Genomic DNA, 110,675 nt, shown 5'->3' on the forward strand with positions numbered 1-110,675 from the left:
TTTTCAGGCCACGCTCGACCTGATCGAACGGGTGAACTACGGCCAGGCCTATTCATTCAAATACTCTTCCCGCCCCGGCACTCCGGCGGCCGAACGCGCAACTGTTGCGCCCGAGGTTGCCGCCGACAGATTGCAGCGACTGCAGGCGCTTATCACCCGGCAACAGCGCGCGGCGCAGGATGCGATGGTTGGCCGAGAGGTGCATGTGTTGATCGAAAAACCAGGGCGGCTGCCGGGGCAGATGGTGGGCAAATCCGATCACCTTCATGCGGTGCATGTCACAAGCGATGGGCTCGCGCCCGGAGACCTCGTCCGCGTGCGCATCACCGAATCTGGCCCCAACTCTTTGGCCGGCGCGTTGCTCTGAGTCGAGCTCGGGCCGCGTGGCGGTGCCCAGCTTTTGCCGCAATCGGTCTCGCTTTGCGAAACAATCGCCTGCACAGCGGGCGATTGTTCATTAAGCCCCTACAAATTAACGGTAAAAACGTTTTGCTGGCCTCCTGAATCTGGTAAATCTGGCGATATTGTGACTGGGGCAACGGCGGCAATTTGCGGCGCGCGCCCCTTCGTACCGAAACCGGAACAGGACGGATGCCCGTGACCCAAATGACCTTCACCGCAATCCGATCGTTCGTTGGTGGCGCAGCGGCGCTGACGATGGCCATCGGCCTCTTTGCTGGCGACGCCGAGGCGCAGTCGAGCAGGGACCAGTCGCAGCGCTACGTGCCCACCGTTTGGGTCGATCCGGACGGCTGCGAACATTGGGTGATGGACGACGGGGCGGAGGGCTACATGACGCCCCATGTTTCGCGTCAGGGCATTCCGGTTTGCCGTCGCGGCAATGTCTGCGGTGTGATGAACTCCGACCAGCTCTTTGCCACCGACAGTGCCGCCATTTCGGCCTCGGGCAAGAAGCGTCTGGCCAACTTCTTCCGCTCCAGCCGGGCCCGCGCCTATATCATCGCCGGTCACACCGATGCGCGGGCCAGCGATGAATACAACATGAACCTCAGCTACCGCCGGGCTGTCAGCGTGGCCCGGATCGGCAAGGCCACCGGCGCAAAGATCGTTGATGTGCGCGGCTATGGTGAGCGGGTGCCAGTGGCGTCCAACCGGACTGCGGGCGGGATGCAGAAGAACCGCCGCGTCGAAATCATCTGCATCAAGTGAACAGGAGAAGCGCTATGAACATTCTCAAGATCACCGCGCTTCTGGCTTGTGCCGGTGCCCTGAGTGCCTGCAGCGAGAAGATTGACAAAACGGTCGACCGCGGCTTCGACAGCAAGGACCTGACCCAGCTCAAAGCAGGTGTCTGGATCGACCCCAACGGGTGCGATCACTGGATCATCGACGATGGCGTTGAGGGCTACCTCAGCCAGCGGCTCGATAAATACGGCAAGCCTGTCTGCTCCGGCGCGGGCCCCTCGGGCACGGCGCAAGGAGACTTTCAGTCGGGGTCGGAGTTTCCTGATCCGATCTGATGCGCTTGTGGCCAAGAACTGCCATAGAATTCATCCGGAGGCCGCCAGACTTGCTCTTGCGGCCTCTTTTCATGTCAAATGCGTGAAATCTTTGCACTGGCCGCTTGCGCGATGGCTTGGCACTTGGCAACCTGACCTTGTGAACCACAACATCTAGCGTATCGCTAGCCAGCTGATGGAGACGCACTTTTTGGGAATCAGTGCCCTGACCGCCCCGCCAAACCCCAAGGATATTCTGGAAACGCCGCTGGAATTCCCCGACAACCTCCTGTTGATCGAGCTCTGCGGTGAGTTTGACCGCAACCTTGCCCAGATCGAACATGCGGTAGGAGTGCAAATCCTGCGCCGGGGCAACCAGTTGGCGCTTATCGGTGAAGCCGGGCCGCGCAGCGAGGCGGCGGTGATCCTTCAGGAACTCTACGCCAAACTCGAAGCCGGGCGCTCGATTGAGCCGGGCGATGTTGATGGGGCGATCCGGCTGGGCCGTGAGAGCAGTGCCGATGCGAGTAGCGCGGCGCGGGATGGCGACCAGTTGGAGATGTTTCATGGCGGGCGGGTTGAGATCAAAACCCGCAAGAAGGTTGTTGAGCCGCGCACCGAGGCACAAAAGGCCTATGTGCGTGCGCTCTTCGAGAACGAGCTGGGCTTCGGCATTGGGCCTGCGGGCACGGGCAAGACCTATCTTGCCGTGGCGGTTGGGGTGAACCTGTTTCTCGCTGGTCATGTCGACCGGATCATCCTGAGCCGACCGGCCGTGGAGGCCGGGGAGAAGCTGGGCTACCTGCCGGGCGACATGAAGGACAAGGTCGACCCCTACATGCAGCCGCTCTATGACGCGCTGAACGACTTTTTGCCCTCCAAGCAGGTTGCCAAGCTGATCGAGGAAAAACGTATTGAAATCGCGCCCTTGGCCTTTATGCGGGGGCGCACGCTGGCGAATGCCTTCGTGGTGCTCGACGAGGCGCAGAATGCAACGACCATGCAGATGAAGATGTTCCTGACCCGTCTCGGGGAAGGCAGCCGTATGGTGATTACCGGTGACCGCAGCCAGGTGGACTTGCCGCGCGGGGTGCAATCGGGGCTGCGCGAGGCCGAGAGCCTGCTGGATGGGGTGAAGGGGATCTCCTTCAACTATTTCACCGCCAAGGACGTGGTGCGACATCCGCTGGTGGCGCGGATCATCGAGGCTTATGACACGCTGGATGCGAAGGGGTGAGCGCGGGTTAACATCCGGTTCACCACCCGCGCGCAGCTAAAATGAGCGCCTGCGGCGCACGCTATCCATGAGTGATTGGGGGCGCTGCCCCCAAACCCCCGGAGATATTTGAAGCAAGAAAATGGAACTGGACGTTGCCATAGAGGACGACCGCTGGGCGGCCGCAGCTCTGGAGGCCGTGGTGCAGGCGGTGGCACCGGCGGTTCTGGCGTGGCACGGGTTGCCGACCGTTATCGAACTCGCGGTACTGGGCGCGGATGACGCCCGAATTGCCGCCCTCAATGGTGACTTTCGCGGCAAGCCCCAGCCGACCAACGTGCTCTCATGGCCCGCGCAGGAGCTTGCGCCTGAGGCCCCCGGCGAAGATCCGCTTGCGCCCGAGCCTGACCCGGATGGCACGATCCCGCTTGGTGACATTGCGCTGGCTTATGAAACCTGTGCCCGAGAAGCCAAGGAAGGTGGGCTTGCGCTGCGGGACCATCTGACGCACCTCGTTGTTCACGGGATGATGCATCTTCTGGGTTACGATCACATTAACGACGCAGACGCGGAGCTGATGGAGGCTCGTGAAGCGGAAATACTTGCCAAGTTGGGTGTGAAAAACCCATATGAGTGACAGCCCCGGCGATGGGGCGCCTTTTGGAAAGGAACGATGGGCGACAGTTCGGACGGGTCTTCTAGTGCTGCGCAGGGCGCGCAGGAGGAAGACAGTAGTGAGAGCAAGGGGCTTTGGGGCCGCCTTGCGGATGCGATATTTCCCGGCGAAGAGGACGGGTCGCACGAGGGCGAGGAGCCGCGGGGCCGCAATGGCGGGCGCGAATCCGGTGCCGTGCTTGGCCTTGGCAACCTGCATCGGATGCGGGTGGAAGACGTTGCCATTCCGAAGGTGGAAATCGTCGCGGTGCCGCTCGATATCGGCAAGGATGATCTGGTTGCGGTGTTCCGTGACAGCGGCATGAGCCGTTTGCCGGTTTACGAGGGAACGCTCGACAGCCCCGTGGGCATGGTGCACCTCAAGGATTTTGCGCTGAAGTACGGGTTCAACGGCCATGGCGAGAACTTCGAGCTGAAGCCGATGTTGCGCCCGCTGCTTTATGCGCCGCCGTCGATGCCGATTGGTGTGCTGTTGCAGAAGATGCAGAGCGACCGGATGCATATGGCGCTGGTGATCGACGAATATGGCGGCACGGACGGGTTGGTGACGATTGAAGACCTCATCGAGCAGGTCATTGGCGAGATCGAAGACGAGCACGATATCGAGGAGGGTGATCTCTGGACCGAGGAGAAGCCCGGGCAGTACCTCGCCATGGCGCGCACGCCGCTGGAAGACTTTGAGGAAGAAACCGGCGTGGCGCTGGCGGATGCCGAAGACCTCGAAGAGGTCGACACGCTGGGCGGGCTTGTCTTCATGCTGACGGGCCGGGTGCCGATCCGGGGCGAGGTGGTGCCCCATTCCACGGGTGCGGAGTTTGAGGTGGTTGATGCCGATGCCCGCCGAGTTAAGCGCCTGCGTGTGCGTTTGCCGGAGGTGGCGGAGCAACGGGTGGCCGGTGGCGCCGAAAACTGATCTGACAGAGCGGATGGCCGGGTGGCTGACAGGCCGGTGGCGGAGCTTTGCGCTTTTTGCCGCGCTTGGGGCCGTGGCGGGCACCGGGCAGGCCCCGATTGGCCTGCCGTGGCTCTCGGTGGCCGCGCTCGCGCTGGGATTTGCGCTGTTTTCCCTCGTACGGGAGCCCAAGGCGGCGGCGTGGCGCGGTTGGGCGATGGGCGTTGGCTATGTGGTGGCGACGATGTTCTGGATCGTCGAGCCATTCTTTGTTGACCCGCTGCGCCATGGATGGCTCGCCCCGCTTGCGCTTTTCGCCCACGCTGGCGGCTTTGCGATCTTTTGGGCGCTGGCCTTCGGTGCCGCGGCGTTGCTGGGCCGGGGGCGGTGGCAGCGTGTGCTTTCGGGCGCGGTTTTGCTGGCGGCGGTCGAGATGCTGCGCTCACACTTGTGGACGGGCTTTCCATGGGCGCTCATCGGCCACATCTGGGTTGGCCAGCCGCAGATGCATCTGGCTGCACTGCTTGGTCCGCACGGGCTGACGCTTTTCACCACACTCGCTGCGGCGATCCCGGCTGCGCTGGGCAGCCGCCGCGCGGCGTTGGGCGTTATGGCGGCGCTGGCCTTTTTGGCCTTGCCGGTGCCCTACGGGCTCTGGCGGCTGGGCCAGCCGGTGGAGATGCGCGCGCCGCTGACTGTTCGTCTGGTGCAGCCGAACGCGGCGCAGCATCTGAAGTGGACGGAAGAGATGATTCCGGTCTTTTTCGAGCGGCTGATTGCCCTGAGTGCGGAGCCGTCTGAGGGGGCCAAGCCCGATCTGATTGTCTGGCCGGAAACCTCGCTGGCCTATCTGCTGGCACCGGGCAATGGCACCGCGCAGGTGGTGGCCGATGCGGGCCGGGGCGCGCCGGTGGTGGTGGGTCTGCAGCGCCGCGATGGCGGTGTGGCGCGCAACTCGCTGGCGGTGATCACCCCCGGGGCCGATGTGACGAGTTACTACGACAAGTCGCATCTTGTGCCCTTCGGAGAGTATATGCCCGGTGCGCGCTGGCTGGGCGAATGGGCTCCGGGCGGGCTGGCCGAGGCGGCGATGTCGGGCTTTGCGCCGGGCGACGGGCTTCGGCTTATCAGCCTCGGTGAAGGTATTGAGGGGGTGCTGCCCCTGATCTGCTACGAGGCCATCTTTGCCGAAGAGATCATTGCTGCGCCCCGGCCGGAGTGGATTTTGCATATCACCAACGACGCATGGTTTGGCAAGATCGCAGGCCCCTATCAGCACCTTGCGCAGGCCCGGCTGCGAGCGGTGGAGCAGGGGGTGCCGGTGCTGCGGGCGGCGAACACGGGCATATCGGCGGTGATCGACGCGCAGGGCCGGGTGCTGAACAGCCTCGCCCTTGGGGAGACCGGGCTGCTGGATGTGGCTTTGCCGCCGCGCCTAGCTGCCGCACCGCCCTACCGGCTGTGGGGAGACTGGGGCGTGCTGGCCTTGCTGGCGCTCGCTGCAATGGCTCTGGGTGTTGCGCGCGCACGGTCCGTGCCGGTTGACCCGACCCCGTCAACCGACTAGCAGAGAGCCCATCTGCTGCCACAACGGCTTCCTGGCGTGGCGGTGAAAACCTCAATGGAGCACTACCCCAACATGTCTCGTTCTGAATACACCTTCACGTCGGAGTCCGTTTCCGAGGGCCATCCCGACAAGGTCTGCGACCGGATTTCCGATGCTGTCCTCGATGCTTTCCTCGCGGACGATCCCGAAAGCCGGGTTGCCTGCGAAACCTTTGCCACCACCGACCGGGTGGTGATTGGCGGCGAGGTGCGCGGGCCGGGCTCGGTGATTGAGCGGGTCGAGCAGATTGCGCGGGATTGCGTGAAGGACATCGGCTACGAGCAAAAGGGCTTTCACTGGGCCAACATGAGCGTGGACAACTACCTGCACGCGCAGTCTGCCGATATTGCGCAGGGTGTGGATGCCGCGGGCAACAAGGATGAAGGCGCGGGCGACCAGGGGATCATGTTTGGCTATGCCTGCGATGAGACCGACGAGATGATGCCGGCCCCGATCCACTTTGCCCATCGGATCCTCAAGAAGCTGGCCGAGGTGCGCAAGAACGGCACCGAGCCGAACCTCGGCCCTGACATGAAGAGCCAGCTCAGCCTGCGCTACAAGGACGGGCAACCGGTGGAGGCGACCTCGCTGGTGCTCTCCACCCAGCATCTGGACCCGGCGCTGACCTCGGATGACGTGCGCGCCATCGTCGAGCCTTATATCCGTGACATCCTGCCCGGTGGCTGGCTGACCGAGGCCACGGAATGGTGGATCAACCCCACGGGCAAATTTGTCATCGGCGGGCCGGATGGGGATGCCGGGCTTACGGGACGCAAGATCATCGTCGATACCTACGGCGGTGCGGCGCCCCATGGCGGCGGGGCCTTCTCTGGCAAAGATCCGACCAAGGTGGACCGTTCGGCGGCCTACGCGGCCCGCTACCTTGCCAAGAACGTGGTGGCCGCCGGTCTTGCGACCAAATGCACGCTTCAGCTCTCCTATGCGATTGGCGTCAGCAAGCCGCTTTCGATCTACGTGAATACCCACGGCACCGGCGAGACGCCGGAGGCCGAGATCGAGAAGGCCGTCGCCAAGGCGATGGACCTGACCCCGCGCGGCATCCGCACCCATCTGGCGCTGAACAAGCCGATCTTTCAGCGCACGGCTGCCTATGGGCACTTTGGCCGCGCACCCGATGCGGATGGCGGTTTCTCCTGGGAGAAGACCGATCTGGTCGAGGCGCTCAAGGCCGCTGTCTGACGGATGGCGGAAGCCTCACTCGCCGAGCTGATCGCGCAGCATTTGACCGAGCCGCTCGCCGGGTTGGTGAGCGAGCTCGCGGTGCCTGTTGTTTTTCTGGTGGCCACGAGTGCGGAGCCCGGCCTGAGCCGAATGGGTGGGGCGCCGCTGATGGCGGATGGCTTGGCGTGGCCGCGCCACGAAGCGGCTGCGCGGGCCGAGGAGATTGGCGCGCGGGGGGCGGACCCGGAGTGGATTGCCCGCCACATTCGCGCCGACCTGCCGCTGCCCTTTGTTGCCCAGATCGACCTGACAGAAGTAAGCGCCGAGGGCTTGCCGGGCCACGGGCGGCTGCTGTTCTTCTACGATGCTGTGGCCGGGCCCTATGACACCGGCACCAGTTTTGGCAGCGTGATCTGGGATGAGGCTCCTGCCGGGGAGGCTGTTCTGCGGCAGACGCCGAAGGCGCTGCTGGAGGCCGACAAGTCCTATATCGCCCGGATAGCCGCACCAATCCAGCCCCTCATCCTGACAGATGAAATCCGCGCCGCCATGAAAGAGGCGGGGATGTCCGACGAAGAGATCGAAGAGGCCGCCGCCATGGAACCGGAGCCTGCACCCGGCCCATACGTTTCGCCTTTTCTAACGCCACTCTTTGCTCTGGAAGGCGAGGCGGGCTTGGCCTTGCCCCAGGCCTGTGGACCAGCCTTCATCGCTCGCCCCGCGCTGGCCGCGCTTTGCGGCGACAATAAACCGGAGGCAGCTTGGGAGGCCATCGAGGCTTACGAGACGATCCGCTGGGAATTGCAGTTCGGGCGTGTGCAAATCGGAGGCCCGGCGCTGGGCGAGCAGGATGATCCGGCGTGGTCAGCAGCCTACACCGCGCTTTCGGGCGAGATGTTCATGACGCCGGAATGGCAGGATCAGCCAGACCGGATCGCCTCTGAGGCGCGAGAGTGGCAGCTTCTTTTGCAAATGCCCATGTTCTTCTGGATCTCCGAGCACGACGAGGGCACCGTCTATTTCTATATTCGCCGCGATGACCTTGCGGCGCGCCGGTTTGAGCGTGTGATAACCGTCTACCAGCAGACCTGAGCCTGTGCCTTTACTGGTGGCGTTCGTTGCGTAAACTGGCACCATGAATCTGATCGAAGTGGACCTCAGCGACATCACCCTGCTTGAGGTGGATGCCATTGTGAACGCCGCCAACGAAACCTTGCTGGGCGGTGGCGGGGTGGATGGTGCGATTCATGCAGCGGCCGGGCCGGGCTTGCTGGAGGAGTGCCGCACGCTTGGCGGGTGCGAGACCGGGCAGGCCAAGGTTACGGGCGGACATAACCTCAAGGCCCGCTGGGTCATTCACACTGTCGGCCCGGTGTGGAATGGAGGCGGGGCAGGCGAGGCCGCGCTGCTGGCCTCCTGCTACCGTGAAAGCCTTGCCCGGGCTGTTGAGGTGGGGGCCGGATCCATCGCCTTTCCCGGCATTTCAACCGGCGTTTACGGCTACCCGAAGGACGAGGCCGCGCAGATCGCCGTGAACACGCTGCGCGCAGAGCTCAGGGCGTTGGATAGCCCGCCGCGCGTGGTGCTGTGTGCCTTTTCGCGCGCAGATGCCGCCAAATTGAACGAGCTTGTGCAAAACGCCGCAAATTAGCCGGATTTTCATGCTTTTCTATTAGTCAGAAGGGCATGGAGGGCTTGGCATGGCGATCAAGTCGGTCGAGATCTTTTATAACGTCAACCGTATCCCCGGCCATTACCCCGGCGATTGGGACGGGGCGCTTGAGTTTCGCAACGCTGCAATGGAATTGATCGAGAACGCGCTGATCGAAGCGCGGGCGGGTGAATGGGCGGGGGCGGAAATTGGCTCTTGCGAGGCCACCGGCGAGCCGGAAGTGAACTTTGGCTTCGATGTCGCCGACTTTGACATGGCCGAGGAGATCATCCGCAACGCGGTGGCGGGCACCCCCTACGAGGGCATCCGCGAGATCACCCGTCAGGAGCATGACGAGGCGGAGTTCAACTGACTCCGGTTGCGTGGCGGGCGGCGGGGCGCTACATCGCCGCCCCATGAGCGAGAACCATCCAGACAAACACCGCAGTGGCGCGCCTTGGCGCAACTTCTACGGACGGCTGAAGGGCAAGGGCCTTCGGTCTTCGCAGGAAGCCTATCTGGATGAGGATTTGGCGGCGCTGTCGCCCGGGGCCGTGGGCTGGGAGGAAAACCCCGAGCGGGTGCCGCTGGACCTTGAGGCGCTGTTTCCCGGCAAGGAAATCTGGCTGGAGGTGGGCTTTGGCGGCGGTGAGCACATGGTGCATCAGGCCGCGCAGAACCCCGGCGTCGGGATCATCGGGGCCGAGCCCTACATCAACGGCGTGGCGATGCTACTGGGCAAGATCCGCAAGGCGGGGGTGGAGAACCTTGCCGTGCATCCCGGTGATGTGCGTGACCTGTTTGATGTGCTGCCCGAAGGGGCGGTGGCGAAGGCCTTCCTGCTCTACCCCGACCCATGGCCCAAAAAGCGCCACCATCGCCGCCGTTTCGTGACGCCCGAGTATCTTGAGGCGCTGGCCAAGGTGCTGAAGCCGGGGGCAGAATTTCGGGTGGCGACGGACATCCCGGACTATGTGCGCCAGACGCTGGAAGAGGTGCCGGGGCAGGGCTTTGAGTGGTTGGCGGAGGGACCGAGCGACTGGCGCAAGCCTTGGGATGACTGGATTTCGACCCGCTATGAGCAGAAGGCGCTGAGAGAAGGGCGCACCCCGCATTATCTGACCTTCCGCAGGGTTTAAGCCGCCTCGGAAAGCGGCTATTCGGGGCCGGAAACCACGAGGAGCCCGCCCATGTCGTCTCACGGCACCCCTACACCGATGACTTCCCGCAAGGCGGCCCCGCTCACGGGCGTGGCGGAGGTGCCCGGCGACAAGTCGATCAGCCATCGCTCGTTGATCCTTGGCGCAATGGCCGTGGGCGAGACCAAGATCACCGGGTTGCTGGAAGGCGAGGACGTGCTGGACACGGCCAAGGCGATGCGCGCTTTGGGGGCCGATGTGGTGCAGCATGGGGCCGGGGAATGGTCGGTGCATGGGGTTGGCGTTGGCGGCTTTGGCGAGCCGGAGGACGTGATTGATTGCGGCAACTCGGGCACCGGGGTGCGGCTGATCATGGGGGCCGTGGCGACCCATCCGTTTGCGGTGACCTTCACTGGTGATGCCAGCCTGCGCTCGCGCCCGATGGGGCGGGTGACGGAGCCGCTTTCGCTTTTTGGCACAGTGTCTTACGGCAAATCCGGCGGGCGGTTACCGCTGACGATGGTGGGGGCGGAAAGCCCGGTGCCGGTCAGCTACACCACGCCGGTGCCTTCGGCGCAGGTGAAGTCTGCCGTGCTGCTGGCGGGGCTGAACGCGCCGGGCGTGACGGTGGTGACCGAGAAGGAGGCCACGCGCGACCATACCGAGCGGATGCTGGCGGGCTTCGGGGCCGAGGTGACGGTGGAAGACACGGCCGAGGGGCGGGTTATCTCATTGACGGGGCAGCCGGAATTGCAGCCGCAGGTGATTGCGGTGCCGCGTGACCCATCTTCGGCGGCCTTCCCGGTTTGTGCGGCGCTGGTCGTGCCGGGGAGTGACGTGCTGGTGCCGGGGATCGGGCTGAACCCGACCCGTGCAGGGCTGTTCACCACGCTGCGCGAGATGGGCGCGGACCTGACCTATGAGAACGAGCGCGAGGAGGGCGGCGAGCCTGTGGCCGACCTTCGGGCGAAATTCTCGCCGAATATGAAGGGTATAGAGGTGCCGGCAGAGCGGGCGGCCTCGATGATTGACGAATACCCGGTGCTCTCGGTGGTGGCGAGCTTTGCCGAAGGGGTCACCAAATGCCCCGGCGTGAAGGAGCTGCGGGTGAAGGAGAGCGACCGGATCGACGCAATGGCGGTGGGCCTCCGGGCCTGCGGGGTGGAGATTGACGAGGGCGAAGATTGGTTTGCCGTCAAGGGCTTGGGGCCTGAGGGCGTGCCCGGTGGGGCGCGGGCCGAGGCGCGGCTGGATCACCGGATTGCGATGAGCTTTCTGATCTGCGGGATGGCGGCCAAAGAGCCGGTGAGCGTGGACGATGCCGGGCCGATCGCCACCTCCTTTCCGATCTTCATGGATCTGATGGGCGGGCTGGGTGCGCGGCTGGAGAGGGCCGAGGCTTGAGGCTTACGGGCCGGTGCAACTGCGGTGCGGTGCGCTATGCCTCTGAGGGGCCGTGGAGACCAGTGATTGCCTGCCACTGTAGCCAGTGTCGCAAGACCACCGGGCACCATGTGGCGGCGACCTCGGTTCCGCGAGAAGCCCTTGAAAACACAGGAGAACCACGTTGGTTTGCCTCCTCCGACAGCGCCCGCCGGGGCTTTTGCCCGACCTGTGGAAGCCAGCTGTTTTGGGACGGGCCGAGGGTGAATACCTCGGTGATGGCGGGCACGCTCGATGCGCCGACGGGGCTTGCCACAAAGGGGCATATCTTTTGCGCTGACAAGGGCGATTACTACGAGATTGGTGAGGGCCAGCGGCAGGTGCTGGGAGCTGATCTGGAACTGACGACGCAGGTGAAGTGACCCGGCCTGTTGGGGCAGGGTAAAGGAAGCGTTAAGCTGGCGCGCGTATGCATCGAAGAGGGGCGCATGAAAATCACCGTAGCTATCGACGGGCCCGCAGCGGCGGGGAAGGGGACGATCTCGAAGGCCATCTCTGCCGAGTTTGGCCTCGCCCATCTTGATACCGGCCTGCTCTATCGCGCGGTGGGGGCCAAGGTGCTGGCCGGTGCCGCGCCGGTGGCGGCCGCGGAGGCGTTGACGCCCGAAGACCTGAGCCCGGAAGATGCGCTGCGCACGCCCGAGGTGGCCCAGGCCGCGAGCCGTGTGGCGGCAGAGCCGGAGGTGCGGGAGAAGCTGCTGGAATTCCAGCGCAATTTTGCCCGGCGTGAGGGCGGCGCGGTGCTGGACGGGCGTGATATTGGCACCGTCATCTGCCCGGATGCGGAGGTGAAACTCTTTGTCACTGCCAGTGCCGAGGCCCGCGCCGAACGCCGTTTTCTGGAGCTGGAGGCCAATGGGCACGAGGTGACACGGGCGCAGGTATTGGCCGATGTGAAGGCGCGGGACGCGCGGGATGCGGGGCGGGATGCGGCGCCGATGGTGGCGGCGGAGGATGCTGTGCTGCTGGATACCACGGAGCTTAGCATCGCCGAGGCCCTTGACCGGGCGCGCGCGTGCATCCAGTTGAGAATTAAGTAAAAAATCAAAGTTAATGCTGCTGTTGCGTTTTTGGATAGGCGGGATTCCGCCTTGCAACATCCTATGCACAAGCAATGCACAACCTATGCACATGTCAAATGACATAGGGCGCTCCGGATTAACCACTATACAACAAGTGACTTGCCCGGGACGGGGCGCATAGCCTTGCCGGTTCACCAGATGTTAAAAACAATCTTGCGCCAGCGGCAGCCTTGTCGTTTTACATCGACTTGGAAACTCTTAAGCGCTTGCGCCATGAGAATCGGTTCGTGCCTGCCCAGGCTCGGGCCTACCAGACGAACAGGATTGGAATGCACCAGCTTGTGTACCGCTCGATCGCCCTTGAAGAAGAATTTGGCGAAAGCGACCTCGATATTCTTCTGAAGGCGCTGACCTTCAACCGGCAGGCCGGGATTACCGGCTTTTTGTGGCGGGGGCGCGAGCAGTTCTTTCAGGCACTGCACGGCCCCCGGGAGATTGTGCTGGCGCTGATGGAGCGCATCCGGCAAGACCCGCGACACCGTGATGTGGAGGTTCTGCTCTCGGAGGATACCGATGCGCCGACGCCCTTCAACGACTGGGCGATGGGTTACAACTATGTCACCGAAGACATGCTGGGCCTTGCCCTCGAAACCGATGGCATCCGGCCCGAGATCAGCCCGGCCAAGGCGCGGGAGGTTTGGCTTTCGATGGTGGAGCAGGCGCAGAACGAGACGGAATGGGGCGGCAGCTCGCCCTATGGCCGCAAGCCCGACGAGAGCATGGACGCTTGGATCAAGCGTTTGGCGGAGTTTCGCGGCTAACCCTCTTCGACGAAGCGCAGCACATGGGCGAAGAGGCTTTTGCGCGTCAGCAGCAGCAGATGCCCGTCATTTGCAAAGCCGATGAGCCGGCCCCCGCCTGCGCGGTGGCGGAGCCCGTCGGTTTGGCGGGTGGAGAAGACCGGATCTTCCATGCCGAAGAAGAAGCCGATGCGGGCGTGGCTCAGGTCTGCCTCCTCTGACAGCCGCCACCGGCGCAAGCCCGAGGAATGGGCCCGCACGAGGGCGGGGCTTGGGTTGGCGATTTGGGGGGCGTGTGTTGCGGAGAGGGGTTCGATCTGGTCGGTGAAGCGCGGGTCGGCGCGGTTTTTGCGGCCGTAGAGCAGGGTTTTCCAGTACTCGTCCCAGATGGCCTTGCGGGTGAAGGCCTCGGCGCGGGTGGCCGCCGCGATCACATCGCCCGCGCCGCGCAGAATGGTTTGCAGCCCGCCCGCGTGCTCGGGTGAGGGCGAGATGGCAGCGACGGTGACGGGGCGGGGCGCGAGCAGGGCGGCGGCCTCCAGCGCGATGGCCCCGCCCGCGGAGTAGCCCACCAGCGTGAGTTGCTTGTCGGGGTAGCGGCGGGCGAAGCGGGCGATTTCTTTTGCTGCCGCTTCGATGGAGAGCACGTGATCAAGCGGAAGCCCGTCCATCCCCGGGAAACGGTAGTAGGCGAGCGCATGGCCCCGCGCCGCCCAGGGATTGGTGGGCGCGAAGATATCGACCGAGGCCAGCGCGCCGGGGATCATCACGGTCAGGCGCGGCGCGGCCTCGATCTGCGCGGCACGGGCCGGGTTGATGGCCAGCGGGCTTTCGCCCGAGGGCAGGGTGGGCGGCGCGGCGCAGGCCGCGAGGAGGAGAAGGGAGGCGAGGAGGGCGCGCATGGGGGGACACTAGTGCGGCACGGGACCGCCGAAAAGCCGCGAAACCCCTTGCCATGCGGTGTTTGAGCGGCTAAACGCGCCTTCGTCAAGCCGCCGTCAGAGCTGCTGGCGGAAAACTCGGGCAGGGTCGGGAACTTCCGGCCCTGTGTTGTTTTCCGGGCCAGTGCTTTGCGGCAGAGACCAACTCCAAGACCGGCGGAGACAACCGCGCGGCCAGAAACCGAAACGTAAGGAAAAAAGCGCCACATGGCTCAAAACGCATCCATGGAGGAATTCGAAGCCCTCCTCTCAGAAAGCTTCGAGATCGACACGCCTGACGAGGGCTCTGTTGTCAAAGGCAAGGTGATCGCCATCGAGGCGGGCCAGGCCATTATCGACGTTGGCTACAAGATGGAAGGCCGCGTTGAACTGAAAGAATTTGCCAACCCCGGCGAAGCTCCCGAGATTGCTGTTGGCGATGAGGTCGAGGTGTTCCTTGATCGCGTCGAGAACGCCCGGGGCGAGGCCAGCATCTCCCGTGACAAGGCCCGCCGCGAAGAGGCTTGGGACCGTCTGGAGAAGGCCTATGCCGACGAAGAGCGCGTTGAAGGCGCTATCTTTGGCCGCGTGAAGGGTGGCTTTACCGTCGATCTCGGCGGCGCCGTGGCCTTCCTGCCCGGCTCCCAGGTTGATGTGCGCCCCGTGCGCGATGCCGGCCCGCTGATGGGCCTCAAGCAGCCGTTCCAGATTCTCAAGATGGACCGTCGCCGTGGCAACATCGTTGTGTCGCGCCGCGCGATCCTCGAAGAGTCCCGCGCCGAGCAGCGTGCCGAAGTCATCGGCAAGCTGACCGAGGGCGACACCGTGGACGGCGTGGTCAAGAACATCACCGAATACGGTGCGTTTGTTGACCTCGGCGGCGTTGACGGCCTGCTGCACGTGACTGACATGGCGTGGCGCCGGGTGAACCACCCGAGCGAGATCCTCTCCATCGGTGAGACGATCAAGGTGCAGGTCATCAAGATCAACAAAGAGACTCACCGCATCAGCCTTGGCATGAAGCAGCTGCAGGACGATCCGTGGGATGCCGTGGAAGCCAAGTTCCCGCTCGACTCGGTGCACACCGGCCGCGTGACCAACATCACCGACTATGGTGCGTTTGTTGAGCTGGAGCCCGGTGTGGAAGGTCTTGTCCACGTCTCTGAGATGAGCTGGACCAAGAAGAACGTGCACCCCGGCAAGATCGTCTCCACCTCGCAAGAGGTCGAAGTCATGGTGCTGGAGATCGACACCGCGAAGCGTCGCGTGTCGCTTGGCCTCAAGCAGACCATGCGCAACCCGTGGGAAGTGTTTGCAGAAACGCACCCCGAGGGCACCGAAGTGGAAGGCGAGGTCAAGAACATCACCGAGTTCGGTCTGTTCATCGGCCTGCCCGGCGACATCGACGGCATGGTTCACCTCAGCGACATCAGCTGGGACGAGCGTGGCGAGGATGCGATTCAGAACTACCACAAGAACGACATCGTTCAGGCTGTGGTTACCGAGACCGACGTTGAGAAGGAGCGCATCTCGCTCTCCATCAAGGCGCTGGGCGGTGACAAGTTTGCCGAGGCCGTTGGTGGCGTGAAGCGTGGCCAGATCATCACCGTGGAAGTCACCGCGATCGAGGATGGCGGCATCGAGGTGGAATACGAGGGCATGAAGTCTTTCATCCGCCGTTCCGACCTTAGCCGCGACCGTGCCGAGCAGCGCCCTGAGCGCTTTGGCGTGGGCGACAAGGTTGACGTGCGCGTGACCAACGTCGACAGCAAGACCCGCCGTCTTGGCCTGTCGATCAAGGCCCGCGAGATCGCCGAAGAGAAGGAAGCCGTTGAGCAGTATGGCTCGTCGGACTCCGGTGCTTCGCTCGGCGACATTCTGGGCGCCGCGCTCAAGCAAGACGATTGAGCGCAGGGCAACCTGACCTGATATTGGGGGCCGCGGGGGAAACTCTGCGGCCCCTTTTCTTTTGCGCGGGAGGTGCGTGTGACGCATGTGTTGAGAGGGTTTTTGCTGGAGCTCGGGGAGCGGCTGCGCTCGGATGATATGGCGCGGCGGGTGCAGGGCAGCTGGGATAATGCAGCCTCGCGCCCACGCGTGACGATTGGACCTCCTGCCACGGCGGCGCAGCTCGCCGCGCTGGAGGCCGAGATTGGAGAACCGCTGCCGCCAGGGGTGCGTGAAGTGTTGGGGGAGGTCTCCGCCGGGATCGAGATGACCTGGGTGTTGCGCGGGCATTATGTGCCCACCTCCTACGGGCAGAGGGCGGAAACCACGGTGACGCCGCCTGACAGATTCATGTCGTGGTCGCACACGCCCTACGCGGACGGCACCTATCCGGAGGGCGCGCGGTATCGGCCCGATGTAATCTCCGGCGGTTTTCGGTTTTCGCTGGACGGGGTTCGGCAGGCACATCAGGGGCGTGCGGGGTGGCTTGAGGTCTATCCCGACGATCCGGCGATGGATGCAGAGACGCGGTCGCACTTCGCGGTGATCCGGGGGTTCATGGCGGCGGGCTTTCCTGTGATGACGGCCCCCAATGGTGACTGGTTGGCTATTGACCAGCGCAGTGATGACGGGGCGATGCTGCATGTGAGCCATGAGGGGGAGGAGGCGGGGATTGAGATTGACCTCGATTTCCCGCGCTACCTGGCGCATCTCGCCTGGCTCGGGCCGGTCTGGCCGGATTTCAGTGAGATGTTCACCTTCTCGGCGCGCAGTGAAGAGGTGGTGCCCGGTGATTACAGGGTGCAGAGCGCGGAGTTTGGCGGCGCGAGTGAGGCCGGGGCGGCGTGGCGGGCGTGGTTCTGGGGGGAAGACCAGCCCGGGTTGCCGGAGCCGCTGAACGGCCGGCTCTGAGGCGGACCGGCGCGGGGGCGCTCCCGCCCGCCCACCCCGCGCCCCCGCGCCTGCGTGGCAGAGGGTGCGCGCCGCCTTGGGCGGTGGTGTGGGTTGAAGGGGCAGGGTGGAGTATTTTCAGCAAGAAAATGCGACAGGGTGGCGCCCGCCGGTGGGGCGGGCGCCATGGGGCCGATCAGCCCGGTGAGCGCAGGCGGAGGACCGGCTGGCCGAAGCGATCATCGAAGCGCTCGCCCAGCGATGTGAAACCGTAGCGCGCGTAGAAGCGGCGACCGATTTCGTTGCGCAGGAACACGTCGAGCTCCAGCGGCCCGGCGCGGTGCAGGGCGTTGTCCATCAGCGCCCGGCCATGACCATTGCCGCGATGGGCCGGGTCCATGAAGAAGCCGCCGACTTCGCTGCCGACAAGGGCGATGAAGCCGAGCGGGCCGCGGCCCTCGTCCCAGACGTGGGTTTGGGCGTTGGGCAGGTAGATGGTGCGCACGTCTTCGGCGGCGTTCAGGATGAAGTCTTCTCCCAGAAAGCTATGGGCGAGGCGGCTGGCCTCGGTGAAGATGTGCACGATGGCGTCGTCGTCGACGCCGGGATTGTAGGGTCGTATCAATGGTTTGATCCCTTGATGGTGTGGAATTTCAGGGGGCCATAGCACCAGCGCCCGCAGCTTGGCGGGTTGCGCGTGGGGCTTGGCCCGGGGTGGCACCGCCTTGGGGTGCCGTCTGAAACATCAGTGCATCAAATCTCCATTGATGGGCTTTGGTAGCACCCTGACGCGGTTTGGAAAAGAGTGGAGCTTGGTTGGGGGATATGCATAGCTGCGAACATGTTGCTTGCGCGTAACCGGAATTTTCGCCTGCTGTTTTCGGCCACCTCGGTTTCAAACCTTGGCGACGGGGTTTCGGCACTGGCTGTGCCGTGGCTGGCGACCCTGCTCACCCGGGACCCGATGCTGATTGCGCTGGTGCCCTTTGCCGGATCGCTGCCGTGGATGCTGTTTGCCATCCCGGCGGGTGCGGTGGTGGACCGGGGCGACCGGCGGGCGTTGATGGTGCGGGCGGATGCGCTGCGGGTGGTGCTCACCATCGGGATCGTGGCGCTGGCGCTGAGGATGCCCGAGGGCGGTGGGGCGATGCCGGTTGTGGCGCTGGCGGCGCTGACCTTTTTGCTCGGCACGGCGGAGGTGGTGCGGGACAATGCCGCGCAGACCTTTTTGCCTGCGGTGGTGGAGCCGGGTGACCTTGAGGCGGCCAATGGGCAGCTTTGGAGCGCCGAGCAGGTGGCCGGGCATTTCGTGGGGCCGCCGCTGGCGGGGCTGCTGATTGCCTGGGCAGTGCCCGCGCCCTTCTTGCTGGATGCGGTGAGTTTTGCGCTGGCGGCGTGGTTGGTGTGGGCCATTTCGGTGCCGCGCCGGGCGGTGCCCGAGAGGCGGCGGATGCGCGAGGAACTGGCGGAGGGCTGGCGCTGGTTGCGGGGCAAGGCGCTGCTGTTTCGGCTCGCGGTGATGCTTGGGCTGATCAACTTTTTGAACATGATGTGGCTGACGGTGCTGGTGCTGTTGAGCCAGGAAATTCTGGGGCTTAATGCCGCCGGTCATGGGGTTTTGCTTGCGGTCGGGGCCGCGGGCGCGGTGCTGGGCGGGATGTTTGGCCCGCGGGTGATTGCCCGCCTCGGGGCAACGGGCACGCTGCGGCTGGCGCTTTGCCTGATGCCGGTGCCGTTTTTCATGGTTGGCCTTGGAGCCTCGCCCGCGCTGGCCGGGGCGGCGCTGTTTCTGGAGGCGGTGGCGGCGATGCTGTGGAACATCGTCACCGTAAGCTGGCGGCAGCGGATTATCCCCGATGCTCTGTTGGGGCGGGTGAACGCGCTTTATCGGTTTTTCGGCTGGGGGATGATGCCGCTGGGCGCGTTGGCGGGCGGGGCGCTGGTGGCGCTGGCCGAGCCCGGGCTGGGCCGGGAGCTGGCGCTGCGGCTGCCCTACCTGATTGGCGGCGGGGCGATGCTTGTTGTGGCCGCCTATGGCTGGGCGAAGCTGAGATTTTGAGCGCTTGCCGATTCGCCTGATGCTGCGCTGCGGCGCGGGCGGCGCGCGCTTTCTGCACTGCCAAAGCCTTGGTTTTTCAGGCGGAAAATGGAGCATGGGCGCGGAAAAGATATCAAATGACGCATTCGCCCCGTTTCGGTCGCTGATTTTTGTGCCTATAGTCGAGCCAGAAGCCAGACATGGAAACGTGGCCGAACAAGCGTCCTTTAGGGGGGAAGCATGATCCGATCGGAATTGATTCAGAAAGTCGCTGACGAGAATCCGCACCTCTATCAGCGCGACGTGGAGCGGATCGTGAACACCATCTTCGAAGAGATCATCGGCGCGATGGCCGAGGGTGACCGGGTGGAGTTGCGCGGGTTCGGGGCGTTTTCGGTGAAGAAGCGCGATGCCCGGGTGGGCCGTAATCCGCGCACCGGGGAGGCTGTGGACGTGGAAGAGAAGCATGTGCCCTTCTTCAAGACCGGGAAGCTCTTGCGCGACCGGCTGAACGGCAAGTAACCTGGCCGTATGATCCGTTATCTCCGCTGGGGCTTTCTGGCCCTCCTCGCCATCGTTCTCATCACTCTTGCCCTTGCCAATCGCGAGCCGGTGACGCTCAAGCTGTTGCCGGGCGAATTGGCCGATCTGCTGGGGCTGCCCTATCAGATTACGCTGCCGCTCTTCATTTCGCTCTTTGCGATGATCGCGCTGGGCATTCTGGTGGGCTTCGTTTGGGAGTGGTTCCGCGAGCACAAGCACCGGGCGGAAGCGGCGCGGCAAGCCAAGGAGGCGCGCCGGGCCAAGCGGGAGCTGGATGCGGTGAAGCGCGAGACCGGGCAGGAGCAGGACGAAGTTCTGGCGCTGCTGGACGACCGCAAGGCAAGCTGAGATGCATGACATTCGGGTGAAGATCTGCGGGCTGAAGCGCCCGGAGGAGATGCGCGTCGTGGCGGAGGCCGGGGCGGCTTATGCCGGTTTGAACTTTTTTCCACCATCGCCGCGTTATGTGAGCCCTGCCGAGGCGCGGGCGTTGGCGCTGGCTGCGCCGGAGGGGCTGGCCAAGGTGGGGCTGGTGGTGGATGCCGGTGACGATCTGCTGGACGAGATCGTGGAGGCGGTGCCGCTGGATATCATCCAGCTGCATGGCAAGGAGAGCCCGGAGCGGGTGGCAGAGGTGCGTGCACGCTACGGTTTGCCGGTGATGAAGGCCGTGGGCGTGGCCGGAGAGGCCGACTTGCCGGCGCTGGATGACTATGGCCAAGTGGCCGACATGCTGCTGGTGGATGCCAAGCCTGCGCCGGGTGACGAGCTGCCGGGCGGCAATGGTTTGCCGTTTGACTGGCGTCTGATCGCCGGGCGGCGCTGGCCGGTGCCGTGGCTGCTGGCGGGCGGGCTGCATGCGGGCAATGTGGCCGAGGCGGTGGCGCGCACGGGTGCAAGGCAGGTGGACCTCTCATCGGGTGTGGAGCGCGAGAAGGGGGTTAAGGACGCGGGGTTGATCCGCGCCTTCATGGAGGCTGTTGCCGGGGTATCTGCATGACGGTGCGCTTTCGCGAAGCGCGGCGTGAGGATGTGCCGGCGGTGGTGGCGATGCTGGCCGATGACATGCTGGGCAAGGGCCGCGAGAGCGAAGACCTTGGCCGCTACTACGCTGCATTCGATGCGATGGCCGAAGAAGGCGCGAACCGGGTGATCGTGGGCGAGCGCGATGGCGAGGTGGTGGCGACCTATCAGCTGACCTTCATTTCCGGCCTGTCGCTGGCGGCGGCGCGGCGCGCGCAGGTGGAGAGCGTTCGGGTATCGAGTGCGCTGCGCGGTTCGGGGATTGGCGCGCTGATGTTTGCCGATGTGGAGGCGCGGGCGCGGGTGGCGGGGTGCAGCCTTGTGCAGCTGACGATGAACGCCGAGCGGGTGGACTCGCGGCGGTTTTACGAAGGGCTGGGATTTGTGGCCAGCCATTTGGGATTCAAGAAATATCTTTGAGGCCGTTCGCTGGGGTGCCCCGCTGCGCTCGGTGAGGGGCCTCTTTGTTGCGCGCGTCGGCCGGGGTGGTGGGCAGATTGCCCACCCTACGGGGCCGGGGGCCTTATGGGTCGATGACCCTGAGAACGGCTTGGGTTGTTTGGTCGATATGGGCCTTTGACAGGCGGATGGCCTCGGGGACGTTGCGGGCGAGGGCGGCTTCCATGATGGCGGCGTGTTCGCCCTGAATGTCGCGGGCCGGGTCGGGGTTGATCAGGGAGATGCGCCTGTAGCGTTCGTGCTGGTAGTAGATCAGCCCGCGAAGGCGTTTGAGCCAGACACTGTCGCAGGCGGCGACGAGGGCCTCGTGGAAGGCGCGGTTCTTGTCTTCCCAATCCGGGGCATCCGCCTCGCCGCCGGATTTTCGGCGGGCGTCGGCTTTGCTCAGGGCGTAATTGGCCGAGACGATCCCAGCTTCCCAGGCTTCATCGCCGGCCATGATCGCGCGGTGCAGGGCCTCGCTTTCCAGCTCGCAGCGGACGCGGGAAATGTCGCGCAATTCGTCGGCGGAGACAGGGGCGACGGAGAATCCGCGCTGGGGCTCGAAGATGACGAGGAACTCTGACGAGAGCTTGGAGAGCGCCTCGCGCAGGGGGCTTGCGCCGATATTGTAGCTTTTGGAGAGCTGAGCGATGCGCAGGCGGGTTTCGGGCGCGAGGCGGCCCGAGACGATATCTCCCCGCAGCAAGGCGTGGGCCCGGTCGGAAAGGGTTTCCTGTGCGATGTTCATTGCGTGGTCATGAGGGGCCCGGATTTTGAGAAAGGCTAGCAGGCTGGCCGAGGCCGATCAACGATGGTGCCCTGAAGTATCGTGCAAACCCGGATTGTCGATTTTTTGCTTCAGGCCGGGAGACGGGCCCCGGGCGCGATGGTGGGCGGCGCGGCGTTGAGCGCGTCGCGGGCGAAACCGGCGGCGGATTGGTAGCGGGCCATGAACTCGGCGCGCTCTGCGGGTGGGATCACCGTGTCGATATCATCGAAGGTGCCACCGCAGCGGTCGTTCACCATGTTCAGCAGGCCGAAGGGCCCGGCGCCACGGTTGCGCAGGATCACCTCGGAGATTGGGCCGCAGAGCTTGGCGTTATAGGCCGCAAGCGCCTGCGGTGTGACGCCGTGCTCCAGCATCGCCGCGCCGATCTCGCGGGCGTCGACCACGGCTTGCGATGCACCGTTGGAGCCGGTGGGATACATGGCGTGGGCGGCGTCGCCCATTAGCGCCACCGGGCCATCGACCCATGTTTCCACCGGGTCACGGTCGATCATGGGGTTTTCATAGGCGGTGTCGGCACCGGAGATGAGGGCGGGCACATCGAGCCAGTCGTAGCGCCAGTCTTCGAAGTGGTGGAGGAAGTCGGAGATGGGCGCGGGGCGGAACCAGCCGGATTTGCGCGCCTCGGCCTCGTCGAAGGTGACTTCGGCGATCCAGTTGACGAGGGCGAGGCCGGTTTTGGGATCGGGGTGGGAGATCGGGTAGATCACCATGCGCTGTCGGTGCGTGCCGAGCCCGATGAAGGAGGAGCCGGTGCGGATGGGTTTGGCCAGCGTGGTGCCGCGCCACATCAGCGCGCCGCCCCAGTGGATCGAGGGCTGTTCGGGGTGCATTTGCGCGCGGATCGCGGAGTGGATGCCATCGGCCCCGATCAACAGCGTGCCGGTGGCTTCGGAAGTGGTGTTATCGACATGTTCGAGCTGGGCGGTCACGCCGTTTTCGGTGCGGGTGTAGCCGGTGACGCGGGTGCCGGTTTGCAGCGCCTCTGCCCCGGCGCGGGCCATGAAGGTGTTGGCCAGCAGCATGTGGAAGCCACCCCGGTGGGCGGCGTATTGCGGCCAGTGGTAGCCAGCGTCGGTGCCGCGCGGTTCGGCGTAGATATCGTTGCCGTTCATCCCGACAAGGGCCCATTCGCGCGCGGGCAGGCCGACTGTATCGAGCTGCTCTGCGCCGATGCCCAGATCGTAGAGTTCGCGCACTGCGTTGGGCTGAAGGTTGATGCCCACGCCCAGCGGCTTCAGCTCGCGGGAGCTTTCGAAGACGGTGCAGGGCACGCCGATCTGGTGCAGGGTCAGCGCTGTGGCCAGCCCGCCGATGCCGCCGCCTGCGATGAGAACGTGGGGATGTGTCATGCCTATGGTCTCCTCCCGGGGTCGCGGGGTTTTAGCAGGTGGGGCGGTGCAATCAAGCCGGGCCTGTGCGAGGGGCGGCGGGGCGCCTCAGAACAGGCTGGCGATGGCCCCGACGACGAGCGGGATGGGCAGGGAGAGCGCCAGCCGCTGCGCCATGGTGCGTGCGCCCATGAAGGGCATCTCATAGGCCAGCAGCTTGGTCAGCGAGAAGAGGCTCCATGAGGTCACATAGGTAAGCGCGGCGGCTGGGGTTGCGCCGACTTTCAGCGCCGCGGCGGCCAGCGCGAAGCTGACGAAGGCGCCGCCGGGGGTGATCGGGCCGAGCAGGGCGGCGAGCAGCAGGGCGCGGAGGCCTGCGTCGCGGCCGAAGAGCTGTTCGATCCGGTCGGCGGGCATCAGCTCGGCCAGCAGGGCCGCGCCGATCATCGCCACGAAGAGCCGGGGCAGGGTGAAGGCGGCGAGGTTTGCGGTGGCCGTGAGCGCCGTGCGGCGGCGGGCCGGGGAGGCGAGCTTGACCCATGTGAGCGCGACGAGGGCCCAGAGCAGGATGGTGCCGATGAGGATATTCATGGGCGCTGCCTTGCGCGTCTGCCGAGGACGGCGCGTGCGGCGAGGCCCACCACGAGTGGGGCGGGCAGGCAGAGCAGCACGCGCAGGCCGACGAGGTGCCAGTCGAGAAAGGACAGCTCCCAGATCAGGGTGCGGTTGAGCGACAGCAGGGACCAGCCGGTGATGAAGGCCAGTGTGGCCCCGATATCAGCCCCGGCGGCAAAGAGGGCGGCGGCGAGGGGATAGGTCATCCCCGGTCCGCCCGGCAGCAGGGCCCCCGCCGCAGAGGCCAGCAAGAGCCCGCGCCAGCCGCTTTCCTGCCCGATGAGGGCCGAGACCTTCTCACGCGGGAGCAGAAGGGGGACTGCGGCGGCGACGAAGAGCCCGGCGCCGACCTTGGGCAGCAGCACCGCGAGGAACCCCAGCGCGCCCACCGCCGTCGCCAGCGCATGGGCCGCGCCGTATTTTGACGCCACCAGCCCGCCCGCCAGAAGGGTGACGGCGAGCAGCACCAGAAAGCCGCCGTCGATGATTTTGCGGCGGGGCGGGGCCTCGGATGTGGGATCGTCTGACATCTGCGGCGTTTGTCGGCCCTGCTGCGCCCGCCTGCAACCGCTATTCGCGGTTTTGGGGCAGCCCGTCGGCGATGTCATAGTAGTCGCCCTTCGCGCCGGTGAAGATGTGCCGGGCCAGCCGCGTGCCCGTTGGCCCCTCGAAAGCCCCCATGCTGACTCCGATCCACGCGTGGTGCAGCGGGTCGAAGAACAGGGTGGCACCGCAGGTGGGGCAGAAGCCGCGGCGGGCTTTGGCGGAGGAGGCGAACCAACTGGGCGTGCCGGTGACGCGCAGCGCGGCCTTGGGCACATCGGTGGAGGCCTCATAGTGGCCCGAGAGCTTGCTGCAGCGACTGCAGTGGCAGGCGGTCGGGGCGGGCAGGGGGCCATCCACGGTAAAGCTGATGGCACCGCAGAGACACGCGCCGCTATGGGGGTTCATGCCGCCAGCCGGGCCGAGAGGTGGCCGATCAGCGCTCGGGCTTCGGGGGGCGGGGCTTTCTCTAAGCGGCGATAATCGGTGCCGTCTGCGTTGCGGGCAAGCAGGCCCATGCCGATGAGCGAACGCCGCAGGATGGCGGCATCGTCGAAGCAATGCGCGAGATTCAGCGCGCCGTTCACATCGCGTTCGTGCAGGGTTACCCCGGCGGGGAGCCGTGCCCAGAGCGCCCAGAGGCAGAGCTCTTGCACGGCGCGGCGCGCGGGCCACTGGCGCAGGCGGGCGGCCTCGTCCCACTGCGCCATCGCGCGTTCAACCTGACGATGGTCGGCGGGGGGCCGGGGCGGCTCTTCAAGCCGGGCTCGGGCGGTGTTGGCGGCGTTCAGGTGCTGGTAGTTCCTAAAGCCCGCAGCGCGCGCCAGCATGTTGAGCAGGCTCTGGTGGCCGGGGGGCGCATCGAGCTGGCGGGCAAGGGCACGGGCAAAGGCCGAGATATCCGGCACGGAGAGCGGAACGGAGGGTTTCGGCATGACATATCCTCGGGCGCGCCGGTCAGGCTGTCGTGGTCGCTGGCTTACGACGCGGCGCTGGTGAGGCAGGGCACGCGGGATGTGAAGGGCTGCTTTCAGCTTGCCCGGAGGGGCACAGCGACGCCTAGGCAGCAGCCTGCCCTGCGAAAGAGGTAGCGCGGCTGCGCTTTGGAGGCAAGTCGCCGGGGTTTTAGCTTGGCTGTGAACCTTTCCTTAAGCCGCCGGATGGTAGGGGCAGGCAAGCCCAACCCCTTTCTGGAGAGTTTGATGAGACGCTTGCTTGCCCTCGCCGCCCCGCTTGTTGCCCTGATGACGTCCGCCCCCCTTGCCGCCAAGGATGGGGTGGAGCCCGATTCCGTTCACTTCGCCCAGGTGGCCGCGATGGAAGGGCCGGCAGCGGCGCTGGGGCAGGGCATGCGCGATGGGATCGCGGCGGCCTTCGAAGAGGCGAATCGCGCAGGCGGCGTGCATGGCCGCAAGGTTACGCTGGACAGTCGTGACGATGGCTACGAGCCGGATCGTTCGGTGGCCCATGTGCTCGACGTGATCGAAGGCGCGGCGCATATCGGCCTCATCGGCGCGGTCGGCACGCCCACCGCGCTGGCCACCCAGCCCGAGGCGACTGCTGCACAGCTGCCCTACATCGGCCCCTTCACCGGAGCGGGCTTTCTCAGAGCCCCGGAACTGACCAACGTGGTCAATGTGCGGGCAACATACGGGGCAGAAACGGAAGCCTGGATCGCCTATCTGGTGGATGAGCAAGGCATGGAAAACATCGCGCTGCTCTATCAGGACGATGGCTTTGGCCGGGTTGGCCTGAAGGGGGTAACGGCGGCGCTGGAGAAGCGGGGCATGAGCCTTGCGGCAACAGGCACTTACACCCGAAACACCGTCGCGGTGAAAACCGCGCTGCTCGATATCCGCAAGGCCAAGCCCGATGCCGTGGTGATGGTGGGCGCCTACAAGCCGATTGCCGAGTTCATCAAGCTGTCGAAGAAGCTGAAGTTTGAGCCGACCTTCGTGAACATCTCCTTCGTCGGCTCCGAGGCGCTGGCCCGGGAGCTGGGCGAGGCGGGCGAAGGCGTGATCATCAGCCAGGTGGTGCCCTTCCCGTGGGACGACTCGCTGCCCATCGTTGCCGAGTATCAGGCCGCGATGGCTGCCGCGAACCCTGAGGCAGAGCCCGGCTTCGTGACGCTGGAAGGGTACCTGACAGGCCGGGTGGCGCTGCGTGCGCTGGAGGCCGCGGGCAAGGACTTGACCCGAGAGAGCTATCTTGCGGCGCTGGCCGGGCTTGGCAGTTTCGACCTTGGCGGCCTCGGCTTTGACTTCGGCGAGGGCGACAATCAGGGCCTCGACACGGTTTTCCTCACCCGGATCACCGGTGACGGCGGGTTTGAAACCGTGGTCAGCGGCGGCGGCTCCTGACCGCGCACCAGCCAGAACGACGAGCTGCCCTGACGTTTTGCGCGTGAGGGCGGCTTTTGACCTCTCAACCACGGCGCATCGCCCACCCAAGCCAAGGAGACACAGCGTGACACGCATCAAAGCCCTCACCGGCAGCATCGCCGCCAAATTCGCCGTTATCCTGCTGGCGTTGGGTGCCATGACCTCGGCGGCGCTGGTGATTGGCCTGCTCGTGTTCGGGGCGCTCTCCGACGCGTTGCGTGTTTTTATTGACGAGAACCTGCCCGGTATCGAAGCCAGCGTGGAGGTGACGGCCAGCACGGGGGCGGTTCAGGGCGCGATGACCGATGTGCTCCTCGCCGAGGACCCGGAGGCACTTGAGCAGGCGGCAGCCCGGTTGCAAGAGCGTGTGGGCACCCTGAAGGCCGCGGCGCAGCACCTCTCCGCAGACGCCGAAGCCGAGATTGACCCGCTGCTGGCCGACCTCGATATCGCCAATGCCGCAATGATCCGATCACTGGAGCGCAGCATGCGCGAGCGGGCGAGGGTGCGAGAGATGGTTTCGGGCTTCGTGGCGCTGTCGGAAGACGCAAACGGCGAGCTGGTGGGTTTGGCCGATGACGCCTACTTCGAGCTGCAGATCGGCGGGGAAGAGACCGTTGAAACCGTGACCTCGACCCTGAATGCACTGGTGAATGATGAGTTCAAGCGGATGACGGCCCTGATGAGGGTGCGCGCGGAGATCAACCTGTTGAGCGGTCTCACCCTCGTGCTGGCGGACGAGCCCGACATGTTTGTTGAAGTGATCCTTGGAGACCTCGCAGCTGCCAGCCTGGCCGAGTTGGAGGCCGCTACCTTGAGCCTGCCGGACGATGCGGTGGCGAGCGACCACATGGCGCAGATCACCGCCGCCGGTCAGTTCTTTCGGGAGCGGCAGGAACAGAAGGACTATCAACGGGCGGACTTGCGGCAAGAGGTCTTGGCTTTGCGGCAGGCGACTGCGGTGGCCTTGAGTAGCGCGATCGACGACGTGAGTTTTGAGCTGGCTGTTGAGGCCGAGGAGGCTGCGACCGGCAATGAGGCGGCGATCCGCACCCTGCTTGATGTTCAGGTGAATCGGATGCGCGATGCTGCGGAAATTGACAGTTCGATTAAGGCAGTACTGGCCAAGGCCCTGCTCGGCGTTGCCGCGCAGGACGCCAATGCAGCCGCCGGGGCACAGAGTGCCGTTGATGGGGCGTTGCTCCATCTCGATGACGTGCTTACCGGCCGGGAGTTGCCGGAATCGCTTGCGGAAATCCTCGATGACATCCATGCCATCGTGGAAACCGACAACGGGGTGGTGCAAGCCCGTCGTCGGATGCTTGAAGCCCAGTCCGAGGCTTCCGCACGTTCAAACGCCTCGGGAGAGGCGATTGCCCGCATCGTCGACACTGCACGCGGCAATGCTGCACAGGCGGTTTCGGCCGTGGTGACAGGCAGCGAAGGCATTTTGACGCGTGCTGACACTGCGCGCGGCCAGTTCAGCACCATCGCCCTAGCCAGCCTCATCCTGCTGCTGGCGGCCCCCGTGTTTACATGGTGGCTGATTTTGCGACCAATGGCGCGCGTCACTCAGGCCACGGAGCGGCTTTCGCGTGGGGATCTCGGGCCGGTTGAAGGCTTTGACAAGACAGGCGGTGAAATCGGCCGCATGGCCTTGGCGCTCAAGGTGTTCCGGGACGGCATGATCGAACGCCAGACCATGCAGGCGGCCGAGGAGGCGCGGGCAGCCGAAGAGCGCCAGCGCCAGCGAGAAGAAGAGGCGCGAGAGCGGGCACGTGAAGAAGAAACCCGCGCGGCGGAGCGCCAGCGCGAGGAAGAGGCCCGCGCCCGCGAAGCCGCCGAAGCCGAGGAACGAGAGAAGATTCGAGCCGCCGCCGAAGAGGAGCGCCAGGCCCGGGCCGCCGAGCAGCAGCAGGTGGTTGACCGGTTGGCGACCGCGCTCGACCAGCTTGCCGCAGGCGACCTGACGGTGACGATCGACACCGAGTTTGCCGGCACCTACGAGAGCCTGCGCCGCAACTTCAACGCCGCGGTGGAGACCCTTGCAGAGCTCATCACCGCGCTCACGGCGAGCGCCGGGATCGTTAACACGACGTCGCAGGATATCAGCACCGCCGCCAAGGATCTTGCCCGCCGGACTGAAAACAGCGCCGCCACGCTGGAAGAGACCAGCGCCGCCGTCGCCCAGTTGAGCGAAAGCGCCGGCTCCACCGCCGAGCGCGCCCGCGAGGCTGACAGGATAATGCAGATCACCCGCGACAACACCAGAACCAGCCAGAGCACGGTGCATGGCGCGGTGGAAACCATGACCGAAGTGGAAGCCTCCTCTGCGGCGATCTCCAAGATTGTCGATCTGATCGATGACATCGCCTTTCAGACCAACCTGCTCGCCTTGAATGCGGGCGTTGAGGCCGCACGCGCGGGAGAACAGGGCCGGGGCTTTGCCGTGGTCGCCATGGAGGTGCGCTCGCTCGCTCATCGCTCGTCGGATGCCGCAAAGGAAATCAACGATCTCATCAATGCCACGCGGGATCGGATCACCCGCGGTGTCGCCCAGGTTGGCGAAGCGGGTGACGCGCTCAATGGTATCCTTGATCTGGTGAGCGACGTCTCAGAGCAGATCACGGCCATTGCAGGGGCTGCCAACGAACAGTCGTCCGGGGTGCGCGAAATCAGCCTTGCTGTCGCCCAACTGGATCAGGCCACGCAGGATAACGCGGCCATGTTCGAAGAATCCGCCGCCTCCAGCCAACTGCTGACCGAGGAAGCCCGCACCCTCTTTGATCTTTCCGCACGCTTTCGCACGAGCGACGCCGCCGCGCCGCAAGGCGCGGCCACCGTAAGCCGCCCCGAAGGGGCCACCGGGCGAAGCCCGTCTTCTGCGCCGGAGGCGCCACCAGCAGCCGCAGCATATGAAGAGATCGACGAAAGCGAGGCCAGCCGAATTCCCGTTCCCTTCGCGCGCAGCGCGTAAGCCTGCGCCCACCCGCGTCGGCCATATAAGGCCCGCGGCCAACCGCGCCGGCCACATTGGACCTGCGCCCTGAACCGCGCGTCATAAAACCTTAACAAGACCGTCACACAGGCTTCGTCGCCAGCCTGCTACCTGCCCCCGACTGTTTCGGGGGACTGCATGCTCGTCATCGACAAGCTGACACGGCGCTTTGGCGCCAATACGGCCGTGAATGCTGCCAGCTTCAGCGTCGACAAGCCGATGATGATCGGGATCATTGGCCGCTCCGGCGCGGGCAAATCGACGCTTTTGCGCATGCTCAACCGGCTGACGGACGCATCGGACGGGTCGGTTGCCTTTGAGGGGCGCGATGTGACCAGCCTGAGGGGCGCAGCCCGCCGGGCCTGGCAGGCCGATTGCGCGATGATCTTTCAGCAGTTCAACCTCGTGCCGCGGATGGATGTGGTGTCCAACGTGCTGCATGGCACGCTTGGCCGCCGCTCCACGTTCTCGACCCTGTTCAACCTCTATCCGCAGGCCGATATTCACCGCGCCATCGACATTCTCGACCGCCTCGGCATTGCCGAACAGGCCCCCAAGCGGGCCGAAGCCCTGAGCGGCGGACAGCAGCAGCGCGTGGCCATCGCCCGGGCGCTGATGCAGGATCCGAAGATCATCCTTGCCGACGAGCCCATCGCCTCGCTCGACCCGATGAATGCCCAAGTGGTGATGCAATCGCTGCGCCGGATCCATGAGGAAGACGGCCGCACGGTGATCGCCAACCTACACACGCTCGACACCGCGCGGCGCTACTGCGACCGGGTGATTGGCATGCGCGATGGCCGCATCGTGTTTGACGGGCTGCCCGAGCAGCTCACCACCGACATGGCCCGCGAGATCTATGGCGCTGACGCAAGCTTCAGCGAGGCGGCGACCTCGACCGAAATCGAAAGCCTCGACGCGGCCACGCCCGACAGAGCCACTCACCCGCGCGCTGACGAGATGGAAAGCCCTCCGATCAGCGCCTGAGTTTCCAAACCGCCCCGCAAGAACAAGGGGCACGACCAAACCGGAAAAGAGAGAGACAGATGAAACACCTCATTGCTGCCGCCCTTGCCACCACGGCCCTCGCTGGCGCTGCCACCGCGCAGGACATCACCGAGTTCAACATCGGTATCCTTGGCGGCGAAAACGCCCAGGACCGGATGAACAACCACGAGTGCCTGAAGAACTACACCGAAGAAGCGCTGGGCGTGCCCGTCAAGCTCTTTGCCCCGGCAGACTACAACGGCGTGATGCAGGGCCTGCTGGGAGGCACGCTCGACATGGCCTGGCTCGGCGCTTCGGCCTATGCTGGCGTGCACCTGCAAGACCCGGACGCCGTGACCCCGGTGCTGGTGAAGATCAACCTCGACGGCTCCTATGGCTACCATTCCATCGGCTTTGCCCGCAAAGACAGCGGCGTGACCTCGCTGGAAGACATGCAGGGCAAGGTCTTTGGCTTTGGTGACCCCAACTCCACTTCCGGCTACTTGATCCCCTCGGTCGAGATCCCGACTGCCGGTGAAGGCATCACCATGGAATCGGGCGACTACTTCGGTGAAGTCAAATTCACCGGCGGCCACGAGCAGACCATCGTTGCCGTCAACAACGGCGACATCGACGCCGGTGTGACCTGGGCCGACGGCCAGGGCGAATGGGAAGACGGCTTCAACTCCGGCGCGCTGCGCAAGGCGGTGGATGCCGGCCTCGTCGACATGAACGATCTGGTTGAAATCTGGCGCTCCAAGCCGATCCCCGAAGGCCCGATCGTGCTGCGCACCGCGCTGCCCGAAGAAGTGAAGGCCAAGATGACCGCGCTGGTCGACGGCATGTATGAGGCCGACAAGGAGTGCACCTACAACATCTCCGCCGGTGAGAGCCTTGGCTTCGACCCGATCGACCACTCCGCCTACGAAAGCATCGTCGCCGCACGTCAGGCGAAGAGCAACTAAGCGGCCCCGCCGCAGAAGGCCCCGCCCGACCACCGGGCGGGGCCACCTCTTTTTCAAGGCAGCCCCATGGCAGATATCTCCCAGCATGGCCCTCAGGGGCTGGAGACCACCCGCGCGCATTATCTCGCGCTGGTGCAGAAGCGCCGCCTCTATGGCGGGATCACGCTGGCGGTGTTTGCGCTGCTCATGGTGTCTGGCTTCATGCTCGCCGATGAGCGCAATGCGGGCGGGTTCTGGAGCGGGCTGCCGCATATCTTCGACTTCCCGGCAGATGTGGTGGCCGATACCATCCCGCGGTTGAACCTGCTGCCCGAACACCTGCTAAATTACCTGCCCGCGTTGGTGGAGACCATCAACATCGCCGCCGTCTCGACCCTGCTGGGCGCGGTGGGTGCGATGGTGTTTTCGCTTCTTGCCACCCGTGGCCTTGCCCGCTGGCCCCGCGCCATCCCGCTGTTTCGCCGCGCGATGGATATCATGCGCGCCGTGCCCGAGATCGTGATTGCGCTGATGCTGATCTTCGTGCTCGGCGGCGGGCCGGTGCCTGCGATGATTGCGATTGCGTTTCATACCGCCGGGGCGCTGGGCAAATTGTTCAGCGAGGTGGCGGAGAATGCCGACCTGAAGCCGGTTGAGGGGCTCTCTTCGGTGGGGGCGACGTGGACCCAGCGGATGTGGCTGGGGGTGATTCCGCAGGTGGCGCCGAACTGGCTGAGTTATGCGCTGCTGCGTTTTGAGATCAACATTCGCGCCTCGGCCATCCTTGGCTTCGTGGGCGCCGGCGGCATCGGCTACGAGCTGAAGAACGCGATGAGCTGGGGGCAGGGCAAATTTGACGAGGCGGCGGCGATTTTCATCCTGCTGTTTCTGACGATTGTCTTTTTTGACCAGTTGTCCAGCTATGCCCGCCACAAGCTGTCTGGCCCGGGAGCGCATTGATGGACCTCGCCGCACGCTACGCCGAGGCCGAGGCCTCCGTGAACCGCAAGACGCTGCTGGCCTTCGCCGTTCCGGGGCTGATCTTGCTGTACTTCGTGTACATCTTCTTTGCCTTCGATGTGCCCGGCCTGATCGACCGCGCCCGCCCGGAAAACGCGCAGATCCTGTTGCGGGATACGTGGAGCTACAAGACCCACGTGACGCGCGACAACCGCAATGGCGAGATGAGCTATGCGGTGGAGGGCGAGCGCAAGGGGGCCTACCCCGAGGGCGAGCGGCCTGAGTGGGTGAGCAGCGCGGGCGAGGTGACGGTGGTGGACCTTGGCCGGGGCCGGGTGGCCAGCTTCCTGCCCGGTAATGCAGTTGAACTGGTGATCCCGGGCGAGCGCACCATTGAGGCGCGGCTTGATGGGCGGCGGGTGGTGACGAACCTGTCGGAGCCGCTGCCTGACTATGTGTCGGTTTCTAACTCGCGGCTTCAGGTGACGTTGCCCGGCGCGCGGCTGACCTTTACCCGGTCTCGCACAGAAACCTTCCGTTACTTTGGCGGGTGGGAGCTGTTCTTCTTCACGCTCGATAGCCCCTATCACGGGCACGGGCTGGGCAGCATTTTGTTTGGCGAGCAGATCGACCCGGCGCGGGGCAACCTTGCGGGCGCGTGGCATGACTTTTGGCAGAACCCGATGTGGATGCATGCGGCGGTGGCTTGGGCGATGTTTGAGACGGTGTTGATGGCCTTCCTCGGCACCTTCGGCGCGGCGCTGATCTCTCTGCCGATTGCCTTCCTCGCGGCGAAGAACTTTGCCCCACTGGCCGCCGTGCGCTTTGCCTTCCGCCGGGTGTTTGACTTTTTGCGCGGGGTGGACGGGCTGATTTGGACGATTGTGCTCTCCCGCGCCTTTGGGCCAGGGCCGTTGACCGGGAGCCTGGCCATTTTGCTCACCGATACCGGGAGCTTTGGCAAAATGTTCTCTGAAGCGCTGGAGAACGTGGACAAGAAGCAGATTGAAGGCGTGGCCAGCACCGGGGCGGCGCGGCTGCATCGCTATCGTTTTGGGGTGATCCCGCAGGTGGCGCCGGTGCTGCTGAGTCAGGTGCTCTATTACCTTGAATCCAACACCCGCAGCGCCACGATCATCGGGGCGATTACCGGGGGCGGGATTGGCCTGTTGCTGACGCAGGCGATGATCACCCAGAAGGACTGGGAGGAGGTGACCTATTACATCGTTCTCGTGGTGCTGATGGTGATGGCGATGGACAGCCTCTCGGGTTGGCTGCGGCGGCGCTTGATCAAGGGCGATTGATGCTGAGGGAAAATGCGCCGGTCATCGAGCCGGAGTGCGATATCGAGGGCTCTCGTTTTGGCCGCTTCTGCGAGGTGAAGCGGGGCAGCCGGGTGGCATGGTCGGAGTTTGGGGATTACTCCTATTGCGACCGGTATTGCGACATCGCCAATGCGACGGTGGGCAAGTTTGCCAATATCGCCAGCTTCGTGCGGGTGGGGGCGACGGATCATCCGCTGGACCGTGCGTCGCTGCATCACTTCATGTATCGCTCAGATGACCTTTGGGAGGATGCCGAGCGTGATGCTGGGTGGTTTTCGGCCCGCCGCGGACGCCGGGCCACCATTGGGCATGACACGTGGATCGGCCATGGCGCGATGATCAAGCCCGAGGTGACGGTGGGCCACGGCGCGGTGGTGGCGGCGGGCGCGATTGTGACGAAGGATGTGGCCCCTTACGAGATCGTCGCGGGCAATCCGGCGCGGCTGCTGCGCCGCCGCCAGCCCGAGGAGGTGGCCGAGCGGTTGATTGCACTGGCGTGGTGGGATTGGTCGCATGAGGCGATCCGGGCCGCGCTGGACGATTTTCGCGGGATGAAGGCCGAGGCGTTCTTGGAGAAATACGCTTAGGCCTCAGCCGTCGTCATGGGCCACCGTCAGCACCACGCGATCTCCGGCAAACCAGGTTTCACCATGTTCCACCGGGCGGCCCTCAAGGTCTCGGTTTAGGCCCGTTGTCTTGAGCAGCGGGTCGCCTTCCCGCAGGCCGAGGTGCAGGGCCTGTGTGGGGCTGGCGCGCTCTGCCGTGAGGCGGGTTTCGGCGCGGATGTAATCAGACAGGCCTTCGCGGCGCAGGGCTTCGGTGACGGAAGATGTTTGAGCGAGTTGATCGGCGAGGCCGGGGAAGCGGGCGGCGGGAAAGGTGGAGGTGAAATGGGCGATGGGGTTGCCGGACGAGAGCGAAAGCCCCTCGTAAACAACCACTTGCGCCTGCGGCTCCAGCCCCAGAGCCGCCGCCTCGGCCTTGGTCGGGGGGCGCGTTTCCACCCGTAGCACGCGCTTCTCGGGCAGGCGGCCTGAGGCGCGGATGTTTTGGTGAAAGCGCACGCGGCGGCCGATGGGATATTCGGTAGGCGGAGCCTCGACAAACACCCCGGCCCCGCGCCGGGAGCGCACCACGCCCGCCTCGGCCAGCGAGGCCAGCGCGTGGCGCACCGTGTGCCGGTTGACCCCGAAGCGCGCGGACAGGGCAGCCTCGGTGGGCAGCTTGTCACCCGCGCGGTAGAGGCCTTGGGCGATCTCGCCTTCAAGCGTGGCGGCGATGGACTTCCAGACGGGGGTTCGTGCGGGGGTGCGGGCCATGGTGTTACCGAAACTTCATGAAACGGCACTGGACGCGCTGGGCGACTCGGGCCTATGATTTGTCTAGTTGTATAGATTCCTAGACAAATCGGCAAGTTGTCTCATGAGCGATGAACGCAAGGCATGGATGGGCACTCTGGCGACCGCGAAACCGGGGGCGCTGGCAGATGCGGTGGAGCGGCTCGGCGCGCTGCCGGGCTTTAACTGGCTGCGCCGCCCGGAGGTGGGCGGGGTGATGGTGCCGGGCCGGATGGGCGGCACTGGCGCGGCGTTCAACCTCGGTGAAATCACGGTCACACGCTGCGCGCTGAAGCTGGAGAGCGGCGAGGTGGGCCATGCCTATGTGCAGGGCCGCGACAAGGCCCATGCCGAGCGGGCGGCGCTTTGTGACGCGCTGATGCAAACGGGGCGGGCGGGCGATGTCAGGCGCCATGTTCTGGCCCCGCTGGCCGCGGCCCGGGCGGAGGCGCGCAAGGCGCGTGCGGCCCGGGCGGCGGCCACGAAGGTTGAATTTTTCACGCTGGTCCGGGGGGAGGACGCATGAACGCGCTGGATGGCGGATTTGCCGATGCGCCTGCCGAGGCCAGCCGCGCCTTCCGCGCCGTGCTGGAGGCGATGGCCCGGCCCGGACGGATCGAGACCGTGGCGGGCGCGCAGGCCCCGGGCCTGTCGGTGGCGGGTTCGGTGGTGGTGCTCACGCTGGTTGATGGCACGACGCCTGTGTTTTTGGCCGAGGACGTGGACAGCCCGGCGCTGCGCCAATGGCTCGCCTTCCACACCGGCGCCCCGGTGGTGGCGCGCCATGCGGCGATGTTTGCGCTGGGTGGCTGGGCGGCCCTCGCGCCGCTCGATGGCTTCGCCAAGGGCACGGCGGAGTATCCTGATCGTTCGGCCACGCTGATTGTTGAGGTCGAGCAGCTGGCCAATGAGGGCGCAAGGCTCACCGGGCCGGGGATTGAAACAGAGGCCCGGCTGACCCTGCCCGACCCGGAGGCCCACCGCGCCAACCGGGCGCTGTTTCCGCTGGGGCTGGATTTTATTCTTTGCGCCGGGAGCCGCCTTGCTGGCCTGCCCCGCAGCACCCGGGTGGAGGGCTAGGGCGATGTATGTTGCGGTGAAGGGTGGCGAGCGGGCGATTGATGCGGCGCATGAGTGGCTGGCCGAGGAGCGGCGCGGCGATCTGGCGGTACCCGAATTGAGCGTGGCGCAGATCCGCGAGCAGATGGCGCTGGCGGTGAACCGGGTGATGGCCGAGGGCTCGCTTTATGACCCGGACCTTGCTGCGCTGGCGATCAAGCAGGCGCGGGGTGATCTGATCGAGGCCATCTTCCTGATCCGCGCCTATCGCACCACCCTGCCGCGTTTTGGCTCAGCCGAGCCGGTGGAGACGGGCGAGATGGCCTGTGACCGGCGCATCTCAGCCACCTTCAAGGATGCGCCGGGCGGGCAGGTGCTGGGGCCGACCTTCGACTATACCCATCGGCTGATCGACTTTGCGCTGGCCGCCGAGGGCGAACCGCCGGTAGCGCGCGAGGGGGAAGCCAGCGAGGCCCCGATGCCGCGCGTGACCGAGATGTTGGGGCGTGACGGGCTGATCCAGCAGGAGACGGCAAGCGATGAGTGCCCGCCGGATCTCACCCGCGCACCGCTGGAGTTTCCGGCCGGGCGCCCGCTGCGGCTTCAGGCGCTGACGCGGGGCGATGAGGGCTTTGTGCTGTCGATGGCCTATTCCACCCAGCGCGGCTACGGGCGCAACCACCCGTTTGTGGGCGAGCTGCGCATTGGTGCGGTGCCGGTGGAAATGGAGATCCCCGAGTTGGGGTTTGCGGTGGAGATCGGCGAGGTGGTGCTGACGGAGTGCGAAACGGTGAACCAGTTCACCGGTAGCAAGACTGAGCCGCCGCAATTTACCCGCGGCTACGGGCTGGTGTTTGGCCAGACCGAGCGCAAGGCGATTTCGATGGCGCTGGTGGACCGGGCACTGCGTTGGGAGGAATTGGGCGAGGACAACCTCGGCGCACCGGCGCAGGACGAGGAATTTGTGATTGCCCACAGCGACAACATTCAGGCCACGGGCTTCTTGGAGCACATCAAGCTGCCCCATTACGTCGACTTTCAGTCTGAGTTGGAACTTGTCCGCCGGTTGCGGGCCGAGGCGCAGGCGGCGCGCCACAAGGAGGCGGCAGAATGAGCCGGGCTCACCCCTTCTTGCTGAAAAAGCTCATCACGAAGAGCGCAATTGCCAGCCCGATGCCTCCGCCGAGGATGGTGAACTGCATCGACCGCAGCCCCTCCGGATCGGCCACGGTGCCGCCCTGCGCCTTGAGGAACAGCGGCAGGCCGACGCCCACGGCGAGCGCGGCGAAGAGCGCGATGAGGGCGAAGAGGCGGAGCCGGAGGCGGGGGTTGTTGGCGGGCATAGTCTCAGACCCCGCCGCCGGTGCTGCCGCCATCTGTCAGATGGGAGGTGGTATCGAGGTTGCGGGTGTCACGATAGGTGCGGTCCTTGCGGGGCTTCAGCAGCACCACGAGGATCAGCACAAGACCGGTGCCGAACAGGGCGAGCAGGGTGATGTGAACAGGCTCCATGAGGGGGATATAGCCCGCGTGGGGCAGAGCGAGCAAGGGAGGCCCTGATGAACGAGTACAACTTTGCCTATCTCGATGAAGAGACCAAGCGGATGATCCGCCGGGCGATCCTCAAGGGGGTGGCGGTGCCCGGCTATCAGGTGCCCTTTGCCAGCCGCGAAATGCCCATGCCCTATGGCTGGGGCACCGGCGGGGTGCAGGTGAGCGCGGCCTGCCTGACGCCGGAAGATTGCTTCAAGGTGATCGACCAGGGCGCGGATGACACGACGAACGCGGTGAGCATCCGCAAGTTCTTTGAGCGCACGGCGGGGGTGGACACCACCGAGCGCACCATGGAGGCGACGGTGATCCAGACCCGCCATCGCATTCCGGAAACGCCGCTGACCGAGGGGCAGATCCTCGTCTACCAGGTGCCGATCCCCGAGCCGCTGCGCTTCCTTGAGCCGCGCGAAACCGAAACCCGGCGAATGCATGCGCTGGAGGATTACGGGCTGATGCATGTGAAGCTCTACGAGGACATCGCCCGCCATGGCGAGATCGCCACCGCCTATGCCTATCCGGTGAAGGTGGAGGGCCGCTACGTGATGGACCCGTCGCCCATCCCCAAGTTCGACAACCCGAAACTGGAGATGGCCGCGATCCAGCTTTTTGGCGCGGGCCGCGAGCAGCGCATCTATGCCATCCCGCCCTACACGCAGGTTGTCAGCCTCGACTTTGAAGATCACCCCTTCGAGGCCAGCAAGGCGCCCCACAGCTGCGCCCTCTGCGGCGCGCCCGATACCTATCTTGACGAGATCATCACCGATGACGCGGGCAGCCGCATGTTCGTGTGCTCCGACACCGATTATTGCAGCGCACGTCAGGAGGCCGCAGCATGACCTGTTCCACTTTCTTGCTGCAAATATTCCCGGGGGGCTGGCCCCCCATTCCGAGGCCCGCCACCAGAAGGACCGCCAGACCATGACCCCCCTTCTCGCCGTCCGCGACATTCGCAAGACCTATGGTGCGCGCATCGGCTGCACCGATGTCAGCTTTGATCTGTATCCCGGCGAAGTCATGGGGATCGTCGGAGAATCCGGCTCTGGCAAATCCACGTTGCTCTCCTGCCTCGCCGGGCATCTGACGCCCGATACAGGCTCCGTCACCTTTGATACCCGCGCTGAAGGCCCGCGTGACACGGTGCGGATGAGCGAGCCTGAGCGACGCATGCTTTCGCGCACCGATTGGGCCTTTGTGCATCAGAACCCGCGTGACGGGCTGCGCATGAGCGTGAGCGCGGGCGGCAATGTGGGCGAGCGGCTGATGGCGGTTGGCGCGCGGCATTACGGCGAGATCCGCGAGACGGCGACTGACTGGCTGGGGCGCGTGGAGATCACCGAAGACCGGATAGACGACCGCCCGCGTGCCTTCTCTGGCGGCATGCAGCAGCGCCTCCAGATCGCCCGCAACCTCGTGACCGGCCCGCGCCTCGTGTTCATGGATGAGCCGACCGGCGGGCTGGATGTGAGCGTGCAGGCGCGGTTGCTCGACCTGTTGCGCGGGCTCGTGCGTGAAATGGGGCTTTCGGCGCTGATCGTCACCCATGACCTCGCGGTGGTGCGCCTTTTGGCCCATCGCCTGATGGTGATGAAATCGGGCCGGGTGGTGGAAAGCGGCCTGACGGATCAGGTGCTGGATGACCCGCAGCACCCCTACACCCAGCTGCTCGTCAGCTCAGTTTTGCAGGTGTGACATGATTGAAATCAGGAACGTTTCCAAGAGCTTCACCCTGCACAATCAGGGCGGCGCAAGCATTGAGGTGATGCGGGGGGCCTCGCTTTCTGTCGCGCCGGGCGAATGCGTGGCGCTGACCGGGCAGTCGGGGGCGGGCAAGTCCACGCTGATGCGGATGATCTGGGGCAATTACCTTGCGGCTTCGGGCTCGATCCGGGTGGGCGGCACTGATGTGGCGCGGGCCGAGCCGCGTGAGATCCTTGCGCTACGGCGGGACACGCTTGGCTATGTCAGCCAGTTCCTGCGCGTTGTGCCCCGGGTGCCCACCCGCGAGGTGGTGTCCGAGCCGTTGCTGGCTCTGGGCCGTCCGGGCGATGAGGCCCTGGAGAGGGCCGAAGAGCTGCTGACCCGGCTTAACATTCCGCGCACGCTTTGGGGGCTGTCGCCCACCACTTTTTCGGGCGGCGAGCAGCAGCGGGTGAACATTGCGCGTGGCTTTGCCCATGGGTTTCCGGCGCTGCTTCTGGATGAGCCGACCGCCTCGCTCGATGCCACCAACCGCGAGGTGGTGCTAACCTTGATCGAGGAGGCCAAGGCGCGGGGCGCGGCGATTGTGGGGATCTTCCACGATGAGGAGGCGCGCGACCGGGTTTGCGACCGGGTGGTTGACGTGACCGGCTTTACCCCGGCGAGGGCAGCATGAGCGGGCGCATCTTTGCCGTTGTTGGCCCATCCGGTGCGGGCAAGGATACGCTGATGGAGGCGGCCCAAGCCGCGCGCCCGGGTATTTATCTTGTGCGCCGTGTCGTCACCCGCGCGGTGGGGGCGGGCGAGGATCACCGACCTGTTAGTGAAGACAGTTTTCGCCAGCTTCGCGCCGAGGGGGCCTTTGCGCTGAGCTGGTCGGCCCATGGCCTCTCTTACGGCATTCCGCGCGCGGCAGCAGAGCGCGTGACGCAGGGTGATTGCGTGTTGTTCAACGGCTCGCGTGCCATGCTGGAGGCCGCTGCCGCCGCCTTTCCGGGCCTGCGTGTGCTCCACATCACGGCCAGTGAGGCCACGCTGCGCGCCCGGCTCATGGCCCGTGGCCGCGAGACCAACGCCCAGATCGAGGCGCGGCTGGCGCGCGCCGATCTGCCACTTCCCGCCGGGCTCGATGTGACGACCATCGACAATTCCGGCCCGCTGGAGGAGTCTGTTGCCAAGCTCCTCGCCGCGCTCGACTTCAAGGAGACAACCCCGTGATGGATATGCCCGCCCCTGCAGACACCGTGCTCACAAACGCTCGCCTCGTGCTGGATGGCGAGGTGGTGGAGGGGCATGTGCGGATGCAGGGTGCCGAGATTGTCGATGTGGCTGCCGGCCCGGTGCGGGGCGAGGATATGGGTGGGGATTTGCTGATCCCCGGCCTGATTGAGTTGCACACCGACAACCTTGAGCGCCATATCCAGCCCCGCCCCGGTGTGGACTGGCCCCATGACGCTGCCATCCTCGCCCACGACGGCGAATTGGCCAGCGTTGGCATAACCACGGTGTTCGACGCCATGCGCGTGGGCTCCGTGCCCAGCGAGCACGGCGGCTACGAGCCTTATGCCCGCGGGCTGGCCTCGGAGCTGATGGCGCTGCGCGGTGCAGGGGCGCTGAGGATAAGCCATTTTCTGCACCTTCGGGCCGAGGTCTGCTCGGCCACGCTGGCCGAGGAGTTGGAGGCATTTGGCCCAGAGGATCGGGTGGGCATTGTCAGCCTTATGGATCACACGCCGGGGCAGCGGCAGTTTCGCGATATGAGCAAGCTGAAGGCCTATGTGAAGGGCAAGCGCAGCCTGACCGAGGCGCAGTGGGAGGAGCATGTGGCCAACCTCAGGGCGCTGCGCGCGGCCCATGGCGAGAAACATGAGGCAGCCACGGTTGCGGCGGCGGGGCGATTTGGGGCGGTGCTGGCCAGCCATGACGACACCACCGAGGCCCATGTGGCGACCTCGGCGGGCTATGGCATTCAGCTGGCGGAGTTTCCGACAACGCAGGAGGCCGCGCAGGCCTGCAAGGCCCACGGGATTGCGGTGATGATGGGCGCGCCCAACCTCATCCGGGGTGGTTCCCATTCGGGCAACGTGGCGGCGCAGGCGCTGGCCGAGGCCGACTTGCTTGATATCATTTCGTCCGATTACGTGCCCTCGGCCCTGCTGACCTCAGCCTTCCGTCTTGCGAGGTTGTGGGGCGATCTGCCCCGCGCCATCGCCTGCGTCACCGCCACCCCGGCCCGCGCCACCGGGCTGGCCGACAGGGGCAGGATCGCGCCGGGGCTGAAGGCCGATTTGGTGCGGGTGACCATGCTGGGCGACACGCCGGTGATCCGCGCGGTCTGGAGCCACGGACGCCGCGTGGCTTGAGGCAGCCACTCAGAGGGCGGGCAGGGTGGTGCCTTGCCGGGAGAGGCCCGGGGCCAGCGGGTAGAGCGTGGCCTGAAGTGCGTGGTAGATGTCGGGCTTGCCCTTGAACTGGGTTTCGGTGGGCTGGCCCGCCGCATCGAGGCCGGGATACCAGCCGCCGCGCTCATGGTCGATGAAATGCTCTGCCGCGAAGCTCCAGAGCTTGCGATACCAGATTTCATCCTCCTCCCGGCGTTCCAGCTTGATGAGCGAGGCGAGCGCGCCGATCCCTTCTGTCACCGGCCACCAGTAGCGGTCACGCAGCAGGGGGGCGCCGCCAAGGCTGACGGTATAGTGCAGCCCGCCCGCCTCGGTCCAGCCATCGGCCAGCGCCCGCTCTACCAGCTTGCGGGCGGTTTCGGGCGCGCCACTGTCGGGCCGGCCTGCCAGATCCCAGTGCTGGAGCAGCAGGCGGGCGAATTCGAGGCTGTGGCCGGGGGTGGTGCCGGCGGGGCGGAACATCGGGTCGCCGTCGTGCTCGGCGTCGACCGTCCAGTCGGTGAAATAGTGTTCGGGGATGCGAGAGCCGTAGGCCGGGGCCTTCAGGCCAAGGAAAAACCACAGGATGTTGCCCGCTTTCTCCAGATAGTCCTCGCGCCCCGTGGCCTCGAAGGCGGCCATCAGCGCCTCGGCCCCGTGCATGTTGGCGTTCATGCCGCGATAGGCGTCGAGCGGTTGCCAGTCTGGCCCGAAATCGGGGCCGATCAGGCCGGGGCCATCTTCCCAGAAGTGCTGCTCAAGCACTTCGGTGGCGGCGTCGATCAGCGCGGGAGCGTCCTCGTGGCCTGCGAGATGGGCCGATGAGGCGGCGAGCAGCACAAAGACGTGGCCATAGCCCATGCGGCGGCGATCCACCGGGGTGTGCCCCTCCACGCCCCAGGCCCAGCCTTCGCCATCACGGTGGCCTTCGGCGAGGTAGCGCATGCCGTGCTCCACCATTTCCGCACCACCCACGCCGCAGAGCTCGGCCAGAGCGTAGCTGTGGATCATGCGGGTGGTGCAATGCAGCTCTTGCAGCGGGTCGGGGCGGGGGGCGCCGTTCCATTCCAGCGTATGAAAGCCGCCTTCGGGGCGCAGGGCGGTGCGGAAGAAGGCGAACTGCTTGCGTGCGTCTTCGGCGAGCCAATCGCGGTGCTCTGGCGTGTCGAGCCAGAAACCGGGGGCATTTGCCGGGCCGGGGGTCATGACAGCTCGTAGACCGAGATTTCGACGCGGGTGGCGCGGCGTCCGCCGATGCCGATGAAGAGCTGTTTGTTGACCCATGCGTAGCGCGGATCGCCGGTTTCGAGGCGGCAATGGGTGCGCATGTAATACTCCATCGGGTCGACATCCTCGCCCGCCGCGACGCGGGCCATAACCTCGGGCGGGCCGTGGCGGAGGCCGAAGTTGATGATCTCGATCACCGCGCCGTCATGGGTGCGCATGGCGTAGCGGGTATCAAGCTCGGCCAGCCCGCCTTCGAAGATGGTTTGCCAGTCGGCGCCGAGGTTGAGCACCTCGCCGCTGATCCGCTCGCCGGTGACGGTGCCGCCAATGATGGGGATGATCCGGCGTTGCCCGGCGCGGCCCGGACCCATCTCGATGATCGGGTCAAGCTCGACGGTGAGGTCGAAGGCGTGGGTGAGGGGCGGGGCGTTGAAATACATCGGCGGTCTCCTGAGGCGCGAGACTAGCGGCGGAGTTGGGGGAGGGAAAGCGGGCGGGCTCATCCACGGCTTTGCCGTCTCTTCGCCCGGTGTGGCCGCCGCGAGGACGGCTCGAAGGGCGGACGAGCGCGCTGGCCTACCGCGCGAGCCAGCCGCCGTCGACGTTGATGACCGCGCCGTGCAGGTAGTTTGACGCGGGGGCGGCGAGGAAGACGGCGGTGTCGGCAATGTCCTCGGGCTGGCCCCAGCGGCCTGCGGGGATGCGCTCGAGGATGGCGTCGTTGCGGGCGGGATCGGCGCGCAGCGCCTCGGTGTTGGCGGTTTCGATATAGCCCGGCGCGATGGCATTGACGTTGACACCCTGCGCCGCCCATTCGTTGGCCATGAGCTTGGTCAGCCCGGCGACGCCATGCTTGGAGGCGGTGTAGGAGGGCACGCGGATGCCGCCCTGAAAGCTCAGTAGCGAGGCGATGTTGATGATCTTGGCGGGTCGTTCCTCGGCGAGTGCAGCCTTGGCGAAGGACTGGCAGGTGAAGAAGAGCGCCTTGAGGTTCACATCCATCACCGCGTCCCAATCGTCCTCGGTGAACTCGGTCGCATCGGCGCGGCGGATGATGCCAGCGTTGTTGACCAGAATATCATAGCCCGCCCCGGTGAAGACATCACGGGCGGCCATTGGGTCGGCGAAATCTAGGAGCATTTCGTCGGCGGCGCTGCCGATCATCGCGAGGGTTTCATCGCAGCCGCGCCGTCCGGCGCAGGTGACATGGGCCCCGGCGCGGGCGAGGCCAACGGCAATGGCCTGCCCAATTCCGGCATTTGCGCCCGTGACGAGCGCCTTGCGGCCTTCGAGTGAAAATCTGTCGTTCATCATATCCTCCGTCCGGGCGCACCATGGCCATGCGCCGTGTGAATGGCAACGCCGGTTGACAGTGCCGCGCAGGCCGGAAAACGTGGCGCTGAGGAGGAGCGCCATGATCATCGACGCGCATCAGCATTTCTGGCAGGTCGAGCGGGGCGACTACGGTTGGCTTGACGAGAGCGTGGCCGCGATTGCGAAGGATTACGGCCCCGAGCATCTGGCCCCCATGGCGGGCGCCTGCGGGGTGGGCGGCACGGTGCTGGTGCAGGCCGCGCCGACGGTTGAAGAAACCGAATATTTGCTGGCCTTGGCGGATGACACCCCGTTGGTGCAGGGCGTTGTTGGCTGGGTTGACCTTGAAGGCGATGTGCCCGGCCAGCTTGCCCGCATCTCTCACCCGGCGCTGAAGAGCCTGCGCCCGATGTTGCAAGATATCGAAGATACCGACTGGCTTCTGCGCCCTGCCGTGATCGAGGGGCTGCGCTATGTTGCGCGGGCTGGGCTGCGGTTTGACGCGCTGGTCACGCCGCGTCACCTGCCGATGCTGGAGCGGTTCGTGGCAGACCTGCCAGAGCTTCCGGTGGTGATCGACCATTGCGCCAAGCCGGTGTTCTCGGGCAGCGACCCGGGGGCGGAGTGGCGCGCGGGAATGGACCGGCTGGCTGCGCATGGCCATGTGTTTTGCAAGCTCTCCGGGCTGGCCAATGAATATGGGCCGGGATGGAGCGCGGAGGGCTTGCGAGAGGTGGCAGGCCATGTGCTGAAGGCCTTTGGCCCGGAGCGGGTGATGTGGGGCAGCGACTGGCCGGTGCTGGAACTGGTGGGCGATTATGAGCGCTGGTTCGAGGCGGCGCAGATGCTGACGCGGGGGCTTTCGGCCCAAGAGCGGGCAGCGGTGTTTGGCGGAACGGCGCGGCGGTTTTACGGCTTGGAAGACTAGGGAGAGCAGGGATGCAGAAAATGGGTTTTGTCATCGGCATCGCGCCTGAAAATATCCCTGAATACAAACGCTTGCACGCCGAGATCTGGCCGCAGGTGGCCGAGCGGATCAAGGCCTCCAACATCACCAACTATTCGATCTTCCTGCGCGAGCCGGAAAACCTGAAGTTTGGATATTGGGAATATGTCGGCAACGATTTCGAGGCCGATATGGAGGCTATCGCTGCCGATCCGGTGACGCGGGAGTGGTGGGCTGTGTGCGGGCCAATGCAGCGCCCGCTGGAGAGCCGCGCCGAGGGCGAGTGGTGGGCCGGGATGGAGCAGGTGTTTCACCTGCCCTGAGCCGGCCCCGCGCGCTCATCCCGGGTTATACTCGCGGTTAGCCTCCGGGTCTTCGGTGGAATGGCCGAGGCCTGCCAGCTCTTCCCACACCGCCTCGGGCACATCCCATTCGGCCCAACCGACGGTTTGCGCCACCCGCTCGGGGCTGGACACGCCGATAACGGTGGAGGTGATGCGCGGGTCGCGCAGCGAGAATTGAAGCGCCACCGCTCCGACCGGCACCTGATGGCGGGCGCAGACCTCTTCGATCGCGCGGACGGGGGCGAGCGCCTCGTCATCGGCCTTTTGGTAGGTGATTTGAGGCATCACGGTGGAGCCCTTGGCGAGCACGCCGCCTGCGTAGGGCGCGGCGTTGAGCACCGTCATGCCCGCCTCATGCGCCCAGCTGAACATCTCGTCCGCGGCGCGGTTGAGCAGGGTGTAGCGGTTGTGGTTGAGGATCACGTCGAAGGGGCGCTCCTTGACCAGCGGGAACATCATATCGAGCCGGCCCATCGCGAGACCGACCTTGTCGGCGATGCCCTCCTCCTTCAGCTTGAAGAGTTCGTCGAGAGCGCCGCCGGGGCCGCGGATTTCTTCGAGGTCGCGGGCGTGCTCGGGGTCGTGCAGGTGCAGCAGGTCGATCCGGTCGACGCCCATCGCTGTCAGGCTCTCTTCAACCGACTGGCGCACGCGGGCGGCGTCGAAGCGGCCTGTCTCCATATCACGGTCGAGCTTGGTGGCGAGGACGAAGCCCTCGGGCAGCCCGCCGCGTTCGGCGATGGCCGCGCCGATCCGCTCTTCGGAGCGCCCGAAGCCGTAGTTGCGCGAGCTGTCGAGGAAGTTGCAGGGCCCGTCGAAGATGGCACGGAACGTGGCCCGCGCCCTCTCTTCGCTGACCTCGTAGCCATAGGTGCCGGGCATGTCGCCCAAGGCCGAGGTGCCAAAGCAGATCGAGCTTACCTTGGGGCCATTTTTACCGAGTGTTGCGTGCTGCATCGCGTCCTCCTTTGCGTTGCCGCCAACCTAGACGAGCGTCGCTCCGGCTGACAGGGGCAGACAACCCATTGTTGAGAAGAAATGAAAATTTCCCTTCCCACGCGCGGGTTGTCAGGTATCAATGTGGAGGCAAGCAGCCCTGCGGGACCGGCTCTTGAGGAGGAGGCCGCCCGCGCCACGAGGCTGGTGCAACGGGAGGATCGCAATGGTTGGCACGGCGCAAGCGCCTATCGTGGAACTGTCTGGAATTGGCAAATCCTTCCCCGGTGTGCGCGCTCTGCATGAGGCCCGGCTTGATCTGCGACCCGGCGAGGTTGTGGCCCTGATGGGGGAGAACGGCGCCGGAAAGTCCACGCTCATGAAAATCCTGACTGGCGTCTACCAGCCCGACGAGGGCGAGATTCGGGTGGATGGCCAGCGGGTGACTGTGCCCGGGCCGACGGCGGCGCAGGATTTGGGGATCAGCATCATCCATCAGGAGTTGTTCCTGATGAACCATCTGACAGTGGCGCAGAACATTTACATCGGGCGCGAGCCGCGCAAGGGCTTTGGGCTGTTCGTGGATGAGGCGAAGATGAAGGCCGATGCGGCCGAGATCTTTGCCCGGATGAAGGTGGACATCGACCCAGGTCAGGAGGTGGGCGAGCTTACCGTGGCCCGCCAGCAGCTTGTGGAGATTGCGAAGGCGCTCAGCTTCAACGCGCGGGTGCTGGTGATGGATGAGCCGACTTCGGCGCTGAACGAGCGTGAGGTGGAGCACCTTTTTGCCATTGTGGATGACCTGAAGGCGCAGGGTGTGGGGATTGTTTATATCACCCACAAGATGAAGGAGGTGACACGTATCGCGGACCGGATCCTCGTGATGCGCGATGGCGAATATATCGACACGCTGCCTGCCGAGGGCACCTCGATTGATCAGGTGATCCAGCTGATGGTGGGCCGCGAATTGGCCAACCAGCACCGCGCCGGCGGCGAGCCGCAGGCCGAGGAGGTGCTGCGCGTGGAGGGGCTGAACCACGGGCGGATGGTGCAGGATGTGAGCTTTTCGCTGAAGAAGGGCGAAATCCTTGGGTTTGCCGGGCTTATGGGGGCCGGGCGCACGGAGGTGGCCCGCGCGATTTTTGGGGCGGACCCGATCGACAGCGGCACCATCAACGTGCACGGCGCGCCGCGGCAGATCAACAGCCCCAAGGACGCGGTGCAAAACGGCATCGCCTATCTCTCCGAGGACCGAAAGCAGTTTGGCCTCGTCACCGGCATGAGCGTGCGGGACAACATCACCATGGCCTCGTGGAAACGCTTCGTGAAGGGCCGAGTCTTCATGCGTGACGGGGCGCTGAGGCAGGTGGCGCGGGACTATGTGGCGAAGCTGAAGGTGAAGACGCCAACGGTGGATCAGGAGACCCGCCTGCTTTCGGGCGGGAACCAGCAAAAGGTGGTGATCGCCAAGTGGCTGCTGCGCGATTGCGACATTTTGATTTTCGACGAACCGACCCGGGGCATCGACGTGGGGGCCAAGGCGGAAATCTACACGCTGCTGGAGGAACTGGCTGCGCAGGGCAAGGCGGTGATCGTCATTTCTTCGGAGCTGGAGGAGGTGCTGCGGCTTTCCCAACGCATACTGGTGATGAGCGAGGGCCGGATTACCGGTGAGCTCGATGGCCGCACGGCCACGCAGGAAGACATCATGACCTTGGCGACCGCTCGCCACGAAGACGCCGCCTGAAAGGGGACACAGCAGAATGACAGACGCGATAGCCACGCCCGCCGACGACCCCAAACATGGCTTCATCACCGTGGGCACCCTGCAAAAGGCGGTGGCCTTTGTGGTGCTGATCTTGCTGCTCGGCTTCTTCTCGATCTTCGCGCCGAACTTTGCGCAATGGTCGAACATGGTGAACATCATGCAGGCCACGGCGGTGAACGGCGTGCTGGGCGTGGCGGTGACCTTTGTGATCATCACCGGCGGGATCGACCTTTCGGTGGGCACGATGATGACGCTGACGGCGGTTGTTGCCGGGCTGATCCTGACCAACCTCGGAATGCCGCTGCCGCTGGGCATTGCCGGGGCCATCCTGTTTGGCGGGTTCATGGGCTCGATCTCGGGGGGATGTGTGGCAAAGCTGAAGATCCCGCCGTTCATCGCCACGCTGGGGATGATGCAGATTGCGCGGGGGCTGGCGCTGGTGTTTTCGGGGGCCAAGCCGATCTATTTCAACGACACGCCGAGCTATTATTATCTGTCGTCGGAAAGCTCGATCACCCTGTTGATACCGGGGCTGGAGATTCCCAACGGCGTTTTCATCATGTTCGGCGTTGCCATCATCTCGTCGATCGTGCTGACTCGCTCGATCCTTGGCCGCTACATCTTTTCGCTTGGGTCCAACGAAGAGGCGGCGCGGCTTTCGGGCGTGAACGTCGACCTCTGGAAGATCGTGACCTACGGCGTGAGCGGGATGATTTGCGGCGTTGCCGGCCTGCTGATTTCGTCGCGCCTCAACTCGGCGCAACCTGCGCTGGGCCTTGGCTACGAACTCGACGCAATCGCCGCCGCCGTGATTGGGGGCACTTCGCTTTCAGGCGGGCGGGGCACGGTGCTGGGCACCATCATTGGCGCCTTCATCATGTCTGTGCTGACCAATGGCCTGAGGGTCATGGGGGTGCAGGAAGAATGGAAGATCGTGATTACCGGCGTCATCATAATCGCCGCCGTTTACGTCGATATCATGCTCCGCAAGAAGAGCTAATCCCGGGAGGAGTGTTGGGGCGTCCGGGCGTCCGCATCTAAAACGGTTATCTGGGAGGAAACCACCATGAAGAAACTCATCGCAGCCCTTGGCGCGGCCACCATGCTGGCTGGCCCCGCCATGGCGCAGGACACTTACTTTCCGATCGTCGCCAAGGGCTTCAGCCACCAGTTTTGGCAGGCGGTGAAGCTGGGCGCGGAAACGGCGGCCGAGCGCAACGGAGTGACGATTACCTTTGAAGGGCCGAATACCGAGGCCGAGATCGACAAGCAGACCGATATCCTGAACGCCGCCATAGCCAAGAAGCCGCAGGGCCTTGGCTTTGCCGCGCTCGACAGCCAGGCCCAGGTGCCGGCGCTGCGCAAGGCGGCTGAGGCGGGCATTCCGATCGTGGCCTTCGACTCGGGTGTGGAATCTGACCTGCCGCTCACCACCTGCACCACCGACAACATGGCGGCTGCCGCCGCTGGTGCCGACGGCCTTGCAAAGGCGATTGGCGAGGAAGGCAAGATTGCCGCCGTGATCCACGACCAGACCTCGGCCACTGGCATTGGACGCCGTGACGGCTTTCTTAACCGGATGGAAGAGGCCTACCCGAACATCGAGATCGTGAGCGTGCAATATGCCAACGACGCGCTGAAGGGCACCGAGACGGCCAAGGCGCTGATGCAGGCAAACCCGGACCTGAAGGGGATCTTTGCCTCCAACGAAGGCGCGGCCATCGGGCTTGCGGTGGCGATCAAGGAGACCGGCTCCGACATCGTGGGCGTTGGCTTTGACTCCGGCAAGAGCCAGAAGGACGCGATTATGGACGGCACATTGCTGGGCTCGATCACTCAGAACCCGGTGGGCATTGGTGAATGCGTTGTGGATTCGCTGGCCAAGGCGCTGAAGGGCGAGGAACTGCCCGAGGTGATCGACACCGGCTTTTACTGGTACGACAAAGACAACATGGACGACCCGAAAGTGGCCGCCGTGCTTTACGACTGATCCGGCTTTGCCGTGAAATCGGCCCTCTCCCGTTTGGTTCGGGGGAGGGCCTTTTCATTGCGTCGGGGCCGCTGCCCGGGCCTTAACCGCGCCGGAATATCCGCTGGAACAGCCCGAGCGGCAGGTAGCGCCCGGCGGTGAAGAGCCATGCGAAGGGGGCGGGGAAGCTGGTGGAGAAGCGGCCCGAGCGCAGGGCCTCCATCACCTTTTCGGCGGCCTCTTCGGGCTGCATCAGCTGCGGCATCTTGAAGTCGTTCTTGCGGGTGAGCCTTGTGTCGATGAAGCCGGGGTTGACCCGCTGCACTGTCACCCCGGTGCCATGCAGATCGGCGCGCAGGTTTTCGGCGATGTGCATCAGCCCGGCCTTGCTTGCGCCATAGCCGATGGCGCCCGGCAGACCCCGGAAGCCAGAGAGCGAGCCGACCAGCACGATCCGCCCGGCATCGCGCGCCACGAAGCCCGGGAGGGCAGCGCCGAGCACTCGGAGCGCGCCGAGGAAGTTGGTTTCGGCCATGGTCAGCACTGCATCGCTTTTCCATTCGGTGGCCTTCATCGGCTCATAAGCGCCGACGCAATAGAGCAGCCCGTCGACTGCGCCGGCCTTTGCGGTGGCGCCATCGACCGAGGCACTGTCGGTGACATCCATCGGGACCACCTGCGCGCCGCCGATGGCCTCGGCCAGCTCGTTCAGCTTGTCTTCGCTGCGGGCCGACAGCACCAGTGATGCACCTTCTGCGGCGAGCTTCTCGGCGACGGCGCGGCCAAGGCCTTCGCTGGCGCCGATGATCCACCATTTGGATGACTTATCCATGGGCAACCTCCGGCGAGGCCTCGGGCCGCATGGTGGCTACGAGTTCGGCCAGCGTGACGCCGAAGCGGCGCATTTGCGAGCGGTTCATCACCGTGCCGCCGGGCATCAGGTAGAGCCAGTCTGTGACGTCCAGCTCGTGCCCGCCTGCCTCGTCTGGCAGCCGCAGCCGATAGCACAGCCGCAGCGTGGCACCGCTGACCTCGCCCCGGCCAATCCCGACGATGTCGGGCGCTGTTGCGGTTAGAGAGCCATTGTTGTGCAACACCAGCTCCCAGCGGCGATTTTGGGTGCGCCCGCTGTCATAGGTGAACTCTTCCACTAACGCGCCGCGGGTGCCTTGCCAGCTGCCCTCCATGCGCGCCTCGAAGCGCGAGGCAACCTTGCCGGTGGGGCCATAGATCACCCCTTCGGACACCATCGGGCCAGACAGCACGTGGCGCGGGTCAAAGGGGGGGGCGGTTTCGGCATAGGCCTCGGGGCGTTGCGCCACGAAGCTCAGCGCCTGTGCGCGGTAGGCCACGAGGGCGAGGCAGAGCGCCAGAAAGAGGGAGAGGGCGATCAGCATGTCTGTCACCTGTGCCCGAGCTCGACCTGCACCACATCGGCGCGGCCCGTTGCGAAGGCGGCAGCGCAGATGCCGAGGTAGTAGCGCCACGTGCGCAGGAACCTCTCATCCTGCCCCTGTGCCCGGATGCGCGGGGAGGCGGCGGTGAGCCGGGCCTCCCAGTCGCGGCAGGTGCGGGCGTAGTCTTGCCCGAAGGAGAAGTTTTGATGCACCTTCAGCCCGGCCTGTTGCGTCTGCTCGGCGATCACCGCGTCGGACAGCAGCATGCCGCCGGGGAAGGTGTAATGCCGGATAAAGTCGGACCGGCGGCGATAGGCGTTGAAGTTTTCATCGGGCACGGTGATTGCCTGAAGCATCGCCCGCCCGCCTGCGGCCAGCCTAGCCTTGAGGGTGGAGAAGTAGGTGGGCCAGTAACGCTCGCCCACGGCTTCGACCATCTCGATGGAGACGATCCCATCGTAGGTGCCCTGCACATCGCGGTAATCTTGCAACCGGATCTCAGCCCGCCCGTCGAGCCGGGCGTCGGCATAGCCCTTCTGACTGGGCGAGATTGTGATTCCGGTCACGTGGCGGCCTGCATCGGCGGCGCGTTCGGCAAAGCCGCCCCAGCCGCAGCCCACTTCGAGCAGGCGGTCGCCCGGCACGCGGTTGAGGATGCGGTCATATTTGCGCATCTGCGCCTGCTCAAGGTCGTCGCCCGGGGCGTAGAGGCCGGAGGAGTAGCTCATCGAGGGGTCCAGCCAGAGCTGGTAGAACTCATTGCCCACATCATAGTGGGCGCGGATGTTGCGGGAGGCACCGCGGCGGGAGTTGGCCCGCAGCACCCGGTCGATCAGCCCCATCTTCAGCCGTTGCAGCGGGCGGGGGCGGGCCGTGTTGCCGAGGGCGGTAAGGTTGGTGAGCGCGATGCTGGAGACATCCTCGATGGAGGTGCTGTCCCACATGCCGGCGACATAGGCCTCGCCGAAGCCGATATCGCCACGCGCCGCGATTGCCGAAGCCACGCGCCAGTCACGCAGGTGCAGCTCGGCTTCCGGCCCATGGGTGCCAAAGCTGTGCCGGTGGCCCTCGGGGGTTATCAGCCGCAGGCGACCTTCGGTGATCTGCTCGCAGGCTGCCAGAAACTCACGCCGCAGCCGACGGGTGACGGGCGATTGCGGCAAGCTGGCCGGGGCCTCGAGCGGAAAGGTGGCGGGGGCATTCATCGGGAGACCTCGTGTTCAGGCGGGAGTGGTTTGGAGCGATAGGCAATGCCCTTGGCCTTGAGGCGCAGGGCGTGCCAGTAGATCAGGGCCAGCACCCGCAGCGGCCCGAATGGGCGGCGAATGGCGCTGGCGAGGATAGCGCGGTTGGTGAGTGGCGCGCGGGGGCCGACCAGCGTGGCCACGAGCCCGGCTTCGCCATCGCGCAGCAGGATGCGAAAGGCGATGCGGTCGGCCTTCAGGTCGAAGGAAAACTCGTAGCCGCCCGATACATCTTGAAACGGCGAGACATGGAAGATCTTCGCCGCCGTCAGCCTGTCTTGCGGGCCGATCGGGGTAAATCCGGGGTGGGCGCAGAGGTAGCTGTGGCGCTCGCCGAAGGTGTTGGAGACTTCGGCGATTACCGCCACCAGATTGTCGCCGTCGAGCGCCAACCAGAAGCTGACCGGGTTGAACCAATAGCCAAGGAAACGCGGTTGGGCGAGGAGGCGCAGCGCCAGCCCCTTGGGCGCGCCCGCCTCGGCCAGCACCTCGCGGGCCCATGCCGCGCCGCGGCCTTGCCCGCGCGGGCCGCCGTGGGTGCGGTCATGCACGGAGGTGAGGTTGAGGCGGTTGCGCGAGAACAGCGCCGGGGTGCTGGCGGTGCTCTCGGGGTCGATCATCACGTAATCCACCCCGTGTCGGAAGGCGTGAGAAGCCGCGCCGCGCCGTGCATGGGTGGTTTCGGCCCGCAGGAGTTGTGGTGCGAAGCTCATGCCGCGCGCTCTGCCGTTGCCCGCGCCCGGGCGATGCGGGCCGCGCTGGCGAAGCCGTCTTCATGGAAGCCGAAGCGCAGCCATGCTCCGGCGAACCATGTGTTGTTCTGCCCGTTGCGCGCCGCGATCCGCTCTTGGGCCGCGAGTGCGCCACGGTCGAACACGGGGTGATCGAATATGACCTCGTCATAGATCAGCTCTTCGCGTACCGGGGTTTGCGGGTTGAGGGTGACGAAGAGTGGATCGTCCTCGGGGATGCCTTGCAGGCGGTTCATCCAATAGGTCACGCCTACTTCGCGCTCTGCCCCGACCTGCTCGGCGCGGTAGACCCATGAGCTCCAGCAGGCGCGGCGGCGGGGCATCTGGCCTGCATCGGCGTGCAGGATCGCGCGGTTGGGGCGGTAGGCCACGGCACCGAGGTCGGCCCGCTCTTCGGAGCTCGCATCGGCCAGCATGTTCAGCGCCTGATCGGAGTGGCAGGCGAGGATGACCTCGTCGAAGCGCTCCGCCTCGCCGCCACCTGCGCGCAACGATACGCCGCCCGCATCGCGGTTTACGGCCTCGACCGGGCAGCTGGTGCGGATCTCTACGCCCAAGGCCCGCAGCCGGGCCTCCAGACGGCGCACATACTCCACGCTGCCGCCCTCCACCGTCCACCACTGGTGCTGCGCGCCGGGCGACAGCAGGGCGTGGTTACGGAAGAACCGCAGCAGGCTTTTGGCCGGAAAGGCCCCGACTTCGCCGGAAGGAGTGGACCAGATCGCGCCGCAGATCGGCAGCAGGTAATCGCGGCGGAAGGCTTCACCCAAGCCCAGTTCGCGCGAGAGTTCATCGACCGTCATATCGTCACTTTCGGCGGCCGCCTCTGCGCGGGTGTTGAAGCGGGCGATGTCGCGCAGCATCCCGAGGAACGCGGGGCGGGCGAGGTTGGCCTTTTGCGCGAAGAGGCCCTTTAGGTCGCGCAGGGCATATTCCAGCCGCCCGCCATCGAGGCTGACGCCGAAGCTCATGTCACTTTTGATGACCGGCACGTCCAACTCTGCGAACATGCGGGTGAGATGCGGGTAGTTGGCGTAATTGAAAACGATGAAGCCGGTATCGACCGGCTGGTTGCCGCGCTTCCCGGCTGTCACCGTGCGGGCGTGGCCGCCGAGGCGCGGCGCGGCCTCCATCAGGGTGACACGGTTGCCGGGGGCCATCAGCAGGGCCGAGGCCATCCCGGCGATACCGCCACCGACAATGGCGATGCGGCGGCCTGCGTTTTGCGCGTCGAGTGACATGGGTTGTCCCTTGCAGCTTTTGATCCAAGGTCGAAATTTTCAACCGTTCTGCAAGGCTCTACGCACCAGCGGCACAATTGGTTCAAAGTTTGATCCGATCCTTGGGCTCTTCCGTAATACCCCATATGCTGGATCAGACAGATACCCTTCAGGCCGCCCGTGCCGCCGCCGCTCCGCCTGCGGGGGCCTTGGTGTGCGAGAGAAGAAAGACAGCGCCTATGGGCTCAGATGGCCGAGATGAGACAGACGCCGCCGCCCTGTCGCCGCCGACCCGGTGGTTGCTTGCGGTGCGCGATGGGCGCGACCGGGGGGCCTTTGCGAAGCTGTTTGACCATTTCTCCCCGCGGCTGACGGCGATGATGCTGCGCTCGGGCATGTCGCGGGCCATGGCGGATGACGTTGTGCAGGACGTGCTGCTGACAGCGTGGCAGAAGGCTCATCTCTATGACCCGGCCCGCGCGCAGGCCGCCGCATGGATTTACCGGATTGCCCGCAATCGCCAGATTGACATCATCCGCCGTGAGCGCCGCCCGATGCCGGAGGCGCTGAAGATGGAGAGCGAGGAGGTGGGGAGCGATGCTCAGGCCAGCCTCGCGCTTGATCAGGAGGCCAGCCAGCTTAGGGCGGCCCTGGAGAACCTCAAACCGGAGCAGCGTGAGGTGATAGAACGCGCCTACCTCTCCGACCTTACACATAGTGAAATTCGCCAGAGCACTGGCCTGCCGATGGGCACGATCAAATCGCGCATCCGGCTGGCTCTCGAACGCCTGCGTCATGAACTCAAAGGACTAAGATAACCATGTCGCCTGTCAGCCATCATATCCCCGAGGATATCATTGAAGCCTATGCGAGTGGGGCGCTGCCCCACGGCTTTTCTGTTGTTGTTGCCACCCATCTTTCGCTCTGTTACAGCTGTCGCGCTGTGGCAGAGGCTTGCGATGCGCTGGGTGGCGTGGCGTTGGAGAGCTTGGGCGCAGATGCCGCTGGAATGGCGCCGGACCGGGCGTTGCGCGAGAAGACACTTGCCCTGCTCGATGCCCCCCGCGCGGTGCCCGAAGACCCTAAGCCAATGGGTATTTTCCCTGCCGCTGTGGCTGCGGAACTGGGCGCTAAGGGCCCAGCGTGGCGCAACATTGGTGCGGGGATCCGCCAGCAGATTCTTGTGGACGGGCGGGAAGGCTCTGCCCGCCTGCTCAGCATCCCCGGCGGCAAGGCGGTGCCGGACCACGGCCACAATGGGCTGGAGATGACGCTGGTGCTGCAAGGCAGCTTTCATGACGTCACGGGGCGCTATGCGCGGGGCGATGTGCAGGTGGTGACCGACGATCTGGAGCACACGCCGACGGCTGACCCCGGGCCCGATTGCATTTGCCTTGCGGCAACCGACGCGCCGCTGCGTTTTAACGCGATGATCCCGCGCCTGTTGCAGCGTTACTTCCGCATCTGAGCGGGGCTGTGCTGGCCTAGTTGAAATCCATCGGCAGGTTGAACGACTGGCTCGCGCCGCCAAGCTGCCTTGGCGCGCGCGGCATTCGGCCTGCGCTGCGCACCGCGCGGACGGCGGCCTGATCGAGACGTTTGTTGCCGGATGAGCGGACGATGCCGAGCCCGGTGACTTGCCCCGAGGCGGCGACGGTGATGCGCAGCACCACCCGCCCGCGCCCGCCGGGAGAGCGCTTGCGCCGCTCCACCCGCGAGCGAATTTGTGCGCCCCATTTGCCTATCAGGCTCTGCTTCTGGCTGGCGGAAAGCTTGCGCGCCCCGCTGTTGGTGGCCACGCCGGCCTGAGAAGAGCCGCCCGATCCGGCAGACTTGGCCCCGGCCCGGGCGCGCGAGGTTTCCTGCGCGGGCTTTTCTGCCGGTTTGCGGGCCGTGGCCGATTTTTGCGGCGCGGGCTTTTGCGGTTGGGCTTGCGGTTGGGGCTTGGGCGTTTGTGCCACCGGCGGTTCGGGCCGCTTTGGCATTTTGCGCGGGCGGATGCTGCGCGCGGGGGCGGTTTTCGGCTTGAGCGGCTCGGCGTTGGCGGTGTCGATCTGCGGGGCTTGCGGCGGCTCTGCCTGCGGTGCGGCGGGTTGGCGCGGCAGGGCGGCCGGGCGGCTTGGCTCGGGCAGGGCCGCAAGCTGCGGCTGTTCGGCCTGTGGTGGCAGTTGCACTGGCGCAAGCGCGCTGGGCGGCACCTCGACCGAGGGCGAAATCGGGCTGGGTTGCAGCACCGGCGTGGTATCCAGCTGCGGCGTGGCCTCGGCCACATCGGGCGTGGGCGGCGCGGGGCGGGCAAGGGGTGGCGCGGTGTCGGGCCGGGCCTCCAACTCGGGCGGGGGCGCATCGGGTTCTGGCGTATCGGGCTGCGCTTGCTCGACCGGCTCGGTCAGCTCTGGCGGGGTCTCCCAGTCTTCTACCATGCTGGCCACGGCCTCGGTTGCCGGGATGATCGAGGCCTCGCTTTCCCCGCCCTCGCCGCCGGTTGTGGCGCCGCTGTCGGGCAGGGGGATGGCAAAGGCGATGGCGATGTGCAGAAGCACCGCCACGCCGACAAATACCGGGAAATCCGCCCTCATTGCGGCACCGCCACCAGCTCGACGCGGGGCAGCCCCGCCGCTGCGAGCTGCCGCAGGACGCGCGCCACGGTGGCCGCTTCCACCCGCCCGTCAGCCCGAAGCTGCGCTGCTTCGCCCGCTTGGGCGACAAAGGCCGCCAGCGCCGCTTCCCCGCGCGCCTCCCCAAAGGCCAAGGTGCCCTCGGCCCCGATATAGAGCACGGCCTCGCGGCGCTCGGCCTGCTCGCCGCTGGCCACGGGCGGTGCCACCTCGATGGGTTCGGGCGGGGTGAGGCTGGAGGTCATCAGGAAGAAGATCAGCAGCAGGAAGACCACGTTGATCATCGGCACGACCGACTCGGTGCTGGAGCGGCGGGGTGGATCGGCGAAATTCATCATTCGACCAGCACCAATCCGGTGAAGCCGGCTGCCCGCAGCGCTTCTGCAACCGAGACGATGCGTTGCAGGTCGGCCCCGCTGCGCCCGCGCAGAACGATTGTGTCTCCGGGGGTTTCGACCAGCTCTGCAAGGGCAGCGGCCAGCGCGGCCTCGCCGGTTTCAACGCCGTTCAGCAGGGTTTGCTCGGGCGTCACATCGACCAGACGGGGCGGGCCGGAATAGGGGGCCGCGCCGCCGCTGCCGACCAGCGGCATGGGCAGCATCACCTCGGTGCCGAAGCGAGAGGCCAGCATGAAGAACACCAGCAGCAGGAAGACCACGTCGATCAGCGGGGTCAGGCTGGGCCGTCTGGCCTTGCGGGGTGGCTCGAACAGGGTCACTCGGCTGCGGCCCGTGCCATGCTGGGGGCCTCCTGGGGCGCGGGCGGGGCGGCGATGAAGATGCGGGCGGCGATATCTTCCATGTCGCCGCGGATCGAATCGCGCACGCTTTCAAACCACGTCAGCGCGGCAGAGGCGGGGATGGCCACGGCCATGCCGGCGGCGGTGGTCAGCAGCGCCTCCCAGATCCCTCCCGCAAGCTGCGAGGGGTCGGCGCGGCTGCCCGCGCTCTGTAGCGTTTGGAACGCCTCGATCATGCCGAGGACCGTGCCGAGAAGGCCGAGCAGCGGGGCGATGGTGGCAATGAGCTCCAGAGCGCGAAGTCCGGTGGAGAGCTCTCCGAGGCGGCGGCGGGCGGCGCGGGTGACCTCTTCACGGGCGGCAGGCTCATCGAGCGACAGGCGGGCCTCGATGGCGGCGCGGGTGAGGCGGCTGCGGGTGCCCTTGCGGCCCTTGAGTAGCGCAAGGGCGGTGTCGGCATCGCCCGCCTGCCAGGCTTCGGCGGCGCGGAAGGCGGCGCCGCGGGACCATGCCCCGGCAAGAAAGAAGCGCCATGCTTTCCAAAGGATGAGGGCGAGGGTCAGTACCGCGAGCGCGGCGATGGCCCAGATGGCCGGGCCGCCGTCGATCAGGAAGCGCGTCAGGCGGTTGAGCGGATCGGTCGGGGCGGGTTCTGCCGGGGCGGCCAATGCCGGATCGGGCGCAGGAACCTTGGCGGGTGGCGCCTCGGAGGGCGCGATCTCGGCAGGCGCGGCGGCGTCCACATCGGGATCTCTTGCGGCCCCCGGTGGGGCGCTTTCGACCTCTGTTGCGGGCGCGCTCATCGCCGGGGCGTCGGTGCCCACTTGCGGTGGCGTCTCTTCTTGCGCGCTGAGTGGCGCGGCAAGCAGGCAAAGCGCCAGCGCGGTGGCGAGGCAGGGGCGGGCGGCGAGGCGGATGTCCATCTGGCGGGCTCCTAAATCACTGGCAGGGGCGCGGGCTGGGGCACCCCCTGCGGGTTTTGCGGTATCAGAACTTCATGTTCGCCGAAACCAGGAAGCTCCGGCCCGGCTCCGTGAGGGGTTCAACCCGCGAAAAGCCAACACCATCGTTGCCCCGGCCCGAGTAGGTGGCATCGAACAGGTTTTTCACATCAAAGCGCACGGTGAGGTTGTTATAGGCGGGCGTTGTATATGTGGCCCAGAGATTGACCACCTCGTAGCTTTCCAGCGGGTCGTAGCCCTCAGGCACATCATCCACCTCCAGCGCGATCTCGGCCGTGCCGCCGAAGGTCCACTGATCGGTGACGTCATAGGCGCCGGAAATGCCGATGATATGCCCCACCGGGCGGCCGACATAGTAGGACGTGGTGGCCACTGGCCCCTCATCCACCTGCACATCGGCCAGCGTCCAGTTGCCCTCTATATACCCGCGCGCGCCGGTGTAGCGCAGCTTGGCGTCAAAGCCCTGCGAGGTCACATCATAGGCTGCCGCTTCGCCGGTGGTGGTGAAAGGGTCGTTGGCGTCTTTGATCTCGGTGTGGAACAGGGCGAAGCCAGCCTGCCACGGCCCCTGCTCATAGCGCAGGCCGATGCGGTAGTTCATCGAGCGGCTGGTGATCTGCTCGCCGTAGGCGGGCGCACCGCGCAGGCCGATCAGGGCGGCCTCGTTAAGCTCATAGCCGCCCCAGACAGAGGCCGCACCCAGGTTGAGCGTGAGCCTGTCGGTCAGCATGACGTCGGCGGCGGCATTGACGCTGACGCCGGAAGAGGACCATTCCTCGCCGGTCGCGCCGGTGAAGGTTTGGCTGTCAACACGCATGCCGTAGGAGAGCGACACGCGGGGGCTCACATCTTGGCGCATCTGGGCGTAGAGGCCGATGTTGGAGAGCTCTTCCTCACCCGCCGTGGCGGAAGTGCCGGTGTTGGTGGCGGTCTCTTGGAAGAAGTCGATCCCGGCGGTCAGCACACCGCTGCCGAGCGAAAACTTGTTTTCGGCTTTGCCCGAGAGCGAGCGGTTGCGGCCCTGCGCGCTTTCGGCATCGACCAGTTGCTCGTTCCAGGCCAGTTGAACGGTGGGCGCCCAGATGCCCTGCGGGTTTTCGTCGGTATAGGTGAAGGCGTAGCTCGTCCGCGAGGTTTCGGCGACGAGGTAGGTGGTGGCCCGGGCTGGCACATCCTCGAAGTCGGGGCGCGGGAAGCCGCCTTGGAACGGGCGCTGGCCCTTGTCGGTGATGTGCTCGGCGGAGAACTCGAAGCGTTTGCCGCTGTCGGTATTGTAGGCGAGTTTGACGAAGGCGTCCTCGAGGTCGGGTTCGGTGCCGCCGACCACGTGGCCATCGCCGTTTTCGAAATCATCCCCGGTTTGGCGGGAATAGGCGAGAAGGTATTCAAACCCGCCCTGCGCGCCGTAGATCGCCGCCGAACGCCGGAAGGTGCCGCCATTGGAGCCATAGGTCAGGCCGGTGAAGCCGCCCACGGTTTGGCCGGGGTCGAGCAGATCACGGGCGTCCTTGGTTTCGTAGGCGATGATGCCCGCCAAAGCGCCGGGGCCTGCATCTGCCGGAGCGAGGCCCGAGCTGACGTTGACGCTTTTCAGGAGGAACGGATCAAGCGGGACGTTGCCGGTGTGGTGGAAGGCGCCCTTGTTCTGGCGCGCGCCGTCGATGGTGACGGCGAGGTTGCTCTCTTCCAGCCCGTGCACCAGCACCTTCTGGGCGATGACCGAGCCGCCGGTGGCGAGAATCTCGGATTGCCCGGCGAAAAGCTCATCGGTGCTGGCGGCGTTGCGCTCTTCGATCTCCTCGGTGGAGATCTCGACATTGCCGAGCATGTCCTGTGCCGCGTCAGACTCGACGCGGATTGCCTCAAGGTCGACAACGTCCTGTGCCGTAGCGGCGCCAGCGGCAAGCGCGGATACAGAGGCCAGCAGAAGAGCCCGTGCATGGTTGTTCATTGGATATGTCCCTGGTCTTCGTTCTGTGACGGATTTGGCCGGCTGGCGCGGATAACGAGGGAAGCGTCTGGCTTGCGTGGCTCTGGGTGGTGGATATCCATGACTGACAGAAAGAGTCAACTATTCGGATTTCAGGCCGTTCGGGCGGTGCCTACTCAGCCCTCTGAGGAGGCGCCAGCCCAGGACATGTTTTGAAAATCTTCGCGGAAAGCGAAGCGGATCAGGTGCTTGTCGATGATCGAACGGGACACGGCGAGGCCCTCTTCGTCGGGGGCGGTGATTTGGACCGTCAGGCCTGTCTCATCGGCGGAGAGCGTGGCGGGGCCGGGGGAGAGGGCACATTCGCCCGAGGTTTCATCGAAGCGGGTTTCGATCTTGTGGGCGAAGTGCTTGCAAAGCTGCTGCAGGTATTTGCTGCCGTGCGGGGTGGAAAATGTGCCGGTGTCGTGGAGGGGGTCTTGCATCTCGCTAATTCCTCAGTTCTTTTGTCGGAAATATAGCTGACTGATTCAATCGGGATTGTCCAGCGCAACCGCACCAAACCAAAACAGGATCGTGCAATATGAAAGCTCTCGCTCCTCTCGCCGCCCTCCTCATGCTGCCCGGGCTTGCCTCGGCGCAGACCGTTGAGGTGGAAACCGCAGCTGGCCCCGTGGAGGCCCCGCAGTCGCCGGAAACCGTTGTGGCGCTGGATATTGCGGCGATCGACACGCTCTCGGCTCTTGGCGTGACCATCGCCGGGGTGCCCGAGTTCACCCCGCCTTCCTACCTTGCCGAAGTTTTCGACGCCGCACAGCCGGTGGGCACCTTGTTTGAGCCTGACTTCGAAGCGCTGGCAAGCATGGGCCCCGACCTGATAGTGGCGGGCGGACGCTCGCAAACTCAGGTGGAGCCGCTCTCGCAGATCGCGCCCACGCTCGATATGACCATTGGCACCGATGTGGTGGAGGTCGGAAAGACCCGGCTTGCGGCCTATGGCGCGCTTTTCGGAGCCGAAGAGAAGGCCGCCGCGCTTGAGGCGGATCTGGACAGCGCCATCGCGCGGGCGCAGGCCGCTGCCGAAGGCAAGGGCGCGGCGCTGATCCTGCTGGTGAACGGCGGCAAGATTTCGGCCTATGGCGATGACAGCCGTTTCGGTTGGCTGCACACCACGCTCAACATCCCCGAGGCCTACCCCGACATCGTGGCGGAAGGCCATGGCGAGGCGGTCTCTTTCGAATTCGTCGCAGAGACCGACCCCGACTGGATCTTCGTGATCGACCGTGGCGCCGCCATCGGCCAAGAGGGCGAGGCCGCCGCTGCCGTGCTCGACACGCCGCTGGTTGCGGACACCAAGGCGGGCAAGGCCGGGCAGATCGTCTACCTCGACCCTGCGCCGCTTTACCTTGCCGGGGGTGGCATCAACTCGATGCTGGGCTCCATTGGTGAAGTCACCAAGGCGCTGGAGGGTGCCGGAGCCAGCAATTGAACCGGACGACAACCTGGCTCACTGCCGGATTGATCCTCGCCGTCCTGATCTGCGCCTCTGTGCTGATCGGGGCGGCGAGCCTCTTTTCGGGAGATGTGGACAGCGGGCTGCTGATTGCCGTCAGCCGCATGCCGCGCACCCTTGCCGCGCTGCTGGCCGGGGCCGGGTTGGCGCTGGCGGGTGTGGTTGTGCAGATGGCGGTGCAGAACCGGCTGGTTGAGCCGGGGCTGGTGGGCACGCCTGAAGCCGCGATGCTTGGGCTGCTGGCGGTGACGCTGATTGCGCCCGGCGCGGCCTTGATCGTGAAGATGTCGGTTGCCGCCGCAGCAGCCCTGGCCGGGACGCTGGGCTTTTTGCTGCTGGCCCGCCACGTGCCCCGGCGTGACCCGGTGCTGTTGCCGCTGGTGGGGCTGATCTATGGCAGCATCCTTGGGGCGGCGGCGCTGTGGCTGGGCTGGATCACCGACCTGATGCAATACCTCGGCACCTGGATGTCGGGGGAGTTCTCTGGCGTCTTGGCAGGCCGCTACGAGCTGCTCTGGATCGTCGCCGTGCTCGCACCGATGCTCTACATCGCGGCTGACCGGATCACCCTGCTGGGCCTTGGCGAAGATGCGGCGCGCAGCCTTGGCCTGAACTACCGTCAAACCCTGCTGGCCGGGCTGCTGCTGGTTTCGGTCATCACCGCTGCCGTGGTGGTGACGGTGGGGGCCATCCCCTTTGTTGGCCTTGTTGTGCCCAACATCGTGTCGCGCTGGCGGGGGGATAACCTGCGCCGCAACCTGCCGCTGACCGCATGGCTCGGCGCCTGCGCCGTGCTGGGCTGTGACATTATCGGCCGCGTGGTGCGCTGGCCCTACGAGATTCCGGCGGGCACGATCTTTGCGGTGCTTGGGGCCGGGCTGTTCCTGTGGCTGCTCAATGCCGCCCCGCGCCGGGCTGCCAATGCCTGAGCGCACCCGCCTCTCTTTGCTGGCGCTGCTGCTTGTGGCGCTTTCGGCGTTGTTCCTCGCGTGGGCTTTGCGCCCGCCGATGGATTTTATCCTGACGCTCAGGGCCACCAAGCTGGCGGCGCTGGTGGTGGTGGGCGCAGCCATTGGTGCGGCGACGGTGATCTTTCAGACCATCACCGCCAACCGGCTGTTGACGCCGGGCATCGTTGGTTTTGATGCGCTCTTTGTCTTCCTGCAAACCGGGGCGGTGCTGGTTTTTGGTGCATCGGAAGCCACGGGCGCGCCGAGCGTGTTGCGCTTTGCGGTGGAGGCGGGCTGCCTTGTGGTGGCCAGCCTTGCACTGTTTGGCCTTCTGCTGCGCCGTGGCGCGGGCGACATTTTGCGGATGGTGCTGACCGGGGTGATCCTTGGCGTGTTCCTGCGCGGGCTCACCAGCTTTGGCCAGCGCCTGCTAGAGCCTTCGGAGTTTGCCATCGTTCAACAGATGAGCTTTGCCAGCTTTACCGCCGTAGACCGCGAAACGCTGGCCATCGCCACGGTGCTGCTTGCGCTTGCCCTCGGTGCAGCGCTCGCCCTCGCGCCCCGGCTCGACGCGGCGGCGCTGGGGCGGCAGACCGCGCGCAGCATCGGGCTGCATCATGACCGGCTTGTGCTGGTTGCGCTGGCGCTTGTGGCGCTGCTTGTGGCGCTGTCCACCGCTCTTGTCGGGCCTGTCACCTTTCTGGGCCTGATCGCGGCCAGCCTTGCCTACCGTGCCACCGGCAGTTGGCGCCATGCCACGCTGATTCCGGCTGCCGCTCTGATCGGCGCGGCGATTCTGGTGGGTGGGCAGTTTATCTTCGAGCGGCTGCTTGGCCTGCAATCCACGCTTGCCGTTGTGGTTGAATTTCTCGGCGGGCTGCTCTTTTTGTTTCTCCTGCTTCGGAGGCGTCACGCATCATGATCCGAATTCGCAACCTTACCGTAGGCTGGGGCGACAGGCCCGTGCTCTCTGATGTGTCGCTCAGTTTTGGCGAGGGTGGCATAACTGCGCTGATCGGGCCGAATGGCGCGGGCAAATCGACCCTGCTGCACGCGCTGGCCGGGCTGCTGACTCCGCAATCGGGTGCGGCGGAGGTGGATGGGCTCGACATGGCCCGGGCCGCGCCGATGGATCGGGCGCGCCTTGTGGCCCTGCTGGCCCAGAGCGACAGGGTGACGGCCCGGCTGAACGTGGAAGACCTTGTGACCTTCGGGCGCTGGCCGTTTCACCGGGGGCGGCCCCGTGCGGAGGATCGCAAGCAAGTGGCCCGTGCGCTGGACATGTTTCAGCTGGAGGATCTGGCTGCCCGTCAGATTGACACGCTCTCCGGCGGTCAGCGCCAGCGTGCCTTTACTGCCATGGCCTATGCGCAGGAAACGCCGTGGATGCTGCTGGACGAGCCGCTCTCGGCGCTCGACCCGCGCCACGCCCGCGACCTGATGGAGCGGCTTCATGCGATGTCACGCCCGGGGCCGGACCAGCGCAGTATTGTTATAGTGCTGCATGATCTGAGCACCGCCGCGCATTATGCCGACCGGATTGTTGCACTGAAGGATGGCCGCGTGCTCAAGACCGGCCCACGCCCGCTGGCGATGACCAGCGAAGTGCTGACGGCGCTTTATGGCACCGGCCTGCAAGTGACGACGGCGGGAGGCTATGGCGTGGTGGTCCCGGCCTGAGGGTATTTGGCTGAATGGACTCGCTTTTAAATTGTTTCGAGTGGGTGTTTCACTCTATAGATTGAGCTTGGCAAATGGCCGGGGAAACAATTCGACCGTCTAGTTTTTTCTGTTTCAATTCGAGAAACGCCAATTGCGTGAATTGAGGGCCTGGAAACTACCTTAGCGCGAATGGTGGTGATTATCCCTTAAAAACAACGGCATCCTGTTAGCTGCGGGGTATTGTTGAAAGGCTCGGTGACACATTCTCGCCCGATTCTCGGTTACATTCTTCCTTAAAACACCGTTTTTGCGACCATTTTAGAACAAATGTCCCTTTCATAAGTGCGAGCACCGGATGGCTGTATCAGTCAACGCAAATCAACAGTGAACGCCAAACCATACAGGAACGCTAATATGTCTACCAACATCTCCGATCTCAAGAACATTGCCGGTTTCATCGGTGCTTGCCTCGTCGACTCCGACACCGGCCTGATGCTCGCCTCCGAGTCCTCGGGCGTCAAGTTTGACCTCGAAGCCGCCGGCGCTGCCAACACCGAAGTGGTGCGTGCCAAGAACGCCGCCATGCAGGCTCTGGGCCTTGAAGACGCGATCGAGGACATCCTCATCACCCTCGGCACCCAGTACCACCTGATCCGCCCGCTGGAATCCAACCCCGCCGTGTTCGTTTACGTGGCTGTGGATCGCAAGCAGGCCAACCTCGGCATGGCTCGCCTGACCGTGAAGAACGTCGAAGGCAAGCTGAAGGTCTAATCGACCCTCACTACGCATTGCGGCTCGCCGGGCCACCCCGGCGAGCCACACCCCCGATACGTCCTCCTTTGGCGCGCGTCCGTCGCGCGCATTTGTAACGCTGCCCCCATGCCTGGCAGAGAGGTTTTTTCATGTCCGAGGCCGACGATATTCATGAACGGCATCGTGAAAGCTTCAAGGAGCTGAACGAGCTCTGGACCCGTCTCGACAATCTCGAAGACGCTGTCGAAAAGTTCTCCGAAACCGCCCTGAGTTTTGTCGAAGAACCGATTGAGCGGGTTCTTGAAAAGATCCAGTCTTTTGAGCCGTCGGTGAGCGTCATCGGCCAGATCAAGGCTGGCAAGAGCACCCTGCTGAACGCGCTGATCGGCGAGACCGATCTGCTGCCTTCCGATGTGAATCCGTGGACATCCGTCATCACGGCGCTGCACTTCAACAGCCGTCATCGGCCGGTGAACACGCGCGCACTCTTCCGTTTTTTCGACCAGCATGAGTGGGACCGTCTGGTTGCCACCGGCGGTCGCCTCGGCGAAATGGCCGACCGTGCGGGCTTTGAGAGCGAAGCCGATGAGGTCAAGGCGCAGGTCACCGAGATGCGCCAATCTACCGAGGGCCGCCTTGGGGATGAATTTGCAGAGCTGATCGGGTCGAGCCACTCGTTCCCCGAGCTCGATAAGGACACCATCGACCGTTACATCTGTTACGGCGATCCTGACGATTTGGAGGATGGCGCGACCGAGGGCGTTTATGCCGACCTCACCAAATCGGCGGACCTCTACATTGATCTGCCGCATCTGCCCAAGGGCCTGTGCCTGCGCGACACGCCGGGCGTGAACGACACCTTCATGATGCGCGAGCAGATCACGCTGAACGCCATCTCTGACAGCCGCGTTTGCGTGGTGGTGCTTTCAGCGCACCAGGCGCTGAGCACGATGGATCTGGCGCTGCTGCGCATCATCTGCTCGGTCGAGGCCCGCGAGGTGCTGATTTTCGTCAACCGGATCGACGAGCTTGAAGACCCGGAAGGCGAGAAGGGCCGCATTCGCAGCTCGATCAACAAGACGCTAAAGCGCCTTGGCGTGGGCAACGATATCGAAATCCTGTTTGGGTCGGGGTATTGGGCCAACTGCGCGCTGCGTGGCGGCGACGATATGGCCCCGGCGAGCCGGGCCGCTCTGGCCAGCCTTTATGACGGTGAAGATACCGACGACCTTGAAGAATTGCGCCGCCGCGCGATGGATGCCTCTGGCCTTCAGGGCCTGGTTCAGGCCATCGCCAAGCGCGTGGTCGAAGGCCCTGGCAAGGCGATCATCAAGGATGTCGACAACGACCTGAAGACCATCATCGAGATGAGCGAGACCGTGGAGCAGGTGGCCGACCGCCATTCTGACGGCCCGGTTTCTATCGACCTCACCGAGATGGATCTTGCGATGAAGCTCGCAGATGTGCGGGACAATTCGCTGAAGGACTTTGACGAGAAAGCCGCCGAGTTGCGCGGCGCCCTGCGCACCCGGCTTGATCGCGCGCAGGAGAACTTTCTCTCTACCGCGCTGACCGCGCTGCAGAGCCACATTGAGGCGTTTGGAGAGGTTGGCGCGTGGAACCATGATCCCACCGGGCTGCGGATGATGATGAAGGCGGCCTTTACCTCTTCCATCGCCAAGCTGCGCCGCGAAGGCGAGAGCGCCTTTGACGTGGTGCTTGATGGCATTCAGGAGGTTCTGGAGACCGATATGGGCGTGTTCCGCGAGGGCAGCTCGATCGAGTTTCCGTCGCAGCCACAGCACAAGTCGCCCACCGTTCTGGCGCGGACTCTGTCGCTTGATCTTCAGGGCCCGTGGTGGCGCAAGTACTGGCGCTTTGGTGGCTCCAAGGCTGCCGAGAAACGCTATAGCGACGTTATCATCTCGGAGACCACGCCGCTTATCGAAGACCTCATCAATGATTTCTTCGACCCCGCGGTCGAGCGCACGCGCGAAGTGGTTGAAGACTTTGCCATGAAACAAGGCAACTTCTGCAAGGCGATCCTTGAACGCTTCCTTGAAGGGGATGTGGGTGAGAGCAGCCAGGCTGAGGTTGAAGAACTCAGGAGGCTTTCGGCATGAATCGTGTCTTCAAGCGTTTCAAGTCTGGCAACAGGGCTGCCGCCGCTGCCGCTGAGAAGGCAAAGGGGGAGACCGCACCTGACGAGGATACCTCTATCGAGGATATTCTGGACGTGGAAACCGAGGCCGAGCGTGAGCTGCGTGAGGCCCGCGAAGCGATTGAGCGGGAGATGGCCGAGGAGGCTGCCCGCAAGGAGGCGGAGACCGCAGAGCGTGCTCAGGCCCGCAAGACGGCACATGAAGAGAAAATCCTCAACGCTGTGCGGGAGGCTGCCAAGCCGGACCCGAAAGGGCTGCGCAAGCCGCGCCTGATGGTTGCGGGTGAGTTCAGCGCGGGCAAGACCCACCTGATCAACGGCCTGCTGGGTGAAAAGGTGCTGCCGTCCAACGTGACCGCCACCGCCTTGCCGCCGATCTGGCTGGTCTGGGGCCGCAAGGCGATGATGGCGGTTGATCTGGAGGGCAACACCCGCCCGCTCGACTCGCTGGAAGATGTTGGCGTGGAGGACACCCATTATGTGGTGCTCTCCCACCCCGCGCCGCTGCTCAAGACCTTTTCGATCATCGACACCCCCGGCAACTCCGACCCCAACATTCCGTCTGAGTGCTGGGAGCGCATGCTCGATTATGCCGATGCCGTTGTGTGGTGCACCAATGCCACCCAAGCGTGGCGTCAGAGCGAGAAGTCGGTGTGGAACGAGATGCCCGCGCGGTTGCTCGAAAAGGCCACTATCCTCATCACCCACGCCGACCGGATCACCGATGCCCGCTCTTCCGACCGTGTGCTGCGCCGGGTGAAGCGCGAGGCTGGCAAGTATTTTGACAGCTATCTGATGGCGTCGTTGCTGAAGGAGGGCGACCTTTCCCGCATCCGCGAGCATCTGGAGACGCTGATGGATGATCTGGAATCGCGGGATGGCGCGGTGTGTTCGACCGTGGCGCATTTTGCCTCTGATCACGCGATGACCGAAGCCGAGGAGGAGGCCGCCGCCAAGGAGGCTGCCGAGCGCAAGGAAGCCGAGCTGAAGGCGGCGCTGCGCGCTGCTGATGGCAAGACCGCGGCTAAGGACGACACAGCTGATGCGTCGCAAGAGGCGGATGCGAAAGGTGAAGCCGAAGCAGCGAAGGATGGTGCGGCGCCGGAAGAGGCCGAAGAGGCCAAGACCGCCGAGGAGGCCGCCCCGTCGGTGACGCCCAAGCGCGTTGGCCGGAGCAAAAGCTCCAAGACGCAAAAAGCCACCCGCGCCGCCCGTGCGCGCAAGAAGGCTGATGTGGTCAGCGAAGCTGATGCGAATGCAAAGGCTGAAGAAAGGACCGAGGCGAAGGCCGATGACGTGGCCGAAGCCAAGGCTGAGGCGGGCCCATCTGCCGAGGTTCACCTGTTTGTTCCGCCTGCCAGCGAAGATGCCGAAAAAGGCGCAGAGGCTGGCCCGGCGCGCAGGCTCTGGGAAGGTCTGTCGAAAGATATCGACCGGACCGACGCCGAGGCGGTGCTCGCCTGCGTTGAAGAGCTGCTGGAGGCCCTCGATGGCGAGGGCAAGGCGCCGGAAACCCCATTTCTCGATGCTAGAGAAGACAGCAAGGCCGCAACCGGGCCGAGCCATAGTGCCATGAGTAGGAGAAAGTCGTGAAGATCGCTCCCCAACAGCGCCAGGAAATCGACTTCCTGCGCGAAACGCTCGATGGTCTGGAAAAGACCGTCGATCGGAAACAGCGTCAGAGTTATCGTGATCTCCGCGAGCGGCTCGACAATTGGGCCGCCAAGGTTGCCGTGATCGGTCAGGTGAAGGCCGGGAAGTCTACCTTCCTCAACGCCTTCCTGCATCAGCACGACTTTCTGCCTTCGGACGTGAACCCGTGGACCTCGGTTGTGACCAACATCCGGGTGAACATGCCCAAAGATCCGGTGTCTGGCGCGCGGTTTGAATTCTTCTCGGAAAACGACTGGGAAGAGATCGTCAACGGCGGCTCGAAGATCCGCAAGCTGACCGAGCAACTGCTGCCGGGGTTCGATACCGAGATCCTGAAAAAGCAGAGTGAGGAGATGCGCGACCGGGCCCAGAAGCGGCTTGGCAAGCACTATCGCACCCTGCTGGGCAGCCACCACGACTATGACTTCCTGTCGTCTGACCTGCTGCAGCGCTACGTTTGCGCTGGCCCCGGCTCTGATGACGGGCTGGAGCGCCAGTCGCTAGGCCGCTACGCCGCGCTGACCAAGGTGGCCAACGTCTACATGCGGCTGCCCGAGTTTCAGGTACCTACGATCATCACCGACACGCCCGGGGTGAACGACCCCTTCCTGGTGCGTGACGAGTTTACCTGCCGCAGCCTCGACAAGTCGGACTGCTTTGTGGTTGTGCTCTCGGCTCACCAGCCGCTGACTGACGTGGACATCGCGCTGATCCGCATCCTCGCAAAGCAGGACAGCAAGGATGTGATGATCTTCGTCAACCGGATCGACGAGCTGGACGACTACTCCACCGAGGTGCCGCGCGTGATGGCAGACGTGTCCAAGCGTTTGCGCGAGGCGATCCCTGATATCGAGTTCGAGATCGTTGCGGGCTCTGCCTATATGGCGGACCTCGCGCTGCGCACCGACGAGGAGGCCGAAGAGGCCCGCGAGGCGGTGGATACCGAAGAGCTGGCCGATTACATCCGCTCCAAGCATGGCGAAGTGCCTGAAGATCAGTTTGACCGGCTGATGCTGGCCTCTGGCCTCGACGAGGTGAAACAGACGCTGTCGGATGTGATCGACAACGGCGTTGGCACCCGTCAGCTCGGGCAGCTTCTGGGCGATATTCGCGCCGAGATCACCGGCACGCTGTTTGTTACCAAGCGCGAGCGTGACTCGATCCAGATGCAGGTGGAAAGCACCCGCTCGGATGTGGCGGAAGCCGCGGCCGAGGATCTGGCTGACGAGATCGAGCAATACCGCGCGGTGCAGGGCAGGCTGGAAGAGCATGCCGAAGATGCCGATACCCAGATCGAAAAGATCGTATCGAAATACTGGTCGACGCTCGAACAGAGCCTGATTTCCAGCATCGAAGCCTTTGTCGATGGTCAGAAGCCGGTGTTTGAGAGCCAGTTGCTGCGCAAGGGCGTGTCGGGCAATTCCGGCAACTCCTTCGAGATTGATCTGACACCGCTTCAGGCGGAGATGGAGAAGAAGGTGGGCGCGAGCTACGCCAAATCACGCGCGGGCACCGATGTGGCGCTCAACAATTGCATGAGCTCCTGCCGTCAGGCCATCAAGGACAAGTTCGAGGATCCGACGGAGAAGATCTCGCTCGATGATCTGCCTTACGATGAGTTCACCTCGACGCTGACGCTGGCCAAATCCACGCTGAAGGCAAACCTGATCGCGGAGCGCGGCTGGGCCTTCTGGCGCCGCCCGAGTGTGAATATAGAAAAGTCGCTCGCCGCGCTGCGTACCATCGCCGCCGAAGATCTGCGGCCCTCGGTCGAGAAGATCCTTGCGGCCTTCAACGAGGCGCAGGTGGAGCGGGCCTCTGCCGGGATGTCGCGCATTCAGGTGATGCAGCGGATGATCGACGTGACGATCTCTGAGCACACGCACCGCCTGAAGCAGGACAAGACGGAGATGGAAAAGCTGGCACGCGATCCGCAACTGCGCAGCAACCTGATCCACCGCCTGCAAAGCAAGATGGAAGTGCTTGAACGCCGCCTGCTTAACCTGTCCGCAATCGACAGCGCCGTTTCGCGCTCCGAGTTGCTCCAAGCTGCCTGAGGAATAATTGGTGCTGGTCCAGAATATCGAAGTAGAAGACGCCTCCGACGCCGAACGCAAGCCAGTGCGTGTGGTTGTCTGCGGTGAGGTGAGTGCGGGCAAATCCACGGTGTTGAATGCCCTGCTGCGTGCCCGCGTGCTGCCTGACAACATCGGCCAAACGGTGCGCCCTGTTGTGACCGTGAGCCACCGCGCCGAGACCGGCGTGGAGGCTGTGGACCAAGACGGTGAGGCGCGCTCGGCGGAGCTGAACGGCGGCACCAAGATATTCCAAGACGCGGCTGAAGTGCGGCTTTGGTCGGACCATGCGCATCTCTCAGGCCTTGAGATTGTCGAGGTGCCTCTGACCAAGGCCGAAGAGCTGACCGAGGAGCAGGTTGCCCTGATCCGCTCTGCCGATGTGATGGTTTGGGTCACGATCGCCTCGCAGGCCTGGCGGCTGACGGAAAAGACAATTGTTGAGCAATTGGGCAGCGCCCGGCCCAAGTACGCCATCCTTGCCGTCACCCGTGGGGACAAGCTGCGCAACGACCGGGATCGCACCCGCCTGCGCGAGCGGATGGTGCGCGAGACCGAGCATTTCTTTCAGGAGTGGGTCTTCATCAAGGGCGCGCGCCGTAAGCTCGACAAATCGGCCAAATGCGACAAGGCCTGGGACGAGACGGGCGGCGCGGAGATGATGGAAGCCATCGAGCTGCTGGCCGAGCGCGTGCGCCGTGAGCCGCCTGTTGAGGTGGACGCAGAAGAGACCGCCGAAGCGGAGAGCGCGGCAGTTGAGGCTGAACCGGAAGCGAACGCTGCGCCGGGGGCTTCTGAGCCGCAGGCTGCGGTGGAAGAGCCGGCCGAGGCACCTGCCAGTGCCCGCGCGCGTGTGGTGGATTTTAGCTCCTATCGTGCCGCTGCGACGGAGCAGCCGGCCGCCGCTGAAAAGGCCAAGCCCACCGCGCCCGAAACCGCTGCCGCACGCGCAGCCGTAGCGGCAGAGACCGAGGAGAACCCCGGCCTTGAACAGATGGCCGCCGCGATGAAGGGTGTCATGGTTTTGGCGCTCCGCCCGCAGGACGCGCCGGAGGCGATTGAGGTGACGTTCGGTGATGAGGATCAGGCGCGCGAACTGGGGCTGTTTTGCTCCGGGCTGCAGGCCAACCTCGGCGACACGCTGAAGATCATGGACGGCGAGGGTGCGGTTTCTGCCTTCACCCTGTCGACCTCCGGTCGCCGTGTTCTGTTTGAGGAGATTCCGGGCATCGGGCTGCTCTACCTCATGGCGGATGGCGCGGTGATGAGCCACGGCATTGCCTCGACCTTCTTCTCGCGGGTCTGCCGCAAGCTCAAATCAGAGGGCTGATCCCGCCTGCACAGCGGGGCGGCTGCCCGATTGTTTCCATTCTGCGCCCGGATTGTCACCCGATCCCGCCTTGCCTGCGGCCTCATGTGGCCTATCGTCATGGGTACTCAATCATGGCGGAAAAAGGGCACAGGCATGGCAACCTCATGGAAGCAGGAAGGTGGCGAGCACTGGGGCCCGTGGATTCTGCATGATGGAAAAGGTTGCCCCGTTCGCGCCGGGACCGTTGTGGAAGTGGTTTGCGAAGATCGGTTTGGCTTTGCCATGCGCCAGGTTACCCAGGTGGTTGGCGGCAGCTATTCTTCATGGGACTGGACGTATTTTCCGGAGTTGAAAAAGATCATCCGGTTCCGCGAGAAGAAGCCCAAGGGGATGACCATGCTTGAAGAGCAGATGGCCCCCAAGGAAACCAGCGCGCCCAAGACCCCGGCCAAGGTGGACTGACCGGCGCTTGCGCCGCCCCGGCATTGACCTCTCTGCCCCAAACAGGTGACAAACGCTGGACGCGTCGCCACAGGGCAGCGGCGCGGAACCGGGGGGATCGTTCATCATGGCAGAGCCGCAAGTTACCGACGCGGGTGAATATGATTACATCGTTGTCGGTGCGGGCTCCGCTGGCTGCGTGCTGGCCAATCGTCTCTCCGTAAACCCCGCCAACAAGGTGCTCCTGTTGGAGGCAGGCGGGCATGATAACCATCATTGGGTGCACATTCCGGTTGGCTACCTTTACGCGATGGGAAACCCCCGGCTTGACTGGTGCTACAGCACCGCCGAGGAGCCCGGGCTGAACGGGCGCTCCCTTGCCTATCCGCGCGGCAAGGTGCTTGGCGGCTGCTCCTCGATCAATGGCATGATCTACATGCGCGGGCAGGCGGCGGACTATGACCAGTGGCGGCAGGCGGGGTGCACCGGCTGGGGCTGGGACGATGTGCTGCCGCTGTTTCGCAAATCCGAAAACCACTATGGCCCGGCCAGCGAGGCTCATGGCAAGGGCGGCGAACTTGATGTGGCAGAGCAGCGCCTGCACTGGCCGGTGCTTGATGCGGTGGCCGAGGCGGCGCAGAGCATGGGCATCCCGGCCTGCACCGACTTCAACGATGGCGACAACGAGGGGGTTGGCTACTTTCCGGTCAACCAACGCGGCGGGCTGCGGTGGAACGCGCGAAAGGCTTTTCTCAAACCGGCCCGGGGCCGCGCCAACCTGCGCGTTGAAACCGGTGCTCATGCGCAGCGCCTGTCGCTTGCCGATGGCCGCGCGGAAGCGGTGATCTATCGCCAGAATGGCCAGCTCAAACGCGCCCGCTGCCGGGGCGAGGTGGTGCTTTCGGCGGGGGCGGTGAACACGCCGCAGCTGCTGGAACTCTCTGGCATCGGCAACCCCGCGCTGCTGCAATCTCTTGGCCTGCCCGTGGCGCTGGAGGCCCCCGGCGTGGGTGAGAACCTCCAAGACCACCTGCAAATCCGCACGGTCTTTCGCATCACCGGGGCGCTGACCCTCAATGACCGGCTGGCCACGCTCTTTGGCAAGGCGCGGGTGGCGCTGGAATATGCCCTGCGCCGCAGTGGGCCGATGTCGATGGCGCCGAGCCAGCTTGGCATTTTCGCCCGCTCGGCGCCAGACTTCGAGCGCGCCAATATCGAATACCATGTTCAGCCGCTCTCGCTGGAAGCCTTTGGCCAGCCGCTGGACCGTGAGCCGGGCGTGACCGTCTCGGTCTGCAATTTGCGCCCCGAGAGCCGTGGGACGATTCACATCACTGCGCCAAGTGCCGATGAGGCGCCCGATATTCGGCCCAACTATCTTTCTGCCCGGGCAGATCAGATCGTGGCCACCGACAGCCTGCGCCATGCCCGCGCGCTGATGGCCGCCGAGGGGCTGCGTGCGTTGCAGCCGCGCGAGATCAAGCCGGGGCCGCAGGTGCAGAGTGAGGCCGAGCTGTTGAAGGCTGCCGGAGACCTTGGCACCACCATCTTTCACCCCGTTGGCACCGCCCGCATGGGCAGTGACCCGGACGCGGTGGTTGACCCCTCGCTGCGCCTCAACGGCCTTGCGAACCTGCGCATCGCCGATGCCTCGATCATGCCGACGATCCCTTCGGGCAACACTCATGCGCCCGTGACGATGATTGCCGAGAAAGCTGCCGAGATGATGCTGGCCCAACCCGCCGCCTGATTTGCCGGACTGCGCTTGCCGCGCTGCACGTTCTGCGGCATCGTTGCGCCACGGGCAGGCGATGGCGTCGCCAGCGCGGCAGAGCGCGCCCGATCCTCCATCCTGAACGCCGGGATCTTGCTTTATCGTCGCCGCGATGGGGGAAGACCTTCCCATGGGCGCGACCATGAGAAGGATTTTGCGAATGGACCGTCCCGAGTTTTATCGATTCCACCAGGGCGACCGCGTGCTGCCCTTTGACGCGAGCGAATATGACGCCCGCCTCGCCGGCCTGCGCGCGGCCATGGCTGATGCCGGGGTGGAGGCCTGCGTGCTCACCTCGATGCACAACATCGCCTACTACTCCGGCTTTCTCTATTGCAGCTTCGGGCGGCCCTATGGGCTTGTCATCACCCCTGAGCAAAGCGTGACCATCAGCGCGGGGATTGACGCGGGCCAGCCGTGGCGGCGCTGTCATGGCGACAACATCACCTATACCGACTGGGCGCGGAACAACTTTTGGCGGGCGATCCGCTCTGTCACCGGCGAGGGGCGGGCGCTGGGCTATGAGGGCGATCACCTGACGTTGGCGCAGAACGCCCTTTTGCTGGACCTGCTTCAGCCTGCCTCCACCACCGATATTGCCCCGGCCACCATGCGCCAGCGCATGCACAAATCTGCCGCCGAACTGGAGCTGATCCGGCAGGGCGCGGCGGTGGCCGATGTGGGGGGATATGCCATCCGAGAGGCGGTGCGTGAGGGCACCCGTGAGATCGACGTGGCGATGGCGGGGCGGGACGCGATGGAGCTGGAAATCGCCCAGCGCTTCCCCGAGGCAGAGTATCGAGACACATGGGTCTGGTTTCAGTCGGGGATCAACACCGATGGGGCGCACAACCCGGTGACATCTCGCAGGCTCAAGCGTGGCGATATTCTGAGCCTCAACACCTTTCCGATGATCTCCGGCTATTACACCGCGTTGGAGCGCACGATGTTTGTTGGCGAGGTGGATGATGCCTCTCGGGCGGTTTGGGAGGCCAATGTGGCGGCGCATGAATTCGGGATGTCGCTGCTGAAGCCGGGCGCGCGATGCTCTGAGATCACCGGCCAAATCAATGCCTTCCTGGCTGAGCGCGACCTGTTGCAATATCGGACCTTCGGCTATGGGCACAGCTTTGGCGTGCTGTCGCATTACTACGGGCGTGAGGCAGGGCTGGAGCTGCGGGAGGATATCGACACGGTGCTGGAGCCCGGCATGGTGATCTCGATGGAGCCGATGCTGACCATTCCCGAGGGCCAGCCCGGCGCGGGCGGCTACCGGGAGCATGACATTCTTATCATCACCGATGGCGGAAACGAGAACATCACCGGCTATCCCTATGGGCCGGAGTTCAACGTGGTGGGGTAACGGGCGTCAGCCCTGATCGGCGGGGGCGGGAGCACTTTTGGGCTCCCGCTCCAGCAACACCGGAAACCAGTCTTCCCGCAGGTGCTGGCCGGGCTGCATTCCGTGGCCCGGAAAGGGCGGCGAGGTGGGGCCCGGGCGCTCCACGTAGCGGGCGTCATCGCCCACCAGCCGCAGCGAGAAGGCGCGGCGACGGGTGCGGGTTTCGTTGCCGCGTGCGCCATGCAGGGTCATGAAATTGAAGGCCACCGCATCGCCCGGCTGCATCTGCCATTCGCAAACGTCCATGCCCTCTGCGTCAGGGTCCGGCACCGGCATGTAATCTGACTCGTTGGGATAAAAGCTGGTTTCCGCCAGCCAGCGCGTTGGCAGCACTGGCTTTTTCCAGCGGTGCGAGCCGGCGACGCAGCGCAGGGTGGCCTCGCCCACCGGGTCCAGCGGCACCCAGAAGCTGACGGTTTGCTGGCCCTCGACAAAGTAATAGGGGCCGTCCTGATGCCACGGCGTGGGCTTGGAGGTTTCTGGCTCCTTCACCAACACATGGTCATGAAACATTTGCACCCGGCGTGAGCCCATCAACCCGGCGGCCACCTCGGCCACCGGCGCGGCGGCGATGGCCTCTGCGAACTCGGGGATGCGGGTCCAGTTGCAATAATCGTCAAAGAAGCGCCCGCGCTCGCCGGATTTGAGGTTTTCTGCGGCATAGGGGCCGGGTTCTTCCATGTTTCGGGCCACTCCGGCGCGCAACATCTCTACCTGCGCCCGAAACAGCCCGGGGATCAGCACCGCGCCGTCACGCTGGTAGCTTTCGATGGTTTCGGCGGTCAGAAGCGGATGCACGGGGGCCTCCTCCTTGTGGCGCTCAGCGCGTTGCGCCGCGATACCACGCCACGATAGCGGCGCGGTTCTCTGGCGTCATGGTCGAAACCGCATTGGGGGGCGGCATGGCGTGGCTTGCTCCGGCATGGAGAAAGATCTGCCGGGCATTGCGCGCCACATCGGACTCGGTTTCCAGCACTACGCCCTTGGGGGGCCAAAGCATGGTGTCGCTGAAGAAGGGCTCGCGGGCGTGGCACATGGAGCAATTGCCGAGCACCACGTTGTAGGCCTCTTCGAAGCCTTCGGCAGAGGCAAACTTTTGCTCGTGCGGCGTGAGCGCGCGCGCCTCGGACTCCTCAAGGCTGTCTTGCATCGGTGCGACAGAAAGCCATGCGATGAGCACCATCAACAGCACCGTCACCGCCCATGTCCAATGCGGGCCTTTGCCGGTGGCGTGCATAGTGTTGAAGTAGTGCCGGATGGTGACGCCGGTCAGGAAGATCAGGCTGGCGATGATCCAGCTGTACTCGGTGGCAAAGGCCAGCGGGTAATGGTTGGACAGCATCAAAAAGACGACCGGCAGCGTCAGGTAGTTGTTGTGGGTCGAGCGGACCTTGGCGATCTTGCCGTACTTGGCATCCGGCGTGCGGCCTGCCTTGAGGTCTTCCACCACGATGCGCTGGTTTGGCATGATCTGGAAGAACACGTTTGCCGTCATGATTGTGGCGGTGAAGGCCCCGAGGTGCAGCAGGGCCGCCCGCCCGGTGAAGATCTGGTTATAGCCCCATGACATTGCCACCAGAATGGCAAAGAGCAGCAGCATCAGCAGCGTTGGCTGCTCACTGAGTTTGGATTTGCACATGAAGTCATAGGCCAGCCAGCCAATGGTGAGCGAGCCGCCGGAAATCACTATGCCCTGCCAGAGCGCCAGATCTGCCTTGGTCGGGTCGAGCAGGAATATCTCGCCGCCGACCCAATAGATGATCATCAGCAGAGCCGCGCCGGAGAGCCATGTGGAATAGCTTTGCCACTTGTGCCAGGTCAGGTGCTCGGGCATCCGCGCGGGCGCGACGAGATATTTGGTGGTGTGGTAGAAGCCGCCGCCGTGGACCTCCCATTCTTCGCCATAGGCGCCTTCCGGCATGCCCTTGGCGGGTTTGAGCATCAGGTCGAGCGCGATGAAGTAGAATGAGGCGCCAATCCAGGCCATTGCGGTGATGACGTGCAGCCAGCGCACCGCAAATCCCACCCAGTCCCAGATCGCTGCCAGATCATACATGCCCTGCGCCCTCAAAACTCTGATTCCAGCACAGGCTAGTCCGAGACGCGACGCTCTGCCATGACCGGCTGTTGCCGAGGTGCGAAGGGTTGGCCGGTTTATCGCGCTGCTTGCAAAATATGCGCTGTTTGGCAGCTGTGCCGCAAGCCGGGGGCGTGGCGGGCAAATCGCCCCTTTCGTCACGGGGCGAAAAGGGGTTCGATTGGCGGGCTCATAAAAGGGCGGAGGCAAAGGAAAGGCACATGTATGCGGACCTCAGATGACAAACACGAGGGTGTCTGGCAGCGGGCCGTGCTCCGGGCGAGGGCGGAGGCGTGAGCCGCGCCGTGCCCATCGCCTCGCTCACCGCCGCGGCCTTTGCGCCCTTTGGCGATGTGCTTGAGGCCACCGGCCCCGCTGACAAGATCATCAATCAGGGCCTCTGCGGGCGCTACCATGACAGGGCGCAGCTGGACTTTGCCGATGGCCGCGCGGGTATCAGCCTGTTTGATGCGCAGCCGCGCAGCCTGCCCATGGCGCTGGAGATGGTGGAGCGCCACCCGGAGGGGAGCCAGGCCTTTTTGCCGATGAGCCACGCGCCCTTTCTTGTGATCGTCGCTCCCGATGAGGGGGGCAGGCCGGGGCGGCCGGTGGCCTTTCAAACCGCGCCGGGGCAGGGGGTTAACTACCACAGGGGCACATGGCACGGCGTTCTCACCCCGCTCTCGGCGCCCGGCCTTTTTGCGGTGCTCGACAGGATCGGGCCGGGTGACAACCTTGAGGAACACTGGTTTGCAGAGCCCTACGAGGTTGTTGGGTAATCCGGGCAGCCTTCAGAACGCCTTGCCGCGGGCGCTGACGGGCCAGAGGCATTCGACCTTGCCGTTGCGCACGCCGACATACCAATCATGCAGGTTGATGGTTGGGTCACAGTGGCCGGGCACCAGCCGCAGCTTGTCGCCCGGTTTGAGGGTGCCGCCCGGATCGGAAAGCTCGCCATGTTCGTCGGAGCAGGCGGTATAGGTGACATCCTCGCGCCCGAAGACCTCCGGCAGCCCGCTATCGAGCGATTGCACCTTCAGCCCGGCGTCACAAATCGCCCTGTCGGGCTGAACGTGGCTCATCACCTGCGTGAGGAGGAACAGCGCATTCTCCCACTCGCCCCGGTCGATCCGTGCGCCATCTTCCTGCAGAATTCGGCCATAGTCGGCATCCATGAAGGCGTAGGAGCCGCATTGCAGCTCGTTGTAAACGCCTGATGTGCTTTCGAACGGGTAGGAGCCGGTGCCGCCGCCTGACACCACCGCGCAGCTGATCTCCTTGGCCTTCAGCGCGGCGAGCGTTTCTTTGACCATGGCGATGGCGACATCGGCCTTGGCCTTGCGGTCCTCGAAGCGGGTGTGGTGTTGCATCGCGCCCTGATAGGCCTGAAGCCCGCAAAACCTTAGCCCGGTGGCCCCAATGACCGCCTGTGCAATTTCCACCACCGCGGCGGGGCTTGCCACCCCGCACCGGCCTGCGCCGCAGTCGATCTCCACCAGAACGCCAAGCTCGGTGCCAGCGGCTTGCGCAGCGGCGGATAGCTCGGCGACATTGGCCACATCATCCACGCAAACAGTGACCTCGGCGCCAAGCAGGGGCAGGCGGGCGAGCCTTTTGAGCTTGAGCGGGTCGCGGACCTGATTGCTCACCAGCAGGTCACGAATGCCACCGCGTGCAAAGACCTCGGCCTCGCTCACCTTTTGGCAACACACGCCCACGGCGCCGCCCAGCTTTTGCTGGAGCTTGGCCACATCGACCGATTTGTGCATCTTGCCGTGAACGCGATGGCGCATGCCGTGGGCACGGGCGTAGGCGCCCATCTTTGCGATGTTGCCTTCCAGTGCATCGAGATCGAGCACCAGTGCCGGGGTCTGGATGTCGGCGGCGTCCATGCCCGGGCGGGCGGGAATGTCAAAGCCCACTTCCAGATCGGTGAAATCGTGCTGTTGTCGGATCATGCGCCTTACTCCCTTTGCCGGGTAGATAGGGCAATGCCGTGGAAAGACCCAGCGGCTCTGGTCGCGGCTCTGGTCGCGGCGCTGTGCAAGTTGTTCCCGCGTCCGATGTGCCGAGGCTGCGGCTCCGTTCCATCGGTTGCCGTTTGGGTGGTTGGCGAGCGTGGCGTAACTTCAGGTGCTTGTCTTTATGCTTGAGTAACCTCAGGTTAATTCTGGGCCGGGGAGGGCATGGCATGTCGGAAATGACGCTGAGACAGGTCGAGGTGATCCGGGCGGTGATGATGACCGGCACGATCAGTGGTGCGGCGGAGATGCTCAACGTTTCCGCGCCAGGTATCAGCCGCCTTGTGAAACACACCGAAGAGTCCCTTGGCATTCGGCTGTTCGAGCGGAAGGCGGGCCTGTTTACCCCTTCGGTCGAGGCCAGTCGCGTTTTTGACCAAGTGCGGGAGGTTTATCGCGGGGTCGAGAACCTGCAGCTTGCCCTCGGCTCGCTGCAGAAGGGTGAGGCTGTGCGCCTTTCTTTCGCCACCGCGCCCTCCATCGCCCAGTTCATCGCTGCCCGCGCGCTGCGGCAGGTACGCAGCCGCTATGATGACCTCTTTGTCGATCTGAACGTGCTGAAGATTGAGGAAACGGTTGAATACCTCCTGCTGGAACGCGGCGAGTTTGTCATCATGAGTTCTGCCGTCGAGAATGCCGCTATCGAGAATGAGGAAATCGCCGAAGGGCAGTTGGTGGCGGTGCTGCCTGAGGGGCACCCGCTGACGCGGCAGAAGCAGGTATCGGTTGCTGACCTCGCCAAGGAAGAGTTGATCGGTGTGGACCCATCCGATCCTTACGGCGCGCTGCTGGCTGAGCCCTTCGCCGTGGCGGGGCTGGAGGTGAATTTTGCCATGCGGGGGCGTTTTGCGCAGACCGTGGTAAGTTTGGTGCGCCACGGGCTTGGCGTGGCGGTGATCGACGAGTTTTCGGTGGCGGAGGTCTATATGCCGGGGCTGGAGCGCCGCCCGTTGGTGGAGGATTTGCGGATCAAGAGCTATGTCTCGCGCAAGAAGGGCCGGGTGCTCTCGGGCTATGCCGACTATGCCATTGCCCAATTCCGGCGCGAGCTTGGGCGGGCGGTGGAAGATGGGCCGTGGTATCGGGCACGAAAATAACGTGATGTTAACAAGTGCGCAAAATGGGTATTTGACGTTAAGAGGCAATGCACGGCAGAGTTCCCTGCATCCATAGCCGTAAAACCGGCGCAGGACTGACACACTTGGGAGGAAGAGAATGAAGCACATCATTGGCGGCGCGTTGAGCGCCCTTGTTCTGACGGCCACGGCTGCTGTTGCGGAATACCCCGAAAAAGAGATTCAGGGCATCATCCAGTGGGGGGCCGGCGGCTCTACCGACACTGTGATGCGCTCGGTCACGCCCCATGCCGAAGAGGCGCTGGGCGGCACTGTGGTTATGCAGAACATGACCGGAGCCGTGGGCGCGATCGCGCTGAACCACGTGGCAGGCTCTGCGGCCGATGGCTACACCGTGCTGATGGGCGCCGAAAACCCGATGCTCTACAAGATCATGGGGCTGGGCGATAAGGACTATAACGAGTTTATCCCGATCTCGATCCTCGCCCGTGGCACCCCGATGCTTGTGGCCAACCCCGATGCGCCGTTCAACGATTACGCCGAGATGATGGCCTACATCAAAGAGAACCCCGGCGAGGTTAAGTTTGGCTCCACGGGTCCCGGTGGCTTGCCTTCGGTGGTCACTGCGATGATCTCTTCGGTTGAAGGCGGGCTTGATGTGACGGCTGTGCCCTATGATGGTGACGGCCCGGCCCTGACCGGCCTACAGGGTGGCGCGATTGACGTTATGCCCGCCGTGCTTGGTGCCGCCATCGAAGGCATCCGTGCAGGAAACATGAAGCCGCTCGCAATCTTTGACGTGGAGGCTAACGAGCACCTGCCCGATGTCCCCCATGTGACCTCGTTCAACGATGCCTATAGCACTTACCTGCCTTGGGGCCCGTTCTTTGGTGTTTTTGTGCCCAACGGAACGCCCGATGACGTGGTGGCAAAGCTGTCGGACGCCTATGCGACCGGTGCACAGCACCCCGACTTCGTGAAGCTGATGGAAGATCGCGGCTTCACTCTGATGGGGATCTCGGGCGAAGAGGCAAACGCCTTCCTCTCCAAGTGGCAGCAGGGCACCGCTTGGCTTTTGCAGGATGCCGGGCTGACAAAGACCTCCCCCGAGGAGTTCGGGATCGCGCGCCCCGGAGAGTAACAGCTCAAGGCGTGGCGCTCCGGATGATGGATAGCCAGCGCCAAGTTGCCGGGCACCGCATTTCTGCGCGAAGTGCGGTGCCCAATTCTTTCGGGCCCAAGGGAGGACACCATGGAGCACATCGACCCCGACCATCATGACGGCACCTCCGACGCCACACCCGGTGGAGAGCGTGGAAAACGCCGCCCCGGCGAGCTGCTCTTTGCCGCTGTTTTGCTGGTGGCCAGCCTTGGCTTGCTCTGGAGCGCCTATGGGATCGAAAATCCCTTTGGCCCCAATGGTCTCTCGTCGCCCCGGTCCATCCCAATGGCGACCACCTTTGCCATGGTCGTTTCGGCGGCCATCGTGCTGTTTCAGACAGCGCGGCTGCCGCTCGACCGGGCCGAAGCACTGGCAAAAGACATCCTGCCGCCGGTCGTTCTAATCTTCGCGCTTTTCCTGGTGGCCTATGGCGTGCTGCTGCGCCCGCTCGGGTTTTTGCCCACATCGGCGTTGTTCCTCCTCGCGGCCATCAAGATCCTCGCGCGGCGCGGATGGCTTTGGACGCTGGTGGTTGCCCTTGGCAGCCTCATCGTGATCTGGCTGATCTTCCGCATCGTCTTCAGCGTGCTAATGCCGGCAGGCATCGTGCCTGAATCCGAGATGATCCAGTTCTTCCGGGGCCTCCTCAGCGCGGGAGGCGCAGGATGACCACGCTGATGGATTTTCTGACCGTTTTCACCCAGCCGCAGCTCTTGCTGCTGGTTGGGCTCGGCACCTTTGCGGGTGTCTACGTTGGCGCAATTCCCGGCCTGTCTGTCACCATGGCCGTTTCTATCCTGATTTCCTTTACCTTCTCGTGGGATGTGTACCCGGCGATTTCGCTGATGATCGGTATCTACATGGGCGGGGTCTATGGCGGCTCACGCACGGCGATCCTGCTCAACATTCCCGGCGCCCCCTCGGCCATTGCTACCGCGCTTGACGGCTATCCGATGGCCAAGCGGGGCGAGGCGGGCACGGCGATTGGCGTGACCACGGTGATGAGCTTCATCGGTGGTTTCGTCGGCATTGGTGTGCTGGCTCTGGCTGCGCCTCTGGTTTCGGACTTTGCGCTGCGCTTTCAGCCGCGCGACTACATGCTGCTGGGGGTGCTCGGCATCCTGCTGGTCGGCTCGCTGAGCCAAGGCAGCCTTGTGAAGGGCATCTTTGCCGGGGCGCTTGGGATTGCCCTTGGCGCGGTGGGGCGCGATCCGCTGACCTTTGCGGAGCGCTTTACCTTCGAGTTTCAGCTGCTGGAGGGGGGTATCTCTTTCATTGCGGTGATGATCGGCATGTTCGGCGTGTCTGAAGCGCTGCTGCAGCTTCACCACGTTGACAAGGACGCTGTGCGCCAGAAGATCACCCGCATCGTGCCCTCGCTTGCGACGGTGAAGAAACACCTGCCGCTGAGCCTGCAGACCTCCACCATCGGCGTGGTGATCGGTGCGCTGCCCGGCACTGGCGGCGATATTGCCGCGCTCATGGCCTATGACCACGCCAAGCGCGTTACCAAAGCCCCAGAGCGGCCGTTTGGTGATGGCGCGATGGAGGGGCTTGTGGCCCCCGAAACCGCCAACAACGCGGCTGTGGGCGGGGCCTTCATTCCGATGATGACCCTTGGCATCCCCGGCGATGCAGTGACGGCGATCATGATTGGCGCGCTCTTCATCCACGGGCTCAACCCCGGGCCGATGTTGATGATCGACCAGCCCGATATGTTCTGGTTTATCGTCGGCTGCCTCGTGACGGCGAATTTCTTCATGCTGCTCTTCGGGCTCACCGGCATTCGGCTCTTCACCAAGATCGTCGAGATGCCGCGCAGCGTGCTGGTGCCGCTGATCATGCTGCTCTCGATCGTTGGCGCTTACGCGGTGAACAACTCGATCACCGATGTGTACTGGATGCTGGGCTTTGGCGTTTTCGGCTATTTCATGCGCCACTACGGCTACCCACTGGGGCCGGTGATCCTTGGCGTGATCCTGTCGCGGCTGCTTGATGACAACTGGCGCAGGGCGATCATCTCTGAGCAGGAAGACCTTGGACGGTTCTTTGGCGGTATCTTCTCCAGCCCGCTGTCAATTGTGCTGCTGGTCTCCGTCATCCTCATTTTCGTGTCGCAAACGCCGGTTTGGGCCGCGGCGAAGGCGCGTGTTTTTGGCAAGAAAGGTGGGCGTGCATGACCCGCGACGCGGAACTGAAACTCGGGCTGATCGGAGACAATATCGCGGGTTCCCGCGCGCCCGCGCTGCACCGCATGGCGGGGGCACAGAACGGGGTGTCGGTGCAATATGACAGGCTGGTGCCCAAGGAGCTTGGCGAAGACTTCGAGGCGCTTTTTGGGGCCTGCAAGAGCCGGGGGTATCGCGGCATCAACGTGACCTACCCCTACAAGGAGCGGGCGGCCCGGATGGTGGCCATCGACGACCCGCTTGTGCGGGCCATTGGTGCCGTCAACACGGTGCTCTTTGCAGAGGGCGGGCCGCCGAAGGGGCACAACACCGATTACACCGGCTTCGTCGCGGCCTATCGTGCCCTGCGCGGTGATGCGGCCGTTGGCACCGCTTGCCTCATTGGCACTGGCGGCGTGGGCCGGGCTCTTGCCTTTGGCCTTGTGGCGCTTGGGGCAACGGCGATCCGGTTGGTTGACCAGAACCCCGTCAAGGCCGAGGCGCTGGCCGAAGAGCTTGGCAACCTCGGGGCGGCCCCTGCCATCGAGGTGTTTGCGGATGCGGCCACCGCGGCTGACGGGGCTGATGGGCTGCTCAATGGCACGCCCGTGGGCATGGTCGGCTACGCTGGCACGCCGCTTCCTGCCGGGGCGATGCAGGGTGCGGCATGGGCGTTTGACGCTGTTTACACCCCGGTGAACACCGAGTTTCTGCAAGACGCTGGCGCGGCAGGTGCCACCCTCATCTCGGGGTACGAGCTGTTTTTCTATCAGGGCGTTCACGCTTGGGCCCACTTCTCGGGCCTTCCGCTGGATGAGGCCCGGCTGCGGGCAGAGCTTGCCAAACAGGGAGAGCCGGCATGAAAACCTCCATCGCCACCGTCTCGATATCAGGCAACCTGCGCGAAAAGCTGGAGGCCATCGCCAAGGCGGGCTTCGACGGTATCGAGATTTTCGAACAGGACTTCATTGCAGACACTGGCTCCCCACGCGAGATCGGCGAGATGATCCGTGACCACGGGCTTGAGATTACGCTGTTTCAACCCTTCCGAGACTTCGAGGGGCTCACCGGCGAGGCGCGCCAGCGGGCGTTTGATAGGGCAAAGCACAAGTTTGATGTGATGCAGGAGTTGGGCACCGATCTGATCCTGTTCTGCTCCTCCCTGCATCCCGACGCTCTGGGCGGGGTGGATCGCGCTGCCGCTGACTTCCACGAGCTGGGTGACATTGCCGCCGAGCATGGGGTGCGCGTGGGCTACGAGGCGCTGGCTTGGGGCCGCCATGTGAACGATCATCGCGATGCGTGGGAGATCGTGCGCCGCGCCGATCACCCGAACATCGGCCTGATCCTCGACAGCTTTCATACCCTCGCCCGAAAGATCGACCCGGACACCATACGCCGCATTCCGAGTGACAAGATCTTCTTTGTCCAGCTGGCCGATGCGCCGCTGATCGAGATGGATCTGCTGTATTGGTCGCGCCACTTTCGTAGCATGCCGGGCGAGGGCGATCTGGCGGTGACGGAGTTTATGCGTGCGGTTGCGGCCACTGGCTATTGTGGCCCGATCAGCCTTGAGATCTTCAATGACCAGTTTCGCGGTGGCAAACCTGCGGGGCTTGCGCTTGATGGCCACCGCTCGCTTGTTGCGCTGATGGATGACGTCCGCAGGCTGGAGCCCGATATCCGCATCGACTTGCCCGATTTGCCGCCGCGCGTGGCTGTTGAGGGTGTGTCCTTCATCGAGTTCGCCACCCGTGGCGATGAGGCCGCCGCGCTGGAGACTTTCCTGAAAACAATGGGGTTTTCCCATGTCGGGAGCCATGTGTCCAAGAGTGTTGCGCTCTGGCAGCAGGGCGAAATCCGGATTGTGGTGAACACCGAAGACACCGGCTTTGCGCAATCTGCCTATATGGCTCATGGCACCACGATCTGCGATCTCGGACTGTCAGTTGCGAGCGGTGCCGATACCGAGCGGCGGGCGGTTGCGCTGGGTTCTGCGCCGTTTCAGCAGCCGCTTGGGCCGGGTGAAATGAAGATTCCGGCGATCCGCAGCGTTGGCGGCAGCGTGATGCACTTTATCGACGAGGCAAGCGGCCTCTCCGATGTTTGGAACGTTGAGTTTCAGCCCGTGGAGGGCGCGCCGAAGGCCGATGCGGGGCTGAGCCGGATCGACCACGTGGCCGAAACCATGAACTACGACGAGATGCTGAGCTGGTCGCTGTTTTATACCTCGATCTTCGAGATGGGCCGCGCACCTATGGTTGATGTGATCGACCCGGATGGCCTTGTGCGCAGTCAGGCGATCAGCACGCCGGATTCTGCCTTTCGGATTACCCTCAACGGGGCCGAAACCCACCGCACTCTGGCAGGCAGCTTTCTGGCCGAGAGCTTCGGCGGTGCGGTGCAGCACGTGGCCTTTGCCTCGCAGGACATCTTTGCCACCGCCCGCGCCATGGCGGCGCTTGGCTTTGAGCCGCTGCCCATGCCGGGGAACTACTACAGCGATTTGCAGGCCCGCTTTTCGCTGAGCTCCGAGGTGCTGGCCCAGCTCACCGAGTTGAACATCCTCTATGATGAAGACAGCGCGGGCGCGTTCTACCAGTTTTACAGCCGCCCGTTCTCTGGCGGGTTGTTCTTTGAGGTGGTGCAGCGGGTGAACGGCTACGATGGCTATGGGGCGCCCAACGCGCCCTTCCGGATTGCCGCTCAAAAGCGCCTTGCGCGGCCCAAGGGCATGCCTAAGCGATAGGCTCAGGGCCGGTGCCACGGCCGCCTGCGCGCCTCGCTACGCGCGCAGGCAGGTGGCCCAACCTGTTGCTCAGTGAGGCGCGAGACCTAGCAGGCGCCTTGCCTCGCCGGGGGACGCCACATGGCGCCCGTGGCTTTGCGCAGTTTGGCCTATCTGAGGATCGTAGCCATCGGTTTCTGGAACTTCTTTTGGGAGGGGCCTATGAGGGAACGGTGTCAAAAATCACCGCCTCATGATCCATCAGTTCTTTGAATATTATCGCCCGCACATGCGGCTGTTCTGGCTCGACTTTGGCTGCGCTGTGGCTTCTGGCCTGCTGGAACTTGCCTTTCCGCTCGCGATTGCGGGCTTTATCGACACGTTGCTGCCGCAGGGCGACTGGCCGCTGACCGTTTTGGCCGCTGGGGGGCTGGTTGCGGTTTACCTCATAAACACCGCGCTCATGGCGATCGTGACCTATTGGGGCCACATGCTGGGCATCAATATCGAGACAGAGATGCGTGCCCGCGCGTTTGACAGGCTCACCCGGCTCAGCTGGTCGTGGTTTGACAGGGCCGAGACCGGCAAGCTGGTGGCCCGCGTTACCCGTGACCTCGAAGAGATCGGCGAGGTGGCGCACCACGGGCCGGAAGACCTGTTTATCGCGATCATGACCTTTATCGGGGCCTTCGCGCTCATGCTCTGGCTGCACCCGCAGCTTGCCCTGATCACGCTGGTGATCGTGCCGGTCATGGCTTGGTTGCTGGCCCATTATGGCGGGCGGATGACGCGGGCCTGGCAAGAGATTTACGCCCGCGTTGGCGCCTTCAACGTGCGGCTGGAGGAAAGCATCGGCGGTATTCGCGTGGTGCAGGCCTTCACCAACGAGCCACATGAGCGCACTCTCTTTGGAGAGGATAACAGCCGCTATCGCACCACCAAGCTTGAGGCCTATCGGATCATGGCAGGCGTTTCGGCGCTGCATTACATGGGCCTGCGGGTGGTGCAGGTGGTGGTGATGGTTGTCGGCGCGGGTTACGTGTTTCAGGGCAGCCTCAGCACCGGCTCCTATGTGGCCTTCCTGCTGCTGGTTGGTGTGTTCTTTCGCCCGCTGGAAAAGATTGCCGCCGTGCTGGAGCTTTACCCACGCGGCATTGCCGGGTTTCGTCGCTATCTTGAGCTGATGGACACCGCCCCCGAGATCACCGACGCAGAGGGCGCGCGGGAGGCTCCCGCGCTGCACGGCGCGATCAGTTTTGACCACGTGAGCTTTGCCTATGACGGTGTGCGCGGCGTGTTGCATGACATCAGCCTTGAAATCGCCCCGGGTGAGCAAGTGGCGCTGGTGGGCCATTCCGGTGCGGGCAAGACGACGCTGGCCGCGCTGGTGCCTCGTTTCTACGAGCCGAGCGCGGGCGAGATCCGGATTGATGGCATGCCGATCCGCGATATGACGCTGGCATCGTTACGCAGCCAGGTCGGGCTGGTGAGCCAGGATGTGTTTCTGTTTGGCGGAACGCTGCGCGACAACATCGCCTATGGGGCGCTCGGCGCCGATGAGGCCGCGATTGCGGCAGCGGTCGAAAACGCCCAGCTTGCGGAGCTGGTGCGGGAGTTGCCGGACGGGCTTGATACGGTGGTGGGCGAGCGCGGTGTTATGCTTTCGGGTGGTCAGCGCCAGAGGGTGGCCATTGCCCGTGTTTTCCTCAAGAACCCGCCGATCCTGCTGCTGGACGAAGCCACATCGGCGCTCGACAGGGGCACTGAGCGCGAGGTGCAGGCGGCTCTCTCCCGGCTCTCCGAAGGGCGCACCACGCTCACCATCGCCCACCGGCTCAACACCATTCGTGATGCCGACAGGATCATTGTGCTCGACCAAGGCCGGATCGTGGAAATGGGCTCGCATGATGCGTTGGTGGCGCGGCAGGCGGCCTATCATGCGCTGATCAGCTGAGCCGCTTCGCGCTGGCCTGCTGGGGCCGGGCGCGGTAGATCAAGGGGCCAGATCAGCGAGTGGACCCGATGGAAGACCAGCCCGGCACAGCGAGCGAAGCCTTTGCCGATGATTCCGATCCGGCGATGGGCGCCAACCGGGTGTGGTTCAACCTGCTACGCATCCACCGCAGCACCGGCGGGCGCATTGCCAAGGCGCTGCGCGAGATTGGTGTGGGCGACCCAGTCTGGTACGAGATCCTGCTGGAGTTGGAGCGGGCGGGGCCGGATGGGCTGCCCATGGCCGCGCTGGAGCGCAAGCTGTTCTGCCCGCAATATGCCCTCTCGCGCCACGCCGCACGGCTGGAGGAGGAGGGCTGGATCATAAGCGCTGCTGCCCCCGGGCCGGGGCGCGGAAAGGTGCTGCGGCTCACCGGCGCGGGCAAGGGCAGGCATGGGCAGATCTGGGAGGTTTATCGCGCGGCCATCGCAGAAGAGGTTGGCAGCCGCCTTTCTGTTGACGAAACCTATGCGCTGGCTCGGCTTCTCATCCGTCTTTACGACTGAAAACGCCGCCGATGCAGGGCACCGGCGGCGTCTGGTTGCGGGCGGGGGTGTGGCCTAGAACTTGGCCACGGCCACCAGCGAAATGGTGCGGCCCGGTTCGCGCAGCGGGGTGATCGTGCCGTATTCGCCGCCGTAGGTCGCGCGGTCGGCATATTGTTCGTCGAACATATTGTTCACCTCGGCGCGGATCGTCAGGTTGGGCGTGCTCGGCGGCACGTATTCGGCCCAGGCGTTCACCACCGTGTAGCCATCGAGGTCGATCAGCGCGGGATCATCGAAATCATAGTCGAGCGCCACATCCAGCCCGCCGCCGACCTTGAGGCCTTCCACCCGGGTTTCCTGCTCGACCTCGAAGGCCACCAGCGTGCCAAGCGGTGCGCCGTAGTCTTGCGCGGTAAAGCTCTCACCCGGCGCGCCGTTGATTTCTACGTCGCTGTGCGACAGCGTCATCCGGGCAAAGCCGGTGTTCCAGCCGTAGGTTGCGCCGAGGTTGAAGCCCTTGCTCTTGAAATCGAAGGTATTGGTGCTGCTCCGCGCGTTCTTGATCTCGGAGACAAAGACCTCACCCGACAGCGTGAGGTCGCCGCGTGTCCAGTCGAAGCCGAGGGTGGCATTCTCGGCGCGGGCGGCCTCCAGGCTGTCGTAAGCCGTGGGGGCGAGCATGCGCCAGAATTCGTAGTTGTCTTCGATCACGAGGCCGCCGAAGACGGAAGACACTCCGCCGCGCAGGGTCAGCTCATCGGTGGCGGCGAAGGCGAGCGAAGCGTTGCCGGACCAGCCGGAGAAGTCGCCCTCAAACCCGTTCACCCCGGTGAAGCTTTGCCTGTCATAGCGCGCGCCGAACGAGACCTTCAGCCGGTCGCTCGGCTGCAGCCGCGCTTGGGCGAAGATGCCGACATTTTGCGACTCCTCGGTCTGATCCTCGGCGTAAGTCGGGCTCAGGTAGTTGCCGAAGCGCTCCTGATAGTCGATCCCGGCGGTCACCGTGTTGCCTTCACTGAGGTGGAAGGTGTTTTGCAGGGTGGTCGAGAAGCTGCCGGAGCGGCCGTTGCTGTCCCAAGGTTCGGGTTTCACGATTTCGCTCTCGGAGTAACCGATATGCACGCGCGGATCCCACATGCCGGTGGCATCCGGGGTTTCGTAAACGAAAGAATAGCTCTCGCGGGTGGTGTTGTAGAGCGTCAGCGCGTCATCCACCCCGCCGATGCCGCCGAAGTTCGCGCGCTCCTGCCGGAGCGAACTGTCCATCAGGCGCTGGGCCGAGAACTCGAAGCGCTGGCCGTTGCCCTCGTAGGCGACCTTGCCGAGGTAGCTCTCCAGCGCGGCGCGGGTGCCGTAGATGCGGGTGCCGTCGCCGTCTTCATAATCTTCGCCATCGGCGGTCTTGCCATAGAGCAGCCATTCGAAGCCGCCCTGCTGGCCGGCCAGCGTAAGTGCCGATTGCAGGGTTTGGCCGTTGTCGGAGAACGACAGCCGGAGGTTGCCGCCGAAGCTGTCGCCCTGCTCCAGAATGTCGGAGGCATCCACGGTTTCAAACACCACGGAGCCGGCCAGCGCATAGGGACCGGCATCGGCTGGCGAAACGGTGGCATCGGCCCGCACTTGCTTTAGCAGCCCGGGGTCGATGGCGTTGGCCGAAACGTGGTGAAAGGCGCGGTTGTTCTGCGCCGTGCCATCGACGGTGACGCCGAGGTTGAGCATGTCGACACCGTTGACGAAGATCTTCTGGGTCAGCGGCAGCGCCCCGCCGACGGAGACCGAGGCGATGCCTGAGAACACGTCTTTTAAATCGCCGGTGCGGGCGCGTTCCAACTCGCGGTCGGACACATAGGCCGAGGTGGCGCGATCGGCCTCATCGCCCAACTCGTCGCGCTGTTGCACGAGGATCGGGTCGAGGGTGAAAACGGTGGAAGCGTCCTGCGCGTGCGAAACGGTGCCAGAGAGCGCCATCAGTGCAATTGCGGAGCAGGAGGCAGCATAGCGGCTGCGGCGGAAGATGAGTGGCATGTGTGGTCCCCTGAGTGTCATCAGTCCTGGCTGGGCTCAGAGGCTTGGCTGGCATTGGCGGTAGATCAGCCGCGCATTTGATGCAAGTGCATGTAATGTGTTCGCTGAGGAAAGTGGCCGGTTTCTTGCAAAAAAGTCGCTAGGGGGGTGGGTTGTGTGAGGTGCGGCAACTTGGTGGTTTGCGCGTGAAACGCAGGCCTTGGCACGTCGAGCGGGGAGGGGCGTAGCCTGACGCACGGCCTGCTTGCCGCGATCTACCTCGTTCACCCCTGCCCGGGTGCCACAATGCCGAACTCGCAAGTATCGTTAACTTTCGCCACTCGAGGCTCTAAAGGTTGGGAAAAGCGCCGCATAAGACTGAAGACTCTTGCTTGCGTGGCGATTGTTGTGCGCAGTGAGGGATACATGGTTACGATCAAGGACATCGCTTCGAAGCTCGATATATCGCCCTCCACGGTGGGGCGGGCGCTTGCCGATGATGGCCGCATCAGTGAGGCCACAAAGAGGCGAGTGCGCCTTGAGGCAGAGCGGCTCGGCTACGTGTCTAACCGTGCGGCACAGATGATGAGAGGTGCTTCGAGCAATCTTGTGGGCCTGATTGTGCCCGATATCTCGAACAGCTTTTTCTCGGCCACGGCGCGGTCTTTGTCGCAGTGCCTGATGGCGGCAGACTACCAGCTTGCGCTGTGTGAAACCGACGATGACCCCAAGCTCGAAAAACGCCATATCTATGAGCTCACCAGTGCGAACGTTGCCGCAATCATCATCGTGCCCACGGCGAACCCGAGGGCGGAATCGGTCAACTACCTCCGGAAGACGCCACATATACAGATCCTGCGGGACCATCCCGACTTCGGGCCTCAGTTTTTCGGGATCGACGACCGGCTGGCGACCTATCAGGCGGCGATGCATCTCTATGAGCTGGGCCACCGGCGGGTTGCCTATGTTGGTGGCCCATCCGACCTGCTGACAGGTGCGGGCCGCCTTGCTGGCTACCGAGACGCGGCACGGGAGACCGGGAACGAACAGCTGGAGTTGCTGGGATCGCCCGCATCCTTTGAGTTCGGGCGTGAGGCGATGCGCGAGCTGCTGGAGATGCCGGACCGCCCGACAGGGTTGGTGCTGGGCGCGATCCTCCACACCGAGGGGGTGCTCGATCAGTTGATCGGGGCGGGACTGAAGGTGCCGGAGGAGGTGTCGATCATCGGGTTCGGGGATGAACCGGGCTTCCGATGGTGGGGGCCGGGCCTCACAACGATGAGGATGCCGATTGCCGAGCTAGCAACGGCCTGCGGGCTTTGGCTGGTGCACCAATTGCGCCAACCGGGCGGGTTCAAGGATGGATATCGCTCTATCTCCCAGCCAGAGCTTGCGTTGCGTGGCAGCACGGCGGCTCCGCGGGGCGTTCAGCCTTAAAATTTGGCGTTTCCAGTTGCTTCGGCGCGGTGAGATTCATGCTGGGCGCATCAAATGATTGCGATGCGATGCACGTTATGCTAACGTGAGCATTGCCGGCCGATGTTTATTGGTTGACCTCTCAGGGGCGATGCGAAGCCTCGCCCATGCGAACAGGGAGGTCAGCTAAGATCGTGCTGCAAAAAAGGGAGGAATCACATGAAAACGACACTACGCCGTTTCTTGGCGGCTGCCTGTGCTGCTGCGGGAACGTTCGCACTGACGAGCCCCGCGCTGGCGGAATACCCCGAAGATGACATCCGCATTATCGTGCCTTACGGCCCGGGCGGCGGCTTTGACACGATTGCACGGATCATCGCCGATGCTTTGCCCCAATATCTGCCCGATGGTGCCACCGTGATCGTCGAGAACGTCTCTGGTGCCGGTGGACGGCGCGGCGTGGGTGAGATCTATCGCGCCGATCCGGACGGCTACACGATTGGCGTGGTTGCGACCACGATGATCCTTGCGGAGGTCTCTGGCGAGGATCTGCCTTTCAAGCTCGGTGAAATGACCCAGTTCGGGCGGCTTTCCTATGACGGTATGGCCGTGGTTGCGGCCCCGGATTCGGAGTTTCAGTCAATCGAAGATCTGCGGAACGCTGATCGGCCGGTGCTGATCGCGGCATCTCAGAAGTTCACGCCCGGGATCGTGGCCAGCTTGCTGGATTTTCCCTTTGAGGTGGTGACAGGATATGCGGGCGCAGGTGAGTTCGTTTCCGCGGTTGTGCGCGGCGATGTCGATCTGTCGATCAACACGCCGAATGGCTTTGTCTCCTATGCCGAGGGCGGGCAGCTGAATGTGCTGGCGATCTTTGACCCCGCCTACGAAGAGGCCTTCCCCGATGCTGTAACGGTCGAAGACATGGGCATCCCGGACTTGGCGAATGTGATCACCGGACGCTTCATGATGGGCCCGCCGGGCATTCCCGAAGAGGCGCGTGACACGCTGGCCGAGGCGCTGGCGAAGGTGGCCGAGGATCCGGCGGTTCTGGAGCGCGCACGGCAGGCCAACGCGGCCTTCGACTACGCGCCCCCCGCCGAGGTGGAAGGGCTGCTGGCCGACCAGTATCGCCTGACCGAAGAGTACAGCGAGTTCTTGGAATGAACCGTGAGCCGGCGGGTTTTGTGCCCGCCGGCGTGCCCTGAGGAAATCTCCCATGTTTTCAATTGCCTTGGACGCCATACTCGCCTTGGCGACCTTGCAGGGCTTGCTCTACCTGACCGCCGGTGTCGTCACCGGGCTGGTTTTTGGTCTGCTGCCCGGACTCGGTGCCAATACAGCGCTGGTCATCCTGTTTCCGTTCACCTTTGGCCTGCCGCCGACGCTCGCCATGATGATGATCGGCGGGATCATGGGATCGGCTGCGTTTGGCGGATCTATCTCGGCGATCCTGCTGAACACGCCGGGCATGGCCGTGAACGCCGCGACCACCTTTGACGGATACCCGATGGCCAAGCAGGGCAGGGGCGGCGAAGCGATTGGCGCTGCTGCGGCGGCCTCTTCTATCGGCGGGCTTCTGGGGGTGCTGCTGCTGGTGTGCGTTCTGCCCTTCGCCCAACAGATCGTGCTGGCCTTCGGGCCGCCGGAGATTTTCGTTCTCGCGGTGCTGGGCCTGTGTGCAATCGCCGCCTCGGCCGATGGCAAGCTGTTGCGGGGCCTCGTTGCAGGCGCGCTGGGGCTTTTGGTGGGCTCTATCGGGCAAGACCCGATGCTGGGCGTGCCACGCTTCACCAGCGGCCTGTTCTATCTCTACGATGGCCTGCCGATTGTGCCGGCCTTGATCGGTATCTTCGGCGTCTGCGAGATGATCCGCCTCTCGTTGCGCGGTGGCACCATCGCCCATGGGGATATGGCCACGGCAAGGGTTGGCGGGGCCGGGCGGGGCATCGTGGAAACCCTGAAGAACTGGAAGACGGTCTTGCGGGGGTCGGTGATTGGCAGCTTCGTGGGCATTGTGCCCGGGCTCGGCGGCACCGTTGCATCCTTTTTGTCCTACCTGACGACAAAGCAGATCGACAAGGAGCCCGAGAGCTTTGGCAAAGGCAACATCCGGGGCGTGATTGCGCCGGAGGCCGCCAACAACGCCAAGGACGGTGGCGCTCTGATCCCCACCCTTGCCTTCGGCATCCCGGGCAGCGTTGAGATGGGCATTTTGCTCGGACTGCTGACACTGCACGGCATCGCGCCCGGCCCGATGATGCTGATCGAGAACGTCGACGTGATTGTGTCGCTCATCGTGGCTCTCGCCTTCGCCTGCATCCTTGCATCGCTGCTCGGCATCGTCTTCGTGCGCGGCCTCGTGAAGATCACCACCGTTCCGGTTGGCCTTTTGGTGCCGGTGATCACGGTGCTGGCTCTTGTCGGCTCCTACTCCATCCACCGTCACATCGAGGATGTGGCTGTGACCGCAATCTTTGGCGTCATCGGGTGGATGATGGTGCGCTACGACTTTTCGCGCCTCGCCTTCGTGATCGGGATGTTCCTGAGCGACATCACCGAACGGAGCTTTCAGCAGTCCATGCTGATCGGTCGGCAAAGCTGGTCGATCTTCGTGGATCGCCCGGTGTCGCTGGCGCTTATCGTGCTGACAGTTCTGCTTCTCGGTTGGCCGTTGGTGCGCCTCTACCTTAAGCGGCGGCGTGAGCGCGCGGGAGGCACGCGATGACGCCCGGGCTCAAACAGGCCGTTCCGCCGCTCGTGGTCGGTGCAATCGCCGCCGCGTTCCTCGCCGCAACATTCGGTTACGCGGCAAAGGTCGGGCATTTGCCCCGGCTGGTTGCGATCTTCGCGCTTGCGCTTTGTGCCCTCGACCTGCTGCTGCCCGTGATGCGCAAACAGGCGGCCCCCGTCGAGGCACCCAGCGAAGGAGAGCGCTGGCGCGCAGCCGCTTCGCCGATTGCGGGGCTGGCAGGGCTGACGGTGCTCGTCATCGTTCTGGGGTTTCTGGCGGCCATCCCGATTTACGTTGGCGTGGCCACGCTGTTGCAGAGCAGGGCCCGCCCCGTGACCGCAGCCCTCATGGCGGTGATCACCACCGTGGCGATCTGGGGCACGTTCGAGCTGTTTCTGGGCACCGAGCTCTATCGGGGTTTGCTGGAGGGTTTGCTGTGAGGGCGATGGTTCAAAGCCGCTTTGGCGGGCCCGAGGTGCTGGAGCTGCAAGAGCTGCCAACCCCCGTGCCCGGGCCGGGCGAAGTGACCCTTCGTGTGCGGGCGGTTTCTGTCAACCCGACGCTGGATTTTGCCGTGCGCGCAGGCAGTTATGCCAAACCGGTGGACCTGCCCCATATTCTCGGCGTCGATCCTTCGGGCACCATTGAGGCGGTAGGCGAGGGCGTTGAGGGCTTCGCACCGGGCGACCGGGTCGCCACAACACCTTGGGTGCGGAAGGGGAGCAAGGCGACAGCCTCCAAAATGCTGGGTGTGCAGGCTTGGGGAGGATGCGCCGAGGTTGTCCGCATTCGCGCAGAGCAGGCTCATCACCTGCCTGAGAATGTCGGCTTTGCGGAGGCGAGTGTGATCCTGCGCCACGCACCTTTGGGGATTGCCATGTTGCGCACCGCTGCGGCGTTGAAGCCGGGCGAGCACCTGCTTGTGACCGGGCCACTTGGCGGGCTAGGCCACGTTGCCATCCAGATCGGACGCAACCTCGGGGCCTCTGTAATTCCGGTGATGCGGGGCGGACGGCAATCTGACTGGCTTACGGCGCAGGGGTTTGACCCCATCGTGCTGGGCGAAAACCCCGGTGACCTCGCACAGAGCGTGCTTCGGCGCACCGAGGGGCGGGGGGCTGACGTTGCTTTGGAGACCACTGGCGATGCTGCGCTTTTCGAGGGCGTTTTTGCATCCCTCGGGCGGCATGGGCGGCTGGTTACGGCTGGGGGGCCTGCTGCCGGGGCTGCGCCGATCGATATCAAGCGCCTCTATCTAAACCAGCTCACAATCAAAGGGCACACAGCTGTCACCTCCGATGACGTGACCGAGGCCCTCGCCTTTGCCGCCGCAAACCGGATTGCGCCCCGCATCGACCATATCGCGCCTTTGGAAGACGCACCGGAGATCCACCGAACTTACGAGCGCGGTGAAATGAGGGGGCGCGGCAAGGTGATCTTGGATCCGGGCCTTCCGCCCGCGTGACACCCCGGCGCCCCGACACCGGCCCGGACCGACAATAGAACGACGAACCTGGAGATTTTGATGAACAAGCCGATCCCTCCCAAGCAGTACTTTGGACCGTTTGTGCCCGAGCACGATTTGGGTATCGACCGCATGCATTATATCGCGCTGAAGAGCCCCGACCCGAAGGCGGCGGCCGAATTTGCGGCGGAGAACATGGGCTTTTTTCTGGTCCATGTGGACGAGGCCGGCCGACATTACCTCAGTGGGCACGGGCACGACAATTATTCGCTGGTCTATGTGCCGGGTGATGAAGCGGGGCTGGAGCACCTTTCCTTCGTTTTGTTTTCTTCCTCCGATCTCGAACGCGCAGCGACGCTGCTCGAGCGGCAGAGCGTGGCGGTGACGCGGATAGAAAACAGCGATTGGTGGAAGCGCGGCCCTGCGGTTCATTTTGAGCTTCCGTCAGGGCAGAGGATGGAGCTGACGCTGGGGGTCAATACGCCTGCGCCCATGGCCTCTATCGTGGCCCCGCCTGCCGATGCGCCCGCGCCGATTTGTGCTGACCACGCGATCTTGCGGGTGACCGACCTGGAGCCAAACTACGAGTTTGTTTCCCGCGCCATGGGTCTGCGGGAATCCGCCCGGATTACCAATGACGCGGGTGCGCCGATCCTTGGCTTCTTCCGCAGCCACACGCTGTTTCACTGCTTCGGCTTTGCCCGTTCAAGCTATCAGGGCATCCACCACATTCAGTTCACGCTGAAGAACCCGCTCGCGCTCTATGCCGCCTATGAGGCGATGAAGGAGAAGGGCGAGGTTGAGCTGCTCTGGGGGCCGCTGCGGCACGGCGCAGGGCACAACATGGCCTTTTACTTCCACGACAAGGACCGTCACCTGATCGAATATTCGGTCGAAGAAGAGATCGTGCTGAATGACGAAGCCTATGTGCCCCGCGTCTGGTCGGCAGAGGACCGGCGCGGCTCCGATGAGTGGGAAGGCACCAAGCCACCGTGGTTCGGCACCACCCACGTGGATCCGGTGATCAAATGATAGGCGGGAGCGAGAGCGGGCAGGCAGGCTGGAAGCTCGTCACCTATCGGGCGAAAGCCGGCCCAAAGGCCGGCGTGCTGGTTGAGGATGTTGTTTATGAGGCGTCCGCTTTGGGTCTTCCGGCCACGGTGCTTGACCTGCTCAATGATTGGGAGGCCTCGCAGCATCGGATCGGTGAAGCGTTGCAGAGTGTGACGCCAGATGCCGGAACACCCTTGGCCGCTGTCGAGCTTCTGGCGCCGGTGCTCTACCCCGGCACCATCTTCCTCGCCGGGATCAACTACCACGATCACCGACAGGAGATGGCTGAACGCCGCAAGGCGCTTGGCGAAAGTGGCGAGGTCGACGAGATCGAGGCGCCTTGGCACACGGTCGTGGCCTCGCGTCCTTGCATCGTGGGCACGGGCGCGCAGGTTGCCATGCCCGGCGAGAACGTGAACCTCGATTGGGAAGCAGAGCTGGCGGTGATCATCGGCAAGGGGGCCAGCAAGGTCACCGAGGCCACGGCCATGGCACATGTGGCCGGTTATACCATCGCCAACGACCTGTCGGCCCGCGCTCTCTCGCGACGCAAGGATGTTCGCCCATCCAGCACCTTCCGGATCGACTGGATGCGCCACAAGTCATTTGATGGTGCGTGCCCGCTCGGCCCGGCGATCACGCCCGCCGCACAGGTGGCCGACCCGCATCAATTGGGTATCCGCCTTTGGGTAGGCGATGCCCTGATGCAGGATTCGAACACCAACCAGATGATCTTCGGCATCGCAGCGCAGATCGCGCGCATATCGGAAACCACCACCCTCTACCCCGGCGACGTCATCCTGACGGGCTGTCCGGCCGGAACCGGCTCCAGCCATGGCCGATACCTTGAGCGCGGCGACACCGTCACCGTCGAGATCGACGGGCTGGGGCAACTGAAAACGCATATCATTTGAAGGCCTGCGCCATCGCGCGGCAAGGAGGAGGCCCAATGGGCAACATCAGGCTAACCTACGCAGGCTCGCTCTATGACCGGGTGCTCCCGCTATACACAGGCGAGGTGCAACCCGAGGGGATCGACCTCGATTTCATCCGTATCGAGCAGCCCCGGCCGATCTTCGATCGCATGTCGGGCGGCGAGGAATTCGACATCGCCGAATACTCCACATCGGAGTTCGTGCAGCGCTATGCCGCCGGGCAGTGCAACTTCGTGGCCATTCCGGTCTTTCCTTCGCGCTGCTTCCGTCACAGCTTCATCGCGATCAACAAGGCCTCCGGCATTACCTCGCCCAAGGATCTCGAGAACCGCCGGATCGGCGTTGCGCTCTACACGATGACGGCTGCGGTCTACATTCGGGGGATGCTGCAAGACGATTACGGCGTCGATCTCAGCGGCTGCACTTGGGTTCAAGGCGCGATCAATACCTCGGGCGCGCATGGGGCACCGACGGTTTTGCCGTTGCTCAAGCCCGTGAACCTTGAGCAAGGGCCTGCCGACAAGTCGCTCGACGACCTCATCCAATCCGGCGCGGTCGATGCGACGATGGGCACCTCGGTGCCCGCCTCTTACCGCAGCAACCCGAACATCGCCCGCCTGTTTCCCGACTTCGTGGAGCAGGAGCGGGATTGGTATGCGCGCACGAACATCTACCCGATCATGCACCTCGTCGCGATCAAGAAGAGCGTTCACGAGAAGTATCCGTTCGTTGCGAGCAGCCTCTTCAAGGCGTTCCAGCGTTCGAAGGAGATCGCGCTTGAGCGCATGTTCAACCTGCGGGCGCTTCGCTACATGCTCCCGTGGATGACGCGGGACGTTGACGAGGTGTTCGAATACTTCGACGGCGACCCTTGGCCCTACGGAATTGAGCCCAACCGCCCGACACTGGAGGCGATGGTGCGCTACATGCAAGAGCAGCATCTCACCGACTGGCAACCCTCCCTCGAAGAGCTTTTCGTGCCGACCTACGGCCTCGAATGAGTGCGCATGAACGGGACTGACTCAAGGAAGCGAGAGATATGAGCAAGAAGCTGAACGTGGCAATCATCGGTGGTGGCATCGGCGGCCTCGCGGCGGCAAACGCGCTGATCCATCAGGGCATTGACGTAACAGTCTACGAGCGCGCGCCTGAACTGGGCGAGGTCGGAGCGGGGGTTTACATCACCCCCAACAGCCTGCGGCATCTCTACCGGATCGGGCTGGAAGACGCATTGCGCGCGGTCGGTGCCGCAGTTGACGAAGATTCCGAATATTACCGGATGGACGGCAGTTTTGTGGCCCCCATGCAGACCACGGCCTCTGATGGGCTGGAATCTCTCGGCATGCATCGTGCCGACCTGCTGGGCACCCTTGCTGATGCCCTGCCAGAGGGTGCTGTTGTTACTGGCCGGGAGTGCACCGGCGTGACGCAGGACGAGGCCGGGGTGGAGCTGCATTTCGCCGGTGGCGAGATAGCCCGCGCCGATCTTGCGGTTGGCGCCGATGGCATTCAGTCGCGCCTCCGCGAGCAGATTGCCGGTGCCTCTCACCCGATCCATTCAGGCTCGCTCGCCTTTCGCGGGTTGATCGACGCCGAGGCGCTGCCCGGCTGGCCCATGCGCGCCTTTCAGATATGGATGGGCGACGGCGGCAAGCATTTTATGACCTATCCGGTGCGCGCAAATCGGATGATGAACTATGTGGCCTTCATCCCATCCTCCGAGGAGACCTTGGAATCTTGGTCGAGCGAGGGAGACGTTGAGGTGCTGCGCGCTGCCTTCGCGGGGTGGGACAAGCGCGTCACCGGCCTGCTTGATCGGATCGACCGCTGCTATTGGTGGGGGCTTTACGACCGCGAGCCCCTGAGCAGTTGGACCGACGGGCGCGTGACGCTTTTGGGCGACGCGGCCCACCCGATGCTGCCGCACCTTGGGCAGGGGGCCAATCAGGCCGTTGAGGATGGTGTTGCCCTTGCGGCGATGCTGGCCCGCAAGCCGGGCCCCGAAGGGCTGGCCGCCTACGAGGCCTTGCGGCGCGAGCGGACCAGCACGGTGCAGGCGGGCGCGCGCAAGAATGGCAAGCGCTATGACGGTGCCTATCCCGACCAAGCGCAGCGCGACAAGGAAATCGCAGCCTCCGCCGCGTTCCGCAGAGAGCTCTATGATTTTGACGTGGCGCGAGAGGCCGAGAAGGTGCTGGCATGACCATTGCACGCAAAGAGCAAGACCAATGAAGATTTGGGCGCTCATCTCCAAGCCGCTGATAGAGCGCGAAGCCTACCTGCATCGGCTGCCCGAGCACCTCGCACGCCAGGCTGAACTGGAGGCTAAGGGCGTGCTGCTCGCGGCTGGCCCGCTGTTGGATGCAGAGGGCAACAAGACAGGCGCAGGGCTGATGCTGCTGCGTGCCGAAACTGCTGAGGCCGCACATGACATTGCTGCGGAGGATCCGCTTCACAAGGACGGTTTCCGCAGCTTCGAGCTATCGGAGTGGACCCTCAAGGAGGGCACGCTGCTCGACGCATTCGGCTGCGAACCCCGCGGCCAATAGGCTCGGGCAGGCATCTGACAGTTCGGATGGATGATGGGCCTGACTGGCCTCATTGACTAAGCCCGCAGGTGTCGTCCTGTGGTGTGAGCCTGCCCGTACCGGGGCGCTCACTGCATCATTCAAATGCCCAAGCCGAAAGCCATCTGATGTGCAGGACTTGGTCATAGATGATGTAGAGCAGCAACCCCGAGATACCGGCGTAGCCAAGGGCGACAACGAGCCGATAGCGCGCCCATGTTAGCAGATAGAGCGCGGTGAAGCCGAGCAGGGCGGCAGGTTGCCCGAGCAGAACTGCCGTGGCGATCATGCACGCGAGCAGGGCGAGAAACAGCAGCGAGCGGCGGTCGGGCCAGTGCAGCGGGCCGCGCCCGGGCCGCGTCAGCGCACGGCCATCTGTCATCAAGGCCAGCACCGCAAAGACGACCCCAAGGGGCGCGATGGCCAGCGGAAACAGCCGCGCCGAGCGGGGCCAGTCGAAAGCTGGCACGATTGCTGCGGCAAAGGCGCAGAGGCAGATGAGCCCGAGTGCGATCGAGAGTGTGTGGCCTGTCTGGCTGTCGGGCAGGTCATCTGCGCGGGCGGCAGAGGTGCGCCGCGCTTTCACCATGGTGCGCACTGAGAGCAAAACGGCCAGCACGAGCAGCGCCAACAGGATCATCGTCAGCGGGCGGGTGGCGAGATCTGCAAGGCTGAAGGTTTGCGAAGAGAGCACGAAGGCGTTTTCCATCACCGGGCCAAGCACGAACCCGAGCACGAGCGCCGGGCGGGGCCAGCCGCCGCGCTTCATCATGTAGCCGATGGTGCCGAGCGCCAGAACGGTGACCCAGCTGGCGATGTCGGGCGTGTCGAGCCATGCGCTCATGAAGACGAACATCAGCACCAGCGGCACGATCAGGTGCCCGTCGACAAAGGCCAGCCGCGCCACCTGTCGGCTGAGCAGCATCAGCAGCCCGGCGCCGACGATATTGGCGAAGATCAGCATCCAGACGAGCGAGAAGGTCACATCGAGCTGGTCGCCCAGCATGGCGCGGCCCGGGGCGAGGCCGAGAATGGTGAAGGCGCCCAACAGGATCGCCATCGAGGCGCTGCCGGGGATGCCGAGGCCCACGGTGGGGATGAGCGCGCCGCCGAGCACGGCATTGTTGGCCGACTCCGGCGCGATCACGCCGCGCACCTGCCCACGCCCGAAAGGCGGGTCAACCTCGCCGCCGTCCTTGCCCCGGCTGCTTTGCACAGCGTGGCCGTAGGCGACCCAATCGGCGATCATACCGCCGAGGCCGGGAAGCATGCCGATGTAGATGCCGATCCATGAGCAGCGGATCACCAGCCACCAGTTTTGCAGCGCATCGCGGATGCCGGTCGAGAGGGTGACGGTATCATCGCGCTCCACCCGCGAGATCGAAGTGTTGCGCACCGCGAGATCGAGCATCTCGGGCAGGGCGAAGAGGCCCAGCACCAGCGGGATCAGCGGCAGCCCGTCGATGAGATACATGATCTCGAACCAGTAGCGCGGCTCCTCGCTGGCCACTGGAAAGCCGATTTGGCTCAGCATCAGCCCTGCGGCTGCGGCGGCGAGACCCTTGCCGATGGAGGCACCCGAGATGGTGGCCACCATCGTCAGCCCGAGCGCGCCGAGCATGAAAAACTCCGGCGTGCCGAAGGAGAGGATAAGCGGGCGGATCACTGGCAGGGAGGCGGCCATTGCCAAGCCGCCCATCACGCCGCCGATGGCCGAGGCGGTAAAGGCCGCGCCAAAGGCGCGCGCCGCCTCGCCACGCTGGGCCATTGGGTAGCCATCCATCACCGTGGCCTGCGAGGCGGCGGTGCCGGGGATGCCCAGCATGACCGAGGCGATGGTATCGGAGGTGGCGGTGACGGCAAACACGCCGAGGATCAGCGCCAGCGCAGGCACCGTATCCATGCCGAAGGTGAAGGGCAGGATGATGACGACACCGGTGATGCCGCCAAGGCCGGGCACTGCGCCAAGCCAGATGCCAGCGGCCACACCGATCATCAGGTAGAGCGGCGAAGGCCAGGTGAAAACCAGCTGGAGGCCGGCCAGGAATGCGTCGAACATGAGTGCCCCGTCTGGTCTGGCGCGGCAGCGATCCTGCCGCCGCGCCTGTTGGCCGAAGGTCCGAGCTTATTCGGAGCCGGAGGCGATGTAACCCTTGACCGTTTCGGAAATCGCCGGGTCCACGTTGTTGAGCCCTTCGATCAGCTCTTCCATCGCCTCGTGCGAGGTGTAGGTGGGCACGATGCCGGTAGTGGCCGCAACCTCTTCGAGGAAGGCGGGATCCTGCATGGTTTCAGCGAAGGAGCTGCGCAGCAGGGCCAGTTGGTCCTCATCCACGCCCGCGGGCACGCCGATGAACCATGTCACGCCTGCCATGCCCTCATTGAGCCATTGCAGCGTGTCCCAGAGCGGGCCGGAGGGGGCTTGGCCGGTCATGTCCTGCGCCACCGAGGCGAAGCTGGGCATATCGCCAAAGGCATCGCCCGTCTCCGCGCCTTCAAGCTCGTAGTACCAAAGCGGCAGGCCGATGCCTTCACCCACGACGTTGTCTTCAATCCCGCCGAAGTAGTTGCCAGCCGGTGTGACGTGAAAGTTCACCTCATCGCGTTGAAGCGCGGCCACGATCTTGGAGCCACCGCCGAAGCCGGTGGTGTAATCATGCGGGATGCCGAGGATATCGAGCGAGATCCGTGCCGTCAGGTCGAGGTAGGAGCCGGGGCGGTAGCCGCCGATGCGGATGCCTTCGAGCCCCTTCAGGTCTTCCACCGAGGAGACGCCGCCGCCCACATCGTTGCGCATGTAGGCCATTGAAGGCACGCCCATGCCTGCGATCACGTCGAACTTGCTCCAATCCACCCGCTGCGCTGCCGGGCCGATGGCGCGTGTCGGCCCCGACCATGCGACCCAGGCCGCCGTGGTGCCGTCGGGCCGGGCGTTCTGCGCCTCGATGATCCCTTTCATCTGCGCGCCGCCCGTGACGGGCGTTACGACGAAATCGGGGTTGCCGGTAAGTTTCTCTTTCCAGTGGTTGGCGAAAAGCTGGGCCATCACGCCCGTCGATCCGCCTGCGCCGAGGTTGATGATGACCGTGACGGTCTCGCCCTCGTAGCTCGCTTCTGCTGCTGCGGGTGTGGTCAGCGCCAGCCCCGCTGCAAGGCCGCCTGCTGCGGCCAGTGCCTTCATGAACATTTCTATCTCCTCCCTTGGTGTGAAACCCGTCGCATCCTCCGGCAACGGGGTCTTAGCGTGTCATCTGGCGGCTCAAGCTCTCCTGCGGCAAGTAGCAGCCCGCGCCGCGTAGGCTTTGCACCAGTGTCTCGGTGTTCAGGTCGCAGGCGGGCTGGCCGGTGTCGATCGACTGTTTTGCCGCCGTCGCCGCCGCCTGACCCATCATGTAGGCCGCCGATTGCGCCCGGATCGAGCCATGCACCGCGTTGCCGCTGGAGTGGCAGCGGCCCGCGACCCAGAGGTTTTCCCAGCCCTTGGGCACGAGGATCGAATAGGGGATGCCTACCGAGGCGCCCCGGTCGAGCTTGCCCACGCCCTCGAAGTCGCGCTTGAACCGCTCGAACTCCTCCGGCGAGCTGTTGGTCGGGTGGTTGTCGGGCGGGCGGTTGTAGACGCAGACCTGATCGGGAAACTGACGCCTTGCCTGGTAATCTTCGATGGTGAGGGTGAATTCGCCCACGATCCGGCGAGTGTCGCGCACGCCCATATTGGGGGAGGTGGCCACGAGCTCGATGTCTTCGCAGCCGGGCACGTATTTGCGGTAGAATTCCACGAACTCCCGCGCCACCTCGCGCCCGCGCACCATACCCTTGGACAGGCTCTCGGCGTCCAGCCCGTCCATGCCATAGACATGGCCTGCGTTGATGTTGGCGATCCGGTTGCCGAGCTTGTTCATGCCGGGGATGAAGCGGAAGGGCTCGGAAAAGTGCCCCTCTTCCACCGCCTGCGGCAGCAGCTCCTTGCGGGTGCGCATCTTGACCTCGTCGATCCCCTCGTAGGTGCCGCCATACGCCGGATCGTCCCAGTTCATGTTGCCGACGAGGGAGCAAATGGTGCCGGGGGCAAGGTCTGTCCAGTCGACGCCCGCCACCTTGCATTCGGCACCCGCAAGGGCCGAAAGCGTGGCGTCGCCGGTGCAGTCGATGAAGGTTTTGGCCTTGATGAAGGTATAGCCCTCGACGTTGCTGATGACCGCGCCGGTGATGCGGCCGCCGTCGGTTTCGGCGTCGATCACCTTGGTGAAATAGCGCACGTCCACCCCGGCCTCGGCGGCCTTTTCGTCGAGCAGTTGCTTGAGGCCCTCGGGATGGAAGGGAATCCAGCGGTTGTAGTGCTTGGCCCAGAAGTCAGGGGTGACGCCGGGGCCGAGAAAGCCGCGCTGGTGCATGTTTTCCACCATCTCGCGGCAGAAGCCGCCGACAAGCGGGCGCTCGCCGTCGCCCATCGGGCCGAAGGTGGTGACATAGGCCGAGGTGCCCATGCCGCCCATGCAGCCATTGGCCTCGGCAAGCAGCACCTTGAGGCCGAGCCGCGCGGCGGTGATGGCGGCTGATGCCCCGGCGGGTCCGCCACCGGCTACGAAAACATCGTAGCTGTCATCGACGCGGATATCGCGGACGAGGCGATAGGTTTCTGCGCTCATGCTGCACCTCTTTCGGCCATGGCTTCGGGCGCTCCGGCGAGCACGTCCATTGCCGCCAGAACGCCGCCCTTGCGGTGCGGTATACCCACGAGGCCTAGGCTCATTTCCACCCCGGAGATGGCGGACATGAGCGACAAGTCGTTGAGATCGCCCAGATGGCCGATGCGGAAGACCTTGTCAGCCAACCGGCCAAGGCCGTTGCCGAGCGACAGGTCAAAGCGCTCCAACGCGGTGGCGCGCAGGGCATCGGCAGAGTGGCCCTCGGGCACGCGCAGGGTCGTGAGCACATCAGAGGCCTGAGCCGGGTCTGCGCATTGCAACTCCAGCCCCCATGCGGCGGCGGCGGCGCGGGTGGCGGCGGCGTGGTGGGCATGGCGGGCAAAGATTGCGTCGAGCCCTTCTTCTTCCATCATCTTCAGCGCTTCGATCACGCCGTAGAGGGTGTTTGTTGCGGGCGTATAGGGAAAGAAACCCTTTTCGTTGAGCGCGATCATTGGCTGCCAGGCCCAGTAGGACTTGGGCAGCTTTGCCGTTTCGCTGGCCGCAAGAGCCTTCGGGCTGACGGCGTTGAACGAAAGGCCGGGCGGAAGCATCAGGCCCTTCTGGGAGCCTGCGATGGTGACGTCTACGCCCCAATCATCCGCACGGTAGGGCAGGGAGCCGAGTGAAGAGATCGTATCTACCATCAGCAGCGCCGGGTGGCCCGCCGCATCCATCGCGCGGCGAACGGCGGAAATATCGCTGGCGCAGCCGGTGGAGGTTTCATTGTGAACGACGCAGACGGCTTTGATCTTGTGGCCCGTGTCAGCCTGTAGCTGCGCGCCGATCGCCTCAACGTTTGCGCCATGGCGCCAATCGCCTGCAATCAGCTCTGCCTCCAGCCCGAGGCGCCCGGCGATATCGTGCCAGAGCGTTGCAAACTGGCCGGTCTCGCACATCAGCACCTTGTCACCGGGCGAGAGCGTGTTGACCATCGCGGCCTCCCAAGCGCCGCTGCCAGAGGCGGGGTAGGTGATGACCGGCCCGGCGCAGCCGAAGACCCAGCGCAGACGGCGCTGCATCTCGAACGTCAAATCCCTGAACGTTGGGCCGCGATGGTCGATCGTGGGGCGATCCATGGCGCGCAGCACCCGGTCGGGCAGGTTCGACGGACCCGGAATGAATAGATGATGGCGCCCTGACATGGCTGCTCCTCCCGTATCGACCGCAACACATGGTGCTGGCAGCCGTGCATTTCTCCTCAAGAATCGGAATAATGAATTTTGAATTCAAAATCAACATCTGTTATGAAAGGCATCGCGCCGCTATGATGCCAGCCGTGAGTTACCCGAGGTTTTGGACGCCCCGCCGATGAACCAAGTTGAACCGATCAGCCGCCAGCCCCTGCACGACGTGCTTGTCGACCGCCTGCGTGACCTTGTGACCGATGGCGACATGGTGCCGGGTGACAAGATCAACGAGAAGTGGCTCACCGAGGCCTTTGGCGTGTCGCGCACCCCGCTGAGGGAGGCGCTGAAGGTGCTGGCCTCGGAGGGGCTGGTGACGCTCACGCCAAACCGGGGCGCGCGGGTGGCCGAGTTGAACGAGAAGGACATCGAGGATGTGTTTCCCGTCCTCATGGCGCTTGAGGGGCTGGCGGGCCGGCTTGCCTGCTCCATGATGAGCGACGAGGACATCTCACATATCGCCGACTTGCAGGTGGCGCTTGAAGCGCAGTTCGAGCGGCAGGACCGCCCCGCGTACTTTCAGACCAATCAGGAAATTCACCGCGCCATTCTGGAGGGCAGCGGCAACGAGGTGCTGATGGCCTCCCACAGAGCGCTCGCGGGGCGTATCCGCCGCGCCCGCTTTCTTGCCAACCTGTCGCCGGATCGCTGGAAGCAGGCGGTAGAAGAACATGCCGAGATCCTCGCCGCCCTCCAAGCCCGCGATGGGGATCGCATGGCCTTGCTGCTTGAGAGCCACCTTGGCAACAAGCTCGCATCGGTGCGAAAGGCCATTGCCAGCGGCGACCTGCCCTTTGTTGGACGGAACTCAGGCTAGGCCAAAGCGCCGCCCAGCCGTCCCTATCCAACATCGCCAGTGCATGAACATGACCTGAGAAAGCCAAGCCGTTGCGCTTCGCCACCGCCTAGCGTCTCGGCGGAGCAAAGCAGGCTTACTTATCTTCGTCGAGCCAGCGCCGCAGTTTGGACTCGCCCAAAGACATGCCCTCGTAGTTCAGCAGCCCGCGGGAAAGGGCAATTGCCACGGCGCGTGCGCGGGAGTTGAAAATCGGCCCATCTTCGTCTTGGGGGAGTTGGTCGATACCGAGTTTTTCGTAAAGCTGTTTGAGCCGGCTTTGCACCGAGCGGGTCGAGATTCCGCGGCGGGTGGCAATGGCCTTGTCGGTCAGGCCGAGCGCGATGTCTGTCAGGACTTCAAACTCGGTGTTGGACAGACCCTGATGGACATCCATCGCCCTTTGCTGAACGCCCCGCACCTCCCTGTCGATGACGCATTGATCCTCGAGGAAGATGCTCATCATCGCCAGCGCCAGCCGTTGGGCCGAAGCGGTCTTCAGGAGATAGCCGTAAACCGCCTCTTTCGGCACGATGCGCGAAACGTTCCGCACGTAGGCCTCGTCGGAGTAATTCGACCAGAAGAGGATGCGCATATCGGGCCTCTTCTCCCAGATCCGGGAGGCGGCCGTGATTCCGCTGATAGTGGGCATTTGCAGGTCGATGACAACGCCGTCGAGCTCGTTGGCCTCGGCGAGGTCGATTGCTTCCTGCCCCCCGCTCGCCTCGAAGAGCTTGTCGCAGGAGGGCAGGGCTTCGCGGACAGTGCTCGCAAGAAAAGAGCGGTGAAAGGGGTCGTCTTCAGCGATGAGGATGTTCATTGGACGCGCTCGGCGCGCTGACTTGCGGGTGAACCGGCAGCGCTTTCAACCGGGCTGGCGGTGGCAACGGCGCTGGGCGGCTGGCCTGCATGCACGATGTCGCAGGGGATGCGCAGAACGGTGCTGCTGCCCGACCCGCTTGGATCCCGCTCAAATGCAACTTCGGCTCCGATGAGCGCCGCGCGCGTGCGGATGTTGTCCACGCCGCCGCCGGACTTGCGCCACCCTTCTGCAGGGACACGGCCATCATTGGTGACCGCGATCGTCACGCATTGCTCACCGGTGGAGAGCCGGACTTCGATGACACTGCATTCAGAGTGCTTGACCGCATTGGTCACCGCCTCCTGCACGATGCGGAACACGGCGAGCTGAAGGCGGTATTCAGACTTGTCGAGCAGGCCGCC

113 protein-coding genes and 1 riboswitch (2 of these 114 cut by a window edge) are annotated in these 110,675 nt (G+C 64.5%); of the genes, 77 read left to right on the forward strand and 36 right to left on the reverse strand.

Going from position 1 to position 110,675, the window contains the following annotated elements; all coding sequences use genetic code 11:
- From miaB to ACXAG6_RS05635, 16 genes are all read left to right on the forward strand, one after another.
- On the forward strand, positions 1-367 hold the final stretch of the coding sequence (gene miaB / locus ACXAG6_RS05560; protein WP_475335836.1) for a tRNA (N6-isopentenyl adenosine(37)-C2)-methylthiotransferase MiaB. 941 nt of this gene lie to the left of the window's left edge; 367 of the gene's 1,308 nt are visible here — the last part of the coding sequence; its start codon lies beyond the left edge, outside the window; the stop codon is at positions 365-367.
- A 290-nt stretch (positions 368-657) separates the two neighbouring features.
- Positions 658-1,170: an OmpA family protein gene (locus tag ACXAG6_RS05565; RefSeq protein ID WP_475337926.1), complete on the forward strand. Its 513-nt coding sequence runs from the start codon at positions 658-660 to the stop codon at positions 1,168-1,170.
- Between the two features lie 14 nt (positions 1,171-1,184).
- Complete coding sequence (locus ACXAG6_RS05570) at positions 1,185-1,481, forward strand: hypothetical protein (protein WP_140013020.1); 297 nt, start codon at positions 1,185-1,187, stop codon at positions 1,479-1,481.
- Between the two features lie 175 nt (positions 1,482-1,656).
- Positions 1,657-2,697 (forward strand): PhoH family protein, encoded by a 1,041-nt coding sequence (locus ACXAG6_RS05575; protein WP_475335838.1) that lies wholly within the window; start codon positions 1,657-1,659, stop codon positions 2,695-2,697.
- A gap of 121 nt (positions 2,698-2,818) precedes the next feature.
- Positions 2,819-3,313, forward strand: coding sequence for an rRNA maturation RNase YbeY (gene ybeY, locus ACXAG6_RS05580; protein ID WP_475335840.1), 495 nt, complete (start codon positions 2,819-2,821; stop codon positions 3,311-3,313).
- 36 nt (positions 3,314-3,349) lie between these two features.
- Positions 3,350-4,264, forward strand: a complete 915-nt coding sequence (locus ACXAG6_RS05585; RefSeq protein WP_475335843.1) for a transporter associated domain-containing protein — start codon at positions 3,350-3,352, stop codon at positions 4,262-4,264.
- A complete protein-coding gene (gene lnt / locus ACXAG6_RS05590) occupies positions 4,248-5,810 on the forward strand; it encodes an apolipoprotein N-acyltransferase (RefSeq protein WP_475335845.1) in 1,563 nt (520 codons plus the stop codon). Before ACXAG6_RS05585 ends, lnt begins: the two co-directional genes overlap by 17 nt.
- A gap of 12 nt (positions 5,811-5,822) precedes the next feature.
- Positions 5,823-5,872, forward strand: a riboswitch (SAM-SAH riboswitch).
- Positions 5,873-5,882: 10 nt separating this feature from the next.
- Positions 5,883-7,049 (forward strand): methionine adenosyltransferase, encoded by a 1,167-nt coding sequence (gene metK, locus ACXAG6_RS05595; protein ID WP_475335847.1) that lies wholly within the window; start codon positions 5,883-5,885, stop codon positions 7,047-7,049.
- A 3-nt stretch (positions 7,050-7,052) separates the two neighbouring features.
- Positions 7,053-8,123 (forward strand): DUF1963 domain-containing protein, encoded by a 1,071-nt coding sequence (locus ACXAG6_RS05600; RefSeq protein ID WP_475335849.1) that lies wholly within the window; start codon positions 7,053-7,055, stop codon positions 8,121-8,123.
- Positions 8,124-8,166: 43 nt separating this feature from the next.
- Positions 8,167-8,682, forward strand: a complete 516-nt coding sequence (locus ACXAG6_RS05605) for an O-acetyl-ADP-ribose deacetylase (RefSeq protein WP_475335851.1) — start codon at positions 8,167-8,169, stop codon at positions 8,680-8,682.
- A gap of 49 nt (positions 8,683-8,731) precedes the next feature.
- A complete protein-coding gene (locus ACXAG6_RS05610; protein ID WP_140013027.1) occupies positions 8,732-9,055 on the forward strand; it encodes a hypothetical protein in 324 nt (107 codons plus the stop codon).
- 43 nt (positions 9,056-9,098) lie between these two features.
- Entirely contained in the window at positions 9,099-9,821 is a 723-nt protein-coding gene (gene trmB, locus ACXAG6_RS05615; protein WP_475335854.1) for a tRNA (guanine(46)-N(7))-methyltransferase TrmB, read from the forward strand.
- Between the two features lie 51 nt (positions 9,822-9,872).
- Positions 9,873-11,225 (forward strand): 3-phosphoshikimate 1-carboxyvinyltransferase, encoded by a 1,353-nt coding sequence (gene aroA / locus ACXAG6_RS05620; RefSeq protein WP_475335857.1) that lies wholly within the window; start codon positions 9,873-9,875, stop codon positions 11,223-11,225.
- The gene (locus ACXAG6_RS05625) at positions 11,222-11,626 is read left to right on the forward strand and encodes a GFA family protein (RefSeq protein ID WP_475335858.1); all 405 of its coding nucleotides are present in this window, start codon (positions 11,222-11,224) and stop codon (positions 11,624-11,626) included. Before aroA ends, ACXAG6_RS05625 begins: the two co-directional genes overlap by 4 nt.
- Before the next feature lie 66 nt (positions 11,627-11,692).
- Positions 11,693-12,304, forward strand: coding sequence for a (d)CMP kinase (cmk, locus tag ACXAG6_RS05630; protein WP_475335860.1), 612 nt, complete (start codon positions 11,693-11,695; stop codon positions 12,302-12,304).
- Positions 12,305-12,615: 311 nt separating this feature from the next.
- Positions 12,616-13,107 (forward strand): BLUF domain-containing protein, encoded by a 492-nt coding sequence (locus ACXAG6_RS05635; protein WP_475335862.1) that lies wholly within the window; start codon positions 12,616-12,618, stop codon positions 13,105-13,107.
- Here the strand turns inward: ACXAG6_RS05635 and ACXAG6_RS05640 are convergent.
- Entirely contained in the window at positions 13,104-13,988 is an 885-nt protein-coding gene (locus ACXAG6_RS05640) for an alpha/beta fold hydrolase (RefSeq protein ID WP_475335864.1), read from the reverse strand. The two genes, ACXAG6_RS05635 and ACXAG6_RS05640, sit on opposite strands and share 4 nt — an antisense overlap.
- A gap of 246 nt (positions 13,989-14,234) precedes the next feature.
- On the opposite strand from ACXAG6_RS05640, the gene rpsA reads away from it, so the two are divergent.
- Together rpsA and ACXAG6_RS05650 are read left to right on the forward strand one after the other, a co-directional pair.
- Positions 14,235-15,914: a 30S ribosomal protein S1 gene (gene rpsA / locus ACXAG6_RS05645; RefSeq protein ID WP_475335867.1), complete on the forward strand. Its 1,680-nt coding sequence runs from the start codon at positions 14,235-14,237 to the stop codon at positions 15,912-15,914.
- Positions 15,915-16,016: 102 nt separating this feature from the next.
- Positions 16,017-16,865, forward strand: coding sequence for a hypothetical protein (locus ACXAG6_RS05650; protein WP_475335869.1), 849 nt, complete (start codon positions 16,017-16,019; stop codon positions 16,863-16,865).
- A 175-nt stretch (positions 16,866-17,040) separates the two neighbouring features.
- Here ACXAG6_RS05650 and ACXAG6_RS05655 read toward each other — a convergent pair whose 3' ends face one another.
- Complete coding sequence (locus ACXAG6_RS05655) at positions 17,041-17,469, reverse strand: GNAT family N-acetyltransferase (protein WP_475335871.1); 429 nt, start codon at positions 17,467-17,469, stop codon at positions 17,041-17,043.
- A 216-nt stretch (positions 17,470-17,685) separates the two neighbouring features.
- Here ACXAG6_RS05655 and ACXAG6_RS05660 point away from each other — a divergent pair, with 216 nt between their 5' ends.
- The 5 genes from ACXAG6_RS05660 to ACXAG6_RS05680 all read left to right on the forward strand — a co-directional run bounded on the left by ACXAG6_RS05660 (position 17,686) and on the right by ACXAG6_RS05680 (position 20,868).
- Positions 17,686-18,903 (forward strand): MFS transporter, encoded by a 1,218-nt coding sequence (locus tag ACXAG6_RS05660; RefSeq protein WP_475335874.1) that lies wholly within the window; start codon positions 17,686-17,688, stop codon positions 18,901-18,903.
- 219 nt (positions 18,904-19,122) lie between these two features.
- Positions 19,123-19,404 carry an integration host factor subunit beta gene (gene ihfB, locus ACXAG6_RS05665; protein ID WP_140013038.1) on the forward strand — a complete coding sequence of 94 codons (282 nt, stop codon included), beginning with the start codon at positions 19,123-19,125 and terminating at the stop codon, positions 19,402-19,404.
- A 9-nt stretch (positions 19,405-19,413) separates the two neighbouring features.
- Positions 19,414-19,773, forward strand: a complete 360-nt coding sequence (locus ACXAG6_RS05670; RefSeq protein WP_371707340.1) for a LapA family protein — start codon at positions 19,414-19,416, stop codon at positions 19,771-19,773.
- 1 nt (position 19,774) lies between these two features.
- Positions 19,775-20,425, forward strand: a complete 651-nt coding sequence (locus ACXAG6_RS05675) for a phosphoribosylanthranilate isomerase (protein ID WP_475335877.1) — start codon at positions 19,775-19,777, stop codon at positions 20,423-20,425.
- Complete coding sequence (locus tag ACXAG6_RS05680; RefSeq protein WP_475335879.1) at positions 20,422-20,868, forward strand: N-acetyltransferase family protein; 447 nt, start codon at positions 20,422-20,424, stop codon at positions 20,866-20,868. The genes ACXAG6_RS05675 and ACXAG6_RS05680 overlap by 4 nt, the downstream gene beginning before the upstream one ends.
- A 103-nt stretch (positions 20,869-20,971) precedes the next feature.
- Here ACXAG6_RS05680 and ACXAG6_RS05685 read toward each other — a convergent pair whose 3' ends face one another.
- The 6 genes from ACXAG6_RS05685 to ACXAG6_RS05710 form a co-directional block, all read right to left on the reverse strand.
- Complete coding sequence (locus ACXAG6_RS05685) at positions 20,972-21,637, reverse strand: GntR family transcriptional regulator (protein ID WP_475335882.1); 666 nt, start codon at positions 21,635-21,637, stop codon at positions 20,972-20,974.
- A gap of 110 nt (positions 21,638-21,747) precedes the next feature.
- A complete protein-coding gene (locus ACXAG6_RS05690) occupies positions 21,748-23,028 on the reverse strand; it encodes a flavin-dependent oxidoreductase (protein ID WP_475335884.1) in 1,281 nt (426 codons plus the stop codon).
- Positions 23,029-23,115: 87 nt separating this feature from the next.
- Complete coding sequence (locus ACXAG6_RS05695) at positions 23,116-23,598, reverse strand: hypothetical protein (protein ID WP_475335886.1); 483 nt, start codon at positions 23,596-23,598, stop codon at positions 23,116-23,118.
- Positions 23,595-24,152: a hypothetical protein gene (locus ACXAG6_RS05700; protein ID WP_475335888.1), complete on the reverse strand. Its 558-nt coding sequence runs from the start codon at positions 24,150-24,152 to the stop codon at positions 23,595-23,597. The genes ACXAG6_RS05695 and ACXAG6_RS05700 overlap by 4 nt, the downstream gene beginning before the upstream one ends.
- Before the next feature lie 40 nt (positions 24,153-24,192).
- Positions 24,193-24,573 carry a GFA family protein gene (locus ACXAG6_RS05705; RefSeq protein ID WP_475335890.1) on the reverse strand — a complete coding sequence of 127 codons (381 nt, stop codon included), beginning with the start codon at positions 24,571-24,573 and terminating at the stop codon, positions 24,193-24,195.
- Positions 24,570-25,100, reverse strand: coding sequence for a DUF2087 domain-containing protein (locus tag ACXAG6_RS05710; protein ID WP_475335891.1), 531 nt, complete (start codon positions 25,098-25,100; stop codon positions 24,570-24,572). Before ACXAG6_RS05710 ends, ACXAG6_RS05705 begins: the two co-directional genes overlap by 4 nt.
- 267 nt (positions 25,101-25,367) lie before the next feature.
- On the opposite strand from ACXAG6_RS05710, the gene ACXAG6_RS05715 reads away from it, so the two are divergent.
- From ACXAG6_RS05715 to ACXAG6_RS05745, 7 genes are all read left to right on the forward strand, one after another.
- Positions 25,368-26,528, forward strand: a complete 1,161-nt coding sequence (locus ACXAG6_RS05715; protein WP_475335893.1) for an ABC transporter substrate-binding protein — start codon at positions 25,368-25,370, stop codon at positions 26,526-26,528.
- 106 nt (positions 26,529-26,634) lie between these two features.
- Positions 26,635-29,526, forward strand: a complete 2,892-nt coding sequence (locus tag ACXAG6_RS05720; RefSeq protein WP_475335896.1) for a methyl-accepting chemotaxis protein — start codon at positions 26,635-26,637, stop codon at positions 29,524-29,526.
- Positions 29,527-29,685: 159 nt separating this feature from the next.
- Positions 29,686-30,534, forward strand: a complete 849-nt coding sequence (gene phnC, locus ACXAG6_RS05725) for a phosphonate ABC transporter ATP-binding protein (protein ID WP_475335898.1) — start codon at positions 29,686-29,688, stop codon at positions 30,532-30,534.
- Between the two features lie 59 nt (positions 30,535-30,593).
- Positions 30,594-31,499 (forward strand): phosphonate ABC transporter substrate-binding protein, encoded by a 906-nt coding sequence (phnD, locus tag ACXAG6_RS05730; protein WP_475335901.1) that lies wholly within the window; start codon positions 30,594-30,596, stop codon positions 31,497-31,499.
- 66 nt (positions 31,500-31,565) lie between these two features.
- Positions 31,566-32,438, forward strand: coding sequence for a phosphonate ABC transporter, permease protein PhnE (gene phnE / locus ACXAG6_RS05735; RefSeq protein ID WP_475335902.1), 873 nt, complete (start codon positions 31,566-31,568; stop codon positions 32,436-32,438).
- On the forward strand, positions 32,438-33,742 hold the full coding sequence (gene phnE / locus ACXAG6_RS05740; protein WP_475335904.1) for a phosphonate ABC transporter, permease protein PhnE: 1,305 nt from the start codon (positions 32,438-32,440) through the stop codon (positions 33,740-33,742). The genes phnE (ACXAG6_RS05735) and phnE (ACXAG6_RS05740) overlap by 1 nt, the downstream gene beginning before the upstream one ends.
- Positions 33,742-34,350 (forward strand): LbetaH domain-containing protein, encoded by a 609-nt coding sequence (locus tag ACXAG6_RS05745; protein ID WP_475335906.1) that lies wholly within the window; start codon positions 33,742-33,744, stop codon positions 34,348-34,350. The genes phnE (ACXAG6_RS05740) and ACXAG6_RS05745 overlap by 1 nt, the downstream gene beginning before the upstream one ends.
- Before the next feature lie 3 nt (positions 34,351-34,353).
- Here ACXAG6_RS05745 and phnF read toward each other — a convergent pair whose 3' ends face one another.
- Entirely contained in the window at positions 34,354-35,082 is a 729-nt protein-coding gene (phnF, locus tag ACXAG6_RS05750; RefSeq protein WP_475335909.1) for a phosphonate metabolism transcriptional regulator PhnF, read from the reverse strand.
- 103 nt (positions 35,083-35,185) lie between these two features.
- Between phnF and phnG the strand changes: the two genes are divergently transcribed.
- From phnG to ACXAG6_RS05765, 3 genes are read left to right on the forward strand one after another with little or no spacing between them, the layout of a single operon-like run.
- Positions 35,186-35,626 (forward strand): phosphonate C-P lyase system protein PhnG, encoded by a 441-nt coding sequence (gene phnG / locus ACXAG6_RS05755; protein ID WP_475335911.1) that lies wholly within the window; start codon positions 35,186-35,188, stop codon positions 35,624-35,626.
- Positions 35,623-36,180, forward strand: a complete 558-nt coding sequence (gene phnH, locus ACXAG6_RS05760; RefSeq protein WP_475335914.1) for a phosphonate C-P lyase system protein PhnH — start codon at positions 35,623-35,625, stop codon at positions 36,178-36,180. The genes phnG and phnH overlap by 4 nt, the downstream gene beginning before the upstream one ends.
- 4 nt (positions 36,181-36,184) lie before the next feature.
- A complete protein-coding gene (locus tag ACXAG6_RS05765) occupies positions 36,185-37,273 on the forward strand; it encodes a carbon-phosphorus lyase complex subunit (RefSeq protein ID WP_475335916.1) in 1,089 nt (362 codons plus the stop codon).
- A gap of 7 nt (positions 37,274-37,280) precedes the next feature.
- On the opposite strand, the gene ACXAG6_RS05770 is transcribed toward ACXAG6_RS05765, so the two are convergent.
- Positions 37,281-37,502 carry a hypothetical protein gene (locus tag ACXAG6_RS05770; protein WP_475335919.1) on the reverse strand — a complete coding sequence of 74 codons (222 nt, stop codon included), beginning with the start codon at positions 37,500-37,502 and terminating at the stop codon, positions 37,281-37,283.
- A gap of 4 nt (positions 37,503-37,506) precedes the next feature.
- Entirely contained in the window at positions 37,507-37,671 is a 165-nt protein-coding gene (locus ACXAG6_RS05775) for a hypothetical protein (protein ID WP_475335921.1), read from the reverse strand.
- A gap of 47 nt (positions 37,672-37,718) precedes the next feature.
- On the opposite strand from ACXAG6_RS05775, the gene ACXAG6_RS05780 reads away from it, so the two are divergent.
- The 5 genes from ACXAG6_RS05780 to ACXAG6_RS05800 all read left to right on the forward strand — a co-directional run bounded on the left by ACXAG6_RS05780 (position 37,719) and on the right by ACXAG6_RS05800 (position 41,774).
- The gene (locus ACXAG6_RS05780) at positions 37,719-38,549 is read left to right on the forward strand and encodes an alpha-D-ribose 1-methylphosphonate 5-phosphate C-P-lyase PhnJ (RefSeq protein ID WP_475335922.1); all 831 of its coding nucleotides are present in this window, start codon (positions 37,719-37,721) and stop codon (positions 38,547-38,549) included.
- Between the two features lie 82 nt (positions 38,550-38,631).
- The gene (gene phnK / locus ACXAG6_RS05785) at positions 38,632-39,402 is read left to right on the forward strand and encodes a phosphonate C-P lyase system protein PhnK (protein ID WP_475335925.1); all 771 of its coding nucleotides are present in this window, start codon (positions 38,632-38,634) and stop codon (positions 39,400-39,402) included.
- A 1-nt stretch (position 39,403) separates the two neighbouring features.
- Positions 39,404-40,087 carry a phosphonate C-P lyase system protein PhnL gene (phnL, locus tag ACXAG6_RS05790; protein ID WP_475335927.1) on the forward strand — a complete coding sequence of 228 codons (684 nt, stop codon included), beginning with the start codon at positions 39,404-39,406 and terminating at the stop codon, positions 40,085-40,087.
- Positions 40,084-40,629 carry a phosphonate metabolism protein/1,5-bisphosphokinase (PRPP-forming) PhnN gene (gene phnN / locus ACXAG6_RS05795; protein ID WP_475335930.1) on the forward strand — a complete coding sequence of 182 codons (546 nt, stop codon included), beginning with the start codon at positions 40,084-40,086 and terminating at the stop codon, positions 40,627-40,629. The genes phnL and phnN overlap by 4 nt, the downstream gene beginning before the upstream one ends.
- Positions 40,629-41,774 (forward strand): alpha-D-ribose 1-methylphosphonate 5-triphosphate diphosphatase, encoded by a 1,146-nt coding sequence (locus tag ACXAG6_RS05800; protein ID WP_475335932.1) that lies wholly within the window; start codon positions 40,629-40,631, stop codon positions 41,772-41,774. Before phnN ends, ACXAG6_RS05800 begins: the two co-directional genes overlap by 1 nt.
- A 9-nt stretch (positions 41,775-41,783) precedes the next feature.
- Here the strand turns inward: ACXAG6_RS05800 and ACXAG6_RS05805 are convergent, their stop codons facing one another.
- From ACXAG6_RS05805 to kduD, 3 genes are all read right to left on the reverse strand, one after another.
- Positions 41,784-42,998 carry an AGE family epimerase/isomerase gene (locus ACXAG6_RS05805; RefSeq protein WP_475335934.1) on the reverse strand — a complete coding sequence of 405 codons (1,215 nt, stop codon included), beginning with the start codon at positions 42,996-42,998 and terminating at the stop codon, positions 41,784-41,786.
- Complete coding sequence (locus ACXAG6_RS05810; RefSeq protein WP_475335937.1) at positions 42,995-43,459, reverse strand: DUF3237 domain-containing protein; 465 nt, start codon at positions 43,457-43,459, stop codon at positions 42,995-42,997. Before ACXAG6_RS05810 ends, ACXAG6_RS05805 begins: the two co-directional genes overlap by 4 nt.
- 136 nt (positions 43,460-43,595) lie before the next feature.
- The gene (kduD, locus tag ACXAG6_RS05815; RefSeq protein WP_475337927.1) at positions 43,596-44,330 is read right to left on the reverse strand and encodes a 2-dehydro-3-deoxy-D-gluconate 5-dehydrogenase KduD; all 735 of its coding nucleotides are present in this window, start codon (positions 44,328-44,330) and stop codon (positions 43,596-43,598) included.
- Positions 44,331-44,433: 103 nt separating this feature from the next.
- Here kduD and ACXAG6_RS05820 point away from each other — a divergent pair, with 103 nt between their 5' ends.
- The gene (locus tag ACXAG6_RS05820) at positions 44,434-45,261 is read left to right on the forward strand and encodes an amidohydrolase family protein (RefSeq protein WP_475335938.1); all 828 of its coding nucleotides are present in this window, start codon (positions 44,434-44,436) and stop codon (positions 45,259-45,261) included.
- Positions 45,262-45,272: 11 nt separating this feature from the next.
- On the forward strand, positions 45,273-45,602 hold the full coding sequence (locus ACXAG6_RS05825; RefSeq protein ID WP_475335941.1) for an L-rhamnose mutarotase: 330 nt from the start codon (positions 45,273-45,275) through the stop codon (positions 45,600-45,602).
- A 15-nt stretch (positions 45,603-45,617) separates the two neighbouring features.
- On the opposite strand, the gene ACXAG6_RS05830 is transcribed toward ACXAG6_RS05825, so the two are convergent.
- On the reverse strand, positions 45,618-46,580 hold the full coding sequence (locus ACXAG6_RS05830; RefSeq protein WP_475335942.1) for an aldo/keto reductase: 963 nt from the start codon (positions 46,578-46,580) through the stop codon (positions 45,618-45,620).
- 205 nt (positions 46,581-46,785) lie between these two features.
- Here ACXAG6_RS05830 and ACXAG6_RS05835 point away from each other — a divergent pair, with 205 nt between their 5' ends.
- From ACXAG6_RS05835 to ACXAG6_RS05845, 3 genes are all read left to right on the forward strand, one after another.
- Complete coding sequence (locus ACXAG6_RS05835) at positions 46,786-48,306, forward strand: sugar ABC transporter ATP-binding protein (protein ID WP_475335945.1); 1,521 nt, start codon at positions 46,786-46,788, stop codon at positions 48,304-48,306.
- Positions 48,307-48,322: 16 nt separating this feature from the next.
- On the forward strand, positions 48,323-49,327 hold the full coding sequence (locus ACXAG6_RS05840) for an ABC transporter permease (RefSeq protein WP_475335947.1): 1,005 nt from the start codon (positions 48,323-48,325) through the stop codon (positions 49,325-49,327).
- Positions 49,328-49,393: 66 nt separating this feature from the next.
- Entirely contained in the window at positions 49,394-50,317 is a 924-nt protein-coding gene (locus tag ACXAG6_RS05845) for a substrate-binding domain-containing protein (RefSeq protein WP_475335948.1), read from the forward strand.
- Positions 50,318-50,399: 82 nt separating this feature from the next.
- On the opposite strand, the gene ACXAG6_RS05850 is transcribed toward ACXAG6_RS05845, so the two are convergent.
- Genes ACXAG6_RS05850 through ACXAG6_RS05870 form a run of 5 tightly spaced genes read right to left on the reverse strand, consistent with a single transcriptional unit; the run spans position 50,400 to position 54,930 of the window.
- Positions 50,400-51,128: an SDR family NAD(P)-dependent oxidoreductase gene (locus tag ACXAG6_RS05850; protein ID WP_475335950.1), complete on the reverse strand. Its 729-nt coding sequence runs from the start codon at positions 51,126-51,128 to the stop codon at positions 50,400-50,402.
- Positions 51,121-51,687 carry a DUF3833 domain-containing protein gene (locus tag ACXAG6_RS05855; RefSeq protein WP_475337928.1) on the reverse strand — a complete coding sequence of 189 codons (567 nt, stop codon included), beginning with the start codon at positions 51,685-51,687 and terminating at the stop codon, positions 51,121-51,123. The genes ACXAG6_RS05850 and ACXAG6_RS05855 overlap by 8 nt, the downstream gene beginning before the upstream one ends.
- Positions 51,688-51,698: 11 nt before the next feature.
- The gene (locus ACXAG6_RS05860) at positions 51,699-52,898 is read right to left on the reverse strand and encodes a class I SAM-dependent methyltransferase (RefSeq protein WP_475335952.1); all 1,200 of its coding nucleotides are present in this window, start codon (positions 52,896-52,898) and stop codon (positions 51,699-51,701) included.
- Complete coding sequence (locus ACXAG6_RS05865; RefSeq protein WP_475335954.1) at positions 52,895-53,650, reverse strand: DUF1365 domain-containing protein; 756 nt, start codon at positions 53,648-53,650, stop codon at positions 52,895-52,897. Before ACXAG6_RS05865 ends, ACXAG6_RS05860 begins: the two co-directional genes overlap by 4 nt.
- Positions 53,647-54,930, reverse strand: coding sequence for an NAD(P)/FAD-dependent oxidoreductase (locus ACXAG6_RS05870; RefSeq protein WP_475335956.1), 1,284 nt, complete (start codon positions 54,928-54,930; stop codon positions 53,647-53,649). The genes ACXAG6_RS05865 and ACXAG6_RS05870 overlap by 4 nt, the downstream gene beginning before the upstream one ends.
- 125 nt (positions 54,931-55,055) lie before the next feature.
- Here ACXAG6_RS05870 and ACXAG6_RS05875 point away from each other — a divergent pair, with 125 nt between their 5' ends.
- Together ACXAG6_RS05875 and ACXAG6_RS05880 are read left to right on the forward strand one after the other, a co-directional pair.
- Positions 55,056-55,727 carry a sigma-70 family RNA polymerase sigma factor gene (locus ACXAG6_RS05875; RefSeq protein WP_475335958.1) on the forward strand — a complete coding sequence of 224 codons (672 nt, stop codon included), beginning with the start codon at positions 55,056-55,058 and terminating at the stop codon, positions 55,725-55,727.
- A gap of 2 nt (positions 55,728-55,729) precedes the next feature.
- Entirely contained in the window at positions 55,730-56,377 is a 648-nt protein-coding gene (locus tag ACXAG6_RS05880) for a ChrR family anti-sigma-E factor (RefSeq protein ID WP_475335961.1), read from the forward strand.
- Between the two features lie 16 nt (positions 56,378-56,393).
- Here the strand turns inward: ACXAG6_RS05880 and tolA are convergent, their stop codons facing one another.
- The 6 genes from tolA to ACXAG6_RS05910 all read right to left on the reverse strand — a co-directional run bounded on the left by tolA (position 56,394) and on the right by ACXAG6_RS05910 (position 61,643).
- Positions 56,394-57,488 (reverse strand): cell envelope integrity protein TolA, encoded by a 1,095-nt coding sequence (tolA, locus tag ACXAG6_RS05885; RefSeq protein ID WP_475335962.1) that lies wholly within the window; start codon positions 57,486-57,488, stop codon positions 56,394-56,396.
- On the reverse strand, positions 57,485-57,865 hold the full coding sequence (locus ACXAG6_RS05890) for an ExbD/TolR family protein (protein WP_475335964.1): 381 nt from the start codon (positions 57,863-57,865) through the stop codon (positions 57,485-57,487). The genes tolA and ACXAG6_RS05890 overlap by 4 nt, the downstream gene beginning before the upstream one ends.
- The gene (locus tag ACXAG6_RS05895) at positions 57,862-58,245 is read right to left on the reverse strand and encodes an ExbD/TolR family protein (protein ID WP_475335966.1); all 384 of its coding nucleotides are present in this window, start codon (positions 58,243-58,245) and stop codon (positions 57,862-57,864) included. The genes ACXAG6_RS05890 and ACXAG6_RS05895 overlap by 4 nt, the downstream gene beginning before the upstream one ends.
- A complete protein-coding gene (locus ACXAG6_RS05900) occupies positions 58,242-59,189 on the reverse strand; it encodes a MotA/TolQ/ExbB proton channel family protein (protein ID WP_475335968.1) in 948 nt (315 codons plus the stop codon). Before ACXAG6_RS05900 ends, ACXAG6_RS05895 begins: the two co-directional genes overlap by 4 nt.
- A 64-nt stretch (positions 59,190-59,253) precedes the next feature.
- The gene (locus ACXAG6_RS05905; RefSeq protein ID WP_475335970.1) at positions 59,254-61,179 is read right to left on the reverse strand and encodes a TonB-dependent receptor domain-containing protein; all 1,926 of its coding nucleotides are present in this window, start codon (positions 61,177-61,179) and stop codon (positions 59,254-59,256) included.
- A gap of 155 nt (positions 61,180-61,334) precedes the next feature.
- Positions 61,335-61,643, reverse strand: a complete 309-nt coding sequence (locus tag ACXAG6_RS05910) for a DUF2218 domain-containing protein (protein ID WP_475335973.1) — start codon at positions 61,641-61,643, stop codon at positions 61,335-61,337.
- 98 nt (positions 61,644-61,741) lie between these two features.
- Here ACXAG6_RS05910 and ACXAG6_RS05915 point away from each other — a divergent pair, with 98 nt between their 5' ends.
- The 12 genes from ACXAG6_RS05915 (at position 61,742) to ACXAG6_RS05970 (ending at position 76,815) form a co-directional block, all read left to right on the forward strand.
- Positions 61,742-62,647 (forward strand): siderophore ABC transporter substrate-binding protein, encoded by a 906-nt coding sequence (locus ACXAG6_RS05915; protein ID WP_475335976.1) that lies wholly within the window; start codon positions 61,742-61,744, stop codon positions 62,645-62,647.
- Positions 62,644-63,600, forward strand: coding sequence for an ABC transporter permease (locus tag ACXAG6_RS05920; RefSeq protein WP_475335977.1), 957 nt, complete (start codon positions 62,644-62,646; stop codon positions 63,598-63,600). Before ACXAG6_RS05915 ends, ACXAG6_RS05920 begins: the two co-directional genes overlap by 4 nt.
- Entirely contained in the window at positions 63,593-64,543 is a 951-nt protein-coding gene (locus ACXAG6_RS05925) for an iron chelate uptake ABC transporter family permease subunit (protein ID WP_475335979.1), read from the forward strand. The genes ACXAG6_RS05920 and ACXAG6_RS05925 overlap by 8 nt, the downstream gene beginning before the upstream one ends.
- Positions 64,540-65,301, forward strand: coding sequence for an ATP-binding cassette domain-containing protein (locus ACXAG6_RS05930; protein WP_475335982.1), 762 nt, complete (start codon positions 64,540-64,542; stop codon positions 65,299-65,301). The genes ACXAG6_RS05925 and ACXAG6_RS05930 overlap by 4 nt, the downstream gene beginning before the upstream one ends.
- A gap of 396 nt (positions 65,302-65,697) precedes the next feature.
- Positions 65,698-66,054 (forward strand): roadblock/LC7 domain-containing protein, encoded by a 357-nt coding sequence (locus ACXAG6_RS05935; protein WP_475335983.1) that lies wholly within the window; start codon positions 65,698-65,700, stop codon positions 66,052-66,054.
- Between the two features lie 131 nt (positions 66,055-66,185).
- Entirely contained in the window at positions 66,186-68,159 is a 1,974-nt protein-coding gene (locus ACXAG6_RS05940; protein WP_140013086.1) for a dynamin family protein, read from the forward strand.
- The gene (locus tag ACXAG6_RS05945) at positions 68,156-69,790 is read left to right on the forward strand and encodes a dynamin family protein (protein ID WP_475335986.1); all 1,635 of its coding nucleotides are present in this window, start codon (positions 68,156-68,158) and stop codon (positions 69,788-69,790) included. The genes ACXAG6_RS05940 and ACXAG6_RS05945 overlap by 4 nt, the downstream gene beginning before the upstream one ends.
- The gene (locus ACXAG6_RS05950) at positions 69,787-71,907 is read left to right on the forward strand and encodes a dynamin family protein (protein WP_475335988.1); all 2,121 of its coding nucleotides are present in this window, start codon (positions 69,787-69,789) and stop codon (positions 71,905-71,907) included. The genes ACXAG6_RS05945 and ACXAG6_RS05950 overlap by 4 nt, the downstream gene beginning before the upstream one ends.
- A gap of 10 nt (positions 71,908-71,917) precedes the next feature.
- The gene (locus tag ACXAG6_RS05955) at positions 71,918-73,255 is read left to right on the forward strand and encodes a dynamin family protein (RefSeq protein WP_475335990.1); all 1,338 of its coding nucleotides are present in this window, start codon (positions 71,918-71,920) and stop codon (positions 73,253-73,255) included.
- Between the two features lie 135 nt (positions 73,256-73,390).
- Positions 73,391-73,699 (forward strand): hypothetical protein, encoded by a 309-nt coding sequence (locus tag ACXAG6_RS05960; RefSeq protein WP_140013090.1) that lies wholly within the window; start codon positions 73,391-73,393, stop codon positions 73,697-73,699.
- Between the two features lie 106 nt (positions 73,700-73,805).
- Entirely contained in the window at positions 73,806-75,428 is a 1,623-nt protein-coding gene (locus ACXAG6_RS05965; RefSeq protein ID WP_475335991.1) for a GMC family oxidoreductase, read from the forward strand.
- Between the two features lie 184 nt (positions 75,429-75,612).
- Positions 75,613-76,815: an aminopeptidase P family protein gene (locus tag ACXAG6_RS05970; RefSeq protein WP_475335993.1), complete on the forward strand. Its 1,203-nt coding sequence runs from the start codon at positions 75,613-75,615 to the stop codon at positions 76,813-76,815.
- A gap of 6 nt (positions 76,816-76,821) precedes the next feature.
- On the opposite strand, the gene ACXAG6_RS05975 is transcribed toward ACXAG6_RS05970, so the two are convergent.
- Positions 76,822-77,652: a phytanoyl-CoA dioxygenase family protein gene (locus tag ACXAG6_RS05975; RefSeq protein ID WP_475335995.1), complete on the reverse strand. Its 831-nt coding sequence runs from the start codon at positions 77,650-77,652 to the stop codon at positions 76,822-76,824.
- A 22-nt stretch (positions 77,653-77,674) separates the two neighbouring features.
- A complete protein-coding gene (locus tag ACXAG6_RS05980; protein ID WP_475335997.1) occupies positions 77,675-78,910 on the reverse strand; it encodes a urate hydroxylase PuuD in 1,236 nt (411 codons plus the stop codon).
- 314 nt (positions 78,911-79,224) lie between these two features.
- Between ACXAG6_RS05980 and ACXAG6_RS05985 the strand changes: the two genes are divergently transcribed.
- A complete protein-coding gene (locus ACXAG6_RS05985; protein WP_475335999.1) occupies positions 79,225-79,710 on the forward strand; it encodes an ureidoglycolate lyase in 486 nt (161 codons plus the stop codon).
- A 12-nt stretch (positions 79,711-79,722) separates the two neighbouring features.
- Here ACXAG6_RS05985 and bhcC read toward each other — a convergent pair whose 3' ends face one another.
- Positions 79,723-80,889: a 3-hydroxy-D-aspartate aldolase BhcC gene (bhcC, locus tag ACXAG6_RS05990; RefSeq protein WP_475336001.1), complete on the reverse strand. Its 1,167-nt coding sequence runs from the start codon at positions 80,887-80,889 to the stop codon at positions 79,723-79,725.
- Between the two features lie 233 nt (positions 80,890-81,122).
- Here bhcC and ACXAG6_RS05995 point away from each other — a divergent pair, with 233 nt between their 5' ends.
- The 8 genes from ACXAG6_RS05995 to ACXAG6_RS06030 all read left to right on the forward strand — a co-directional run bounded on the left by ACXAG6_RS05995 (position 81,123) and on the right by ACXAG6_RS06030 (position 90,585).
- The gene (locus tag ACXAG6_RS05995) at positions 81,123-82,049 is read left to right on the forward strand and encodes a LysR family transcriptional regulator (protein ID WP_475336003.1); all 927 of its coding nucleotides are present in this window, start codon (positions 81,123-81,125) and stop codon (positions 82,047-82,049) included.
- Positions 82,050-82,167: 118 nt separating this feature from the next.
- On the forward strand, positions 82,168-83,169 hold the full coding sequence (locus ACXAG6_RS06000; RefSeq protein WP_475336006.1) for a tripartite tricarboxylate transporter substrate binding protein: 1,002 nt from the start codon (positions 82,168-82,170) through the stop codon (positions 83,167-83,169).
- A gap of 111 nt (positions 83,170-83,280) precedes the next feature.
- Entirely contained in the window at positions 83,281-83,859 is a 579-nt protein-coding gene (locus ACXAG6_RS06005; RefSeq protein ID WP_475336008.1) for a tripartite tricarboxylate transporter TctB family protein, read from the forward strand.
- A complete protein-coding gene (locus ACXAG6_RS06010; protein ID WP_475336010.1) occupies positions 83,856-85,370 on the forward strand; it encodes a tripartite tricarboxylate transporter permease in 1,515 nt (504 codons plus the stop codon). The genes ACXAG6_RS06005 and ACXAG6_RS06010 overlap by 4 nt, the downstream gene beginning before the upstream one ends.
- Positions 85,367-86,221, forward strand: coding sequence for a shikimate dehydrogenase family protein (locus tag ACXAG6_RS06015; protein ID WP_475336012.1), 855 nt, complete (start codon positions 85,367-85,369; stop codon positions 86,219-86,221). Before ACXAG6_RS06010 ends, ACXAG6_RS06015 begins: the two co-directional genes overlap by 4 nt.
- Positions 86,218-88,107 carry a bifunctional sugar phosphate isomerase/epimerase/4-hydroxyphenylpyruvate dioxygenase family protein gene (locus tag ACXAG6_RS06020; protein WP_475336014.1) on the forward strand — a complete coding sequence of 630 codons (1,890 nt, stop codon included), beginning with the start codon at positions 86,218-86,220 and terminating at the stop codon, positions 88,105-88,107. The genes ACXAG6_RS06015 and ACXAG6_RS06020 overlap by 4 nt, the downstream gene beginning before the upstream one ends.
- Positions 88,108-88,339: 232 nt before the next feature.
- Positions 88,340-90,040, forward strand: coding sequence for an ABC transporter ATP-binding protein (locus ACXAG6_RS06025; protein ID WP_475336016.1), 1,701 nt, complete (start codon positions 88,340-88,342; stop codon positions 90,038-90,040).
- A 68-nt stretch (positions 90,041-90,108) separates the two neighbouring features.
- Positions 90,109-90,585 (forward strand): MarR family winged helix-turn-helix transcriptional regulator, encoded by a 477-nt coding sequence (locus ACXAG6_RS06030; protein WP_475336019.1) that lies wholly within the window; start codon positions 90,109-90,111, stop codon positions 90,583-90,585.
- A gap of 54 nt (positions 90,586-90,639) precedes the next feature.
- On the opposite strand, the gene ACXAG6_RS06035 is transcribed toward ACXAG6_RS06030, so the two are convergent.
- Complete coding sequence (locus tag ACXAG6_RS06035; RefSeq protein WP_475336020.1) at positions 90,640-92,592, reverse strand: TonB-dependent receptor plug domain-containing protein; 1,953 nt, start codon at positions 92,590-92,592, stop codon at positions 90,640-90,642.
- 405 nt (positions 92,593-92,997) lie between these two features.
- Here ACXAG6_RS06035 and ACXAG6_RS06040 point away from each other — a divergent pair, with 405 nt between their 5' ends.
- From ACXAG6_RS06040 to ACXAG6_RS06085, 10 genes are all read left to right on the forward strand, one after another.
- Entirely contained in the window at positions 92,998-94,008 is a 1,011-nt protein-coding gene (locus ACXAG6_RS06040; protein ID WP_475336022.1) for a LacI family DNA-binding transcriptional regulator, read from the forward strand.
- A gap of 198 nt (positions 94,009-94,206) precedes the next feature.
- Positions 94,207-95,154 (forward strand): Bug family tripartite tricarboxylate transporter substrate binding protein, encoded by a 948-nt coding sequence (locus ACXAG6_RS06045; RefSeq protein ID WP_475336024.1) that lies wholly within the window; start codon positions 94,207-94,209, stop codon positions 95,152-95,154.
- A 52-nt stretch (positions 95,155-95,206) separates the two neighbouring features.
- Positions 95,207-96,715 (forward strand): tripartite tricarboxylate transporter permease, encoded by a 1,509-nt coding sequence (locus ACXAG6_RS06050; RefSeq protein WP_475336027.1) that lies wholly within the window; start codon positions 95,207-95,209, stop codon positions 96,713-96,715.
- Positions 96,712-97,161: a tripartite tricarboxylate transporter TctB family protein gene (locus ACXAG6_RS06055; protein WP_475336029.1), complete on the forward strand. Its 450-nt coding sequence runs from the start codon at positions 96,712-96,714 to the stop codon at positions 97,159-97,161. The genes ACXAG6_RS06050 and ACXAG6_RS06055 overlap by 4 nt, the downstream gene beginning before the upstream one ends.
- Positions 97,162-97,166: 5 nt before the next feature.
- Positions 97,167-98,186 (forward strand): quinone oxidoreductase family protein, encoded by a 1,020-nt coding sequence (locus ACXAG6_RS06060; RefSeq protein WP_475337930.1) that lies wholly within the window; start codon positions 97,167-97,169, stop codon positions 98,184-98,186.
- Positions 98,187-98,246: 60 nt separating this feature from the next.
- Positions 98,247-99,218: a VOC family protein gene (locus ACXAG6_RS06065; RefSeq protein WP_475336032.1), complete on the forward strand. Its 972-nt coding sequence runs from the start codon at positions 98,247-98,249 to the stop codon at positions 99,216-99,218.
- Positions 99,215-100,153 (forward strand): fumarylacetoacetate hydrolase family protein, encoded by a 939-nt coding sequence (locus ACXAG6_RS06070; protein ID WP_475336034.1) that lies wholly within the window; start codon positions 99,215-99,217, stop codon positions 100,151-100,153. The genes ACXAG6_RS06065 and ACXAG6_RS06070 overlap by 4 nt, the downstream gene beginning before the upstream one ends.
- 35 nt (positions 100,154-100,188) lie before the next feature.
- The gene (locus ACXAG6_RS06075; protein WP_475336036.1) at positions 100,189-101,175 is read left to right on the forward strand and encodes a substrate-binding domain-containing protein; all 987 of its coding nucleotides are present in this window, start codon (positions 100,189-100,191) and stop codon (positions 101,173-101,175) included.
- A 38-nt stretch (positions 101,176-101,213) separates the two neighbouring features.
- On the forward strand, positions 101,214-102,377 hold the full coding sequence (locus ACXAG6_RS06080) for an FAD-dependent monooxygenase (protein ID WP_475336038.1): 1,164 nt from the start codon (positions 101,214-101,216) through the stop codon (positions 102,375-102,377).
- A gap of 25 nt (positions 102,378-102,402) precedes the next feature.
- Complete coding sequence (locus ACXAG6_RS06085; protein WP_475336041.1) at positions 102,403-102,723, forward strand: YciI family protein; 321 nt, start codon at positions 102,403-102,405, stop codon at positions 102,721-102,723.
- Between the two features lie 115 nt (positions 102,724-102,838).
- Here ACXAG6_RS06085 and ACXAG6_RS06090 read toward each other — a convergent pair whose 3' ends face one another.
- The 4 genes from ACXAG6_RS06090 to ACXAG6_RS06105 form a co-directional block, all read right to left on the reverse strand.
- Complete coding sequence (locus ACXAG6_RS06090) at positions 102,839-104,800, reverse strand: tripartite tricarboxylate transporter permease (protein WP_475336044.1); 1,962 nt, start codon at positions 104,798-104,800, stop codon at positions 102,839-102,841.
- Between the two features lie 66 nt (positions 104,801-104,866).
- Positions 104,867-105,928 carry a hypothetical protein gene (locus ACXAG6_RS06095; protein WP_475336046.1) on the reverse strand — a complete coding sequence of 354 codons (1,062 nt, stop codon included), beginning with the start codon at positions 105,926-105,928 and terminating at the stop codon, positions 104,867-104,869.
- A gap of 52 nt (positions 105,929-105,980) precedes the next feature.
- Positions 105,981-107,390: an FAD-dependent oxidoreductase gene (locus ACXAG6_RS06100; protein ID WP_475336049.1), complete on the reverse strand. Its 1,410-nt coding sequence runs from the start codon at positions 107,388-107,390 to the stop codon at positions 105,981-105,983.
- Positions 107,387-108,574, reverse strand: coding sequence for a pyridoxal-phosphate-dependent aminotransferase family protein (locus ACXAG6_RS06105; protein ID WP_475336051.1), 1,188 nt, complete (start codon positions 108,572-108,574; stop codon positions 107,387-107,389). Before ACXAG6_RS06105 ends, ACXAG6_RS06100 begins: the two co-directional genes overlap by 4 nt.
- Positions 108,575-108,740: 166 nt before the next feature.
- Between ACXAG6_RS06105 and ACXAG6_RS06110 the strand changes: the two genes are divergently transcribed.
- Positions 108,741-109,433: a GntR family transcriptional regulator gene (locus ACXAG6_RS06110; protein ID WP_140013122.1), complete on the forward strand. Its 693-nt coding sequence runs from the start codon at positions 108,741-108,743 to the stop codon at positions 109,431-109,433.
- Between the two features lie 115 nt (positions 109,434-109,548).
- Here ACXAG6_RS06110 and ACXAG6_RS06115 read toward each other — a convergent pair whose 3' ends face one another.
- Complete coding sequence (locus tag ACXAG6_RS06115) at positions 109,549-110,271, reverse strand: response regulator (protein ID WP_475336053.1); 723 nt, start codon at positions 110,269-110,271, stop codon at positions 109,549-109,551.
- Positions 110,268-110,675: the end of a GAF domain-containing sensor histidine kinase gene (locus ACXAG6_RS06120; RefSeq protein ID WP_475336056.1), read on the reverse strand. Its footprint extends 912 nt past the window's final position; only the last 408 of its 1,320 coding nucleotides appear in the window; its start codon lies off the right edge, out of view — the gene reads right to left on this strand; it ends in the stop codon at positions 110,268-110,270. Before ACXAG6_RS06120 ends, ACXAG6_RS06115 begins: the two co-directional genes overlap by 4 nt.

This window comes from Vannielia sp. ABF1_015 (assembly GCF_056160745.1).

Coding starts and splice junctions, on each gene's coding strand:
- ACXAG6_RS05820 (WP_475335938.1), top strand. CDS start 44,434: ATGATCATCGACGCGCATCAGCATTTCTGGCAGGTCGAGCGGGGCGAC.
- ACXAG6_RS06100 (WP_475336049.1), bottom strand. CDS start 107,390: ATGAGCGCAGAAACCTATCGCCTCGTCCGCGATATCCGCGTCGATGAC.
- ACXAG6_RS05775 (WP_475335921.1), bottom strand. CDS start 37,671: ATGGAGCCTGTTCACATCACCCTGCTCGCCCTGTTCGGCACCGGTCTT.
- ACXAG6_RS05695 (WP_475335886.1), bottom strand. CDS start 23,598: ATGAATATCCTCATCGGCACCATCCTGCTCTGGGCCCTCGTCGCGCTC.
- ACXAG6_RS05845 (WP_475335948.1), top strand. CDS start 49,394: ATGAAGAAACTCATCGCAGCCCTTGGCGCGGCCACCATGCTGGCTGGC.
- ACXAG6_RS06105 (WP_475336051.1), bottom strand. CDS start 108,574: ATGTCAGGGCGCCATCATCTATTCATTCCGGGTCCGTCGAACCTGCCC.
- ACXAG6_RS06000 (WP_475336006.1), top strand. CDS start 82,168: ATGAAGCACATCATTGGCGGCGCGTTGAGCGCCCTTGTTCTGACGGCC.
- ACXAG6_RS06080 (WP_475336038.1), top strand. CDS start 101,214: ATGAGCAAGAAGCTGAACGTGGCAATCATCGGTGGTGGCATCGGCGGC.
- ACXAG6_RS05600 (WP_475335849.1), top strand. CDS start 7,053: ATGGCGGAAGCCTCACTCGCCGAGCTGATCGCGCAGCATTTGACCGAG.
- ACXAG6_RS05995 (WP_475336003.1), top strand. CDS start 81,123: ATGTCGGAAATGACGCTGAGACAGGTCGAGGTGATCCGGGCGGTGATG.
- ACXAG6_RS06045 (WP_475336024.1), top strand. CDS start 94,207: ATGAAAACGACACTACGCCGTTTCTTGGCGGCTGCCTGTGCTGCTGCG.
- phnD (WP_475335901.1), top strand. CDS start 30,594: ATGAAACACCTCATTGCTGCCGCCCTTGCCACCACGGCCCTCGCTGGC.
- ACXAG6_RS05890 (WP_475335964.1), bottom strand. CDS start 57,865: ATGATGAATTTCGCCGATCCACCCCGCCGCTCCAGCACCGAGTCGGTC.
- ACXAG6_RS06060 (WP_475337930.1), top strand. CDS start 97,167: ATGGTTCAAAGCCGCTTTGGCGGGCCCGAGGTGCTGGAGCTGCAAGAG.
- ACXAG6_RS05810 (WP_475335937.1), bottom strand. CDS start 43,459: ATGTATTTCAACGCCCCGCCCCTCACCCACGCCTTCGACCTCACCGTC.
- ACXAG6_RS05915 (WP_475335976.1), top strand. CDS start 61,742: ATGAAAGCTCTCGCTCCTCTCGCCGCCCTCCTCATGCTGCCCGGGCTT.
- ACXAG6_RS05710 (WP_475335891.1), bottom strand. CDS start 25,100: ATGCCGAAACCCTCCGTTCCGCTCTCCGTGCCGGATATCTCGGCCTTT.
- ACXAG6_RS05675 (WP_475335877.1), top strand. CDS start 19,775: ATGCATGACATTCGGGTGAAGATCTGCGGGCTGAAGCGCCCGGAGGAG.
- metK (WP_475335847.1), top strand. CDS start 5,883: ATGTCTCGTTCTGAATACACCTTCACGTCGGAGTCCGTTTCCGAGGGC.
- phnE (WP_475335902.1), top strand. CDS start 31,566: ATGGCAGATATCTCCCAGCATGGCCCTCAGGGGCTGGAGACCACCCGC.
- aroA (WP_475335857.1), top strand. CDS start 9,873: ATGTCGTCTCACGGCACCCCTACACCGATGACTTCCCGCAAGGCGGCC.
- ACXAG6_RS05870 (WP_475335956.1), bottom strand. CDS start 54,930: ATGTCACTCGACGCGCAAAACGCAGGCCGCCGCATCGCCATTGTCGGT.
- ACXAG6_RS05690 (WP_475335884.1), bottom strand. CDS start 23,028: ATGACACATCCCCACGTTCTCATCGCAGGCGGCGGCATCGGCGGGCTG.
- ACXAG6_RS05825 (WP_475335941.1), top strand. CDS start 45,273: ATGCAGAAAATGGGTTTTGTCATCGGCATCGCGCCTGAAAATATCCCT.
- ACXAG6_RS05705 (WP_475335890.1), bottom strand. CDS start 24,573: ATGAACCCCCATAGCGGCGCGTGTCTCTGCGGTGCCATCAGCTTTACC.
- bhcC (WP_475336001.1), bottom strand. CDS start 80,889: ATGATCCGACAACAGCACGATTTCACCGATCTGGAAGTGGGCTTTGAC.
- phnN (WP_475335930.1), top strand. CDS start 40,084: ATGAGCGGGCGCATCTTTGCCGTTGTTGGCCCATCCGGTGCGGGCAAG.
- ACXAG6_RS05575 (WP_475335838.1), top strand. CDS start 1,657: ATGGAGACGCACTTTTTGGGAATCAGTGCCCTGACCGCCCCGCCAAAC.
- ACXAG6_RS05715 (WP_475335893.1), top strand. CDS start 25,368: ATGAGACGCTTGCTTGCCCTCGCCGCCCCGCTTGTTGCCCTGATGACG.
- ACXAG6_RS05640 (WP_475335864.1), bottom strand. CDS start 13,988: ATGCGCGCCCTCCTCGCCTCCCTTCTCCTCCTCGCGGCCTGCGCCGCG.
- cmk (WP_475335860.1), top strand. CDS start 11,693: ATGAAAATCACCGTAGCTATCGACGGGCCCGCAGCGGCGGGGAAGGGG.
- ACXAG6_RS05830 (WP_475335942.1), bottom strand. CDS start 46,580: ATGCAGCACGCAACACTCGGTAAAAATGGCCCCAAGGTAAGCTCGATC.
- ACXAG6_RS05800 (WP_475335932.1), top strand. CDS start 40,629: ATGGATATGCCCGCCCCTGCAGACACCGTGCTCACAAACGCTCGCCTC.
- ACXAG6_RS05980 (WP_475335997.1), bottom strand. CDS start 78,910: ATGTATGATCTGGCAGCGATCTGGGACTGGGTGGGATTTGCGGTGCGC.
- ACXAG6_RS05850 (WP_475335950.1), bottom strand. CDS start 51,128: ATGGATAAGTCATCCAAATGGTGGATCATCGGCGCCAGCGAAGGCCTT.
- ACXAG6_RS06065 (WP_475336032.1), top strand. CDS start 98,247: ATGAACAAGCCGATCCCTCCCAAGCAGTACTTTGGACCGTTTGTGCCC.
- ACXAG6_RS05585 (WP_475335843.1), top strand. CDS start 3,350: ATGGGCGACAGTTCGGACGGGTCTTCTAGTGCTGCGCAGGGCGCGCAG.
- ACXAG6_RS06070 (WP_475336034.1), top strand. CDS start 99,215: ATGATAGGCGGGAGCGAGAGCGGGCAGGCAGGCTGGAAGCTCGTCACC.
- ACXAG6_RS05745 (WP_475335906.1), top strand. CDS start 33,742: ATGCTGAGGGAAAATGCGCCGGTCATCGAGCCGGAGTGCGATATCGAG.
- phnG (WP_475335911.1), top strand. CDS start 35,186: ATGAGCGATGAACGCAAGGCATGGATGGGCACTCTGGCGACCGCGAAA.
- ACXAG6_RS05840 (WP_475335947.1), top strand. CDS start 48,323: ATGACAGACGCGATAGCCACGCCCGCCGACGACCCCAAACATGGCTTC.
- ACXAG6_RS06050 (WP_475336027.1), top strand. CDS start 95,207: ATGTTTTCAATTGCCTTGGACGCCATACTCGCCTTGGCGACCTTGCAG.
- ACXAG6_RS05635 (WP_475335862.1), top strand. CDS start 12,616: ATGCACCAGCTTGTGTACCGCTCGATCGCCCTTGAAGAAGAATTTGGC.
- ACXAG6_RS05570 (WP_140013020.1), top strand. CDS start 1,185: ATGAACATTCTCAAGATCACCGCGCTTCTGGCTTGTGCCGGTGCCCTG.
- ACXAG6_RS06110 (WP_140013122.1), top strand. CDS start 108,741: ATGAACCAAGTTGAACCGATCAGCCGCCAGCCCCTGCACGACGTGCTT.
- ACXAG6_RS06085 (WP_475336041.1), top strand. CDS start 102,403: ATGAAGATTTGGGCGCTCATCTCCAAGCCGCTGATAGAGCGCGAAGCC.
- ACXAG6_RS05860 (WP_475335952.1), bottom strand. CDS start 52,898: ATGAATGCCCCCGCCACCTTTCCGCTCGAGGCCCCGGCCAGCTTGCCG.
- ACXAG6_RS05900 (WP_475335968.1), bottom strand. CDS start 59,189: ATGGACATCCGCCTCGCCGCCCGCCCCTGCCTCGCCACCGCGCTGGCG.
- ACXAG6_RS05610 (WP_140013027.1), top strand. CDS start 8,732: ATGGCGATCAAGTCGGTCGAGATCTTTTATAACGTCAACCGTATCCCC.
- phnE (WP_475335904.1), top strand. CDS start 32,438: ATGGACCTCGCCGCACGCTACGCCGAGGCCGAGGCCTCCGTGAACCGC.
- ACXAG6_RS05940 (WP_140013086.1), top strand. CDS start 66,186: ATGTCCGAGGCCGACGATATTCATGAACGGCATCGTGAAAGCTTCAAG.
- ACXAG6_RS05960 (WP_140013090.1), top strand. CDS start 73,391: ATGGCAACCTCATGGAAGCAGGAAGGTGGCGAGCACTGGGGCCCGTGG.
- kduD (WP_475337927.1), bottom strand. CDS start 44,330: ATGAACGACAGATTTTCACTCGAAGGCCGCAAGGCGCTCGTCACGGGC.
- ACXAG6_RS05770 (WP_475335919.1), bottom strand. CDS start 37,502: ATGCCCGCCAACAACCCCCGCCTCCGGCTCCGCCTCTTCGCCCTCATC.
- ACXAG6_RS06010 (WP_475336010.1), top strand. CDS start 83,856: ATGACCACGCTGATGGATTTTCTGACCGTTTTCACCCAGCCGCAGCTC.
- tolA (WP_475335962.1), bottom strand. CDS start 57,488: ATGAGGGCGGATTTCCCGGTATTTGTCGGCGTGGCGGTGCTTCTGCAC.
- ACXAG6_RS05880 (WP_475335961.1), top strand. CDS start 55,730: ATGTCGCCTGTCAGCCATCATATCCCCGAGGATATCATTGAAGCCTAT.
- ACXAG6_RS06020 (WP_475336014.1), top strand. CDS start 86,218: ATGAAAACCTCCATCGCCACCGTCTCGATATCAGGCAACCTGCGCGAA.
- ACXAG6_RS05935 (WP_475335983.1), top strand. CDS start 65,698: ATGTCTACCAACATCTCCGATCTCAAGAACATTGCCGGTTTCATCGGT.
- ybeY (WP_475335840.1), top strand. CDS start 2,819: ATGGAACTGGACGTTGCCATAGAGGACGACCGCTGGGCGGCCGCAGCT.
- rpsA (WP_475335867.1), top strand. CDS start 14,235: ATGGCTCAAAACGCATCCATGGAGGAATTCGAAGCCCTCCTCTCAGAA.
- phnH (WP_475335914.1), top strand. CDS start 35,623: ATGAACGCGCTGGATGGCGGATTTGCCGATGCGCCTGCCGAGGCCAGC.
- phnK (WP_475335925.1), top strand. CDS start 38,632: ATGACCCCCCTTCTCGCCGTCCGCGACATTCGCAAGACCTATGGTGCG.
- ACXAG6_RS06015 (WP_475336012.1), top strand. CDS start 85,367: ATGACCCGCGACGCGGAACTGAAACTCGGGCTGATCGGAGACAATATC.
- phnL (WP_475335927.1), top strand. CDS start 39,404: ATGATTGAAATCAGGAACGTTTCCAAGAGCTTCACCCTGCACAATCAG.
- ACXAG6_RS05680 (WP_475335879.1), top strand. CDS start 20,422: ATGACGGTGCGCTTTCGCGAAGCGCGGCGTGAGGATGTGCCGGCGGTG.
- ACXAG6_RS05925 (WP_475335979.1), top strand. CDS start 63,593: ATGCCTGAGCGCACCCGCCTCTCTTTGCTGGCGCTGCTGCTTGTGGCG.
- ACXAG6_RS05605 (WP_475335851.1), top strand. CDS start 8,167: ATGAATCTGATCGAAGTGGACCTCAGCGACATCACCCTGCTTGAGGTG.
- ACXAG6_RS05565 (WP_475337926.1), top strand. CDS start 658: ATGGCCATCGGCCTCTTTGCTGGCGACGCCGAGGCGCAGTCGAGCAGG.
- ACXAG6_RS05805 (WP_475335934.1), bottom strand. CDS start 42,998: ATGACCCCCGGCCCGGCAAATGCCCCCGGTTTCTGGCTCGACACGCCA.
- ACXAG6_RS05875 (WP_475335958.1), top strand. CDS start 55,056: ATGCTGGATCAGACAGATACCCTTCAGGCCGCCCGTGCCGCCGCCGCT.
- ACXAG6_RS05945 (WP_475335986.1), top strand. CDS start 68,156: ATGAATCGTGTCTTCAAGCGTTTCAAGTCTGGCAACAGGGCTGCCGCC.
- phnF (WP_475335909.1), bottom strand. CDS start 35,082: ATGGCCCGCACCCCCGCACGAACCCCCGTCTGGAAGTCCATCGCCGCC.
- ACXAG6_RS06025 (WP_475336016.1), top strand. CDS start 88,340: ATGATCCATCAGTTCTTTGAATATTATCGCCCGCACATGCGGCTGTTC.
- ACXAG6_RS06095 (WP_475336046.1), bottom strand. CDS start 105,928: ATGTTCATGAAGGCACTGGCCGCAGCAGGCGGCCTTGCAGCGGGGCTG.
- phnC (WP_475335898.1), top strand. CDS start 29,686: ATGCTCGTCATCGACAAGCTGACACGGCGCTTTGGCGCCAATACGGCC.
- ACXAG6_RS06055 (WP_475336029.1), top strand. CDS start 96,712: ATGACGCCCGGGCTCAAACAGGCCGTTCCGCCGCTCGTGGTCGGTGCA.
- ACXAG6_RS05700 (WP_475335888.1), bottom strand. CDS start 24,152: ATGTCAGACGATCCCACATCCGAGGCCCCGCCCCGCCGCAAAATCATC.
- ACXAG6_RS06115 (WP_475336053.1), bottom strand. CDS start 110,271: ATGAACATCCTCATCGCTGAAGACGACCCCTTTCACCGCTCTTTTCTT.
- ACXAG6_RS06030 (WP_475336019.1), top strand. CDS start 90,109: ATGGAAGACCAGCCCGGCACAGCGAGCGAAGCCTTTGCCGATGATTCC.
- ACXAG6_RS05965 (WP_475335991.1), top strand. CDS start 73,806: ATGGCAGAGCCGCAAGTTACCGACGCGGGTGAATATGATTACATCGTT.
- ACXAG6_RS05660 (WP_475335874.1), top strand. CDS start 17,686: ATGTTGCTTGCGCGTAACCGGAATTTTCGCCTGCTGTTTTCGGCCACC.
- ACXAG6_RS06035 (WP_475336020.1), bottom strand. CDS start 92,592: ATGCCACTCATCTTCCGCCGCAGCCGCTATGCTGCCTCCTGCTCCGCA.
- ACXAG6_RS06090 (WP_475336044.1), bottom strand. CDS start 104,800: ATGTTCGACGCATTCCTGGCCGGCCTCCAGCTGGTTTTCACCTGGCCT.
- ACXAG6_RS05905 (WP_475335970.1), bottom strand. CDS start 61,179: ATGAACAACCATGCACGGGCTCTTCTGCTGGCCTCTGTATCCGCGCTT.
- ACXAG6_RS05670 (WP_371707340.1), top strand. CDS start 19,414: ATGATCCGTTATCTCCGCTGGGGCTTTCTGGCCCTCCTCGCCATCGTT.
- ACXAG6_RS05765 (WP_475335916.1), top strand. CDS start 36,185: ATGTATGTTGCGGTGAAGGGTGGCGAGCGGGCGATTGATGCGGCGCAT.
- ACXAG6_RS06040 (WP_475336022.1), top strand. CDS start 92,998: ATGGTTACGATCAAGGACATCGCTTCGAAGCTCGATATATCGCCCTCC.
- ACXAG6_RS05910 (WP_475335973.1), bottom strand. CDS start 61,643: ATGCAAGACCCCCTCCACGACACCGGCACATTTTCCACCCCGCACGGC.
- ACXAG6_RS05930 (WP_475335982.1), top strand. CDS start 64,540: ATGATCCGAATTCGCAACCTTACCGTAGGCTGGGGCGACAGGCCCGTG.
- ACXAG6_RS05865 (WP_475335954.1), bottom strand. CDS start 53,650: ATGAGCTTCGCACCACAACTCCTGCGGGCCGAAACCACCCATGCACGG.
- ACXAG6_RS05685 (WP_475335882.1), bottom strand. CDS start 21,637: ATGAACATCGCACAGGAAACCCTTTCCGACCGGGCCCACGCCTTGCTG.
- ACXAG6_RS05780 (WP_475335922.1), top strand. CDS start 37,719: ATGAACGAGTACAACTTTGCCTATCTCGATGAAGAGACCAAGCGGATG.
- ACXAG6_RS05970 (WP_475335993.1), top strand. CDS start 75,613: ATGGACCGTCCCGAGTTTTATCGATTCCACCAGGGCGACCGCGTGCTG.
- ACXAG6_RS05835 (WP_475335945.1), top strand. CDS start 46,786: ATGGTTGGCACGGCGCAAGCGCCTATCGTGGAACTGTCTGGAATTGGC.
- trmB (WP_475335854.1), top strand. CDS start 9,099: ATGAGCGAGAACCATCCAGACAAACACCGCAGTGGCGCGCCTTGGCGC.
- ACXAG6_RS06075 (WP_475336036.1), top strand. CDS start 100,189: ATGGGCAACATCAGGCTAACCTACGCAGGCTCGCTCTATGACCGGGTG.
- ACXAG6_RS06005 (WP_475336008.1), top strand. CDS start 83,281: ATGGAGCACATCGACCCCGACCATCATGACGGCACCTCCGACGCCACA.
- ihfB (WP_140013038.1), top strand. CDS start 19,123: ATGATCCGATCGGAATTGATTCAGAAAGTCGCTGACGAGAATCCGCAC.